The following is a 114,425-nucleotide window of genomic DNA, read 5'->3' on the forward strand; positions in this document are numbered from 1 at the left end:
CCGCCAGCACCAGCACCAGGCCCACCACCGGAATGGCCGGGATCGCGGTCAGGGTCGCTGCCAGGATCACCAGGGCCGAACCGGGAATACCGTGTGCGCCTTTGGAGGTGATCAGCGACACCAGCAAGATGGTCAGCAGGTCGGACATCGACAACGGCGTGCCGGTGGCGTTGGCGATAAAGACGAACGTTCGGTGTGGCGCGCATTCTACGGAGCAGCCCCTACTCTGGCAAGCACTTTTTATAATAATTTTTTCAGGCCTTCCAAAGGCTTAGCGAAGGGTTGGCCTGAGCTGCCGCGAAGAGAATAATGCCCTCCTTTGTATAAAGGAGAGATTCACCCCATGTGGTTCAAAAACCTGCTTATCTATCGCCTGACCCAAGATCTAGCCGTTGATGCTGAGGCGCTGGAAACTGCACTGGCCACCAAACTGGCGCGTCCATGTGCAAGCCAGGAGTTGACCACCTACGGTTTCGTTGCACCGTTCGGCAAAGGCGAAGATGCGCCTCTGGTGCATGTCAGCCAGGACTTCCTGCTCATCGCCGCACGCAAAGAGGAGCGCATCCTGCCTGGCAGCGTGGTACGTGACGCGGTCAAGGAGAAGGTCGAAGAGATCGAAGCCGAACAAATGCGCAAGGTCTATAAGAAGGAGCGCGACCAGATCAAGGATGAAATCATCCAGGCCTTCTTGCCCCGTGCCTTTATTCGCCGTTCTTCTACCTTCGCTGCGATTGCCCCTAAACAAGGCCTGATCCTGGTCAACTCCGCCAGCCCGAAACGCGCCGAAGACCTGCTGTCCACCCTGCGCGAAGTGCTCGGCACCCTGCCGGTCCGTCCGCTGACGGTCAAGACCGCCCCTACAGCGATCATGACCGACTGGGTGAAAACCCAAAAAGCCGCCGACGACTTCTTCGTCCTCGACGAGTGCGAGCTGCGTGATACCCATGAAGACGGCGGCATCGTGCGCTGCAAACGCCAGGACCTGACCGGCGAAGAAATCCAGCTGCACCTGAGCACCGGCAAAGTGGTCACCCAACTGTCCCTGGCCTGGCAGGACAAACTGTCCTTCATGCTCGACGACAAGATGGTGGTCAAGCGCCTGAAGTTCGAAGACCTGCTGCAGGATCAGGCGGAACAGGACGGTGGCGATGAAGCCCTCGGCCAACTGGATGCCAGCTTCACCCTGATGATGCTGACCTTCGGCGACTTCTTGCCGGCGTTGGTTGAAGCCCTGGGTGGCGAAGAAACGCCCCAAGGGATCTGAGAACCTGCTGGGCTGACTTGCCTGCGATGAAGAGAGACCTTGTCGCCTGGATCGCTGGCAAGCCAGTGCCTACAGCTTCTACCGATAGACGCCACCTGCCTTGGGTGGCGTTTTCACATAACAAGGAACAGGTCATGCGCGCATTGGCTGCATTGAGCCGCTTCGTCGGCAACACCTTCGCTTACTGGGTACTGATTTTCGCGGTGGTCGCCTTCCTCCAGCCCAACTGGTTCGTCGGCCTCAAGGGCGCCATCGTGCCGCTGCTGGGGCTGGTGATGTTCGGCATGGGGCTGACCCTGAAACTTGAAGATTTCGCCGAGGTGGCCCGCCACCCCTGGCGCGTAGCCTTGGGCGTGGTCGCGCACTTCGTGATCATGCCGGGCGTCGCCTGGTTGCTGTGCCAGGCTTTTCATCTGCCACCGGAAATCGCTGTCGGGGTGATCCTGGTGGGCTGCTGCCCAAGCGGCACGTCATCCAACGTGATGACCTGGCTGGCCCGGGGTGATCTCGCGCTGTCTGTGGCCATCGCCGCCGTTACCACCCTGCTGGCTCCATTGTTGACGCCGGCGCTGATCTGGCTGCTGGCCTCGGCCTGGTTGCCGGTATCGTTCATGGAGCTGTTCTGGTCGATTCTGCAAGTGGTGCTGCTGCCAATCGTGCTCGGCGTGCTGGCTCAACGGCTGCTCGGCGCGCGGGTGCGTCACGCGGTGGATGTGCTGCCGCTGATCTCGGTGGTGAGCATCGTCATCATCGTCACCGCCGTGGTGGCCGCCAGCCAGGCGAAGATCGCCGAGTCCGGCCTGCTGATCATGGCCGTGGTGATGCTGCACAACAGCTTTGGCTACCTGCTGGGCTACTTCACTGGCCGGGTGTTCAAGCTGCCCCTGGCCCAGCGCAAGTCCCTGGCCCTGGAAGTCGGTATGCAAAACTCCGGTTTGGGTGCCGCCCTGGCCAGCGCTCACTTCTCGCCATTGGCGGCGGTGCCCAGCGCCCTGTTCAGCGTTTGGCACAATATTTCCGGGGCCTTGCTCTCCACGTACTTCCGCCGGATGAGTGAGAACGCCGAGAAAAAACTGGAAACACACCCAGCCGCCGACTGAGTAAAAAGTTGACCACTCGGTTAGCCGCGAGCACTACACTGCGCATCGCGAGGACGACCTTGCGGCTCGATCGAGTCATTTCATGTTGGGGACGGCCCCGTCAATTGATGAGGTCTTTATGTCCTGGATCATTCTGTTTTTTGCTGGCTTGTTTGAAGTGGGCTGGGCCATCGGCCTGAAGTACACCGACGGTTTTACCCGCCCGCTGCCCACGGCCCTGACCATCATTGCCATGGCCATCAGCCTCGGCTTGCTGGGCCTGGCGATGCGCGACCTGCCCCTGGGCACCGCCTACGCCATCTGGACCGGGGTCGGCGCCATCGGCACGGTCATCGCCGGGATCATTCTGTTCGGCGAGTCCATGGCGCTGATGCGCCTGGCCAGCGTGGCACTGATCATCGTCGGCCTAGTAGGGCTGAAAGTCAGCGCCAGTTGACGCTCAGCCAGCGAACATAAAAACGCCCGCAATCTTGCGGGCGTTTTTGTATCCGTCACAAACAGCCTAGCGAGCATTACCCCGCAACTCGCCCACCAGCGCTTGCAACTGCGCAGGTTCGGCCGCTTCCACAGCGACCGCAGGGCCGGCCACCAGGGTCACTCGCGACCAGATGCGATGGAACAGCCCCTTGGCCGGATCACGGCTGAAGAAACTGCCCCACAAACCTTGCAACGCCAGGGGAATCACCGGCACCGGTGTTTCCTGGAGGATCCGTGTCAGCCCGCCCTTGAACTCATTGATCTCACCGTCCACGGTCAGCTTGCCTTCAGGGAAGATGCACACCAGTTCGCCGTCCTGCAGGTACTGGGCAATCCGTTGGAAGGCTTTTTCGTAGATCTGGATGTCTTCATGACGCCCGGCAATGGGAATGGTCCCGGCGGTGCGGAAGATGAAGTTCAGCACCGGCAGGTTGTAGATCTTGTAATACATCACGAAGCGAATCGGCCGACGCACCGCGCCACCGATCAGCAAGGCATCGACAAAGGACACGTGGTTGCACACCAGTAAGGCCGCACCTTCATCGGGAATCTGCTCCAGGTTGCGGTGCTCGACGCGGTACATGGAATGGCTGAGCAGCCAGATCATGAAGCGCATGCTGAACTCGGGCAGACCTTGAAGATGTAGACGTTGACCGCGATGTTGAGCAGCGACACCACCAGGAACAGATGGGGAATCGTCAGCTTGGCCATGCTCAGCAAGACGATCGAAACAATCGCCGAGACCACCATGAACAACGCATTGAGAATGTTGTTGGCGGCGATCACCCGGGCCCGCTCGTTCTCCGGGGTACGCGACTGAATCAGGGCATACAGCGGCACGATGTAGAAGCCGCCGAAAATCCCCAGCCCCAGCACATCGAACAGCACCCACCACGCATGGCCGAAAGTCAGCACCTGAAGCCAGCTATGGCCTTCGGCGCTGACCGGAATCCCCCCCGAATGCCACCACAGCAGGAGACCGAACACCGTCAGGCCGAATGAGCCAAACGGCACCAGGCCGATTTCCACTTTGCGCCCCGACAGCCGCTCGCACAGCATGGAGCCGGCGGCAATGCCCACCGAGAACACAGTCAGAATAAGGGTCACCACGGTCTCGTCGCCGTGCATCCACTCCTTGGCATAGGCCGGGATCTGGGTCAGGTAGATTGCCCCGACAAACCAGAACCAGGAGTTGCCGACAATCGAGCGCGACACCGCCGGGGTTTGCCCCAAGCCCAGGCGCAAGGTCGCCCAGGACTGGCTGAAGATGTTCCAGTTCAGGCGCATTTCCGGGGTCGCCGCCGTAGCTCGGGGGATGCTGCGGCTGGCCAGGTAGCCCAGCACAGCGACGCCGATAATGGCCGTGGAAACGATCGGCGCGTAGTGAGCCGAGGACATCATGATGCCCGCGCCGATGGTACCGGCCAGGATCGCCAGGAAGGTGCCCATTTCCACCAGACCATTGCCGCCTACCAACTCCTCTTCGTGCAGGGCCTGGGGCAGGATCGAATACTTGACCGGCCCGAACAGCGCCGAGTGGGTACCCATGGCAAACAACGCCACCAGCATCAGCGACAGGTGATCAAAGACGAACCCCACCGCGCCCACCGCCATGATCGCGATCTCGCCGAGCTTGATCAGGCGAATCAGCGCGTCCTTGGCGAACTTTTCGCCAAATTGCCCGGCCAGGGCCGAGAACAGGAAAAACGGCAGGATAAACAACAAGGCGCAGAGGTTGACCCAGATTGAACGGTCGCCTTCGATACTCAGCTTGTAGAGGATGGCGAGGATCAACGATTGCTTGAAGATGTTGTCGTTGAACGCACCAAGGGATTGGGTGATGAAAAACGGCAGGAAACGCCGCGTGCGAAGCAAGGTGAACTGCGAAGGGTGACTCATCTTCCATGTCCCTGAGTGGCGTGGATGCTGTAATTGGAATGTCGTTCGTCGATCCAGGCCACACCTTACCTACCTTTAACGATTATTTCCCTAACCCGGCAATGCACGGCGACACAAACAACTCGCCTTTATAGGCCCCTTGCAGAGTGCGCTTGGCCACCACCAGCCACAGCAGCCCCAGGGCCAGGACCAACACGCTGCCAAAGACACTGAAAAACATCAGGTGCAGGGTGCTGGCCAGTTTCAGCGTGGCCAGGGCGTAGACACCCAGGGGGAAGGTGAACCCCCACCAACCGAGGTTGAAGGGAATCCCGCCGCGCAGGTAACGCAAGGTGATCAGCACGGCGATCAACATCCACCACAAGCCGAAGCCCCATAAGGTGATACCGGCCACAAGGCCCAGCCCGGCGGCAATCTCGCCCACGCCAGGCAAGCCATTGGCGGAAAACACCTGGGGCGCGTCACTGCCCAGCAACAACATGCCCAGCGCCCCGGTACCGATCGGCCCCAGCGCCAGCCAACTCGAGGCCGCCATGTTTTCATGGGGCAACTTGTGCAGCGCCATGCGCAGCAAGAGGATGGTCAGGATGCTGAAAGCCACCGGCAGGGAAAAAGCCCACAACACGTAACTGGTGACCAACACTACGAACTGTGAATGAACGTCCGGCAAATGGGGCGCGAGCAATCCACCACTGGCTGCCGCCACCTCGGCGGCGACCACCGGCAACAGCCAGACGGCGGTCATCTGATCAATGCTGTGCTCCTGACGGGTGAACATCATGAACGGGATCAACACCCCACAGGCCACGGCCATTGCCACATCCAGCCACCAAAGCGCCTCCACCAGAGGGACTACGCCCTGCCCCCAGCGCGGCAACCCGAACAACAGAAAACCATTGATGATGGTCGCCAGGCCCATGGGGATGGTGCCGAAGAACATCGAGACCGTGGAGTGGCCAAAAATCCGCCGTGCCTCATCAAAGAACAACAACCAACGGGCGCCATACAAAGTGGAAAACAGCAGGAACAGGGCAATCGTCAACCACCATAGCCCCTCGGCCAGCACCCGCAGGCCGGGAGCCTGCAAGGGCAATTGGACCAACGCCAAGGCCAGGACCCCGGTGCCCATGGTGGCAGCGAACCAGTTAGGGGTGAATTGGCGAATGGCTTCTCGCGGGTGCTGCAGATGGCTCAACGGCCGAAGGCCGGCGTTGACACGATTGGGGCAAGTCATGGTGCGTCTCCTGTCCTCGGAAGAGGTGGAGCCATCCTAGAACCGAATCGAATATCTATATAACGGGTAATCTCTCTAACTGTTATCTGTTTTACAGATATAACCCATCCTAGACGCTGCCTTCGGTCTCAATCACCAGGACCCGCGCTACGCCCTGGGGATAGGCCACATGCTCGGTGCCCGGCCCTGCGTAGAAAATATCCCCCACTTCCAGCCACTGCGCCTGCTCCCGGCCCTCTTGGCGATAGCGCATCTGCACCCGACCATCGAGCACCACGAACACTTCCTGGCCATCGTTGATGTGCCATTGGTAGGGCTCGTCGGTCCAGTGCAGGCGCGTGCTGATGCCGTTCATGCTGGCTATATCCAGGGCCGCCCAGGCCCGCTCCCCCGTGAACTCCCGACTGCGAATCACCTTCATGCCCCACCTCCGGCCAACCGGTGTGAGCGTGCGATCCAGGGGGGTGACAAAGGAAGACAGACAGCGGCCTGCATGGTGAATACCCGATAGAAGTCAGCGAGTGCTCATCGTGATCGTGGCCAAGGATTTTAATAAGTGGCCCGATAGACATTCTTCGATAGAATCAGGCCAATTCATTGACCCGGCCCCCTGTCCCTGCCCATGACCACCGTCCCCGCCGATTCCCTTATCCGCGTCGCCGTGATTGCCTTCAACGGCATCAGCCCGTTTCACCTTTCAGTGCCTACCCTGGTCTTCGACGAACAGCATCAAGGCGCCGACATGCCGCGCTTCCAGCTCCGAGTGTGCAGCTTTGAATCCGGACCACTGCACACCAGCGCCGGCTTCGACATCCAGGTTCACCATGGTCTGGAGCAATTGCAGGACGCCGACGTGGTGATCATGCCCTCTTGGCGTGACACCCTGGAGCGACCGCCCCAGCCATTGCTCGACGCCCTTTGCGCCGCCCACCGTCGCGGTGCACGCCTGGTGGGGTTGTGCCTGGGGGCGTTTGTGTTGGCGGAAACCGGGCTGCTCGATGGTTGCCAGGCCACCACCCATTGGAACTGGGCCCAGGCCTTTGCCGCGAAATACCCCAAGGTGCTGCTGGACGCCGAGGTGCTGTATGCCGAATCCGGCACTCTGCTGACCTCCGCCGGCACCGCGGCCGGGCTGGATTGCTGCCTGTACCTGATGCAGCAACTATGCGGCGCGCACAGCACCCACAACGTCGCGCGTCGCCTGGTGATCGCGCCCCATCGCAGCGGCGGGCAAGCACAATTTATCGAACGCCCGATCCCCGCGAGCGGCGAGCAGGACCGCATGGGGCAATTACTGCAATGGCTGGGGCAGCATTTCACCCAGCCTCACTCGCTGGACGCCCTGGCCCAGCGGGTGGCCATGAGCCGACGCTCATTCACCCGACACTTTCGCCAGCTCACCGGCACCACCGTGGGCCAATGGTTGCTTGGCCAGCGCCTGAGCCATGCCCAGCGCTTGCTGGAAAGCAGCCGGCAAAGCATCGACGCGATTGCGCTGGCCTCGGGTTTTGGCAGCGCCCTGTCGCTGCGCCAGCATTTCAACGCTGCCTTGCGGCTTTCCCCTTCAGCCTACCGGGCACAGTTTCAGGGCCGCTGAGCCTTATTGCTCAACCACCAGCCGCCTCGCAAACCTTGGCCGGGCGTTGGCGCAACAGCCCCAGCAAGGCCCCCAGGGACAACACCAGCAACACGGCGCCATAACCATAGGTGGTAGCAATCAGGCCAAAGCTGCGGGTCAGGCTGCCCGCCAGCAGCGCCGGCAAGCAGAACGCCAGGTAACTCAAGACATAAAAGGCCGACATCAGGCCGGCGCGCTCATGGGGCAAGGCCAGGGGCACCACACTGCGCAAGGCGCCAAGAAACCCCGCGCCAAAACCACTGCCCAGCACCAGGGTGCCAAAGAAAAACACCGGCAGACTGGCGCCTTGCACGGCCCCCAGAATCAGCAGCACACCCAAGGCCAACAGGCCGGCACCGAGGCGCAACACCTGATCAGCCGGGCGATGGCGCAAGGAAAAAATCATCAATGCCCCGCTCAGGGTCAGCACTGCCACCAACGCCCCGCCGATCAGGTTAGAAGTGGAGCCGGTGGCCGCCCGCACCAGGGACGGCGCAAGGGACAGATAAAAACCACCCACAGCCCAGACCGCCACATCCACCGGCAAGGCCAGCCACAAAGCACGTCGCGCTTGCCGCGGCACATGCAGCGTGGGCCGCAAAGAGGCCCACGCACCGGGTTGCGGGCTGACACTTTCCGGCAGGCGCCAGACGTACAGCGCCTGGGCCACAAACAGACCGAGCAGCAGCCAATAGCTCAGTTGCAACGGCAGCGGCGCAAACTCCACCAGCACGCTGGCGCCCAAAGCACCCACGGCCATGCCCAGCAACGGCGCAATACTGTTGATCAGCGGCCCTTGCCGACGATCGCTGTCGAGCAAGGCGCCCCCAGGACACTGGTGGCCATGCCCGTGGCGAACCCTTGCATGATTCGCGCAGCCAGCAACCAGGCCACGCTGGCCTGATGGATAAACAGCAGCATGGCCAGGATGTTCAGGAGCAAGGCGACAAAGATCACCGGCCGCCGCCCCAGGTAATCCGACAGCGAGCCCACCGTCAGCAAGGCAGCCAGCAGGCTGATGGCGTAGACGCCGAAGATCAGGGTCAAGGTCGCAGAGGAGAACTGCAGGTGCTCTTGATACAGGTGATACAGCGGTGTCGGCGCGCTGGACGCCGCGAGAAAACTGAGCAAGGTGATGGCCAGAAACACCAGGCTGTGGCGCCCGGGCTGGGGAATATCGGTAGGACTGGGCATGGGCACGCTCCGCTAAAGCTAATATTTTGCTTTTGCGGAGTCTGCTACTGCCCTGCGCTTAAAGCAAATTCTTTGTGTTAAGGTTCGGCCCCATGGCGATTAAAGAAGGTTTACGCCCTGGCGGCCGCAGCGCCCGGGTCCAGGAATCCATCCACGCGGCAGTCCTTGAACTCCTCGATGAGCAGGAGCGCTCGACCCTGACCGTTCCCCAGATCGCCACCCGTGCAGGCGTGACCCCCTCGACCATTTATCGACGTTGGGGCGACCTCTCCGCGCTGCTGGCCGATGTGGCCCTGGCGCGCATGCGCCCAGACAGCGAGCCGGCCGATACCGGCAGCCTGCGGGGCGACCTGCAAGCCTGGGCCGAGCAATACCTGGATGAAATGAGCTCCGAACCCGGGCGCAACATGATGCGCGACGTGCAATGCAGCGCCACGCCCGGCTACTGCGTAAGTATTCTCAGCGCGCAACTGAACATCATCCTCGAACGCTATCAAGGCTCGGCACCGGGCCTGCCCTCAGTCGACCGCCTGCTGAACCTGCTGGTGGCACCCACGGTGTTTCGCATCCTGTTCGCCAGCACCCCGCTGGAACTGCAGGAACTGCACGCCCTGATCGAACTGGCGCTGGCCGAATAAATACCCGGTAAACCAAGCTCTGCAGGGCGTTTTTGAGCCTGCGACACCTGGCCACGCAATACCTTGGTCGACACTGACGCCGCCCACGCATCGTGCCAGACTGTCGCACCGGGCTGCCGCGCCCGGACGTCTTCTGTTCGGAGCTACCATGTCGTTGTCCAGCGGGCTGATCGCCGCCGTTGCCCTGGCCTATATGGCCATCATGTTCGCCATCGCCTTCTACGGTGACCGTCGCAGTGCGCCCTTGCCGCCTCGGGTACGCGCGTGGGTCTACAGCCTGTCCCTGGCTGTCTATTGCACCAGCTGGACCTTCTTTGGCGCAGTCGGCCAGGCCGCCGAACAGCTCTGGGCCTTCCTCCCCATCTACCTGGGCCCGATCCTGCTGCTGGTGTTCGCGCCATGGGTCCTGCAGAAGATGGTGATGATCAGCAAACAGGAGAACATCACCTCCATCGCCGACTTCATTGCCGCCCGCTATGGCAAATCCCAATCCCTGGCGGTGGTGGTGGCGCTGATCTGCCTGGTGGGGGTGCTGCCGTACATTGCCCTGCAACTCAAGGGCATCGTGCTCGGGGTCAACCTGCTGATCGGGGCCGGCGCCGACGCATGGGCACCCGCGCCCAGGACACGGCACTGATCGTCTCGCTGATCCTGGCGCTGTTCACCATTGTCTTCGGCACCCGCAACCTCGACGCCACCGAGCACCACCGCGGCATGGTGCTCGCCATCGCCTTTGAATCCCTGGTCAAGCTGTTCGCCTTTCTCGCCGTCGGCGCCTTTGTCACCTACGGCCTGTACGACGGCTTCGACGACCTGTTCAGCCAGGCCATGCTCGCCCCGCGCCTGGAGCAATACTGGAAGGAAACCATCAACTGGCCCTCCATGGTGGTGCAAACCGGGGTGGCGATGATGGCGATCATCTGCCTGCCCCGGCAGTTTCACGTCACCGTGGTCGAAAACATCGAACCCCAGGACCTGCGCCTGGCCAAGTGGGTGTTCCCCGCTTACCTGGCCCTGGCCGCGCTGTTTGTGGTGCCGATTGCCCTGGCCGGGCAAATGCTCCTGCCCAGCAGTGTGCTGCCGGACTCGTTCGTCATCAGCCTGCCCCTGGCCCAGGCGCATCCGGCCCTGGCCCTGCTGGCATTTATCGGCGGCGCCTCGGCCGCTACCGGCATGGTGATCGTGGCCAGCGTGGCGCTGTCGACCATGGTTTCCAATGACATGCTGCTGCCCTGGCTGCTGCGGCGCAAAAACGCCGAGCGCCCGTTCGAAGTGTTCCGCCACTGGATGCTCTCGGTGCGTCGGGTCAGCATCGTGGTGATTCTGTTGCTGGCCTACGTCAGCTATCGCCTGCTGGGTTCCACCGCCAGCCTGGCCACCATCGGCCAGATCGCCTTTGCCGCCGTAACCCAACTGGCACCGGCCATGCTCGGTGCGCTGTACTGGAAGCAGGCCAACCGCCGCGGCGTCTTCGCCGGCCTGGCGACCGGTACTTTTCTCTGGTTCTACACCCTGGTCCTGCCGATTGCCGCCCACAGCCTGGGTTGGTCCCTGGACAGCTTCCCGGGCCTGGCCTGGCTCCACGGCAACCCCCTGAACCTGCCCATTACCCCACTGACCCAGGGCGTGGTGTTGTCCCTGGCGGGTAACTTCACCCTGTTCGCCTGGGTCTCGGTGCTCTCGCGAACCCGAGTCTCTGAGCACTGGCAGGCCGGTCGATTCATCGGCCAGGAAATCAGCGGCCGCCCCAACTCCCGCTCGATGCTGGCGGTGCAGATCGACGATCTGCTGCAGCTCGCTGCGCGCTTCGTCGGCGAAGAACGGGCGCGCCAGAGTTTCATCCGCTTCGCCTACCGCCAAGGCAAGGGCTTCAACCCGAACCAGAACGCCGACGGCGAGTGGATCGCCCACACCGAACGGCTGCTGGCCGGCGTGCTCGGCGCCTCCTCGACCCGCGCCGTGGTCAAAGCCGCCATCGAAGGCCGGGAGATGCAGCTCGAAGATGTGGTGCGCATCGCCGACGAAGCCTCGGAAGTCCTGCAATTCAATCGTGCCCTGCTGCAAGGGGCGATCGAAAACATTACCCAAGGTATCAGCGTGGTCGATCAGTCGCTGAAACTGGTGGCCTGGAACCGCCGCTACCTGGAGCTCTTCAACTACCCCGAAGGCCTGATCAGCGTCGGTCGGCCCATCGCCGACATCATTCGCTACAACGCCGAGCGCGGTCTCTGCGGCCCAGGGGAAGCCGAGGTCCACGTGGCCCGGCGCCTGCACTGGATGCGCCAAGGGCGGGCCCACACTTCCGAGCGTCTGTTTCCCAATGGCCGCGTGATCGAACTGATCGGCAATCCCATGCCCGGCGGCGGTTTTGTCATGAGTTTCACCGACATCACCCCGTTCCGAGAGGCCGAACAAGCCCTTACCGAAGCCAATGAAGGCCTGGAACAACGGGTGGCCGAACGCACCCATGAACTGTCCCAACTCAATGCCGCCCTGACCGACGCCAAGGGCACTGCCGAGGCGGCGAACCAGTCCAAGACCCGCTTCCTCGCGGCGGTCAGCCATGACCTGATGCAACCCTTGAACGCCGCCCGGCTGTTTTCCGCCGCCCTCTCCCATCAGGATGACGGCCTGTCGGCGGAAGCCCAGCAACTGGTGCACCACCTGGACAGTTCCCTGCGCTCAGCCGAGGACTTGATCAGCGACCTGCTGGACATCTCGCGCCTGGAGAACGGCAAGATCACCCCGGAGCGCAAACCCTTTGTACTCAACGACCTGTTCGACACCCTGGGTGCCGAGTTCAAGGCCCAGGCCCAGGAGCAAGGCCTGAAATTCCGCCTGCGAGGCAGCCGCCTACGGATCGACAGCGACATCAAGCTGCTGCGGCGGATCCTGCAAAACTTCCTCACCAACGCCTTCCGCTACGCCAAGGGCCCCGTGCTGCTGGGGGTGCGTCGTCGTGGCGAAGAGTTGTGCCTGGAAGTCTGGGACCGTGGACCGGGGATACCCCTGGATAAACAGCAGGTGATCTTTGAAGAGTTCAAGCGCCTCGACAGCCACCAGACCCGTGCCGAAAAAGGCCTGGGGCTCGGCCTGGCGATCGCTGACGGCCTGTGCCGTGTACTCGGCCACGGGCTGCAAGTGCGCTCATGGCCTGGCCAGGGCAGTGTGTTCAGTGTCTGCGTGCCTCTGGCGCTCAATCCCGACGCAGCACCGGGCAAAGCAGTCCAGCCCAAGGGACAGACGCTCAACGGCGGCCAGGTGCTGTGTGTGGATAACGAAGACAGCATCCTGATCGGCATGAACAGTTTGCTTACCCGCTGGGGCTGCCAAGTGTGGACCGCGCGCAATCGCGAAGAGTGTGCCGCGATCCTCAGCCAAGGCGTTCGCCCGCAACTGGCCCTGGTGGATTACCACTTGGACGACGGCGAGACCGGAACCCAGATCATGGCTTGGCTACGCACCCAACTCGGGGAGCCGGTTCCCGGCGTGGTCATCAGCGCCGATGGGCATCCGGAAACCGTGGCTCAAGTGCACGCGGCGGGCCTCGACTACCTGGCCAAACCGGTGAAGCCGGCGGCCTTGCGGGCGCTGTTGAGCCGTCATCTGCCGCTCTGAGGGTTTACGCTGCCGGCTTACTCCGGCAGTTCGAGCTCGCGCCCATCGGCATCGGTCATGGCCCGTTCCAGCAGGTCGGCGGGCAAGCTTTTGCTCGCACGGGCGCCCAGCAACTTGAGCTGTTCACTGCGACTGACGAGATTGCCGCGGCCTTCGGTCAGTTTATTTCGTGCGGAGCTGTAAGCCTTATCCAGTTGCTGCAGTCGATTGCCGACCTCATCCAGGTCCTGGATAAACAGCACGAACTTGTCGTACAGCCAGCCGGCACGCTCGGCGATCTCCCGCGCGTTCTGACTTTGCCGCTCCTGCTTCCACAGGCTGTCGATCACTCGCAAAGTCGCCAACAAGGTCGTTGGGCTGACAATCACGATGTGCCGATCGAACGCTTCCTGAAACAGATTCGGCTCGGCCTGCAGCGCCGCCGAAAACGCCGCCTCGATGGGCACGAACAGCAGCACGAAATCCAGGCTGTGCAAGCCTTCCAGACGCTTGTAGTCCTTGCCCGACAAGCCCTTCACGTGATTGCGCAACGACAGCACGTGCTGTTTCAGGGCCGCCTGGGAAACCGCCGGATCATCGGCACTGACGTATTGCTGATAGGCCGTCAGGCTGACTTTGGAGTCCACCACCACCTGCTTGTCACCGGGCAACATGATCAGCACGTCCGGCTGGAAGCGCTCGCCATCCGGACCTTTGAGGCTGACCTGGGTCTGGTACTCACGGCCCTTCTCCAGACCGGCGTGCTCCAGCACCCGCTCCAGGATCAACTCGCCCCAGTTGCCTTGAGTCTTCTGCCCTTTCAGGGCGCGGGTGAGGTTGGTCGCCTCGTCGCTCAGCCGCAGGTTCAACTGCTGCAGGCGCTCCAGTTCCTTGGCCAGGGAAAAACGCTCCCGGGCCTCGGACTGGTAGCTTTCCTCGACTCGTTTTTCAAAGGACTGGATGCGTTCCTTGAGCGGGTCCAGCAATTGTCCCAGGCGCTGCTGGCTGGTTTCGGCGAAACGCTGCTCGCGCTCATCGAAAATCTTGCCAGCCAATTCAGCGAACTGGGCACGCAGCTCGTCCCGTGAGCCTTGCAGGTCAGTCAAACGTTGCTGGTGGCTGTCCTGCTGCTCGCGCAATTCGGCACTGAGCGCCGCGCCTGGGCATCCAGGCGCCGCAGCTCAGCCTCTTTGCTGGCACGTTCGAGGTTCCAGGCATGAGCGGCATCGCGGGCATTGTCGCGGTCGATCTGCAGCAGTTCGACTTCACGGCGGATCGCCGCCAGGTCGGCTTGCTTCAAGGTGTTGGCCTGGCTCAGGTCACTGACTTCATCACGGCAGGCATCCAACTGCGCTGCGAGCCCTTCCTGAGCCAGAAGCGCCGTGGCCAGGCGCTCTTCCAGCAGCGACAACTCGGTTTGGCGGGAACTCACTCGGCGTTGCAGTTGCCAGGCCAGCATCAACAAGGGCAGCGCTGCCCCAGCCAGACCGAGCAAGATGCTGGTCAAGTCCATAGCCATAGCGACTCCCGCCCGTGAAATGAGGTGTGAAGGTTAACCAAGCCGTCCCGCCTTGGACAGCTCAGTCTTCGAGCTGGCCCAGCTCGCGTTGGGCACGTCGATCACCCGCTCGGGCAGCCTGGCGCAACAAGTCATGACCAATCCGGCGGTCCCGGGCATTGCCGCATTCGCGACACATCAACTGGCCCAAACGGCTTTGCGCCGCGACCACCCCTTCCCGCGCCGGCTGCTTGAGCAGGCGACCGGCAAAATGCTTGATATTGGGGTTTTCACCCAGGCGCGGGCTGTCGAGCAGCCACATGGCCACACGCATGGAAAAACGCTTGGGTTCGGTAACACTGGACGGCGTTGCGGTAACAGATGGTGATACTGAGCGAAACTTCATAAAGCACTGTGGGGCAGATCGGAAGGCGCGCCACTCTACTCCTTTTTTCGCTGGGGTAAAGTCCGAAAAAGCCGGTACGCCCGTGCTAGAGCAAGCGCTCGGGACAATCCACAGAAGCTGTGGATAACTCAGTGGACAACCCCTCCACAACGCCCTCAAAGCCCCAAGATACGGCCCCCCCAGTCAAACTGACGATTTTTTCACCAGTAAAAAAAACCGATGTTTTTCATTGACTTAAATTTTCAGCGCAGGCAATGGAGGGAACCGGATACGCGAGGGCGACCCGGTCACTGGCAGCGCAACTAATGTGCACAAGTGGCATTCCAGCCGTTATAGGGGCGCATTTTTTTGCCCAATTTGTGGAGAACAACGGTGACAACCTCCATACGGATCGACACCCTATGGCCTGCCTGGCTTTCGCACATCTGCACGAGAAAATTCCTGATCGGCTGCTCAAAAAAATACTTTTGCATCAGGCCTTCCCATCCAGGATTCGATCCGTTATCATCCGCCCCGTTTGTACCAAGCTGAAAAGTCAATTCTGGTCGAAAAAGTCCCCCGATACCCTTCCCGACAACGCGGAACGGCATCGACAACAAGGGATCGACCACCTCGATGGTTTCCAGGTAAAACTTACGCAGACGCCACCTTGAGCAATTCTCAAGAGCCGTCGCCAAGTCTTTTTTACTCTGACCTAACCAACCTGCAAATTGATCAGGATCTTCACCTGGGGCCCAGAACCTTTGCCCCCGTCGTGCTGCCTGCCCTCCTAAGTACCTACCTGCCAGCCTTAGCGCACACTTATTAACGCGCTTGCCACTGGCTGCTTTGTTCCAGTCAGGTTCTTCGTCAGACCAATGGTGGTCGACGTTACTGGAACGTTTTAACGTTGCACGGTTCTTAACCGTGTCATTTGTAGGAACACCTAATAACTATGTCGACTCAAATCCACACTCAGGATGCCATTCGCACCCTCACCAATGCTTTTGCTCCAATGAACTGCCTGATCATGGCCGCTCGCAAAGGCTGCTTCAGCTTCACCCTGGTCAACGAACACGGTATCGCCCGTCACAGCGAACGCCTGTACCCCGACCAGTATTCCAGCGCCGAACCGCTGCAAGCGGTCATCGAGCGTACGCGTCAGGCACTGGTTGCCTAAAAACGCCAGAACGCTGAACCCCCTCAAAGCCTCGCCTGAACAGCGGGGCTTTTTCTTGCCCGAATTTCGCGCATGCAAAGGCAAATGAACAACACCAACAGCTATAAGCCTTATAACAAGAAGACGGAAATATTTTAAAAACAGACCTTTACATCAAAGATATGACACTACACTTCAACTCAGGCGGCACACACCGCTTCCGGCGAGCCTGACCCGACTCACAGCTGCCAAGCCCCCCCCCAGACCTCGCCGGTCACTTTCACGCTTCGAGGGCTTTATGGGTATCGCCGCCAGCGAACTGTGCCGCTATGTCATCCGCCCGACGCTGATTTACCTGGGCAGCCACAGCAAAACCGCTGAAAGCTTATTGCTGGGCATCGCCGCCAGCCAATCCGCACTGGGCTCCGCCCTGCATGATCGACGTGGCCATGGCCTGTATCGCATCGCCGAGCTGCGCCACCAAGCCCTCTGGGATCATTACCTGGCCCTGGACCCCGAGCGCGCCAGCCTGGTACGCGGGCTGGCCAGCCAGCATGCGTTCCTCAACGGGCCCCACCTGGAACTTACCGTCAACCTGCGTTACGCCACCGCCATCGCCTGGCTATTGATCGAAGAACAGCACACTCCGCTCCCGGCCGCCGACGATTTGATCGGTATGGCCCGCATCTGGAGGAAGACCTTTCAACCACAAGGACGTCTCAGGGACTTCACCTGTGCCTGGCAAACCTGTGTCTCGCCGCCAAGCCCACTCGCCTGCTGATCGACCTTTTTAAAATCGGTGAAAAATCGCCAATTTGGTCGGATTGTCCTACAAAACCGCTCTAAATCAACTGTTTCCGCCTATAGCGCTGGGATCAAAATGTTGGTAATTTTCGCCCCGGTGATCACCAGGAGTTCTAATAATGAAAAAAGTAATGCTCAAATCCACCATCAGCCTCGCCGTTGCCCTGGCCTCCAGCCAACTCTTCGCGAGCGGCTTTGCCCTCAACGAACAAAGCATCAGCGGGATGGGTACTGGTTTCGCAGGTCGCTCTTCCTCTGCCGATGATGCAAGCACCGTGTTTGGCAACCCGGCCGGTATGTCGCGTCTGAAACGCCAACAAGTGACTGGCGGCCTGGCGGCGATCGACGCCTCCACCGACATCAACGATGCCAGCGGCAGCCAATCGGGGACCAACAAAGGCGACATGGTGCCGTTCACCGCCGTACCCATGGGTTACTACGTCAAGCCAATCGACGACCATTGGGCTTTCGGCCTCGGAGTCTACGCACCGTTCGGCCTGGTGACCAACTACGAAAGCAACTTCCAGGGCCGTAACTTCGGCAGCAACAGCGAAGTTAAAGTCGTGACCTTCCAGCCGACCGTCAGCTATGCCTTCAACGACAAGGTCTCGGTAGGTTTTGGCCCGACCATCAACCGTATTTCCGGGACCCTGGAATCAGCCCTGACCACGCCTGTCTCGCCCAACGACGGCAACGTGAAGATCAAGGGTGACGACATCGGGTACGGCTTCAACATCGGTGTTCTGGTGCAAGCCACCGACACCACACGCGTCGGCCTGACCTACCACTCCAAGGTCAACTACAAGCTGGAAGGCCACACCGAGGTCACCGCAGGCGCGGGCACCAACCCATTGCTCCTGAGAAGCAACCGCTACGACGCTTCGCTGAAAATCGAAACCCCGGAATCCTATGACCTCTCGGTCACCCAGGACCTGAACGATGCCTGGAAACTCTATGCCGGTACCACCTGGACCCGCTGGAGCCGACTGAAAGAAATCACCGTCAACAACGAAGGTGTCAGCGCCACCACCGGCGGCGGCCTCGCCCCCATTCTTGGGCTGGACAGCATCACCGAAGAACAGAACTGGCACGACACCTGGGCGTACGCCATTGGTACTTCCTACCAGTTGAACAAGCAGTGGGTACTGCGTACCGGCCTGACCTTCGACCAGGCGCCGACCAACAACACCGATCGTTCGCCACGCATTCCTACCGGTGACCGCACGATCTTCAGCCTAGGCGCTGGCTGGAGCCCAACCGATGACCTGACCATCGACGTGGCCTACTCCTATCTCAAGGAAGAAAAGGTCAAGGTTGGCGGCAGCAACGAGCTCAACCAAAACTACAGCGCCGAATACAAAAACAGCGCCAATGGTTTTGGCGTAGGGGCCACCTACCGCTTCTAACGTGGAGGGTGAGCGCTGCTCGCCAGCCAAATGAAAAAGCCCCGCATCCTTGGATGCGGGGCTTTTTTTGTTGGTTGTCGGCTGAGGGCGTCATTGAGGAAGGCGTCGCCGGCAAGCCGACGCCTACAAAAGGCCTGTGCTGGCGAGCTTAGGGTTGTGAAGCCAGGGCTTTTTCCACGGCTTCAATCAATGCGGGGTCATCGGGCTTGGTCAGGCTTGAGAAACTGGCAATCACCTTGCCCTGACGATCCACCACGTATTTGTAAAAATTCCACTTCGGTGCGCTGCTCTGCTGGGCCAAGACCTTGAACAGGTGAACCGCGTCGTCACCCTTGACCTTTTGCGGCTCGGTCATGGTGAAGGTCACACCGTAATTGACGTAGCAGACCTTGGCTGTCTCCTCGCCATCCTTGGACTCTTGCTTGAAGTCATTGGAGGGCACGCCCAACACCTCCAGCCCCTGGCCCTTGTAACGCTGGTACAGCGCCTCAAGGCCTTTGAATTGAGGGGCAAAGCCGCAAAAGCTCGCGGTATTGACCACCACCAGCGGCTTACCCGCAAACTGCTGGCACAAGTCAATGGACTCTTTTGACCGCAGCTTTTGCACGGAGCCTTGCAGCACCGAGGGGCATTCCGCCGCCCAGGTCGAAGTCGCAAACGCAACCAGCACAGTCGGAACAACAAACCAGCGCATCACCATGTCCAGTGTCCTTGAAGGATCGTCAAAGGATGACGTTACTCGCCCCCTCGCCGGTCTAGCAAGCGCCCATGCCCAACTGCATCAGCGCCAACCCACCGCGCTGCCAGCCCCACCAGGCCAGCCACAGCAGCGCCATGACCGCTGCCAGGGCGATGCCGCAGAACAAGCTGCGCCTCACGCCGCGCTCGCTTGCAGGCGCGCCACCGGACGCTCGCGCACAGGCCAGTTGAGGGCTGCCGCCAGCAGACTCAGAAGAATCGCCACCTGCCATATCAGGTCGTAACTCCCGGTGCGGTCATACACCACGCCACCGAGCCAGCCACCCAGAAACGAACCCAGTTGATGGAACAGAAAGACAATGCCACCGAGCATGGACAGGTTACGTACACCGAACAGGGTGGCCACCGTGCCATTGGTCAGGGGCACGGTGGACAGCCAGAGAAACCCCATGGCCATGCCGAACAGGTAAGCGCTGGTCTGAGTCACTGGCAACCAGAGGAACAAGCCGATCACCACGGCGCGCAGCAAGTACAGGCCGGTCAGCAGGCGCGGCTTGGACATGCGCCCGCCCAGCCAGCCGGCGGTGTAGGTGCCGAAGATATTGAACAAACCGATCAGCGCCAGCACCGTGGTGCCCACTGTGGCCGGCAAATGCTGATCCACCAGATAGGCCGGCAGGTGCACGCCAATAAACACCACCTGGAAGCCACAGACAAAAAAGCCGAAGGCCAGCAGCCAGAACCCCGAATGGGAACAAGCCTCACGCAGCGCCTGAGAGAGGCTCTGCTCATGCCCAAGGACCGGCAATGGCTTGTCCTTGAGCATGCTCACCAGCGGCACGATCAACGCCACCAACAGGCCAAGGACCAACAACGCGCTCGACCAACCGAGCCAGCCGATCAAACCCAGGGTGCCTGGCAACATCGCGAACTGGCCAAAAGACCCCGCGGCGCTGGCAATACCCATGCCCATGCTGCGTTTCTCGGCCGGCACCGCGCGCCCCACCACCCCGAGAATCACCGAGAACGAGGTCCCGGACAGGCCGATACCGATCAACAGGCCCGCACTCAAGGACAGGGACATCGGCGAGTCGGCCAAGCCCATGAACAACAGGCCGACGGCATAGAGCACACCGCCCACCAACACCACTTTGGCCGCCCCGAAGCGGTCGGCCAGGGCGCCGGTAAAGGGTTGGGCCAGGCCCCAAATCAGGTTTTGCAGGGCGATGGCGAAGGCAAAGACTTCACGCCCCCAGCCAAACTGAGCGCTCATCGGTGGCAGGAACAAACCAAACCCGTGCCTGACCCCCAGGGACAGCGCCAGGATCAACGCACTGCCGAGCAGAACCCAGCCACTGGTACGCCACATCGATGTCATTCTTATTCTCCGCTTGCGGGTATATACCCGCTTATAGGCAAACGCAGGGGCGTCAAGCCAGTTCGTTAAGCAAGGCCAACAGGGCCTCGCGTTTTTCCACACCCAGGCGCTCGATCAGGCGCTCCTGGGCCGCCTCCCAAGCCGGCAAGGCGGCCTGTAGCCGCTCCTCGCCCGCAGCCGTGAGGCGAACAATACGATTACGCTGGTCCTCTCCCTCGGCCAGGGTCAGCAAACCTTCGCCCTCCAACACCCGCAAGTTGCGCCCGAGGGTGCTGCGATCCAGGCCCATGGCTTCCGCCAGGCTGGAGATGCTCGGCTCCTGCAATCGCTGCAGATTGCACAGCAAGGAATATTGGGCGACGTTGATCCCGAAGCCGTCGAGGGCGCCGTCGTAGTGCCTGCTGACACCCCGGGCGGCGCGACGCAGGTTGATGCACAAACATTGGGAAGGAAGCATGGTGCGTGTATATACCCGGGATTAACGGAAAGCAAGATTTTTCAGGGTCACGAGCACCGCGTAATTACAGCAGCGCCAGCCCCACCAATACCGCCACCTCAAGCAATTCCAGCAAGGCTCCTGCGGTGTCCCCCGTGGTGCCCGCCAGGCGTTGCATCATCAGCCAGCGCAGCCAGCCGAACAACGCCAGGGCCAGGGCCAGGGCAAACAGCCCCGGGTAACCGGCAATCAGCACACAGGCCAGACCACTGAGCAACAGCACCTGGCGACCGGCACGGCGCGGCAAGTGATCCGCCAAAGCCTGCCCCAAGCCACCAGAGCGCACGTACGGCGTAGTCAAAAACAACCCGAGCAAGGCACTGCGACCGAGCAGCGGCGCCAACAACAAGGCCTCAGCGTGTTGCCCCTCGATCAGGGCCACCAGCGCCGTGAACTTGAGCAGCAACACCAGCACCAACGTAATCACGGCAATCGGGCCGCTGCGCGGGTCCTTCATGATGCTCAAGGTGCGCTCACGATCACCGAAACCGCCCAGCCAGGCATCAGCGCTGTCCGCCAACCCATCCAGATGCAACCCGCCGCTGAGCCAGACCCAGGCAGCGAGCAACAGCGCCGCATGCAGCAACACCGGAGCTCCGGCCAGCAAAGCGTTCAAGGCCCACAACAGCGCGCCAAACAGCAGCCCCACCAACGGATAGAACAGCAAGGAGCGCCCCAGTTCCTGAGGCTCGGGCATGCCCGGCAAGCGAATGGGCAGGCTGCTGAGAAACTGCAGGGCAATCCAGAAAGGCAACATGCTCAGACGCCCTCGCTCAACAACCCATCGGCACCAACGCGCAACGAGAACAGCGCGCCGTGAGCGACCTCGACATTCAGCAATTGCTCCCGAGGCAAGCCCCGGGCCCTGGCCAGTAACAGGCGCATCACCCCGCCATGGCTGATCAGCAAGACCCGCTCGCCAGCGTAGGCCAGCCGCAAGCGCTCGACCGCCGCCAGCACCCGCTCGGAGAAAGCCAGCACCGGCTCACCTTGAGGCGGCGTGAAGCCATAGGGATCGGCCCAGAACCGGCCCAGCGCCTCAGCATCGGTGTCCATCAAGGCCGCCGCGCTTTGCCCCTCCCAGACGCCGAAGTGCAGTTCCTGCAGACCCGGTTCCAGGGTCACTGGCAAGCCGAGACGCCCCCCCAGTTCATCGGCGAAACGTGCGCAGCGTTGCAGCGGTGAACTCACCAAGCGATCCCAGGGACCCTGGCCCTCAACGGTGTCGCGCATCTGCGCCCAGCCCTTGGCGGTCAGCGCATCGTCCAGGCTGCCGCGCAAGCCGCCACCCAGTTCGGTCTCACCATGGCGCAACAGGTCGAGAATCAAGGTCATGCCGGACGATCGGCCACAGCCGCCTCGGCGAAGGTCGCCATCTGCCCGTGCAGGTCGCAGGCCAGACGCAGCAACGGCACCGCCAACGCCGCGCCGCTGCCCTCGCCCAGGCGCAACCCCAGATCCAGCAACGGCTGAGCCTCAAGGGTCTGCAGCACATGCCGGTGGCCCGGCTCTGCGCCACGGTGCCCGAACAGCAGCCAAGGGCGGCAGGCCGGATTCAAGCGCACGGCGACCAACGCCGCGACGCTGCAGATAAAGCCATCCACCAGCACCGCGATGCCCTCCTGGGCACAGGCCAGATACGCCCCCACCAACGCCGCGACTTCAAAGCCGCCGAGGTTGAACAAGGTCTGCAGGACGTCACCCCGCTGAGCCGCGTGCACCGCCAACGCACGCTCGATCACCTGGGCCTTGTGGTTGACCCCGGCGGCATTCAGGCCGGTACCCGGCCCCGCCAGTTGCGCCACCGGAATGTCCAGCAACGCGCAGGCAATGGCGCTGGCCGCCGTGGTGTTGCCGATGCCCATCTCTCCGCCGATAAACAACTGGGCACCGGCGGCCTGGGCCCGACGCGCACTGTCACGCCCAGCCTGCAGGGCCAGTTCGCCCTGGGCCTGAGTCATGGCCGGCCCCTGGGTGAAATTGGCCGTGCCGGCCCCCAGGTTCAGGTGCCGAACCCCTGGCAGCTTCAAGTCCGGGGTCACCGTCCCCAGGTCGACCACCTCCAACTGCGCCCCCAACTGCCGCGCCAGAACGCTGATGGCCGCGCCGCCGCTGACGAAGTTCAACAGCATCTGCCCGGTGACCGCTTGCGGGTAGGCCGACACCCCTTCCGCCACCACCCCGTGATCGCCGGCAAAGATGGCAATCCACAGCTGCTCCAGGCTCGGCTTCAGCCGCCCCTGCAAGCCGGCCAGTTGCACCGCCAGGTGCTCCAGCTGCCCGAGGGAACCGGCCGGCTTGGTCAGTTGCTGCTGACGGGCTTCGGCTTGCTCAAGGACCTGGATATCAACGGCCTTGCACGGTTCCAGCCACCAGGAGTGATTCATAACGCAGTTCCTTTCAAAGTCAGGGGCAGGCCGGCCACCGTCAGCACCACTCGCTGACAACGCTCGGCCAGGGCTTGATGCAACCAACCGGCTTCATCGACATAGCGGCGAGTCAATTCGCCCAGCGGCACGACACCCATTCCGGTCTCGTTGCTGACAACAATAATTTCACCCGGCAGTTCAGCCAGGCCGTGCAGCAACGCGTCACGCTCGGCGACCAGTCGCTGCGGGTCTTCGAGCATCAGCAGGTTGGTCAGCCATAGGGTCAGGCAGTCCACCAGCAGGCACTGATCGGGCCGAGCCGCTTCTTGCAGCACCCGCGCCAGGGCCAGGGGCTCTTCGATCAGGCCCCAGTCCGCCGGACGACGCTGGCGATGCTGGCGAACACGCTCGCTCATCTCGCCATCCAGCGGCTGGCTGGTGGCGATGTAGGTCACCGCCAGGCCCGTGCCCTGGGCCAGTTGTTCAGCCAGGCGACTCTTGCCGGAACGGGCACCGCCGAGGATCAGTTGCAGCATGCTGGAACACCTATGAAATGAAAAAGAAGCGCCGCTCTACTAAGCCGGGAGCCCACAGAGTTCGCGCAAATAGCGGGTATCCAGGTGCTGCTCCACCAGGTCCGCCAGGCGCTCGATATCGCGCTCACGCAAGCCGTGGTAGTCAACCGTTTGCACCTCGGCCAGGCCGGCCCAACGCAACAGTGCGCTGCTGGCCGCCGGGGACTCGAACAGCCCATGCAGGTAGGTGCCGAAGATCTGCCCGTCGGCGCTCTGGGCACCGTCGCAACGACCGTCGTCCAGGTACACGGCGGCTCGCTCCAGGGCCGGCCCACGGGTGACCCCGGCATGAATTTCATAGCCGCTGACCTCGGCGTTCTCCAGGCCCAGGCGCCCGCGCACATTGCGCAGTTGCTTCTCTTCTTCGAGCACCGTTTCAAAGTCCAGCAGGCCCAGGCCGGCACTGGAACCGGCCGCCCCTTCCAGGCCCAGCGGGTCATGCACCTGCTGGCCCAGCATCTGCAAGCCGCCGCAGATTCCCAGCACTTTGCCGCCGTAGCGCAGGTGCCGGGCAATCGCCGTCTCCCAGCCATTGGCGCGCAGGTAGGCCAGATCGCCGCGCACGCTCTTGGAGCCGGGGAGAATGATCAGGTCTGCGGGAGGGATGTCCTGGCCGGGGCCGACGAATTGCAAATCCACCTGAGGGTGCAGGCGCAGCGGATCGAAGTCGGTGTGATTGCTGATGCGCGGCAGCACCGGCACCACCACCTTCAATACCTGCTCGACCTTGTCGGCCTGGCGCTGGTCGATGCCGTCCTCGGCTTCCAGGTGCAGGTCCAGCACGTAGGGCAATACGCCGATCACCGGTTTGCCGGTCCTGGCTTCCAGCCAATCCAGCCCCGGTTGCAGTAAAGCGATATCGCCACGGAAGCGGTTGATGATGAAACCTTTGACCCGCGCCTGCTCGCTGGGCGAAAGCAACTCCAGGGTGCCGACCAAGTGGGCGAACACACCGCCGCGATTGATATCGGCGATCAGCAGCACCGGGCAATCCACCGCCTCGGCAAAGCCCATGTTGGCAATATCGCCGGCACGCAGGTTGATCTCCGCCGGCGAGCCGGCGCCTTCGACCATCACCACCGGATAGGTCGCGCTCAGGCGCTGGTGAGAGGCCAGCACCGCCTGCATGGCGATGGCTTTGTAGTCGTGATAGGCCACCGCATTCATGCTGGTGACGGCACGCCCGTGAATGATCACCTGGGCCCCGGTATCGCTGTTGGGTTTGAGCAGCACCGGATTCATGTCGGTGTGGGGCTCAAGGAAAGACGCCTGAGCCTGCACCGCCTGGGCCCGGCCGATCTCGCCGCCATCGGCAGTGACCGCACTGTTGAGGGCCATGTTCTGCGGTTTGAACGGCACCACCGCCACGCCCTGGCGTACCAGCCAGCGACACAGGGCCGTCACCAATGTGCTTTTACCGGCATCCGAGGTGGTGCCCTGGACCATCAATGTGCTCATGGATGTTCCTTGGAATAGGCTTGCAGCGCCTGTTCAAGACGCGCCCAATCGGCTTCGTCGGCCGGCAGGCCAAAGCGCAGGCTGCTGTTGTGCACGAACAGGCGCAAGAGGATGCCGCGCTGCGCCAAGAATTCGTGCAAGCGCTCGGCGTCGGCGTGGATCAGCCACTGGAACAAGGCGCAGCCGCCATGGGGTTTCAAGCCGTTCTGCGCCAGCATCTGGGCCAGACGCAGGCTCGCCTCTTCAGTGCGCAGGCGTTGGCGCCGCTGCCCTTCGGTATCGCGCAGGCAGGCCTGGCCCAGTACCCGAGTCGGCCCGCTGACCGCCCAGGGCCCGACCTGTTCGGCCAGCAACCGGAGCAGCTTGCGTTCCGCGAGGACAAACCCCAGGCGCACCCCGGCCAGGCCGAAGAACTTGCCAAAGGAGCGCAACACAATCAGCCCAACCTGCTGGGTATGGGCCGCCAGGCTCAGGTGCGGGGTGTTATCCATAAAGGCCTCGTCCACCACCAGCCAGCCGCCGCGCTGGGCCAGGCGTGCGTGCCAGTCCAGCAGGCGCTGAGGCGACAGGCTCAGCCCCGTGGGGTTGTTCGGGTTGACCACCACCAACACGTCCAGGCTGTCGAGGAAAAAGTCCACTTCCTGCTCCAGCACTTCGCGCACGATGTAACCGCTGCGCCGCCAGGCTTCGGCATGCTCGGCATAACAAGGTGACAGCACGCCAACCTTGCCCGGCCGCCGTAGGCGCGGCAGCAGTTGAATCGCCGCCTGGGAGCCCGCCACCGGCAACACCTGGCTCACGCCGTAATAGGCGCACGCGGCCTGCTCCAGGCCGTCATCGGTTTCCGGCAGGCGAGCCCAGGCGCGCAAGGGGATGTCCGGCACTGCAAAGGGCCAGGGCGCGAGGCCGCTGGACAGGTCCAGCCAGGCCTCCTCGGCAATACCGTATTGCTGCGCCGCCTGGCGTAACCGGCCGCCATGCTCAAGCATAAAATTCCGCCCCCACGCAGAGGATCAACAGCCACAACCAGACCCCGCGCTGCACCAGTTGCCAACCACGCTCGATGGCGTCGGCGTCCGCCACGGCCCCCTCACCCAGCGTCGGCCGCTGATGCAACTCGCCGTGGTAGGTGGCCGCGCCGCCCAGCTCAACCCCCAGGGCACCGGCGCCGGCGGCCATGACCGGACCGGCGTTGGGGCTGTCCCAGGTCGGCCCCTGGCGTCGCCAGCAACTCAAGGCCAGGCGAGTCTTGCCCAGCAACGCGTACGTCAGGGCCACCAAACGCGCCGGAATGTAGTTGAGCAGGTCATCGATTTTGGCCGCCGCCCAGCCGAAACGCTCAAAGCGTTCATTGCGATAGCCCCACATCGCGTCCAGGGTATTGCTCAACCGGTACAACACCACCCCTGGCGCACCGGCGACGGCAAACCAGAACAGCGCCGCGAACACCGCGTCGCTGCCATTTTCCAGCACCGATTCGGTGGCGGCACGGGCCACGTCGGTGGCGTCCAGTTCACTCGTTTCCCGGCTGACCAGATAACCGACCCGCTGCCGCGCCGTCTCCAGGTCACCACCGCGCAAGGCCTGGGCCACCGGCTGCACGTGTTCACCCAGGCTGCGCAGGCCAAGGGCGCAATACAGCGCCAGGATTTCCACCAGCCAGCCGATATAGGGCAGCCAGGACAGCGCCGTGGCCAACAAGGTCAGGGGCAATACCGCCAACACCCAGGCGGTCACGCCATGGCTGCGCCAGCCGCGGCCACCTGAGTTGAAACGTTGCTCGATACGATCGGCCAACGCGCCGAACGCCACCAGCGGATGCCAGCGTTTGGGTTCGCCCAGCAGCGCATCCAGCGCGACCCCGGCGACACTCAGCAACGCCACACTCATTGACCCACTCCCCAGTAATTCTCAAACAACAGTTCATTCAGCGGACGCGGTTGCGCCCAGCCTTCCAGCACCAGCATGGGCGCCGGATAAAATTCGCTTACTGGCCCCAGGCACAACACCGCCAGCGGCTTGGCCCCGGGGGGCAGGCCCAACAGGTCCGCCAGGGCTTGCGGTTCGAACAGCGACACCCAGCCCATGCCCAAGCCCTCGGCGCGGGCCGCCAGCCACAGGTTCTGGATCGCGCATGACAGCGATGCCAGGTCCATTTCCGGCAAGGTACGGCGGCCGAAGATATGCCGTTCACGGTCATCCATCAACGCCGCGACCAGCACCTCGGCGCAGTCATTGATGCCTTCGACCTTGAGCTTCATAAACTCGTCTGAGCGTTCGCCCAAGGCTTCGGCGGTGCGCACCCGCTCCTCCTCCACCAGTTGCTGGACCTGGCCGCGCAACCCGCGATCGCTGATGCGGATAAAACGCCAGGGTTGCATCAAGCCGACACTGGGCGCCTGATGCGCTGCTTCCAGCAGGCGCCGCAACAACTCCGGCTCGACGCCACCACCGGTGAAATGACGCATGTCGCGGCGCTCGGCGATGGCGCGATACACCGCCTCACGCTCTGCCTCGGAAAAAGCCAGCTCAGTCACTCGCCACGCCCTCGGCTGCCATGGGCGTCAGGCGCCAGCAAGGCCGCCACCGCAGCGGGATTGGAGGGAAAGTAGAAATGCACGTAGGAAGCCGTCATCCGACCGTCGCGATACACCGCTTCCGCGCCGCGCCCGCCATTGGGGCTCAGGCCACGGGCGATGGGCACCTGCTCGGTGGTGGTCAGCGAATGGTGATAGGTGTGGCCGCGCAATGCGCCTTCCGGCAGCTCGACCGCCTGCAGGGCCAGGGCCGCCAGACGCTTTTGCATCACCGCGTCACCCGGCAGCAACCCCAGCAACTCGGCACGCTGGCCCTCGACATCAGTTAAGGAGTCCAGCAGGTACAACATGCCGCCGCACTCTGCGAGCAAGGGTTTGCCCGCTTCGTGGTGGGCGCGGATGGCCGCCAGCATCGAGGCATTGGCCGCTAGCGCTTGATGATGCAACTCCGGGTAACCACCCGGCAGGTACAGGCTGTCGGCTTCGGGTAGGTGGTGGTCATGGATCGGCGAGAAAAACGCCAGTTCAGCCCCCATCGCCCGCAGCAGGTCCAGGCTGGCGCCGTAGGTAAAGGCGAAAGCCTCGTCACGGGCAACGGCGATCCGCACCCCCTCCAGCAACGGCTCGGCTGGCTGCACCTGGGGAGCGGCAAAGGCCACGGCCGGCGGCAGGGCCACTTCGCAACTGCTGGCCAGGGCTTGCGCCGCGGCGTCCAAACGCACGTCCAGATCATTCAGCTCGCTGGCCTGCACCAGGCCCAGATGCCGGCTCGGCAATTCGATCCCGATCTCCCGGGACAACGCGCCATACCAACGCAGCCCTTCGGTCAAGCTGCCTTCGAGCAACTGCGCGTGACGCAGGGTGCCGACCCGATTGGCCAGCACCCCGGCAAACGGCAAATCGGGCTGATAACGGGCCAACCCCAACGCCAGGGCACCGAACGTCTGGGCCATGGCCGTGCCATCGATCACCCCCAGCACCGGCACGCCAAAGTGCCGGGCCAGATCGGCGCTGGACGGCGTACCGTCGAACAACCCCATGACCCCTTCGATCAGGATCAGATCGGCCTCGCCCGCGGCGTCCCACAACAGACGCCGGCTCTCCTGCTCGCCGACCATCCACATGTCCAACTGATAAACCGGTGCGCCACTGGCGCGCTCAAGGATCATCGGGTCAAGAAAGTCCGGGCCGCACTTGAACACCCGCACCTTGCGCCCCTGGTTACGGTGCAAGCGCGCCAGGGCAGCGGTCACGGTGGTCTTGCCCTGGCCGGAGGCCGGTGCGGCGATCAACACCGCCGGGCAATGACGAACTTCACTCATGCTGGGACGCTCACAGTTCAACCCCTTTCTGCGCCTTGATGCCAGCCTGAAAGGCGTGCTTGACCACGCCCATTTCGGTGACGGTATCGGCCAACTCGATCATCTCCGGCTTGGCACCACGGCCGGTCACCACCACATGCTGCATGGGCGGACGGGCCTGCAGGTCGCTGAGCACCTGATCCAGGTCCAGGTAACCGTGCTTGAGGGCAATATTAAGTTCGTCGAGCACCACCAGGCCGATGGACGGGTCGCGCAGCAACTCGCGGGACACGGCCCATGCGGCTTCGGCGGCGGCGATATCACGCTGGCGATCCTGGGTCTCCCAGGTAAAGCCCTCGCCCATCACATGAAAGCGCACTTGCTCGGGAAAACGCCGGAAGAACAACTCTTCGCCGGTGCTGTTGCGGCCCTTGATGAATTGCACCACGCCGCATTGCATGCCGTGGCCCATGGAGCGCGCGAGCATGCCGAAAGCCGAACTGCTCTTGCCTTTGCCATTGCCAGTCAACACCAGCAGCAAACCGCACTGGTTGGGCGAGTTGGCGATACGTTCGTCGATCACGGCTTTTTTGCGCAACATCCGCGCCACATGGCGTTCGTCACGATCGGGGGATTCAGTCATGGGGCAGCTCTCCGTTGGGGCTGGATAACGGGGGGCAGGAAAAAAGGGTATAGAAGGCGCAAGCCTGGCATCGCCCACCGTGATGCCGTTGGATGGATCAGGCCGGTCTCCGGGCTCATGAGGGGCATCACTGCCGGACCGCGCGCCTTCCCGCATCGAACTCGACACAGTGGCATCAGGCGCAGTCTTGACTCATTTACCGTTGCGGGGGCAGCGCCGGAATCGTCGTCCGTTCCACTGGGGGAACGTGCACTCACCGGCTTCCCTGTTTCACTCTGTCGACCGTGGGCCACAGAGCACCTGAAACAAGTCGCGAAGGTTAGAGGGTTGGGGGTGGAGCGTCAATTAAAGCCGGCCGTCGGCGACACGTGGAGACGGCCACAGATCAATAAAATGACGCCAATCTTGTGCCACACTGGAAGCAATGATATCAAATAGCCATAACCGCAAAAGTACCCAGACCAATCACAAACAATAAGGGTGAGTTCGATGCAAGGCATGACCATCAGCAATCCACGACTGGAATTCCTGCGCCCCCTGCTGGAGCGCTGGTTCGATTGCATTGACCGCTACAACGCGGTGCGCGGCGATAACGAAACACCGTACTGGTTCGATGAACACGCCAACCTGGGCCTGCTGTCTGCCGCAGCCTGGATGGCGGAAATGGTCACCCTGGAACAGACCCAGAGCAAAAAACAGCAGGAAGACGGCGATCGCAACAGCCGCGCCGACCTCTACATTGCCAGCCAGGACGAGCGCGTCTATATCCAGGCCACCCAGCGCTGGCCACGGGTCAACAACCTCAACCTGACCCAAGCCTTGCTGGACGCCACCAGCGCCGCAAAAAGCATCAGCTACGCCAGCGACCTGCGGCTTGGCTGCCTGTTTGTCGCCCCGCAAAAGGCCCAGCACAGCGCCACCCCGGAAGAACTCCAGGACATGGTCGACGACTTGCAGAAGGAACACAGTTGCGCCGTCGCCTGGTACTTCCCCTACGCCTACCGCAAGCTGCGCAACGAGGCCGGTAACTACCACCCAGGTATCGCCGTGCTGTTCAAAGAGGCCCGCTGAACGATTTGAACCATCGGTAAGCGCTGTTCCTCTATGACTAGACACCCCCTCGTGTACGCATAGGGAAACCCGCATGTTCAAGCCCAACGCCTTTCTATTGATCGCTGTCGCCACAGGCCTGGCCGCCTGCGGCGAAACAGCGCGCCTGCAGGTCAGCGATGGCACCGGCCCCACGCCGACCCTGCCCGAACCAAACAAGACCCTGATCCCGACACTGAACATCGCCCCGGCGATCGGCTGGCCTCAGGGCGCCAAGCCAATCGCTGCGCCCGGCACCCAGGTCGCCGCCTTTGCCGAAGGCCTGGACCACCCACGCTGGCTCTATGTGCTGCCCAACGGTGACGTGCTGGTGGCGGAAACCAATGCGCCACCCAAACCCGATGACAGCAAGGGCATTCGCGGCTGGGTCATGGGCAAGGTCATGGGCCGTGCCGGCGCCGCTGTGCCCAGTGCCAACCGCATCACCCTGCTGCGCGACCAGGACCACGACGGCGTCGCGGAAACCCGTACGGTATTGATCGATCAGCTCAACTCGCCATTCGGCATGACTCTCGTGGGCAACGACCTGTATGTGGCCGACACCGATCGGCTGCTGCGTTTTCCCTACCGGACGGGCGACACCCAAATCAGCGTCGCGCCAACCAAGGTCGTCGACTTGCCCAGCGGCACACTGAATCACCACTGGACCAAAAACGTCATCGCCAGCAAAGACGGGAGCAAGCTGTACGTCACGGTCGGCTCCAACAGCAACGTTGGCGAAAACGGCCTGGACCAGGAACAGGGCCGCGCAGCCATCTGGGAAGTGGACCGCGCCAGCGGCCGGCAGCGCATCTTTGCCTCAGGGCTGCGCAACCCCAACGGCCTGGCCTGGGAGCCCGACAGCGGGCAGCTGTGGACAGCGGTGAACGAGCGCGATGAGATCGGCAGCGACCTGGTGCCGGACTACATCACCTCGGTGCAGGATGGGGCGTTCTACGGCTGGCCCTTCAGCTATTACGGGCAACACGTGGATGTGCGAGTCACGCCACAGAACCCGCAGCAGGTGGCCAAGGCCATTGCCCCGGATTACGCGGTTGGGCCCCATACCGCGTCGCTGGGGCTGGCGTTTGCAGAAGGCAGCCAACTGCCGGCGCCCTTTACTCAAGGGGCCTTTATCGGCCAGCACGGTTCATGGAATCGCCAACCCCACAGCGGCTACAAAGTGATCCTCGTGCCCTTCGCCAACGGTAAGCCCCAGGGCGCACCTATTGACCTGCTGACGGGGTTCCTCAATGCCGACGAAAAAGCCATGGGGCGTCCGGTGGGCGTGGCCGTGGATAAACAGGGGGCATTGCTGGTGGCGGACGATGTGGGCAACACGATCTGGCGCGTATCAGCCAGCAAGGCCCCCTAGGCTCAACGCTTGCGGCACAAGGTCAAGCCATCGCCCAAGGGGAGCAGGGACAGATCGACACGCCGATCATCCTTCAGGGCGAGGTTGAGCTGCTGGATGGCACGGGTATCGTCACTGTCGGGCTGCTCCTGCAGCACCCGACCGCTCCACAAGGTGTTGTCGAACAGCAGCAAGCCGCCCTCGCGCAACAGGCGCAGGGCGCTCTCCAGATACCGTGGGTAGTTGGCCTTGTCGGCGTCGACAAAAATCAAGTCGAAGGTAGCGCCCTGGCCCTGGGCTTCCAGGGCGGCCAGGGTTTCCAGGGCCGGTGCCAGGCGCAATTCGATGCGCTCGGCGACTCCAGCCTCCCGCCAATACGCCTGGGCGGTGGCGTTGTAGCTTCCCGGCAAGTCGCAACACAGCAACGAGCCCCCTTCCGGCAGCGCCTGAGCCATGCACAGCGCGCTGTAGCCGGTGAACGTGCCAACTTCCAGCAAACGCCGGGCGCCCAGCAACTTGACCAGCAACCCGAGAAATTGCCCCTGCTCCGGCGCCACCTGCCAGCGAGCCTCGGGCAAGGCCTGGGTTTCGTCACGCAGCCGACGCAGCAACGGCGTCTCGCGCAGGGAGACGTCCAGCAGATACTGATAGAGGGGGTCGTCGAGGCTGAGGGTTCGGGCGGTCATCGCTACCTCGACAAGGGACGGCGCTTAGGGGATGCGCGCCAGATGCTCAGGCTGCAACACCCGCTTGGCACTCAGATAGGCTTTTTGCCAATAGGCCTTGGACAGGCTGTCCAGCTTGACCGTACCGCCGGTGGCCGGGGCATGCACAAAGCGGCCTTCGCCCACATAGATGCCGGCATGGCTGACCTGGGAGCCGCCATTGGTGGCGAAAAAGATCAGGTCGCCGGTTTGCAACGCATCCTTGCCCACGTCCGGGGCCTGCATACCGATCATTTCCCGGGTGGAGCGCGGCAGCGAGATGCCTGCGGCGTCGCGGTACACGTAGCCGATCAGGCCGCTGCAATCAAAACCCGAATCCGGGGTGTTGCCGCCCCAACGATAAGGCGTGCCGACCAGGCCCAAGGCGCGAAACAGTACGTCTTCAGCGACCGGAGAAAAGTTTTGCGAGGGATTGAATACGGGAGTGCGTACCACTTGCGCCGGAGGCGGTGTACGGCTGGCGCAGGCGCTGAGCAGCGCTGCGAGAACAATGAATGCGAGGCGGGCCGACGTCGACATAAGCTGAACAATCCTGATCGGGATGCGGCTTTCTCTGCCGTGGCGCTGAAAACAAAACCGCGTAAGCAGGGCTTACGCGGTTTGTTTCAACAATAGATCAGAATTCTAGCGGCTACGCTTCAAACTTCAAGTAAGACTTTAAGTTCGCCTTACAAAATGCCTGCTTATTTACGTGCGGTGACCACGGTCGGTGCCATCGCCAGTGCGCGCTTGGCTTCGATGAAGGTCTTGCTCCAGTAAGTGTCGCCCAGGCTGTCTACCCGAACGCCACCGCTACGGCGGCTGCTGGAGTGGATGAACTGATCGTCACCCAGGTAGATCCCGGCGTGACTGACACGACCACGGCGACCGTTGGTAGCGAAGAACAGCAGGTCACCCGGTTGCAGCTTGTTGCGGGCAACCAATGGCGCGTCGACGTTGATCATTTCGCGAGTCGAGCGCGGCAGGTTCATGCCGGCTTCTTCACGGAACAGATAACCGATGAAACCACTGCAATCAAAGCCGGCTTCCGAGGAGCCGCCAAAACGGTAACGGGTACCGATCAGGGACATGCCACGCTCAAGGATGCTATCGGCCAGAACAGGCAACTGATAAGGCTTGTTATCAGCGAATTCAGCCAGTTCTTTTTCAGTGGCGACTTCTTCCTGATAGACCAGGGAAGACTGATTTTTGACGCTGGTTTGAACCTGTGGTGCTTGTTGCTGCTGGGACACTGGAGTGTGAGAAGCGCAACCAAACAACAGGGTAACGAGTGCGAGAGGCACGAGGGGTGCGAAGCGATTTAGCATGGGCACGACCGTGGCTTGAAATAAAAGAAGCCGCGACTATGCCTCCTATCGCCCTCATTTGCAAATTCAATCGATCTAAATGTGACTTATGAGTTTCTGCTTTGCATCTAAGGCTTTAAGCCCATTTTCTAGCCAAACGCCTCTGGAAACCTCTCCGGAAGCGATTTTTCTGACGCCTGAAATATGTCGAAACATCGCTGGAGGCCGCGGTTTTACCAGCCCAGGGTTTCTTTGAGGAAGGGAATCGTCAGCTTGCGCTGCGCCTGCAACGAAGCCTGATCGAGGCGCTCAAGCAGCTCGAACAAGGCGCTCATGCTGCGAGTGCCACGGGTCAAAATAAAATGCCCGACTTCGTCGGTCAGGTGCAGGCCGCGACGGGATGCGCGTAACTGCAAGGCACGTAATTTGTCTTCATCGGAGAGCGGGCGCATCTGGAAAATCAGCGCCAGGGTCAGTCGGGACTTCAAATCCGCCAGCTTGACCGGCAGCTCCCGCGGCGAGGTCGAAGCTGCAATCAACAAACGTCGGCCGCTGTCGCGCAGGCGGTTGAACAGATGGAACAGTGCCTCTTCCCAATCCGCCTTGCCCGCCACCGCTTGCAGATCGTCCAGGCAGACCAGTTCGTACTGCTCCAGGTTGTCGAGAATCTCGATACCGCGATCCAGAAGCTCCGCCAAAGGCAGATACACCGCCGGCTCACCCAACTGCTCGAAACGCAGGCACGCCGCCTGCAGCAAATGAGTACGCCCCACCCCATCCTTGCCCCAGAGGTAAATCAGACTTTCGGTCCAGCCGGCGTCGGCTTCGCAAAGCCGCTCGACATAGCCGAGTGCAGCGGCATTGGCGCCTGGATAGTAGTTGATGAAGGTGGCGTCATCACGCAGACGCACACCTAGGGGCAGCTGAATCGGTTTCATGCTGACTGAACAGTTCGAAACGAACCGTTAGTGGCCTCTGTGTAAAGTTTGCAAAGTTTATACCCGTGACGCCGGGCGCACAATGCAGCAGACCACAAGCAAAATCAAAGGTTTGCGTTGGCTGCAAGGGCTGCCCGGAGAATGGCCGAGCGCAAATGTGACAGCCCCCAGGCCCGCCGTGGCAACCCGGGGCCAAGCCCGGCTGCCACCCACAGGAGGATCAAAAGCCGTTACAGATCAGGCTCTTCAACCCCACTGTAAAGATCCGAGTGCTTGTACAAGTCATGCACATGACGCACCAGGACCATGATCACGGCCGCCACCGGCAACGCCAGCAGGACCCCGGTAAAGCCGAACAGCTCGCCCCCCGCCAGAATGGCGAAGATCACCGCCACCGGATGCAGGCCAATACGGTCGCCCACCAACAGCGGCGTCAGCACCATGCCTTCCAGCGCTTGGCCAACCATGAACACCGCCACGATGCCGATCATCGGGTACAGGTCGCCACCAAACTGGAACAGCCCGGCCACCAACGCCGCACCAATGCCAATGACAAAGCCCATATAAGGCACGATAGCCGCCAGACCCGCGATCAAGCCGATCAACAGCCCCAACTCCAGACCCACCAGCATCAGCCCTGCGGCGTAGATCATGCCCAGCGCCACCATCACCAGCAGTTGCCCGCGGACAAAGGCGCCCAGCACTTCATGGCACTCTCCGGCCAGCGACACCACGCGTTCTTCACGGTCACGGGGCAACAGGCTGCGGATTTTGGCCATCATCAGGTCCCAGTCGCGCAACAGGTAGAAGCTCACCACCGGGATCAACACCAGATTGGCCAGCCATCCGATCAAGGCCAGGCTCGACGCCGTGGCCTGGCTCAGGACCACGCCGACAATATCGGTGGTCTGGCCCATGTGCTCACTGATGGCAGCCTTGACCTTGTCGAACTTCCAGAAGCCGTCCGACAACCCCAGCTTGGACTGCGCCCACGGCATCGCGGTGTGCTGCAACCAGTCGAGCATCTGCGGCGCCAGCTCATAGAGCCGGATCAATTGCTTGGCCAGCATCGGCACCAGCACCAGCAGCAAGGTCATGACAATCAGGGTAAACAGTGCGAACACTGCCACCACGCCCCAGGTCCTCGACAAGCCGAGCTTTTCCAGGCGATCCACCAGGGGATCGAACAGGTAGGCCAACAGCAGCGCCACCAGGAAGGGCGTGAGGATGGGATGCAACAGGTACACAAACGCGCAAAACAGGGCGACCACGCCCAACCAGACCCAACGACGCGTATCGGTCATGAACCACTCCCGCTTCTATATATAAGGAAACAAACCACTACCAACGGAAATGCAACTGCCCGGCAGGTGCAGCGGCGGGCGCTGTACCCTCCCCCTCGGCCGGAGGCGCGGCAACTTCACCCGGCGGCACCTCCTGCAGCTTGGCCAGGGACAACTGCGCTCGCAGCTGTTCAGGGCTGCCGTTGAGGCGGTAGACAATACGATCCCCATCCACGCTGCGCAGTTGCGCGCCAAACGGCTCCAGCAGATGCCCCAAGGTGGCGTAACGCTCCAGCGTCATGCCCTGCACCTCAAGCCACTGCTCGCTTGAGGCCCCCGGCTTAGTGACAAAGCGCGGCGCCAGGCGCTGGCTCACCGCCAACAACACGGCATCGGCCAGGGCTGCGGTATCGGCGCCCTGCACGGAACCCTGTTCCTTCTGATCGCCCAGCCACAGGCGCCACTTGGCCTGCCATTGCCCACCTTCTTCCCGCGCATGCACTGCCAGCAAGGCGTCGGCACCGTAGCGCTCGGAAGCATCACGCAATGGCGCAGGGTCGGCCCCCTCAAGGTTTGGCGCGGTCGCCACGATTTGCTCATTCAGGTCACCCAGCGGCAGGCGCAACGGCAACCCGCGATGCTGCGCGGCACGCCGCAACGGCGCGGCGCTGGCTTGACCATCTCCCACCAGGCTCGAGCCCTCGGTCGAATCACTCAACCACCAAGCGAGGATCGACGGCCGATTGCTGCCCCACAACGACAGCCCTGCTTGACGCAAGGCACGGTCGGTACTGACCGGGTCGAAATCCACTTGCAGGCTTTCTGGCGGCCCGGCGTCGTAACCGTATTGGCTGATGATCTGCTGCGGGTCCTTGCGGATCGCTGCCAGGCCCGGCCCCTGGGCAGCCTTGGCATCGCCGGTCAGGCGCAGCACCAGGGTTTCCACGGCACGCTGGGTCGCCTGATCGCGCTCCTCGGGAGCCTGACTGCTGACAGGCTCGCGCACTTGATAAAGGCCATTGAGGGTTTCGGCGTGACTCGCCAGGCTGACCAATGACAAACAGCCCACAACTAAAAATTGACCCAGACGCATGGAGAATTCCCGACGACAAAAACCATTGAAACCGAACCCGTAAAGCGGGTTGCGCAAGCCTGTGACCACTCGGCCCGGCAAAACATTCACAGGTCCGCTGAAAGATTTCGTGCTGTCATAACGATAGCCGGTTAGAGGCTATACCTTTTAGGACGCGGCAGGAGACTGGCAATACAAGCAAATACAGTTTTTTTGCCGGGATATGCCCCTGCCCGTCGCCCGAGGATGGCCGCTGCCCCTCAAGCCTGATAAAATCGCGCGCCTTCGCAGACCGGCAACAGCTGGGCACCCTGAAACTCGCAAGCGGCGATCCCGCCTGCACTGGTTCGGCGGTCTCACTGGGTTCGGTCGATACCCCCTGAATCCCCCCTAAAGGCCTGGATCATGAGCAAGCAACCCTCCCTGAGCTACAAAGACGCCGGTGTAGACATCGACGCCGGTGAAGCATTGGTCGAACGCATCAAGAGCGTGGCCAAGCGCACTGCGCGCCCGGAAGTCATGGGCGGCCTGGGCGGTTTCGGCGCCCTCTGCGAAATCCCGGCCGGCTACAAACAACCTGTTCTGGTCTCCGGCACCGACGGCGTCGGCACCAAGCTGCGCCTGGCCCTGAACCTGAACAAACACGACAGCATCGGCATCGACCTGGTGGCCATGTGCGTGAATGACCTGGTGGTCTGCGGCGCCGAACCGCTGTTCTTCCTCGACTACTACGCCACCGGCAAACTCAACGTCGACACCGCTGCCCAGGTCGTGACCGGCATCGGCGCCGGCTGCGAACTGTCCGGCTGCTCCCTGGTGGGCGGCGAAACCGCTGAAATGCCAGGCATGTACGAAGGCGAAGACTACGACCTGGCCGGCTTCTGCGTTGGCGTCGTGGAAAAATCGGAAATCATCGACGGCTCCAAAGTGGCCACCGGCGACGCCCTGCTGGCCCTGCCTTCCTCGGGCCCGCACTCCAACGGCTACTCGCTGATCCGCAAGATCATCGAAGTGGCAGGCGCCGACATCGAAAACATCCAGCTGGACGGCAAGCCGCTGACCGAGCTGCTGATGGCCCCGACCCGCATCTACGTCAAGCCACTGCTCAAGCTGATCAAGGACACCGGCGCGGTCAAAGCCATGGCCCACATCACCGGTGGCGGCTTGCTGGACAACATTCCACGCGTTCTGCCAAAAGGTGCCCAGGCCGTGGTTGACGTCGCCAGCTGGCAGCGCCCGGCGGTCTTCGACTGGCTGCAAGAGCAAGGCAACGTCGACGAGCACGAAATGCACCGCGTCCTGAACTGCGGCGTAGGCATGGTCATCTGCGTAGCCCAGGAACACGTTGAAATCGCCTTGAACACCCTGCGTGAAGCCGGCGAACAACCTTGGGTCATCGGCCAGATCGCTACAGCGGCCGAAGGCGCTGCCCAAGTCGAGCTGAAAAACCTCAAGGCACACTGATGCAAGAGCGGAAGTCGCCGACCTGTGATGTTGTGGTGCTGCTGTCGGGCACCGGCAGTAACCTGCAAGCCCTGATCGACAGCGCGCGGACCGACGACAGTCCGGTCCGCATCGCTGCCGTGATCTCCAACCGCGCTGACGCCTATGGGCTGCAGCGCGCCCAGGACGCGGGAATCGCTACCCGCTTCCTCGATCACAAGGCATTCGAAGGCCGCGAGGCCTTCGACCACGCCCTGATCGAGCTGATCGACACCTTTGCCCCCAAGCTGGTAGTGCTCGCCGGATTCATGCGCATCCTCAGCGCTGATTTCGTGCGCCACTATCAAGGCCGCCTGCTGAATATCCACCCTTCGCTGCTGCCCAAATACAAAGGGTTACACACCCATCAGCGCGCCCTCGAGGCCGGCGACACGGAGCACGGCTGCAGCGTGCACTTCGTCACCGAGGAACTCGATGGCGGGCCTCTGGTCGTACAGGCTGTGATCCCGGTAGAGTTGCACGACTCGCCCCAGAGTCTGGCGCAGCGGGTACACGTTCAGGAACACCAGATCTATCCCCTGGCCGTACGCTGGTTTGCCGAAGGCCGACTGACCCTCGGCGACCAGGGCGCTTTACTGGATGGTCAGTTACTGGCCGCCAGCGGCCACTTGATTCGAACCTAGGAGATTTTATGCGTCGCGCCCTGCTCTTCGCTTGCGCTCTGTTCGCCCTGCCCCTCGTGCAGGCGGCAGACCTTCAACCTTTCTCCGCCAGCTACACCGCCGACTGGAAACAACTGCCGATGAGCGGCACGGCTGAACGTAGCCTGGAAAAATCCAGCAACGGTGCCTGGAAGCTCAGCTTCAAGGCCTCGATGATGATCGCCAGCCTGAGTGAAGAAAGCACCCTGACCCTGGACAAGGACACCCTCCTGCCGCAGTCCTACCACTTCGAGCGCGGCGGCCTGGGCAAAGCCAAGAAAGCCGACCTGGACTTCGACTGGACCGCCAAGATGGTCACCGGCACCGATCGCGGCGACCCGGTCAAGCTGCCACTGAACCGGGGCATGGTGGATAAGTCCACCTACCAACTGGCCTTGCAGCACGACGTGGCAGCCGGCAAGAAAAGCATGAGCTACCAGGTGGTTGATGGCGGCGAAGTCGACACCTATGACTTCCGCGTCCTGGGCACCGAGAAAGTCGACACCAAAGCTGGCCAGATCGAAGCGATCAAGGTTGAGCGGGTTCGCGACCCGACACAAAGCAAACGCATCACCGTGATGTGGTTCGCCAAAGATTGGGACTACCTGCTGGTACGCCTGCAACAGGTCGAAACCGACGGCAAGGAGTACAACATCATGCTCCTCAACGGCACCGTCAACGGCAAGGCCGTCAAAGGCAGCTAACGCAACACGGTCCGTTCGTTAAGAAAAACGCCGCTTCTCTTCCAGAGCAAGCGGCGTTTTTTTTGCCTCGCACATACCCGTTTAGCGAGCTTGAAGATGAAACTTTTGTCATGAAACCTTCGTGCCTGCGACCAAATGTCACGGTTTGCGCGGGCTGCAGCACTGTCGCAAATCCTGCAAAGGACTGTTGCAAATCCAGGCGATTTACTTAGCCAGCTAACAAAACATATAACGGAGTCCTGCACACGCCTTGCTGCAGATCAACAGAGATTGGAGCTAGCAGATGACTGTAAAAGTGACTGAACGCGACGATTCACACATGTCCCATGAAGGCGTAGCCGCGGGTGTACGGATCTGGGATGTGCATCAACAAGACTTGCTGGTCGGCATGTTCCACTCCGAGAGCGATGCCCACAGCTACAAGGCTGAGCTGGAGCTGCAAGAGCAAAACCGCGCCAGCCAGACTCAATAATCACCGACTTGAAAGCACAAACCCCGCTGATAAGCGGGGTTTGTCGTTTTACCACATCAGATCGTCAGGGATCTGGTAGGCCGCGTACGGATCGTCCTCGTCCGGCGCCTCGGTTGGCTCGTTGAGCTGCACGATACGTCGTGGGTCGCGCTCCTGGATCTTCAGCGCCGCCTCACGGGGGATCACTTCGTAACCGCCACCGTGATGCACGATAGCCAGCGAGCCGCTGCTCAGCTTGTTGCGCATCAGGGTGTTCACCGACAGGCGCTTGACCTTCTTGTCGTCGACGAAGTTGTAGTAGTCCTCGGTGGTTAGCTTGGGCAGGCGCGACACCTCGATCAGTTGCTTGATCTGGGCGGTGCGGGCCTTCTGCTCGGCCTTCTCCTGCTGCTGGCGGTTGAGCTCTTGGTCGCGCTTGACCTTCTCGGCCATGGCCTCCTGGGCCGCGCGCTGCTGGGAATCATCCAGCTCAATCTGCCCCTTGTGGGCCAGGCGCTGCTGCTTCTGTTTGTCTTTGCTGACCTGCTTGGCCTGCTTTTGGTTGACCAACCCTGCTTTGAGCAACTGGTCGCGAAGGGAAATGCTCATGATGCTTACTCACTTAGGCAACGGCCTCAGCCACAGCTGGGCAAATTCTTTTCCTGGCGTTTGGCTTCACCCCACAGGGCGTCCAACTCTTCGAGGGTGCAATCTTCTATTGGGCGGCGGGTGTCACGCAATGCCTGCTCGATAAATCGGAAACGTCTTTCGAACTTGGCGTTGGCGCCGCGCAAGGCCGTCTCCGGGTCCACCTTGAGGTGCCGGGCCAGATTGACCACGGAAAACAGCAAGTCCCCCAACTCATCGCTGACCCCGGCCGGGTCATTGTCGGCCATGGCCTCCAACACTTCATCGAGCTCTTCCCGGACCTTGTCCACCACCGGCAAGGCATGGGGCCAGTCAAACCCGACCTGGGCCGCACGCTTCTGCAACTTGGCGGTGCGCGACAAGGCTGGCAACGCCGTGGGCACATCGTCGAGCAAGGACAACTGCAGCGGCGCCTCGGATTTCTCGGCGCGCTCCTCGGCCTTGATCTCCTCCCAGCGCTGCTTGACCTGCTCCTCGTCGAGCCGCGCAATGTCCAGCGGCGCGTACAAGTCCCCAGTGGGAAACACATGGGGATGGCGACGGATCAGCTTGCGGGTAATGCTGTCGACCACCCCGTCGAATTCGAAACGCCCCTCTTCCCGGGCCAACTGGCTGTAATACACCACCTGGAACAGCAGGTCGCCCAGCTCACCCTGCAGGTGATCAAAATCTCCGCGCTCAATGGCATCGGCGACTTCGTAGGCTTCTTCAAGGGTGTGGGGGACGATGCTGGCGTAAGTTTGCTTGATGTCCCAAGGGCAGCCGTATTGCGGGTCGCGCAGGCGTGCCATGAGGTGCAGCAGGTCTTCAAGGCTGTACATCGATTGATCCATTTCACAGGCATGGCCATGGCCGTCGTCGCGGAGTGCGACAACGGCCACAGAGGATGGCTACGGCGTCCGGTTGCGACGGGTCTCGATGATGTTCGGCAACTGGGAAATACGCCCCAGCAACCGCCCCAACGCGTCCAGCCCCGGAATCTCGATGGTCAGGGACATCAACGCGGTGTTGTCCTCTTTGTTCGAGCGGGTGTTGACCGCCAGCACGTTGATCCGCTCGTTGAGCAACACCTGGGACACATCTCGCAGCAGACCGGAACGGTCGTAGGCGCGGATGATGATGTCCACCGGGTAGGTCAACACCGGCACCGGGCCCCAGCTGACCTGAATGATCCGCTCGGGCTCGCGCCCGCCCAATTGCAACACCGAGGCGCAGTCCTGACGGTGAATGCTCACGCCACGCCCCTGGGTGATGTAACCGACGATGGCGTCCCCGGGCAGCGGCTGGCAGCAGCCGGCCATCTGGGTCATCAGGTTGCCCACGCCCTGGATCTGGATATCCCCACGCTTGCCCGGCTTGTAACCGGCGGCCTTGCGTGGAATCAGTTCCAGTTGTTCGTTGCCACGCTCCGGCTCGACCAATTGCTGGGCCAGGTTGACCAGTTGCGCCAGGCGCAGGTCACCGGCCCCCAGGGCGGCAAACATGTCCTCGGCGGTTTTCATGTTGGCCTTTTCGGCCAACTTGTCGAAGTCCACCTGAGGCAAGCCCAGGCGATTAAGTTCGCGCTCAAGCAGGGTCTTGCCGGCAGCGACGTTCTGGTCCCGCGCCTGCAACTTGAACCAGTGGACGATCTTCGCCCGCGCTCGGGACGTGGTGACGTAGCCCAGGTTCGGGTTCAGCCAGTCACGGCTCGGCGTGCCGTGCTTGCTGGTGATGATCTCCACCTGCTCGCCGGTCTGCAGGCTGTAGTTGAGCGGCACGATGCGCCCGTTGATCTTCGCGCCCCGGCAGTTGTGGCCGATCTCGGTGTGCACCCGGTAAGCGAAGTCCAGCGGCGTGGCGCCCTTGGGCAAATCGATCGCGTGCCCATCAGGGGTGAAGATGTACACCCGGTCCGGCTCGATATCCACCCGCAACTGCTCGGCCAGGCCGCCGATGTCGCCCAGCTCCTCGTGCCATTCCAGCACTTGCCGCAGCCAGGAGATCTTCTCTTCGTAATGGTTGGAACCGGATTTGACGTCGGTGCCCTTGTACTTCCAGTGCGCACAGACCCCCAACTCCGCCTCTTCGTGCATCGCGTGGGTACGGATCTGCACTTCCAGCACCTTGCCCTCGGGACCGATCACCGCGGTGTGCAGCGAGCGGTAGCCGTTTTCCTTGGGGTTGGCGATGTAGTCGTCAAATTCCTTGGGGATGTGCCGCCACAGGGTGTGGACGATCCCCAGCGCGGTGTAGCAATCGCGCATTTCCGGCACCAGCACCCGCACGGCGCGCACGTCGTAGATCTGGCTGAACTCCAGCCCCTTGCGCTGCATTTTGCGCCAGATGGAATAGATGTGCTTGGCCCGGCCGCTGATATCCGCGTCTACGCCGGTGGCCTGCAACTCGTTCTGCAACTGGTTCATCACGTCGCTGATAAAGCGCTCGCGGTCCAGGCGCCGCTCGTGCAGCAGCTTGGCGATCTGTTTGTACTGGTCGGGTTCCAGGTAGCGGAAGGACAGGTCCTCCAGCTCCCACTTGATATGGCCGATCCCCAGGCGGTGAGCCAGGGGCGCATAGATGTCGAACACCTCGCGGGCGACCCGGTTGCGCTTCTCGTCGTCGGCGGTTTTCACCGCACGAATCGCGCAGGTGCGCTCGGCCAGCTTGATCAGCGCCACGCGTACGTCGTCGACCATCGCCACCAGCATTTTGCGCAGGTTTTCCACCTGGGCCTGGGTGCCCAGCACCAGGGACTGGCGAGGGCTGAGGCTGGCGCTGATGGCGGCCATGCGCAGCACGCCGTCGATCAGCTTGGCGACCACCGGACCAAAACGCTGGCTGACCGCCGGCAACTGGATCTGGCCTTCACGCACGCCACGGTAAAGTACCGCGGCCAGCAGCGAATCCTGGTCCAGCTTGAGGTCCGCGAGAATCTCGGCGATCTCCAGCCCCGTGCGAAAACTCGACGTGCCTTCGGCCCAGAGATTCTTCGCCGCATTGTGTTGTTGCTCGGCCTCACGAGCGAACTCGCAGGCCTCCTTCAAGGCTTCACGGTCCAGCGCGATGTCGACGCTGACCGCATGATCGAGCCATGCCTCGAGATTGATACTGCCGTCGGTGTTGATCGGCTGGTGCGCTCTCACCTGTACCATGTTGCTTTACCTTCCCTACGACGCACATTCAATGCGTCAAATCGCTGACCTTCGTTGCCAGTGCCTGCTCGCAGGGCCTACGAACGTTGCCTGGCGGGCCAGTCGGATTAGACAAGCCATCCTAGCTTGCTTCAAATAACGCCATGGCTTCGACATGCGCCGTCTGAGGAAACATATCGAGGATCCCGGCACGTTTTAACCGATAGCCCTGTTTGACCAATTCGACCGTGTCACGCGCCAAAGTTGCAGGGTTGCATGACACATAAACCAACCGCTTGGCGCCGAGGCTCGCAAGCTGGCGAACCACCTCGAAAGCACCGTCGCGGGGTGGGTCCAAGAGTACCGCAGAAAAGCCCTCGCTGGCCCATTCGGCAGCCCCCAGGGGCTGGGATAAATCGGCCTGAAAAAACTGCGTGTTATGCAAATTATTACTAGCCGCATTGTCTGCAGCGCGGGCCACCATGGTTGCCACGCCTTCCACCGCCACCACATGCTGCACAGCCTGGGCCAGGGGCAGGGCAAAGTTGCCCAGCCCGCAAAACAGATCCAGTACCCGCTCATGCGCCTGGGGCGCCAGCCAGTTCAGTGCCTGGGCGACCATGGCTTCATTGACCCCGGCATTGACCTGCACGAAATCCCCCGGCCGATAGGCCAGTTGCAGGTTCCAGGACTCCAGGCGATAGCCCAGGGGCTGGCTCGGGTCCACCGGTTGCGGCTCACCTTCACCGTGCAGCCACAGCTGGGCCTCATGAAAGGCACAGAATTCCTTGAGGATGGTCAGGTCCGCCTCGGACAACGGGGCCATGTGCCGCAACAGCACGGCAATCGCCGAACCGCTGAACAGTTCCACATGCCCCAGGGCCTGAGGTTTGCTCAAGCGTCGCAGCATGGCCGGCAAGCGGCTCATGATCGGTTGCAATGCCTGTACCAGCACCGGGCAATCGTCGATGGCGATGATGTCCTGGCTGCCGGCGGCACGGAATCCCACCTCAAGCTTCTTGCCCTTGGCGTCCCACCGCACGGCCACGCGGGCGCGCCGTCGATAACCGAACTCGGGGCCGCTCAAAGGCGCCGCCCACTCCTCGGGTTCAACCCCGGCCACCCGCGACAATTGCTCGGCGAGCATGCGCTGTTTCAGGGCAAGCTGTTCGTCGTGGGGCAGGTGCTGCACGCTGCAGCCACCACAACGGCCGGCGTGGGCACAGGGCGCGGGGCGCCGCAAATCACTGGCACTGAAGATCCGTTCGGCGCGGGCTTCCACCACTTTGGCATGGGCACCCAGCACCCGGGCTTCGACCTCTTCACCCGCCAGGGCGCCGGTGACGAACCAGGTACGGCCTTCCAGGAAGGCAATGCCGCGCCCATCGTTGGCCAGACGCTCAATGCTCAGGCGCTGTTTTTTACCGACGGGGATCTGCGGGGCCCGACTACCGCCCGAAGGCTGGAAGCGCAGGCCTCTCTCGTGCTTAGCCATCAGTTGGGCGCATCGAAAATGCCGGTCGACAGGTAACGATCGCCACGGTCGCAGATGATCGCCACCATGACTGCGTTTTCCAGCTCGCGGGACAGGCGCAACATGGCCGCCACCGCACCGCCCGACGACACGCCGCAGAAGATGCCTTCTTCACGGGCCAGGCGCCGGGTCACGTCTTCGGCTTCACTCTGGGCCATATCGACAATGCGATCGACGCGGCTGGCCTGGTAGATTTTCGGCAGGTACTCCTCGGGCCAGCGGCGGATGCCGGGGATAGCCGAACCTTCCATGGGTTGCAGACCGACGATCTGCACCTCGGGGTTCTGTTCTTTCAGGTAGCGCGAGGTGCCCATGATGGTGCCGGTGGTGCCCATGGAGCTGATGAAATGGGTGATGCCACCTTGAGTCTGGCGCCAGATTTCCGGGCCGGTACCGGTGTAGTGGGCTTCCGGGTTATCGCCATTGGCGAACTGGTCGAGCACCTTGCCGCGACCTTCGGCCTGCATGCGCTCGGCCAGGTCCCGGGCCCCTTCCATGCCCTCTTCCTGGCTGACCAGGATCAGCTCGGCGCCATAGGCAGTCATGGCCGCCTTGCGCTCGGCGCTGGAGTTGTCGGGCATGATCAGGATCATTTTGTAACCCTTGATCGCCGCAGCCATGGCCAGGGCGATGCCGGTGTTGCCCGAGGTCGCTTCAATCAGGGTGTCGCCCGCCTGGATCTGCCCACGCAACTCGGCGCGGGTAATCATCGACAGTGCCGGACGGTCCTTGACCGAACCCGCCGGGTTATTACCCTCGAGCTTGAGCAGCAGGGTGTTGCTGGTGGCGCCGGGCAGGCGCTGTAAACGAACCAGCGGAGTGTTGCCGACGCAATCGGCGATGGTGGGGTACTGCAAGGTCATGGCGTATTCGCAATCCAGACTGCGGGGGCGACTATCATACCGGCAAACGTGCGACGGCCATATCACGCAAAGTGCGGGACTTATCGCTGAAAGATATAAGCAAAAAACCTCTCACTATTAAGCCTGCGCCTAGGCATCAGCGGCGAGCAGGCGCATGTGCAGGCGCAGCCCATGGCCGGTGTTCTCGGCCCACAGATACCCACCCTGGCGCTGCACCGCATTGCGCGCAATGCTCAGGCCCAGGCCAAAGCCGCCATTGCCCGGGCGCGAACCATCCAGGCGGGTAAACGGAGCGAAGATTCGCTCCAACTCTTCCTCGGCCACCCCCGGCCCCTGGTCATCCAGCCACAGGTTCCAGTATTGGCCGTCCCGGTAACCGCCCAGGCTGACCACGCCCCCCGGCGGTGAATGGCGAATGGCGTTGCGCAGAATATTTTCCAGGGCCTGGGCCAGGGTATTCAGGTGGCCGCGCACCCAGCAGGACGCGTCCAGTTCACAGCTCAGTTGCCCCGGCGACCAGCCGCTTTCAAAGCAGGCGTTCTCGCTGAGCATTTCCCACAAGGCCTGGACCTGGATCCGTTCTTCGGCCAGCGGCGCACGCTCGGTGTCCAGCCAGGCCAGTTGCAGGCTGTCTTCCACCAGGCGCTGCATGCCATCCACCTCGCGCCCCAGGCGCTCACGCAAGGCCGGTAGGCTCTGTTCGCCATCGCAGGCCACCCGTAGGCGGCTCAGGGGCGTGCGCAATTCATGGGACAGGTCGCGCAACAACTGCTGCTGCACCAGCACCGTGCTTTGCAGGCGCTCGGACATCTGGTCGAAGGCCCGCCCCAGTTCGCCCAGTTCATCCTTGCGCTGAGTGGTTTGATGGGACACGCGTGCCGTCAACTGCTCGGCCCGCCAGGCGTTGGCCTGCTCACGCAGTTGATTGAGGGGCACCACCAGCAGACGGTAGAGGCCCACGCACAGCAACAGAGTAAAGACCCCGGGAATCACTCCGTTGGTGATGGCCTGCCAAAACACCCGATAACGCCCAGGCATAAAACGCTGGGGCAGTTCGATCACCAGGCTGCCGGCGGACGGGTCATCGGGGAAGGGGATTTTCAGCCAGGGCAAACCGCGGGTGTGCCGACTGACCGGCCAATCGATGCCCCGCAAGAAGGTCAGGCGCTGCACGTCCTGCCAGCGCAACGGCTGATTACCCAGGGACTGCAGGTCGCCGCCGATGACGCCGATCCAGGTGCTTTCCCGCTGGCTCATGCGCTGCAGCCAGGCATCGACGCCGTCACGGCCACTGCGATTCCAGGCTTGCTCCGCCGCTTGCGCGTAACGGTTCAGGGTGCGATGGGCATCGTCGGAGAGGTAGAGGTTGCGCTGCTCCACATAACGCCCCCAGGACCAACTCAGCCAGATCATCAGCAGGCAAAAGCCCACCAAGAGAAACGCCAGCTTCCAGAACAGCGAATGCCTGCCGGGCAAATCAGAGCATTTCATCGACGGCACTCAGCACATAACCCTTGCCCCAGACTGTGCGCACTTCACGCTCGGCATAGCCGACCGCCTTGAGCTTGCGACGAATCTGGCTGACGTGCATGTCCAGGCTGCGGTCGTGGGGCGCATAACCGCGCTGCAGCACATGCTGATAAAGGAAGGCTTTGCTGAGCACCTCTTCGCTGCTGCGGTGCAGGGTTTCCAGCAGACGGTATTCGCTGCGGGTCAGCCCGGCCCACTGTTCGGCGAAGTACACGTCGCACAGCTCATCGTCAAAACGCAGGCTTTGCGCATCACTGGGCAACGGCAGCGGCATGGGCCGACGATCCAGGGCCACGCGCCGCAGAATGGCTTCGATACGCACCCGCAACTCGGCCATGCTGAAGGGCTTGGGCAGGTAGTCGTCGGCGCCCAGGCGAAAGCCACTGATGCGATCGGCCTCCGCGCCCAGGGCCGACATCAGCACCACGGGGGTGGAATGGCTCTGGCGCAAATGGGTGAGCACCGCCAAGCCGTTCATGCCCGGCAGCAGGATGTCCATCAACACCACGTCGAACGCTTCACGGCGGGCCAGTCCCAGGCCTTCCTGGCCGTTCTGGCACCAAGTCACGTCAAAACCACAGTGAACCAATTGCTCGTGCACGTAGGCGCCGAGCACCAGATCATCTTCAATCGCCAGGATACGGGGCTGACCAATAGGTACGGGTGTCATTAGCTTCTGCAAGTCATTCTCAATTACGCGATTATTCGTGATTGCCCGAAAGCGATCAACCGGTGCCGGAGTCCCACCCGGACAAACCGCCCGCCGGTAGCGGCCACCCCGGATCAATTTGCCGGGATCACGCCCCCGCAAATCGCTACACTGCGCAGGTGGCGCAGGATGCGAAGCCTGCCAATCCTTTGAAAACACTGTGGTAGCGGGAGAGTTGGGTGCTTAAGAAACTGGGGATTAAAGGCCGCGTGCTGTTGCTGACCTTGCTGCCAACCAGCCTGATGGCCGTGGTGCTGGGTGGCTACTTCACCTGGATGCAGCTCTCGGACCTGCAAACCCAGCTTCTGCAACGCGGTGAAATGATTGCCGAACAACTGGCGCCCCTGGTGGCCCCGGCCATGGGCAACAAAAATGCCGACGTGCTGGAGCGCATCGCCACCCAGTCCCTGGAACAGCAGGACGTGCGCGCCGTGTCTTTTCTCGCCGCCGATCGCACGCTCCTGGCCCATGCCGGTCCGAGCATGCTCAATCAGCCACCGCTGGGTAACGGCAACCACATGATGCAGCGCACCGGCAGCGATGCGACCCGTTACCTGCTACCAGTGTTCGGCCGGCACCGCAACCTGGCCGGCGAGCTGATTCCCGACGAAGCCGATCGCCTGCTGGGCTGGGTGGAACTGGAGTTGTCCCACAGCGGCATGCTGCTGCGCGGGTACCGCAGCCTGTTTGCCAGCCTGCTGCTGATCATCGCCGGGCTGGCCTGCACCGCGCTGCTGGCCTTGCGCATGGGCCGCACCATCAACGACCCGCTGAATAAAATCAGCCAGGCGGTGGCCCAACTCAAGGACGGCAATCTGCAAACCCGCCTGCCGCCCCTGGGCAGCCAGGTGCTCGACGAGTTGGCGTCCGGCATCAACCGCATGGCCAGCACCCTGCAAAACGCCCAGGAAGAATTGCAGCACAGCATCGACCAGGCCACGGAAGACGTGCGCCAGAACCTGGAAACCATCGAGATCCAGAACATCGAGCTGGACCTGGCGCGCAAGGAGGCCCTGGAGGCCAGCCGCATCAAGTCGGAGTTCCTGGCCAACATGAGCCATGAAATCCGCACTCCGCTCAACGGCATCCTGGGCTTCACCCACCTGCTGCAGAAAAGTGAACTGACCCCACGCCAGCTGGATTACCTGGGCACCATCGAAAAGTCCGCCGACAACCTGCTGGGAATCATCAACGAAATCCTCGATTTCTCGAAAATCGAAGCCGGCAAGCTGGTGCTCGACAGTATCCCCTTCAACCTGCGGGACCTGTTGCAAGACACCCTGACCATCCTCGCCCCGGCCGCCCACGCCAAGCAGCTGGAACTGGTGAGCCTGGTCTACCGCGATACGCCGCTGTCCCTGGTGGGCGACCCGCTGCGCCTGCGGCAGATCCTTACCAACCTGGTGAGCAACGCCATCAAGTTCACCCGCGAAGGCACCATCGTCGCCCGCGCCATGCTCGAAGAGGAGCATGAAGACAGCGTGCAACTGCGCATCAGCATCCAGGACACCGGCATCGGTTTGTCCAGCCAGGACGTGCGCGCCCTGTTCCAGGCCTTCAGCCAGGCCGACAATTCCCTGTCGCGCCAACCCGGCGGTACCGGGCTGGGCCTGGTGATTTCCAAGCGCTTGATCGAACAGATGGGCGGCGAGATCGGCGTCGACAGCACCCCGGGCGAAGGCTCCGAATTCTGGATCAGCCTAAGCCTGCCCAAAACCCGCGACGATGCCGAAGACCTGCCCGCCCCGCCGCTGCTGGGACGTCGAGTGGCGGTCCTGGAGAATCACGAACTGGCCCGCCAGGCGCTGCAACACCAGCTGGAAGACTGCGGCCTGGACGTCATCCCGTTCAACACCCTGGAAGCCCTGGCCAATGGCATCACCGGGGTGCATCAGACCGATCAGGCCATCGACCTGGCGGTGCTGGGCATCACCAGCAACGACATGCCGCCCGAGCGCCTGAGCCAGCACATCTGGGACCTGGAACACCTGGGCTGCAAAGTCCTGGTGCTGTGCCCAACCACCGAGCAAACGCTGTTCCAGTTGACGGTGCCCAACCCCCACAGCCAGTTGCAGGCCAAGCCCGCCTGCACCCGCAAACTGCGACGCGCGCTCTCCGACCTGGTGATCCCGCGCCAGGTGCGCAACGAGCCGGGTGAGCCCCTGTCCAGCCGCGCCCCGCGAGTGCTGTGCGTCGATGACAACCCGGCCAACCTGCTGCTGGTGCAGACCCTGCTGGAAGACATGGGGGCCAAGGTGCTGGCGGTGGACAGCGGCTATGCCGCACTCAAGGCGATCCAGACCGAATCGTTCGACCTGGTGATGATGGACGTGCAGATGCCGGGCATGGACGGCCGCCAAAGCACCGAGGCGATCCGCCAATGGGAAAGCGAGCGCCACGGCACACCGCTGCCTATTGTCGCCCTCACCGCCCACGCCATGGCCAACGAGAAACGCGCCCTGCTGCAAAGCGGCATGGATGACTACCTGACCAAACCCATCAGCGAACGGCAACTGGCCCAGGTAGTACTGAAGTGGACCGGCCTGGCCCTGCGCAACCAGGGCCCGGAGCGCACCAGCGAATTCCACGGCAGCGGTTCCGAACTGCTGGTGCTGGACCCCGAGGAAGGCTTGCGCCTGGCGGCCGGCAAGGCCGATCTGGCGGCGGACATGCTGGCCATGTTGCTGGCCTCGCTGGAGGCCGACCGCGAAGCCATTCGCAACGCCCGCAGCACCGGCAACCACAATGCCCTGATCGAACGCGTGCACCGCCTGCACGGGGCCACGCGCTACTGTGGCGTACCGCAATTGCGCGCCGCCTGTCAGCGCAGCGAGACCTTGCTCAAGCAAGAAGACATTAAGGCCCCGGCAGCCCTGGATGAGCTGGACAAGGCCATCCAGCGCCTGGCGAGCGAGGCCCGGATCAACGCCTGATGACCCATGGCAATGCCGGTGCGACCGGGCACCGGCATGCTATGGCCCCCTCACGTGACAAGGATGAACACATGCGCACGATCCTCTTCAGCAGCCAGACCTATGACCGCGACAGCTTTCTCGCGGCCGAGCAACCGCCGGGCATCGTCTTGCAGTTTCAAGAGGCGCGCTTGAGCCTCGACACGGTCGCCCTGGCCGAGCGCCATGAAGTGGTCTGCGCCTTTATCAATGATGATTTGAGTGCCCCTGTGCTGGAACAATTGGCGGCCGGCGGAACCCGCCTGATCGCCCTGCGCTCGGCCGGCTACAACCACGTCGACCTGCTGGCTGCCAAACGCCTGGGGCTGAGTGTGGTCAGGGTGCCGGCCTACTCGCCCCACGCGGTGGCCGAACACGCCGTGGCCCTGATCCTGGCCTTGAACCGACGCCTGCACCGCGCCTACAACCGCACCCGCGAGGGCGATTTCACCCTGCATGGGCTGACCGGTTTCGACCTGGTGGGCAAAACCGTGGGCATCGTCGGCACCGGGCAGATTGGCGCCACCTTCGCCAGGATCATGGCCGGCTTCGGCTGCCAGTTGCTGGCCTACGATCCCTACCCTAACCCTGAAGTCCAGGCCCTCGGCGCCCGGTACCTGGAGCTGCCGGAGCTGTTGGCGCAATCGCAGATCATCAGCCTGCATTGCCCCCTCACCGCCGACAACAAGCACCTGATCAACCGCCAGAGCCTGGCCCACATGCAACCCGGGGCGATGCTGATCAACACCGGACGCGGCGGCCTGGTGGACACCCCGGCGCTGATCGACGCCCTGAAGGACGGTCAATTGGGCTACCTGGGCCTGGACGTCTATGAAGAAGAGGCCCAGCTGTTTTTCGAGGACCGCTCCGACCTGCCGTTGCAGGACGATGTGCTGGCCCGCCTGCTGACCTTTCCCAACGTGATCGTCACCGCGCACCAGGCCTTCCTGACCCGCGAAGCCCTGGCCGCCATTGCCGAGACCACCCTGCACAACATCGCCGCCTGGGCCGCAGGCCAGGCGCAGAACCTGGTGCATGGCTGAGCCTGCCGCGCCGGGCTGATCGAAGGTCGCCTGGCTGCAACCTTAGGCACGGAAGCGCGTGCTAGCATACGCCGCAGATTTGGAGGACCCATGGTCGAACACGATTTCCGCTACAGCCTGATGAACCCGCAACACACCCTTATTGAATGCCGCGCCCTGGTACCGGGCCGCTATCAAGTCACCGGCAACGGCGGCTCGATCCGCAACGACGACGTACTGATCGTCACCCTCAAGGGCAGCAAGGACCTGTCCATGCGCCTGACCGTGGAAACGGTGCGCCACCTGATCAACCCGGTGGGGCAATGGGTGGCCGTGGCTCGCGGCCCGGTATTTGGCGAACTGGCGATTCACCAGTGGCAAGTCAACTGCAACAGCTGCGAAACCCAACTGAATTTCGAGTTCGCGGTGGACGCCAAGCTTGGCAACAAAGCCCAGAAACCGGCCGCCAGCGCGCGAATCGCCGAGTTGGGCTGGGCCAGCGAAGGTGAACACCATCGCTGCCCGAAATGCCAGCGAGCGGCCTCATGAAACGCCTGTTACTCGCCACGGCCCTAGGCCTCGGCCTTTTCGGCTGTGCCGCCGAGCCGGTCAAGCCGCAACAGGACCGCAGCTATGTGCTGGAGTGGATCGGCGCACGGCCCTTGATCGACAACAGCCACCTGACCATCACCCTGGGCGCCGATGGCCGCGCCTATGGCAACGGCGGCTGCAATCATTGGTTCGCACCGTACAACCTAGACGGCGACAGCCTCAGCTTCGGCAAGGTCGGCAGCACCCGCAAACTGTGCGCCCCGGCCCTGATGGAGCAAGAGCGGCGGTTCCTGCAAGCCCTGCAAGGGGTGCAACGCTGGGACATCTCGCCGATCGACCAACTGCGTTTCTGGCCAGCCGAAGGCAAGCCGCTGCGCTGGTGGCTCGAAGAAGGTTGAAGGACATTCGCCGTCAGCCACCCCAGGGTTCACCCAGGGCGGCTGACGGCGAAAGGTCATTGGGCGCTACGCAGCGCCTGCAGCTTGGCGGTCACTCCGGCGGCCGTCTGTTCCCCCATCAGCTGCTCACGCACCTTGCCCTTGTCATCAATGATGAAGGTCACGGGTAGTGCTTCACTGCGCGGCAGTTCGAAGTGTTCCGCAGGGTCCTGGGCCAGTACGGTGAATTTGATGCCCAGTTTTTCACTGACGCTTTTCAATTCCTCGCCCTGCACATTATCGAAATTGACCCCCAATACCGTAACCGGCTGCCCCTTGAGCTGTTCGCTCAGGGCATTGAGCTCGGGAATCTCGGTCCGGCACGGGCCGCACCACTCCGCCCAGTAGTTGAGCACCAGCCAGTGCTTGTCCACGCGCTCGGCCGAGACCTTCTGGCCATGCTGGTCGACCCCGTAATCGTTGCCGCAGCCGCTCAGCAGCAGGGTGCCGAAAATCGCCAGTGCCGCCGCCAGTTGCCTTGTCATGCGCTGTTCCTTGTCTGAAAAATGATCTGAAACTTATTGCGGCTGCGACCCATCGCCTCCCACGGTTCAGCAGGGCCCGCCGCGCAGGTAGAATAGCCGCCACCTTACGCAAGATGCGACCCGCTCATGACCGATCTGACGCTTTATCACAACCCGCGTTGCTCGAAATCCCGTGCCGCCCTGGAGCTTTTGGAGCAACGTGGCCTGGCCCCGACCGTGGTCCGTTACCTGGAAACCCCGCTGGATGCCGAGCAATTGCAACGCCTGCTGGCCAAGCTCGGGATCAGCGCCCGGCAACTGCTGCGCAACGGCGAAGACGAGTACAAGGCCCTGAACCTGGCCGATACCGAGCTCAGTGAAAGCCAGTTGATCGCCGCCATCGCCGAGCATCCAAAACTCATGGAGCGGCCGATCCTCGAAACCGCAGACAAGGCCATCATCGGCGGCGCCGGAGAACGTGCTGGAGATCCTGCCGTGAGCACGCCCTACATCCTGGTGCTGTATTACAGCCGCAACGGCTCGACCAACGAGATGGCCCGGCAGATTGCCCGGGGCATCGAGCAAGGTGGTATGGAGGCCCGCCTGCGCACCGTGCCGGCGATTTCCAGCGAGTGCGAAGCCGTGGCGCCGAGCATCCCCGAAGCTGGCGCACTGTACGCCAGCCTCGACGACCTCAAGCATTGCTCGGGCCTGGCCCTGGGCAGCCCGACCCGTTTCGGCAACATGGCGGCGCCACTCAAGTACTTCCTCGACGGCACCAGCAACCTGTGGCTGACGGGCGCCCTGGTGGGCAAGCCCGCCGGCGTGTTCACCTCCACCGCCAGCCTGCACGGCGGCCAGGAAAGCACCCTGCTGTCGATGATCCTGCCGCTGCTGCACCACGGCATGCTGATCACCGGCCTGCCCTACAGTGAATCGGCCCTGCTGGACACCCGTGGCGGCGGTACGCCCTACGGTGCCAGCCACCATGCCGGCGCCGACGGCAAGAGCCCCCTGGACGAACATGAAATAGCCCTCTGCCGGGCACTGGGTCTGCGCCTGGCCAAAACCGCCGGGCTACTGGAGAGCAAGCGTGGCTAAGAAGCCGAAAGTCCTGCCGGCGGTGGAGTGGCTGGAGCCCCGGGTGCGTATCGCCCGGGTGCTGAGCCTGGTCTGCTTCTTCGCCCTGATCGGCCTGCTGGCCGGCTACTACCTGTGGGTCGCCGACCTGCATGGCGCCCGTCCCTGGGTGATCCTGCTGGTCGAGCTGGTGCCCCTGCTGTTGATGGCCCCCGGCATGCTCACCGGCAGCGCCCGCGGGCACTCCTGGATGTGTTTCGTGGTCAATCTGTACTTCATCAAGGGCGCCCTGGCCGCGTACGACCCGAACCGTCATCTGTTCGGCCTGCTGGAGATGCTCGCCAGCCTGGCTCTGTTCTGCTCGGCCCTGCTGTATGTGCGCTGGCGTTTCCAGCTCAACCGCAAGCTGGCCGGCGAAGGCGCATCCAGCCCGGCGTGAGTCGCGCCGCGGCCAGCCACCGGACTGGCCGCCGCTACCGCTTGGCAGACAGACGCCCTGATACCCACGACTTTTCTCGGAGCAGGCATGCACGATTACAAATGGTTGAATGAATACTGTCTTAACCGCTTCGGCTCCAAAGCGGCCCTGGAAGATCACCTGCCGAGCCCGGCCAGCCCCGAGTTCCTGCGCTCGCTAAGCGCTGATCGCTACCTGTCGACCCTCGCCCTGCGGGTGTTTCGCGCAGGCTTGAAACACAGCCTGGTGGACGCCAAATGGCCGGCCTTCGAAGAAGTGTTCTTTGGCTTCGACCCGGAAAAGGTGGTGTTAATGGGTGCCGAGCACCTAGAGCGACTGATGCAGGACACGCGCATCATCCGCCATCTGGGCAAGCTCAAGAGCGTGCCGCGCAATGCGCAGATGATTCTCGATGTGGAAAAACAGCACGGTAGCTTCGGCCAGTTCATCGCTGACTGGCCGAGCGACGATATCGTCGGGTTGTGGCAGTACCTGGCCAAGCACGGCAACCAGATGGGCGGTCTGTCGGCGCCGCGCTTCCTGCGGATGGTGGGCAAGGACACCTTCATCCCGACCTGGGACGTGGTGGCCGCCCTCAACGCCCAGAACATCGTCGACAAAGTGCCCAGCAGCAAGCGCGACCAGGCATTGGTTCAAGAGGTGTTCAATCAGTGGCAGCAGGAAAGCGGCCGCCCGCTGTGCCAACTGTCAGCCATGCTGGCCTACACCGTGAATCACTGATAACCCCGCCAAACCCAGGGCCAGGCCCCGGCAATGCCTGGCCTGGGCTGCTAGCCCCTCCAGCGCCGGAGTCAGGGCCTAGAGGTTGACCACATTGACGAAGCGCGAGGCCGCGCTTTCGTCGATCCGTAGGTTGTTGAAGTCGAACAGGTTGCGGTCCGCCAATTGGGACGGAATCACATTCTGTAGGCCGCGGAAAATACTCTCGGTGCGCCCCGGAGTCTTGCGCTCCCACTCCTGAAGCATCTCCTTGACCACCTGACGCTGCAGATTTTCCTGAGAGCCGCAGAGGTTGCAGGGGATGATCGGGAACTGCTTGAAGTCGGAATAGGCCTGGATGTCCTTCTCGTTGCAGTAGGCCAGCGGACGGATCACCACATTGCGCCCGTCATCGGCACGCAGCTTGGGCGGCATGGCCTTGAGCGAGCCGTTGTAGAACATATTGAGGAAGAAGGTTTCGACGATGTCATCGCGATGATGACCAAGGGCCATCTTGGTCGCCCCGATCTCGTCGGCAAAGGTGTACAGGGTGCCGCGACGCAGGCGCGAGCACAGTGAACAGGTGGTCTTGCCTTCCGGGATCAGCTCCTTGACCACCGAGTACGTGTCCTTCTCGACGATGTGGTATTCGATCCCCAATTCCTTGAGGTACGCCGGCAGCACATGCTCGGGAAACCCTGGCTGCTTCTGGTCCATGTTCACGGCGACGATCTCGAACTTGATCGGCGCGACCTTCTGCAGGTGCAGCAACACATCAAGCATGGTGTAGCTGTCCTTGCCGCCGGACAGGCAAACCATGACCTTGTCACCGTCTTCGATCATGTTGAAATCGGCGACCGCTTCCCCCGCCAGACGGCGAAGGCGTTTCTGCAGTTTGTTCTGGTTGACCGTAAGAGTGCCCATGGCGCTTGAAATCCGCGAGGTGTGTGACGAAAAGCCAGATATTTTACGCAAAAACCCCGGTTCGGCAAAAGCCTGGGCCGCCCGCCAGCCTGGGGTATGCAGGTGGCGATTAAGCGGCGGTTTTACAGCGCAATTTGCTCTAAGAGCCCCGCCCCTATTGGGCAAGCCCTTCTATACTGCGACATAAGGTCGCATGAATGTTCAGACCTTTACCTTACTTGGCCGCTGGCCTGTAGGCGCTCCACTGGGGGGCGATGGCAACACAACAGGAGTGACTGACTATGATCCATCATGTCGTAGGACTCTTCACCCACCCTGACCAGGAATGGCGCGAAATTCGTGGCGACAAAGAAGAAAGCATCAGCCACATGTACCTCACCCACACCCTGGTCCTCGCCGCGATCCCGGCGATTTCAGCCTTTATCGGTACCACCCAGGTTGGCTGGGTCATCGGCAGTCGGGCGCCGGTCATGCTGACCACCGAAAGCGCACTGTGGATGACCATCATGTCGTACCTGTCGATGCTCGGCGGTGTGGCGGTCATGGGCGCGTTTGTCCACTGGATGGCCCGCACCTACGATGCCAACCCAAGCCTGGCGCGCTGCATCGCATTCGCCACCTACACCGCGACACCGCTGTTCGTCGGCGGGTTGGCGGCGCTGTATCCCCATATGTGGCTGGGGATGATCGTCGGCACGGCGGCCATCTGCTACACGGTGTACCTGCTGTATGTAGGGCTACCGACCTTCATGAACATTCCTGCGGACGAGGGTTTCCTGTTCTCAAGTTCAGTGCTGGCCGTAGGGCTGGTGGTGCTGGTGGCGATCATGGCGTTCACCGTGATCGTCTGGGGCCTGGGCGTCGGCCCTGTGTATACCAACTGACGCCTTCCGAAAACTATAAATCTGCCAATACAGGCCGCCGCAAGGCGGCCTTCTAATTTCAGCGGGTGCATGTCATCGAACATGACCATTCGGCGCCTGAACGATTCGGCAAACCGGGTATTTGCGGCATACTCGCCCTCTCTGGAGAACCGTTAAGCATGCCCGAGCAACTCAATACCCGCGTCGAAGACTGTTTCCAACTCGCTGAATCCTTTTTCAAACGCCCTTTCAAACGCCCGGTGGTCAGCCTCAAGCTGCGCGGTCAGAAAGCCGGTGTCGCCCATCTGCACGAGAACCTGCTGCGCTTCAACCCCCAGCTGTACCGGGAAAACAGCGAAGACTTCCTCAAGCAGACCGTGGCCCATGAAGTGGCCCACCTGATTGCCCACCAGCTGTTCGGCGAACGCATTCAGCCCCATGGCGAAGAATGGCAACTGATCATGCGCGGCGTGTACGAATTGCCGCCCAATCGCTGCCACACCTACGAGGTCAAGCGCCGCAGCGTGGCCCGCTACATCTACCGTTGCCCCTGCCCCGACAGTGATTTCCCGTTCTCGGGGCAACGCCACAACCTGGTGAAGCAGGGGCGGCGCTACCTGTGCCGACGCTGTCGGAACACCTTGGTGTTCAGCGGAGAAACCCGGGTGGAGTGACGTCCGGCAGGTGCAACACCAACCATCTGCTGGTTAGACGATGACCTTGGCCCCACGCAATTCCTCGATGCGCTCAGGGCTGTAGCCCAGTTCAGCCAATACCTCCGCGCTATGAGCGCCGAGGCCGGCACCGATATGCCGAGGCGCCGGCAAGCCCTGGGAGAACTTCAGCGGGCAGGCGATCTGCGCCTGGCTGCTGCCGTCGCCACGAGGCACTTGCTGGACCAACTCTCGCGCCTGCAATTGGGGATGGGCCAGGGCTTCGGCCAGGCTCAGCACCGGCTCGACGCAAGCATCAAGGGGGGCGAACAGGGCACAGAGTTCGGCGAAATCGTGCTTTTCAAACTCGATCTGCAGGGCTTGCTTGAGCGCCTGTTGCTGGCCCGGTTCGGGCGACAGGCCCAAGACCGCCAGTTCCGGCCGCCCCAGGGCCTGACACAGCGCCTGCATAAACCCCGGCTCCAGGCTGCCCACCGAAAGCCAACGGCCATCACGGCTGCGGTAGTAGTCATAAAAGCTGCCGCCATTGAGCAGTTGGTCTTCCCTTTCAGGCTCCACGCCGCAGGCCAGGTAACCGGCGCCAGCCATGGCGTGCAGGCTGAACACACAGTCGGTCATGCTCACGTCCAGGTGCTGACCCTGACCGCTATGCTGGCGGGCGATCACCGCCGCCAGCAAGGCGATCACCCCGTGCAACGAACCACCGGCAATGTCCGCCGCCTGGATCCCCAGGGGCAGCGGCCCGCTGTCTTGGCGCCCGGTGTAACTGGCCAACCCCGACAGTGCCAGGTAGTTGATGTCGTGCCCGGCGCGATCCTTGTAGGGGCCGGTCTGGCCGTAGCCGGTGATGGAGACATAAATCAGCCGCGGGTTGATCGCCTTCAACGCCTCGTAACCCAGGCCCAGGCGCTCCATCACCCCCGGGCGGAATTGCTCGAGGACAATGTCATGCTCCAGCACCAGTTGCTTGACCACCTCCAGTGCCGCCGGCTGCTTGAGGTCCAGGGCCAGGCTGCGTTTATTGCGGTGTAGATAGGCATGGCTGGCGGAAGTCCCCTGGTCGTAGGGCGGCAGCACCCGCAACAGGTCCGTGCGACTCGGCGATTCGATGCGCAGCACCTCGGCGCCCATGTCAGCCAACAACAACGAGGCGAACGGCCCCGGCAACAGGGTGGAAAAATCCAAAACCTTGAGTGATGCCAACGGCCCCGGCATAACGCTGCTCCTCTGTGGATCGACTGTTCCACAGAGTAGGCAGCCGCGCCGCCAGCGGCAATTACCCTATGCATCCGCCAGACTGACCATTGCGCTCAAATTCCAGGCGATAAAAAACCCGCCGAAGCGGGTTTTTTAGTACAGCCTTGCTTACTTGACGGTTGGCGCCGGACCTTCGGCAACGCCCAGGTCGTCTTCTTCACGGGTGTCGGAGATGCCACGACCACCGGAAGCCAGCTCAACCTGCAGCTTGTCTTCGTCCAGCTCCTTGACCCACTTGGCAACCACCAGGGTAGCCACAGCGTTGCCCACCAGGTTGGTCAGGGCGCGGGCTTCGGACATGAAGCGGTCGATACCCAGGATCAGTGCCAGGCCGGCAACCGGCAGGTGGCCCACGGCGGACAGGGTCGCTGCCAGCACGATGAAGCCGCTACCGGTAACGCCTGCAGCGCCCTTGGAGGACAGCAGCAGCACCAGCAACAGGGTGATCTGGTGGGTGATGTCCATGTGGGTGTCAGTCGCTTGAGCGATGAACACCGCCGCCATGGTCAGGTAGATCGAGGTACCGTCGAGGTTGAACGAGTAACCGGTTGGGATCACCAGGCCGACCACCGACTTCTTGGCACCCAGGCGCTCCATCTTGATCAGCATGCGTGGCAGTGCCGATTCCGAGGAGGACGTACCCAGCACGATCAACAGCTCTTCACGGATGTAGCGGATCAGCTTCAAGACGCTGAAACCGTGGGCGCGGCAGATACCGCCCAGTACCACCAGTACAAAGAGTACGCAGGTGATGTAGAAGCAGATCATCAGTTGACCCAACTGCACCAGCGAACCTACGCCGTAGGCGCCGATGGTGAAGGCCATGGCACCCAACGCACCGATAGGCGCCAGTTTCATGATCATGTTGATGATGTTGAACATCACGTGGGCGAAGCGATCGATGAAGTCCAGCACCGGCTTGCCGTAGGCACCCAGGCGATGCAGGGCGAAACCGAAGATCACCGAGAACATCAGCACTTGCAGGATGTCGCCGGTGGCGAAAGCGCCGACGATGGTCGACGGAATCACGTTGAGGATGAAGCCGACAATGCTCTGGTCAGCGCCTGCAGTCACATAGGCAGCGACTTTCGAAGCGTCCAGGGTGGCGACGTCGATGTGCATGCCGTTGCCCGGCTGCACGACGTTGACCACGATCAGACCGATCAGCAGGGCAACAGTGGAAACGATTTCGAAGTACAGCAGCGCGTAGCCGCCGGTCTTGCCGACCGATTTCATGCTCTGCATGCCAGCGATACCGCTGACCACGGTGCAGAAGATGATGGGGGCGATGACCATTTTGATCAGTTTGATGAACCCGTCACCCAGCGGCTTCAAGGCCACGCCGGTCTGAGGATAGAAGTGACCGAGCAGGATGCCGATGGCGATGGCAACGATCACCTGGAAGTACAGGGTTTTGTAGAAGGGCTGACGAGTCGTCATTGCAAGTTTCCTCAAGAGCCTCGGTGTACACCATCCATCGATGCACACGACGCCTAAAGTGCGAACCCTCCTGCACTGGAGGGATTTGTTTTGTCGAGCTGCGCTCAGGCAGATCTACTCGCTCTATCGCAAAGCTCGTGCCATTGTTCAGAAATATCCTACAGGCCTTTAGACATCAGGCTATCAGCCCCATTGGCCCCCTCCAGCCCACGCGCCAGAGGTGGCGGATTTCCGCCAACCTGCCACTGATCGTTCTACAATTTGGCGGATATCCGCCTTGTTGCTCCCTGTCGCGCTGGCTAACATCCGCGACTCAATGGACGGACCGAACTTCATGCGCGAACGCACCATCGCCAGTCACTTTGCCCGCGCTGCCCTGGGTGGCGCGCGCCGCCGAGGCCATGACTATGCCCCCCTGCTGCAGCGCCTGGGGATCAGTGCCGAGCTGCTTAGCCAACCGAAGGCGCGGATCGCTCCCGAACAATTTGCCGGCCTGCTGCAACAGCTGTGGCTGGAGCTGGACGATGAATACCTGGGCTTCGGCCATGGCCCGAGCCGACGCGGCACCTTCGCCATGATGTGCCATGCCCTGATTCACTGCCGCACCCTGGAAAAGGCGCTCAATCGCGGCTTATTGTTTTATAGCTTATTCCCAGAGGCACCGCGGTTGAGTCTGACGTACGAGGGGGAAATGGCCCGCTTAAGCCTGGATGACTCCGAGCTTTGGGACCCGGATCACTTCCTCAGCGAGAGCCTGCTGTTGATTTGGCACCGCTTGGGCAGTTGGCTGATCGGCCAGCGAATCCGCCTGGAGCAGGCCAGCTTCAGTTACCCGAAACCTCAGCACGCCGCCGAATACGAGCTGCTGTTCCCCTGCCCGCTGCAGTTCGCCAGCGCCTCCAGCAGCCTGCTATTCCAGCGGCGCTACCTGGACATGCCGCTGCTGCAGGACGAACGCACCCTCAAGCATTTTCTTGAACGCTCGCCCGCTGACCTGCTCGCTCGCCCGGACGAAGGCGACAGCCTGAGCAGCCGCTTGCGCCGCTTGCTGAGCCGCGACACCGAATACTGGCCGGACCTGGAAAGCGTCGCCCAGCAATTGCACGTCAGCCCCCAGACCTTGCGCCGTCATCTGCGCGAAGAAGGCGCGAGTTTCCAGGGTTTGAAGGATCAACTGCGTCGGGACATTGCCATCTACCACCTGGGGCGCGCCGACCTGTCGTTGCAACAGATCGCCGAACAACTGGGGTTTTCCGAGCCTTCAGCCTTTCACCGGGCCTTCAAGAAGTGGACCGGGCTGACACCCGGCGCCTATCGCGCCGGAGAACATTGAGCCCAATAGCCCAGCGCAGGATCAGCGCAGTGGAAAGTGAATGCGGAACGCCGCGCCGCCCAATACCGATTCGCCCAGGGTCAGTTGTGCACCGTAGCTTTCAATGATGTCTTTGACCACCGCCAGGCCGATGCCCTGCCCCGGATGCTGGCGATCCAGGCGCTCACCGCGCTGGAGAATTCGCGCCCGCTGGTCTGCCGGCACGCCCGGGCCGTCATCCTCGACACACATCTCAGCGCCCTCCAGGGTGTCGCGCACACTGATGCGCACCGAGCCCAGGCACAGGCGATAGGCGTTTTCCAGCAAGTTGCCCAGCAATTCCAGCAAGGCACCGTGTTCGATCGGCACATAACAGCGTTCCGGCAAATCGAAAGACACCTGGACCTGCTTGTCGCGGTAAACCTTGTCCAGGGTGTCGCAAAGGCTCTTGAGCACCGGGCGCAAACGCACCCGGTGGCGTACCAGGCCGCTCTTGCGCAGGCTGGCCCGCTGCAATTGGTAGCTGATCTGCTGGCTCATACGCTCGATCTGGCTTTGCAGCACCCAGGCCTGCTCACGCTCGGCGGGCCGCTGGGCCATGTCTTCGCTCACACCCTGTAACACCGTCAGCGGCGTTTTCAGGCTGTGGGCCAAATCATCCAGGGAATCGCGATAACGGCTGCGCTGCTCGCGCTCACTGTGCAGCAAACGGTTCAGCGAGCCGGTCAGGCGCAGCAACTCTCGGGGGTGCTGCTCGCTGAGGCTTTCCCGGGTGCCGCTTTCGATCTGGTCCAGCTCCCGACTCAAACGACGCAACGCCTGCAAACCCCAGGTCAAACCGAGCCAGAGCAGGGCCAGGAGCACCAGCAGCGCGGCACCAAAGCCCAGGTAGAGGTTTTCCCGCACGCCTTCCAGGGTCTGTTCGTACTCGCGCACCGGTTGCAGGGCGACGATGCTGAACGCCGCGTTCTTGCCGCCCAGCAGCTTGATCTCGACGTCGTAGACAAAGTATTCCTGCCCATCGACTTCGTGGATCCGAGCAAACTCATTGCCACGCCCGTCATAGCGCGGCTTGTAATTGATGTTCTCTTCCTTGGTCGCCCGCGAGCGCCACACCAGCTTGCCGTCGCGGTCGTAGATGTAGCCCAGCAGGCGGCTGTCCGCCAGGTTGAAACGCTCATCGGGCAACTGCGCGGGCATCTGCAGGTGGTTGTTTTCAATCCGAGCGGCGGAGATCAAGGTGGTGACATCAGACGCCAGGCGCTGCTCGATGGAGTCCTGCAACGCCAGGCTGAAGGCGCCTTGCATGGCCGGCAGCAACGCCAGCATAAACAGCACCGCCAGGGTGGTGGCGGCCAGCATCAGGCGCAAACGCAGCGATCGAATCATCGGCAGCGCTCATTGAACAGATAACCCAGGCCACGCACGGTATCGATCGGTTTGAACCCCGAAGGGGCCTCCAGCTTGCGCCGCAGGCGCCCCACCAAGACCTCGATCACATTGGGATCGCGCTCATCATCATCCGGGTAGAGCTGCTCCATCAGCCGGTCCTTGGCCACCACTTGCTGATGATGACGCATCAGGTATTCAAGGATCCGGTACTCATAGGCCGTCAGCGCCAGGGGCTGTTCATCCAGCGAGGCCTGCTTGCGGTTGAGGTCGAGCAGCAAGGGCCCGGCGGTGATGGTGGAATGGGTAAAGCCGCTGGAGCGACGCAGCAGGGCATTGAGGCGCGCATCCAGCTCCTCGAACTGGAACGGCTTGACCACATAGTCGTCGGCCCCGGCGGCCAGGCCTTCGACCTTGTCCTGCCAGTTGCCGCGGGCAGTGAGGATCAGGATCGGAAACGTCTTGCCCCGGGCACGCAACTGGCGGATCAGGTCCAGGCCGCCCATGCCCGGCAGCCCCAGGTCGATCACCGCCAGGTCATGGTTGAACTGCTCGGTCTGATACAGGGCCTCCTCGGCATTGGCCACGGACTCGACCACATGACCGCTGTCGGTCAGCCGGGTTTGCAAGTGATGACGCAGCAGCGCCTCATCTTCAACGACCAGCAGTTTCATAACCCTCTCCCAGGCAACATTCATCATCTTTGCGGGCAACCCTGCGCCCTGCTTGCATACACGCCAACGCCGGATCTGCCCCAAGGCAAGATCCGGCGTCGTCCAGCAGCCACTGCGCGAGTCTAGAACGCGTAGTTGGCCGACAGGTAGGTCTGAGCGCTGCTGGTGAGGCTCAACGAACCCTGCTTGCTGCCGCCGCGCTCGCTCATCTCGGTGGCCGCGTTGCTGCGCAGATAACGGTAGCCAAGCTCCACCGAAGTGTTTTGCGCCACTTGCTGCAACACACCGGCCTGGAAGCCCACGGCGTAGCCGATATCACTGTCGCGGCTGAAACCGGGCGATTCCTGGGTCAGTTTGGTCAAGCCGGCGCTGGCACCGCCAAACAGTTTGGTGCTGCTGGTGATCGGCAGGAATCGATCGTAACTGCCCAACAGATTTTGCTGGCGCAGTTTAATGCCATTGTGCGATCCGGAAACGTAGTCATAGGTGGCGTAGTAACGCGACAGGTCGTTTTGCTGGCCGAGGCGCAGGCCCCAGGTCGAATCTTTAGCGATGACCCCATCGGCATTGGGATGGCCGAGGTTGTTGTTGAGCTGGGTGGATTTTTTCACTTTGTCGCTGGTCTGGCCGAGGGTCAGGCTGGCGAAGGTATCGTCGGCGGCTTGTGCAGCGGTGCTGGCGCCCACCACGGTGAAGGCAAGAATCAGTTTTTTCAGTGCGTTCATAGGAAGTTTCCTTTTGCGCTCTAGGCTTTTGGGTACGGCGCAAGGTTAAACACCTGGCGCTGAACTGCCCCTGAACGGTCTCTGAACCTGCCCTGAACCAGATCGACTAGGCTGTGTGAAATCTTTTTCACCGGAGAAACGACCATGCGTGCATTCCTCGCCTGCCTGTTACTGGCCATCAGTGGATGGAGCCAGGCTGCCATCAAGACTCAGGAAATGCCCTATCAAAGCTCGGACGGCACCCAGTTGATCGGTTACTACGCCTATGACGACAGCCTTAAAGGCGCCCGCCCCGGGATTGTGGTCGTGCATGAGTGGTGGGGGCTGAACGATTACGCCAAGCGTCGCGCGCGGGACCTCGCCGCCCTGGGCTACAGCGCCCTGGCCATCGACATGTACGGCGAAGGCAAAAATACCGAGCACCCGAAAGACGCCATGGCCTTTATGCAAGCCGCGTTGAAAGACAGCGCAGCCGCCAGTGCGCGCTTCAATGCCGGCCTGGCGCTGCTCAAGCAACAGCCCCAGACCGACCCCAACAAGCTGGCCGCCATCGGGTACTGCTTTGGTGGCAAGGTGGTGCTCGACGCCGCTCGCCAGGGCGTCCCCCTGGCCGGCGTGGTGAGTTTCCACGGGGCTCTGGTCACCAGTACGCCCGCTAGTCCCGGCAGCATCAAGGCCAAAATTCTGGTGGAACACGGCGCCCTGGACAGCATGGTCACGGCCGACAACGTCAACGCCTTCAAGGCCGAGATGGACAAGGCCGGTGCCGACTATCGCTTCGTCACCCTGGAAGGCGCCAAACACGGTTTCAGCAACCCGGACGCCGACCGCCTGAGCCACGGCGAACACGGCGGGCCGGACATTGGCTACAACCAGGCCGCCGACCAGCGCTCCTGGGCGGACATGCAGGCATTCTTCAAGACGCTGTTCAACTGACCCCCAAGCTCACTTAGCCGCCCGCGCGGGCGAGAACCAGACGAGGCTACCCTCGGCCCGCGCAACCCGGCAAAATGCCCTCCATGAATGCCCTCCCTGCCTGCTGCACCCCACTGGACGCTCACTGGCCACTGCCCGAAGCTCTTCCCGGCACGTGCCTGTTGAGTACTCACTTCAATCCCGCGCTGCTGGCGCAGGACGATTTCCAGCGCTGCGCGATCGCGCCGCCGGCGAGCATTCAGCGCTCGGTGGCCAAGCGCCAGGCAGAGTTCCTCGCCGGTCGCTTGTGCGCCCGGGCGGCCCTGCGGCAACTGGACAATCTCGACTGCATCCCGGCCATCGGTGAAGACCGGGCACCGATCTGGCCCGAACATGTCTGCGGTTCAATTACCCACAGCACCGGCCGGGCAGCCGCCATCGTCGGCTACAAACGGCAGTGGCAAGGTTTGGGCATGGACCTGGAAAACCTCCTCGACAGTGAGCGCGCCGAACGCCTGGCCGGGGAAATTCTCATCCCGGCCGAGTTGCAGCGCCTGCATGCCGGGCCCCACAGCCAGCTGGCCCTGCTGGTCACCTTGACCTTTTCGATCAAGGAAAGCCTGTTCAAGGCCCTGTACCCCATCGTGCAGCAGCGTTTCTACTTCGAACACGCCGAAGTCCTGAGTTGGGACCCCAACGGCAAAGTCCGCCTGCGCTTGCTGATGGACCTGTCCTCGGAGTGGCGGCAGGGGAGCGAACTGGAGGGGCAATTTGCCGTGCACGAAGGGCAACTGCTGAGCCTGGTGGCGATCAAGGCTTAGCCCGCCCCGGTCATGGGCGCAAAGACGGCTAGGGATGTTTCTCCTGGTGCCGGGGCCAGCTCAGGCTGAAACAGGCACCGCCCAGGTTCTTGCTGCGGCTGATCAGCGCCCGACCGTCATGCCAGTGAATGATCCGCCGCACAATGGAAAGGCCTAGGCCATGGCCGCCCGAGGCTCGGGTGCGACTGTCATCAAGGCGCAGGAACGGGGTGAAGATTTTTTCCCAGGCGCTTTCCGGCACCCCCGGCCCGTCATCCTCGACATCGATCCGGCAGCGTATTTGTCCGACCTGATAACTGATGGAAACCCGTGATTCGGCATGCCGCAGGGCATTGCCCACCAGGTTTTGCAGGGCACGGTGCAAGTAGCGCGGCTCGGCCTCGACCCACGCATCGTCGCAATCCGCTGCGGACAGGCACAACCCGCGTTGCACCTGGACAGTCGCGCGCAACGGCGCCAACTCGCTGATCACCTGATTGACCAAAGCATCGAGGTCGATGCGCTGGAAATTCAGCGCCGGCGAGCCCTGCTCCAGCCGCGCATAGGTGAGCATTTCGTCCACCAGGCGGTCCAGGTCCTGAATGTCGTTGTCCATGCCTTCGAGGTACTTCTCTCGGGCGGGGGCGGTGGTGGCGCTGGCGATCATTTCCAGGCCGAAACGCAGGCGCGCCACCGGGGTGCGCAGTTCGTGGGACACCGCCCGCACCAGTTCTCGCTGGATCGCCAGCAGCCGCTGCAGGTGCTCGGCCATGCCATTGAACGCCGCCGCCAGGCGCCCCACCGAATCCACGCCCCGGGCCGGAACCCGGGTGTCCAGGCTGCCTTCGGCGATCAGCGTAGCCGCCGACTCCAGGCCGCGCAGGCGCCGCTCCAACTGGCGCACCAACAGATAGACGATCAGCCCGATCAGGCTCAGGCCCAGCACGGCAATCAGCACCAGCCACTCGGGTGGATAGGGATTCATCTGGTACAGCGGGCCAATTTCCAGGACCCAGGGAGTGCCGACCATGCCGGCGAACACCCGAATGGAGTCACCGCCTTTGCCCAGCGCCATCACCGTATCGCCCTCGGCAACCCTCCGCCGCTGGTCCTCATCCATGTCAGCCTGGTCCAGGGGCAGCAGGTGCATGTCGAAACCAAAGCCCTTGCTCTCCTTGAGGGCCGCCAGACGCCCGGGCTGTTCAGCCACCGGGTAGCGCACCAACTCATCGGCCAGCAGATAGATGGTGGCCCGGGCCAATTGCTCGCTGATTTGCAGCACTTCGCCGGTGAGCAACAACGACTCCTTCTCGCTGACCAGGCGATAGACCCGGGCCGCATAGGGGCCTGTCTGCTCAACCAGCGCCTGCCCGCGCAGCACACGGTTGCGCTGGCCAAGGTCGAGATCGGTCTGGCTGAAGGTTTTCAACGCCAGGGGAATACCCAGCAACCGCTCCCACACCGCCAGGGCCCGCCGACGCTCAATGTCGCTCATCGGTTGCAGGTTGTCGGCCATCAGGGAAAAGGTGCCGTGGGCCAGGCGCTCGCGGTACTGCTCGCTGCGTACCTGGTTCAGCAGGTGCAACGCCAGCACCCCGAGCAAGGCCACGAGGATCAGTGCAGCGCACATGCCGCCATAGATACGCAGGAAAATCGAATTCACAGGGGCAGGTCGGCAAAAGCTTCAGGGACGAACAGGTAACCCTTGCTGCGGATGGTCTTGATCAGCCGCGGGTGCTCCGGGTCATCGCCGATCTTCGGGCGAATGCGGGAAATGCGCACGTCGATGGAGCGGTCCTGGCCGTCGTAACCGATGCCCCGCAAGGCGGTGAAGATTTCTTCCCGGGAGAGGATGCGCCCGGCATTGGCCACCAGCAGCCAGAGCAAGTCGAACTCGGCACTGGTCAGCTCGATGCTGCGCTCCTGCAACCAGGCTTCACGCAGGGCGCTGTCCACCACCAAGGGGCCGAACTGCAAGCGCCGTACGTTGGCTTCCGGCACTTCGCTGCGACGCAACAGGGCCTGGATCCGCGCCAGCAACAAACGCGGGCGCACCGGCTTGCACACATAGTCGTCGGCGCCCAGGTCCAGGCCCTGGATCTGGTCCAGGTCATCGGTGCGCGCGGTGAGCATGAGGATCGAGCCCGGGTAGCGATCACGCACCTTGCGGCAAATGCTCAAGCCATCCTCACCCGGCAACATCAGGTCGAGGATCACCAGGTCCGGCTGCTCGGCAATGATCCGCGCCGCCGCCAGGGCGCCATTGCCCTCGATCGACACCCGCAAGCCATTGCTCTCCAGGTACTCGCGGGTCAGCTCGGCCAGACGCTGGTCGTCTTCGACAATCAATACCTGCCAGGCTTCTTGCTCCACGGTCGACCTCTTATTTGCCCAAACGGATGAGGAAAGCAGCCCCCGTCTTGTTGTCATGAAGCCGGTGCATAACAGGGGATAAAGCGCGGGGGATTGTAGCAACGGCGGCCCTGGCACACACAAGCAGGTAAATCGGTTCAGTCAGGGCATTTTTTTGTGATAGGGTTCGCGCCCGCAAAAATCCGCACCCGGCTTTTTTTCACGGTAAAAAACGGTGACAAACGGTTATGTGCAGGAGGGCTGCGGCCTACATGAGCTTTGCCGGTTCCATACACAATTTACACACAACCTTATCCACAGGCTGTGCGTTGCAATCGCTCCCCAAAACGCATTATCTTGTAGCCCGTCGCAAAAAAAACCCTACATGTAGGGTTTTACTCCAAAAGACCAAACACAAATCAGACAAGAAACTCAAGCCCTTTTCTTGCTCCTGTTTGGTGAACCAATCGCTCTTTTAGAAGACCAAGACCGCGCCTGCGGATGGCAGCGTTTTCTACTCTATACAGAGGAAAACGGTACGGGTGTTGCAGCAACAGACTGTCACCCACCAGGAAAAGGTCGCGAGCCTTGCGCTCGCCACCCAAGACTTCGGCATGGAAGCGGCGCCACAAGCCCCCTTCCTGATCTGTCCCGAAGTGGTTATGCCCGGTTTGCGCCGGTTGTAGTGCTTCAGGACAGAACGGTGGGCACCCAGATGGTGCCCAATCAAACATAGAGAACGTGGAGACACCCATGCAAACCGACACAACTCGCGAGAACTCGCCGGCCAACGCGCCGCTGGCTGCTGATTCAAATCTGGATCTGTCTGCCACTGCGCCTGGCCAATTGCGCGTGATCAAGCGTAACGGCACTGTCGTTCCTTACACCGATGACAAGATCACCGTCGCCATCACCAAAGCGTTCCTTGCAGTTGAAGGCGGCACCGCTGCCGCTTCGTCGCGAATCCACGACACCGTTGCCCGCCTGACCGAACAAGTCACCGCGACCTTCAAGCGTCGCATGCCTTCGGGCGGCACCATCCACATCGAAGAAATCCAGGACCAGGTCGAACTGGCCCTGATGCGCGCCGGCGAGCAGAAAGTCGCTCGCGACTACGTGATCTACCGTGACTCGCGCGCCAAAGAACGCGCCACCCGCTCCAGCACCGACGAGCCGGTACAAGCTCACCCATCGATCCGCATCACCCGCACCGATGGCAGCTTCGCGCCCCTGGACATGGGCCGCCTGAACACCATCGTCAGCGAAGCCTGCGAAGGCCTGGAAGAAGTCGACGGCGACCTGATCCAGCGCGAAACCCTGAAGAACCTCTACGACGGCGTGGCCCTGAAAGACGTCAACACCGCCCTGGTGATGACTGCCCGCACCCTGGTTGAGCGCGAGCCGAACTACTCGTTCGTGACCGCCCGCCTGCTGATGGACACCCTGCGTGCCGAAGGCCTGAGCTTCCTCGAAGTCGCCGAAAGCGCCACCCACCACGAAATGGCCGACCTGTACGCCAAGGCGCTGCCGGCCTACGTCGCCAAGGGTATCGAGTTCGAACTGCTGAACCCGGTGCTGGCTGAATTCGACCTGGAAAAACTCGGCAAGGCGATCAACCACGAGCGCGACCAGCAGTTCACCTACCTGGGCCTGCAAACCCTGTACGACCGTTACTTCATCCACAAGGACGGTATCCGCTTCGAACTGCCGCAGATCTTCTTCATGCGCGTGGCCATGGGCCTGGCGATCGAAGAAAAGCAGCGTGAAGACCGTGCCATCGAGTTCTACAACCTGTTGTCGTCCTTCGACTACATGGCTTCGACCCCGACCCTGTTCAACGCCGGTACCCTGCGTCCACAGCTGTCGAGCTGCTACCTGACCACCGTTCCGGACGACCTGTCGGGCATCTACGGCGCCATCCACGACAACGCCATGCTGTCGAAATTCGCTGGCGGCCTGGGCAACGATTGGACGCCGGTTCGTGCGCTGGGCTCGTACATCAAGGGCACCAACGGCAAATCCCAGGGCGTCGTACCGTTCCTGAAAGTGGTCAACGACACTGCCGTTGCCGTTAACCAGGGTGGCAAGCGCAAAGGCGCTGTGTGTGCCTACCTGGAAACCTGGCACATGGACATCGAAGAGTTCATCGAGCTGCGCAAGAACACCGGTGATGATCGTCGTCGTACCCACGACATGAACACCGCCAACTGGATCCCTGACCTGTTCATGAAGCGTGTCTTCGATGACGGCAAGTGGACCCTGTTCTCGCCGTCCGAAGTACCAGACCTGCACGACCTGACCGGCAAGGCCTTCGAAGAGCGCTACGAGTACTACGAAGCCCTGACCGAGTACCCGGGCAAGGTCAAGCTGTTCAAGACCATCCAGGCCAAAGACCTGTGGCGCAAAATGCTCTCCATGCTGTTTGAAACCGGCCACCCATGGCTGACCTTCAAAGACCCGTGCAACCTGCGCAGCCCGCAGCAGCACGTGGGCGTGGTCCACAGTTCGAACCTGTGCACCGAGATCACCTTGAACACCAACAAGGACGAGATCGCCGTTTGCAACCTGGGCTCGATCAACCTGCCGAACCACATCGTCAACGGCAAGCTGGACACCGCCAAGCTGGAACGCACCGTGAACACCGCCGTGCGCATGCTCGATAACGTGATCGACATCAACTACTACTCGGTGCCGCAAGCGAAGAACTCCAACTTCAAGCACCGTCCGGTCGGCCTGGGCATCATGGGCTTCCAGGACGCGCTGTACCTGCAGCACATCGCCTACGGTTCCGACGCTGCCGTCGAGTTCGCCGACAAGTCCATGGAAGCGGTCAGCTACTACGCGATCCAGGCTTCCTGCGACCTGGCCGACGAGCGCGGCGCCTACGAGACGTTCCAGGGTTCGCTGTGGTCCAAAGGCATCCTGCCGCTGGATTCGCAACAGATCCTGATCGAAGCCCGTGGCCAGAAGTACATCGATGTGGACCTCAACGAATCCCTGGACTGGGCGCCGGTACGTGCCCGTGTGCAGAAAGGCATTCGTAACTCCAACATCATGGCCATCGCACCGACCGCGACCATCGCCAACATCACCGGCGTATCGCAGTCGATCGAACCGACCTACCAGAACCTCTACGTGAAATCGAACCTGTCGGGCGAATTCACCGTGATCAACCCGTACCTGGTTCGCGACCTCAAGGCTCGCGGCCTGTGGGACTCGGTCATGATCAACGACCTGAAGTACTACGACGGTTCGGTGCAGCAGATCGAGCGCATCCCGCAAGAACTCAAAGAGCTCTATGCGACCGCCTTCGAAGTGGAAACCAAGTGGATCGTCGACGCTGCCAGCCGTCGCCAGAAGTGGATCGACCAGGCTCAGTCGCTGAACCTGTACATCGCCGGCGCCTCGGGCAAGAAGCTGGACGTGACCTACCGCATGGCTTGGTACCGTGGCCTGAAAACCACTTACTACCTCCGTGCCCTGGCCGCCACCAGCACAGAGAAGTCCACCATCAACACCGGCAAGCTGAACGCTGTTTCCAGCGGTGGCAACCACGGTGACGACTCGGTCCTGGCTGCGCCAGCCGGTCCTGCTCCAGTGCCGAAGGCTTGCGCCATCGACGAGCCGGATTGCGAAGCCTGCCAATAAGCTGAGCCGATAAGCGCCGCCAGGCGCTTATTCGAACCCCCGATAGACCTCCGGTTTATCGGGGGTTTTCTTTTGCCCGGCCTTTACCTGTGCCAGCCACTGAAAGCGCCGCGTGGCACGGGGTGTTCAGGTGTAAGATGCGCGCCATTCAACTACAAGGATCGTTTGCAATGTTTGCCAGGTGCAGGGACGCAGCGCGTCGCCTTTTCGGCGTTTTATCAACCGTGACACGCCTGTTGTTGGGGTTGACCCTGTGGCTCGCCAAGCACCTGCTCGGCCAATGGCGCCCACCCTACTGGCTGCGCGCATTGATCCCTGCACTGGGGCGCGGCCTGAGCGCCGTCGGCCGCAAGATCCAGGCTTACCCACGGCAATTCGCCGCCGCTGTCGCGACCCTGGCCGTATTGGGCGGCGCCGGCCTGTATGGCTGGCACTGGTACACCAACCTGCCGCAACCGCACACCGTGACCTACAGCGTGCAGGCCCCCAGCCTGACCGACTACACCCGGCAACCCCTGGCCATCGATAGCCTGCGCATCCAGTTCCGCGAATCGGTGGCGCCACTGGAGGCCATTAATCAGACGGTGACTGCCGGTATCACCCTGAGCCCGGCAGTCAAGGGCACCTGGCGCTGGGTCGAGGACCGTACCCTGCAATTCACCCCCGAGCAGGACTGGCCGATCGACACCGAGTACCAGGTCGAGCTGGCCAGGAAAAAACTGCTGGCCGACGGCGTGCTGCTCAACCAATACAGCAATAAATTCTCCACACGCTCGTTCAGTGCCAGCCTGATCCAGAGCGAGCTGTACCAGGACCCGATCAACCCCAGCCTGAAACAGCAGGTCGCCACTGTCAGGTTCACCCACCCGGTGGACGAAGACAGCGTGCGCAAGCGGATCAGTTTCGCCCTGGGCAAAGGCCTGCAATACCGCGATGAAAAAGCCGCAAACCTGCCCGAGATCAGCTTCAACGACTTCAAGCTGGAGGCCTACATCCACTCCCCGGCACTGGCCACGCCACTGGAGAATACGCAGATCAGCCTGACCCTCGCCGAAGGGGTCAAGGCCCAGCACGGCGGCAATGCCAGCCCCTCTGCGCAAACCCGCTCGGTAACGGTGCCCGGCCGCTATAGGCTGACGTTCAGCAACAGCGAAATCACCTTTGCCGATAACGATCGCGGCGAACCCGAGCCGGTGCTGATGTTCAACAGCTCCAACGCCCTGGCCGACGAGGCGATTGCCGGCAAGGTCAAGGCCTGGCTGCTGCCGGAAAAACCCGAGGACGAACTCGAACCCTGGTACGCCAAGGATGTCGACGAAGCCCTGCTGGCCCGCTCGACGCCGGTTCCACTCAGCCACGTGCCCAGTGTCGAGCCGCTTAATACCCAGCACGCCTTCAAGTTCAAGGCGCCCGCCGGACGCACCCTGTACGTGCAGATCCCGGCGCGCATCGAGGCCCTTGGCGGCTATTTGGCGAAGGACCCTACGACCGCGCTGCTGAGCATGCCGGCGCACCCACGCACCCTGCGCTTTCTCTCCGATGGCGCGCTGCTCAGCCTCAACGGTGAAAAACGCGTGGGCTTCATGGCCCGCGGCGTGCCCGGCGCCCACGTGGAGATCGCCCGGGTACTGCCCAATCAACTGCAGCATCTGGTCGACCAGAGCAGCGGCAGCTTTGCCCGCCCCAACTTTGCCAACGACTATTTCGATCGCATGGTCGAACGCCAGTCCCTGGACATCGCGCTGCCGGGCAGCGACCCGTCCAAGACCCTGTACGACAACGTCGACCTTGCCAGCTACCTCAGCGCCAACGGCGGGCGCCGCGGGATCTTTGTGCTCAAGCTCAGCGCTCAGGACCAACCAAGCCAGCGCACCTTCGACGGCTACGCGCAAAGCGCGACCAACGACCTGCGTTTTATCGTGGTCACCGACCTTGGCATCATCGCCAAGCGCTCCAGCGACGGCAGCCACGACCTCTACGTGCAATCGATCGACAGCGGCCTGCCGGTCGCCGAGGCCCAGGTAGAGATCATCGGCCGCAACGGCCTGGCGGTCAGCAGTGGCAAGACTGACGCCCAAGGGCATGCACACTTCGCCAAGCTCGACGAACTGCGGCGCGAGAAAACCCCGTTGATGTACGTGGTCACCCGGGGCAACGATCAGTCGTTCCTGCCGATTGCCCGTCAGTCGCAACAGCTGGACCTGTCGCGCTTCGATGTCGGCGGCCTGCAGGAAGACGGCGCGAGCAACAGCTTGAGCGCCAACCTGTTCAGCGACCGTGGCCTGTACCGCCCGGGCGAGACGGCGCACCTGGGCATGATCGTGCGCAGCGGCGACTGGAAAGGCGCCCTGAAGGGCCTGCCGGTCGAGCTGCTGATCAGCGACCCACGGGGCCTGACGGTTATTCGCGAACCCTTGACCCTGTCCGCCAGCGGTTTTGAGCGTTTCGACTTTGCCAGCAGCGAAACGGCGCCAGCCGGCGACTACACCGCGACCCTGCAATTGATTGGCGACAAGCAACTGCGCACCCACCTGGGCAGCGTCAACTTCAAGGTCCGCGACTTCGAGCCCGACCGCATGAAGGTCAGCCTGAGCCTGCACGACACGCCAGTGGCGGGCTGGATCGCCCCAGACCAGGTACAGGCCAGGGTCAGCGCCCAGCATCTGTTCGGCGCGCCCGCGGCAGGACGGCGGATTACCGCCAGCCTGTCGCTGAACCCGGCATTGGCCGGCTTCGAGCGTTACCCGGATTACCGCTTCCGCCTCAACGACTCGCTGACCGAACCAAGCAACGAAGACTTGGCTGAAACCAGCGCCGACGACAACGGCCAGGCGGAGCTCGACCTGGACCTCAAGCGTTTCGCCAACAGCACCTATCGTTTGCAGGTCCTGGCCCAGGTCTACGAGGCCGAGGGCGGACGCAATGTCGCCGCACAAAGTTCGCTGTTGGTGTCTTCGGCGCCCTACCTGGTCGGGGTGAAAAGTGACGACCCGCTGTCGTATGTCGCCAAGGGCGCGGCGCGCCAGGTGCAATGGCTGGCCGTTGGCCCGGACCTCAACCCGCGTGCGGTCGAAGGCCTGGTCAGCGAAGTGATCGAGCACCGCTACGTGTCGGTGCTGGTCAAGCAGGTCAATGGCACCTACAAGTACCAATCGCGCATCAAGGACAGCGCCCGCCCAGCCTCGCCGCTGCCCCTCACCGAACACGGCGCGATCCAAGTGCTGGATACCCAGACACCCGGTGATTTCACCCTGCGACTCAAGGACGCCAACGGCAACCTGCTGAACCAGATCGACTACAGCGTCGCCGGCCAGGGCAATACCTCGCGCTCTCTGGAGCGCAATGCCGAGCTGCAACTGCGCCTGGATAAACGCAGCTACGCCAGCGGCGAAGAAATTGCCATCAGCATCCGCGCGCCCTACGTCGGTGCCGGGCTGATCACCATCGAGCGCGACAAGGTCTACAGCCAGCAGTGGTTCAAGGCCGACAGCACCAACAGCGTGCAGCACATCCGGGTGCCCAAGGGCCTGGAAGGCAACGCCTACATCAACGTGCAGTTCGTGCGCGACATCGGCTCGTCCGAGGTCTACATGAGCCCGCTGTCCTACGGCGTGGTGCCCTTCAGCATCAACCTCGACGCCCGGCGCATGCCGCTTAAAGTCGAAGGCCCGGCGCACATCGAACCGGGCCAGGTGCTGGACATCAAGGTCAGCAACGACCGGCCGACCCGCGCCGTGGTGTACGCAGTCGACGAGGGCATTCTGCAAGTCGCGCGCTATCAGGCACCCGACCCGTTGGGCCACTTCTTCCAGAAACGTGCCCTGGAAGTCGGCACCAGCCAGATCCTCGACCTGATCCTGCCGGAGTTCAGCCGCCTGCTCAGTGGCGCCGCCCCGGGTGGCGATACCGAGAATGCCCTGGCCTCGCACCTCAATCCGTTCAAGCGCAAGCACCAGCCGCCAGTGGCCTGGTGGTCAGGCCTGGTGGACCTGCCGGCCGGCGAAAGCGTGCTGCACTATCAACTGCCGGACCATTTCAACGGCAAACTGCGCCTGTTCGCCGTGGCGGTGGATGCCAACAGCATCGGCGTCAGCGAAGGCGCGAGCGAGGTGCGTGGCCCGCTGGTCATCACCCCGAACGTACCGGCCTTTGTCGCCCCTGGCGATGTCTTCAGCGTCAGCGCCGGGGTCTTCAGCAACCTTGAGGCCGACACGGCGGTGAAGTTCGAGCTGCAAACCAGTGCCGGGCTGCAGGTCGAAGGTGAACCCGGCCGTACCCTGCAGTTGCAACCGCGTAAGGAAGGCGTGGCAGAGTTTCGTATCAAGGTCCTGGAAAACCTCGGTTCCGCCGACCTGCGCTTTATCGCGACACTGCCCGACGGCAAACGCATCCAGGTGGCAGAAACCACCTCGGTTCGCCCCCTGAGCGAACACCGGGTGGCCCTGACTCTGGGTCGCTTCGAAGGCACCAGCCAGGAGTTGCTGCCGAGCCGCAATCTGTTCAGCGAACTGCGCAACGTGCAACTGGGTGTCGCCGCCTCGCCGCTGGTCTGGGCCGACGGCCTGAAACACTACCTGGACGACTACGCCTATGCCTGCACCGAGCAGTTGGTGTCCAAGGCAATGCCTGGCCTGATCTGGCGTGACCCGCAAGCCACACAGGGCTTCGACGGCCTGCTGCGGGTCCTGCGCCAGCGGCAGAACCAGGCCGGCGGTTTCGGCTTGTGGGCGGCCAACCCACAGGTCACGCCCTACGCCAGTCTTTACGCTACCGACTTCCTGATTGAAGCCCGCGAACGCGGCCTGGCTGTGCCCAACGACTTGCTGGAACGCGCCAACGCCTACCTGAGCGATGTCGCCAACGGCCCCAGCGAAGGCCTGCAAGAGTTGCGCAACCGCGCCTACGCCAGCTACCTGCTGAGCCGCCAGGGGATTCTGGTGAGCAGCGCCCTGAGCGATATCCGCGAACGCTACGAAACCTATCACCGCGATACCTGGCACAACGACCTGGGCGCGGCGTATCTGGCGGCCAGCTACAAGCTGCTCAAACAGGACCGGTTGGCCGACCCACTGTTCCGCAAGATCCCTTGGCGCACCCTAAACGACCGTTGGGACGGTGACGGCCTGTACTACGACCCGCTGGTGCACGATGCCGAACACCTGCACCTGTTGAGCAAGCACTTCCCCACCCAGGTGGACGATGTGCCGCTGGCGCTATTGGACAAACTCGGCAAGCGCCTCAACGAGCAGCGCTACAACTCGCTGTCGGCGGCGCTGTTGCTGCGCGCGCTGGACAACTACGGGCAGCGCGCCGAGACCGGCATGCACCTTAAGGCCAGCGCCTGGCTCAGCGACAAGTCCCAGCAGTTGCTGAGCATGGTCGGCCAGCCTCCGCGCAGCGCCGTGCCGGCCACTACCGAAAAACTGCTGCTGGAAAAAGCCTCGGGCCCTGCCGCGTTCTACATGCTCAGCGAGGCCGGTTTCGATCGCGGCGCCAATACCCAGGTACTGAGCAACGGCCTGGAAGTGATCCACGACTACCTCGACCTCAAGGGCCAGCCGGTCAGCCAGGTCAGTGTCGGCGATGAGTTCCTGGTGCGCCTGCGCCTGCGTGCCACCGAGCACGATCAGGTGCAGCAAGTGGCAGTGGTCGACCTGCTGCCAGGGGGCGTCGAACCGGTGTATCGCCTGCCACCCCAGCCGAAGCAGAACGACGATGAAAACCAGGACAAGGAGGCATCCGGCGAAGAGGACGATGGCGCCTGGCAAGCCCCGGTCGGTGAAAGCGAGCTGAGCAACTGGCAGCCAGAGTACATGGACGTCCGCGATGACCGCGTGGTGTTCTACGGCACTGTGCTGCGCGATGCCGCGACCTTTGTCTATCGCGTGCGCGCCACCAACGCCGGCACCTTCAACACGCCACCGGCCTATGCCGAAGGGCTCTACCAGACCACCCTGCAAGGTCGTGGCAAGGTAGGCCAGCTTGAAATCGTCAAGCCGTGAGCCACGGCGCCCCTTGAGCCGGCACTGGAAAACCCTGCTCAAGGGCCTGCTGCTGACGGTGCTCGGCCTGCTGCTGTTACGCCTGTGGCCCCATGCACCGTTGCAAGAGGCCGCGCCCACTTCCCGGGTGGTGCTGGCCGAGGACGGCACGCTGCTGCGCATGACGTTGGCCAGCGATGGCCAGTACCGACTGTGGCTGCCCCTGGAGCGTATCTCGCCGTCATTGGTCCAGGCCCTGCTGCTCAAGGAAGACCGCAACTTCTACTACCACCCGGGGATCAATCCACCGGCGCTTTTGCGCGCCGCGCTGGCCACTTACAGCGGAGGCCTGCGCCAGGGCGGCTCGACCCTGAGCATGCAGCTGGCACGGCGCCTGTATGACCTCAACACCCGGCGCGTGCCCGGCAAGCTGCAACAGATGGCCCTGGCCCTGTGGCTGGAGGCGCGCTACAGCAAGCACGACATCCTCGAGGCCTACCTGAACCTGGCGCCCATGGGCGGCAATATCGAGGGCGCCGAAGCCGCCAGCCGCATCTACTTCGGCAAACCGGCGGATCAGTTGTCATTGTCGCAAGCCCTAGCCCTGGCAGTGATTCCCCAGCAACCCACTCGCCGTGCCGCCTTCACCCACGACCTGCAACAGGCGCGATTGCGCCTGATGGATGCCTGGCGCGAGGCCTATCCGGATGACCCACGCAACCAGAGCCTGCTGGCGTTACCCCTGGAGGCCCGTAGCCGCCAGCAACTGCCGTTTCTCGCCCCGCACCTGAGTGAACAACTGCTGGCTGCCCATGCCGGGAATGAACTGCACAGCACCCTCAACCTGCCCCTGCAACGCCTGCTGGAGCGGCTGATCCAGGGCTATATCGGCGAGAAGCGCGAGCTGGGGGTGGAAAACGCTACTGCCATCCTGCTCGACACTCGCGACCAGAGCGTCAAAGCCCTGGTCGGTTCGGCCGATTACTTTTCGCGGCCGATCCAGGGTCAGGTCAATGGGGTGCTGGCACGGCGGTCACCGGGCTCGACCCTCAAGCCATTTCTCTACGGGTTGGCGATCGATCAGGGGCTGATCCACCCCATGAGCATCCTCAAGGACATGCCGAGCCACTTCGGTTATTTCCAGCCGGAGAACTTCGACGGCAGTTTCATCGGCCCGCTGAACGCGCGGGATGCGCTCATCCGCAGTCGCAACATCCCGGCGGTGTGGCTGGCCAGCCAGCTGAAAACCCCGACCTTGTACGACCTGCTGCAACGCTCGGGGGTCAAGGGCCTGCGCGCACCGGGGCATTACGGCCTCGCCCTGGCCCTGGGCGGCGGTGAAATGAGCATGGAAGAATTGGCGCGCCTGTACTTGATGCTGGCGGGCGACGGCCACTTGCGCCCGCTGCGCTACCTGAGCCAGCAGCCGACCGGCAGCGGCGATGCCCTGCTCAGCCCACAAGCCAGCTTTATGGTGCGCGACATGTTGCGCCACAACCCGCGCCCGGACGGACTGCCGGCCGACCCTCGCGGGCGGCACTGGCGCACGGCCTGGAAGACCGGAACCTCCTGGGGCTTTCATGACGCCTGGAGCGCCGGCCTGGTCGGGCCTTACGTACTGGTGGTGTGGGTGGGTAATTTCGATGGCCGGCCCAACCCGCAGTTCATTGGTGCCAAGACCGCCGCACCGCTGTTCTTCAGGATCGCCGACGCCCTGCCGCTGGCCTTGCCCAATGTCGCCGAACGCGCAGACAAGCCGCCGTCCGGGCTGACCCGGATCCAGGTCTGCAGCGCCTCGGGCGAGCTGCCCAACCGCTGGTGCCCGCAAACCCGCAAGACCTGGTACATCCCCGGCGTGTCACCGATCCGCGTGTCGAGCCTGCATCGCCCGGTGCTGATCGACACCCGCACCGGCAAGGCCGCCTGCCCGCCCTTCGAGCCGCAGTACACCCGCGAGGAAGTGTTCGAGTTCTGGCCCAGCGATCTGCGCCGGCTGTTTCGCGCCGCCGGCCTGCCACGACGCCCGGTGCCCAATGTGCCCCAGGCCTGCCAGCCCGAAGGCCTGGGCGATCAGAACGAAGCACCGCAAATCCGCTCACCGCTGACTCAGGTGACCTACCACTTGCGCCTGTCGCGACCGGAAGAAAGCATCGCCCTGAGCGCCAACGCCGGCAGCGACGCGCGTCGCCTGTACTGGTTTGCCGACCAGACCCTGATCGGCCAGGGCCCGCCCCAGGCCAGCCTGAACTGGCGGCCGCCCCGCTCGGGCAGTTATCAGTTGCGCGTCACTGATGACCTGGGGCGCAGCGTCGGCCGGGCATTGAGCGTGGAGTTCGAGCCCTGAGGCCACACAGGGGCTAGCCCAGGCAGACCCAGGCGAAGGTCATGCCACAGATCAACATCGGCAGGGCATCAAGAAAAAGGTTCATGCAGGCACGTTCATGGGTGGCGGGTGCCAGCACTGTAGACGCCGAAGATGACAATACGCCATCAGGCGCTGGCCAAACCGCATTCGTCCCAGGGTGCTTCAGTCCATCGTCGAGCCGGCCGCCGATGCCGACGCAAAAAAAAGCCCCGCAGGCGCGAACCTGCGGGGCTTTTTACAACCAGCGTGGCTGAAGGATCAGCCCACCTGCATCAGGTCATCTGAATGATGGTCTGCATGATGGTGCTCTGGGTGGAGATGGTCTTGGCGTTGGCCTGGTAGTTGCTCTGGGCCTTGATCAGGTCCACCAGCTCGTTGGTCAGGTTGACGTTGGACTCTTCCAGGGAGTTGGACACTACCGAACCCAAGGTGCCGGTTTGTGGCGCGTCGTAGCCCGGGATACCCGAAGCGAAGGTTTCTTTCCAGCTGGTGCCGCCTACTGGCTGCAGGCCTTGTTCGTTGGTGAAGCTGGCCAGGGAGATCTGGCCGATCGCCTTGGTCTGGCTGTTGCTGAAGTTGGCCAGCAACACGCCGCTGCCGTCGATGGTCAGGTTGGTGATCTGACCTGTGGCGTAACCGTCCTGAGCCGGGATCGAACGCGCGGTGTCGGCGTTGAACGAGGTGGTGTTGCTCATTTGGATGGCAATACCCGCGGTCGCACCGGTCGAACCGTTAGGGGTGAATACGCCGTTGGTCACGGTACCTGGGGTCCAGTCGCCCGCCGCCAAGGTGATCTTGGTGCCGTCCACAGCGTACGGAGAAACGGCTGGGGCCACCGGAGGATCAATCGAAACCAACTTGCCCGACGAGTTGAAGTTCATGGTCATCGGCGACTGATTGGCCATGGTAAAGGCCGTGCCGTCCGGGTTGCGACCATCGATCAGGGTGTAGGTCTGCCAGGTGTTGGGACCCGACTTGATCATGTACTGATCCATGGTGTGCTGGTTGCCCTGGCTGTCATAGATCGGGGTACTGAACGACTTGGTATAAGTAGCGGTATTGGTCGGATCGAAGGTGTAGGTCGCCGGCAATACAGGACTGGTATCAATCTCATCCGCACTGGAGTTGAGGTTGATGGTCGACGAAATCGTGGTGGTCGCTTTTGGCGCCAGGTTCGAGGTGTCGATGCGCAGGTCGGTCAGCACGCCGTTGATGATCTTGCCGTTGGCGTCCACGCCATAGCCTTGCAGACGCGCAGTGCCATCGCTGTTGGTGATGTAGCCGTCTTTGTCGGTCTTGAAGGTACCGGCACGGGTGTAGGTCAGGGAGCCGTTGTCACTCATGACAAAGAAGCCCTGGCCCTGGATACCCATGTCCAGCACGTTGCCGGTGTTGTTTACGTCACCCTGGTTGAACTGCTGGGAAACGTTGGCCAGGCGTACGCCGTTGCCGATGACTTTGCTGCCGCTGCCAAGTTTGGTGGCCGAGTAGACGTCGGCGAATTCCGCACGGGAGGATTTGAAGCCGGTGGTGGCGACGTTGGCGATGTTGTTGCCAGTCACGTCCAGTTGCTTGTTGGCAGCATAGAGACCGCTAAGGCCGATATTGAAAGACATATTCCACTCCTTGTGCCGGTTAGTCGGCTCTAGATACCAATGGTCTGTACTTTGGACAGGGCAACAGCGCTGCTCTGGCCTGCCAGGTTGAGCATCAACTCACCGCCAGTCTGGCTGATGGTGACGCTGTTGACCGTCGCCGGCAGGTTGGTGACCAGGTCGGTCGCCTTGCCATCGATGGTGGTGCTGGCCTTGAAGGTGTAATTGCCCGGATCCGCCTTGGTGCCGTCGGTCTTGGTGCCGTCCCAGACAAAGCTGGCGGAACCGGCGGACTGGCTGCCCATGTCGATGGTTTTCACCGCGGTGCCGTCTTTGTCGGTGATGGTCACTTTGATCCCGGACACACCGGTCGGCACGGTGATGGTGCCGGTCATGCTCTTGGTGGTGTCGACCTGGGTGGTGGCGGTTTGCACGATCACCGAACGCCCGACCAGGGACGAAGCCTGCAGGGCCTGGGTCGACTTGTAGTTGCCGGCAATCGCCGTCACCGAGTCGTTCAGGGTAGTGATGCCTTCCAGGCTACTGAACTGGGCCAACTGCGAAACGAATGCGCTGTTGTCCTGAGGGTCCAGCGGGTTCTGGTTTTTCAGCTGGGTCACCAACAGTTGCAGGAACGCGTCCTTGCCCAGGGACTTGCTGCCCGTGGCGCTGTTGGTGGCCGCAGCAATGCCATCGGCGCTGCTGCTGGTGGTGGTGACCGACGAGTTCGCCAGAATCTGGTTCAGGGTCAAGCCGCTGGTGGTATCCGTAATGCTCATCTGAGTCGCCCCTTATCACTGCCCGAGGGTCAGGACCTTCTGCATCATGGTCTTGGCGGTGTTCATCATTTCCGCATTGGTCTGGAACGAACGACTGGCGGAAATCATGTCGGCCATTTCTTCCACCACGTTGACGTTGGGGTAGTAGACGTAACCCTTGGCATCCGCAGACGGATGGTTTGGCTCGTAGCGGGCTTCGAGATTGCTGTCGTCCTCGACCACACCCAGCACCTGTACACCCTGGCCGGCAGCGTCCTGGTTCTGGAACAGCGAGTTGCTGCCGCCGCTCTGGGCACCCTGGAACATGGTGGCGAACACCGGGTGGCGAGCGCGGTAGGTCTGGTCGATGCTCGACGAGACGGTCTCGGCGTTGGCGATGTTACTGGCGACGGTGTTCAAGCGAGTGGTCTGGGCACTCATGCCGCTACCGGCGATATTGAAAACACTGGCAAGGGACATGAATTATTCTCCGCGCAGGGCTGAAACCAGCCCTTTGAATTTGCTGTTGAGCAGGGTGAAGCTGGCCTGGAAGTTGACCGCGTTCTCCGCGTAGCTCGATTGCTCGAGCTGGGCGTCCACCGTGTTCTGGTCGATCGACGGCTGCATCGGCGTGCGATACAGCAGGGACTCATCACCATTGCCCATGCCTTCGGCCTCGATATGACGGCTGTTGGTCATGTTCAAGGCAAAGGTGCCGTTCTTGACTTTCTCGTTCTGCTCGGCGAGCACGGCGGAGAAATCCAGATCCCGAGCCTTGTAGTTCGGGGTGTCGGCGTTGGCGATGTTGTTGGCCAGGACTTCGGCACGCTTGGCGCGAAAGCCAAGAGCCTCTTCGTGGATACCGAGCGCTTTATCGAAGCTGATGCTCATGTCGGGAAACCTTTGGGTGACCTGATTTTTCGTAATCTGGATATAGCAAGCCTCGTGCCAAGTAGCCAAACCCCGTAAATCAAGGCTTTGCGCCCGGCGGCAAGGCGGCAATGCCAGAAAAGCGGCAATGGATTTCCGCGAATCGGCGGCAAAGCGGCAACAGAACGGCCATAACCGACGTTTGGAGACACAAGAATGACGCCCATGAAAAAGGAGGTCCGAAGACCTCCTTTCAAGGATGCAACCTGCTACCCGGCAAAACTCACTTCGCCTGGTAGATGATCCCAGGGCTGCATTGCACCATCTGATAATGGTCCGGCAAGCCGTTGAGGGCTTCCGAAGCCCCCAGGAACAGATAGCCGCCCGGCTTCAAGGTGCTGTGGATGCGCAGCAGGATGTCCTTCTTCACCTCGGCGGAGAAGTAGATCAGCACGTTGCGACAGAACACGATGTCGAACTTGCCCAGGCTGGCATAGCTGTCCAGCAGGTTGAACGAGCGGAACTCCACCCGACTCTTGATCGGCGCCTTGACCACCCAGCGGCCAGGCCCCTTCGGGTCGAAGTAACGCTGCAAGCGCTCGGGCGACAAACCACGGCCGATGGCCAGGCTGTCGTACTCCCCGGTCTTGCAGTTGTTCAACATGGTGCCGGACAGGTCCGTGGCGACAATCTGCACCCCGCCCTTCAACTGCCCCATGTTGGTCCGTTCGAACTCGTCGATCGACATGGACAGGGAATAGGGTTCCTGCCCCGACGAACAGGCCGCCGACCAGATGCGCAAGCGCTGGCCCGGGCTGGCCTTGATGGCCTCCGGCAGGACCTTGTTCTTCAACACTTCGAAGGGATAGGTATCACGAAACCACAGGGTTTCGTTGGTGGTCATGGCATCCACCACCTGCTCACGCAAACCACTGCGCGGCTGCGTCTGGATACGCTGCACCAACTCACCCAAGGACTTGATGCCTTGCTGTTCCATCAGTTTGTTGAGACGGCTCGAGACCAGATATTGCTTGTTCTCACCCAGCAAGATCCCACAGGCTTTTTCCAGGAAGACCCGGAACTGTTCGAAATCCAAATTACCCGTAGACAATGATGCCGCCTCTTAAATCGTATGTTCGCCAGGGGCCGATGCCCCTAGCTGATATCTGCTGCTTTGATCCGGTCGACTACCCGGGATGCCAGGTCATCAGGACGGAATTTGGCGAGGAAGTCATCGGCTCCGACTTTCTTCACCATGGCCTGATTGAATACACCTGACAACGAAGTATGCAGGATGATGTGCAGCTTTTGCATGCGTGGGTCGCTGCGTATCTCGGCCGTGAGTGTGTAACCGTCCATCTCCGGCATTTCAATGTCGGAGATCATCATCAAAAACTCTTCTTCCGGCCGCTTGCCCTCATCCACCAACTTGCGCAGGTAGTCCAGGGCCTGCCGGCCGTCGTTCAGCGCCACGACTTCTACGCCCACCGTCTGCAAGCAACGGGTGACCTGCTTGCGCGCCACCGACGAGTCGTCGACCGTCAGCACTCGCAAGGACACGGCCTTGTTCTGGGTCTCGACATCGACCACGCCAAGGGAAATCGATTCCGAGGTCGGCGCCACTTCCGCCAGCACCTTCTCGACGTCGATGATTTCCACCAACTGATTGTCAACCCGGGTCACCGCCGTCAGGTAGTGATCGCGTCCGGTGCCCTTGGGCGGCGGATGGATCTCCTCCCAGTTCATGTTGACAATGCGTTCCACCGAGCGCACCAGGAACCCCTGGGTCTTGGTGTTGTACTCAGTGATGATCACGAACGGATTGCTCAGGTCCTTCAATCCACCGGAACCCGTGGCCATCGCAAGGTCCAGGATCGGAATGGTTGCTCCTCGAATATTCGCGACACCGCACACCACAGGACTGGATTTGGGCATCAAGGTCAGTTTCGGGCATTGCAACACCTCGCGAACCTTGAATACGTTGATCCCGTAGAGCTGCTGGCCATCCAGACGGAACAGCAGCAGCTCCAGGCGATTCTGCCCTACCAATTGCGTGCGCTGGTTTACCGAATCCATTACACCAGCCATGCCCAGACTCCCCAAGACTTTAAGATCCGACGCACGCTCATTGCTAAACGGCACGGGGCTTGCTTTTTAACGGTTATGAACGCAAAAACGACATTTTTCCGACGCCTGACATCAAACTACCGCAAATTGCTTTGCGGGCTGTCGGCATTGGCCTGTTTCAACCTTGGCAGCCCTGCCGTTGCTGACTCGCTCACCTTGCCTGATGTCCTTATCGGCGTCACTCAAGGGTTTCTTGAATTCACCGTAGAAGACTACCTGGCAACCAGTCAAACGCCAGGACGCTACGAAATCCAAGTCAACCAGCTAGACCCGCGCATGCACATGCCGGCGTGTGACAAGGAATTGACAGCGACCCTGGAAAGCCCGGCGCAGCCGTTGGGCCGGGTGACGGTCAAAGTGCGCTGCGAAGGCGCTTCGCCATGGACGGTGTTCGTGCCGGCCCAGGTCAAATTGTTTCGCGAAGTGGTCACCACCACCCGCCCCCTTAAACGTGCCGGCATCGTCGAGCCCGATGACGTCGCCTTGCGCGAACGGGACATCAGCCTGATCAGCCAGGGCTACCTGACCTCGGTGGACCAGGCCATCGGGCAAAAACTTGTCCGACCAATGGTCGCCGACCAACTCATCACCCTGGTTCATCTGGAACAGGCCGAGGTGGTGCGCAAGGGCGATCAGGTGGTGATTTCGGCGCGCAGCGGCACATTGAATGTACGAATGCCGGGAGAAGCCCTGTCCAATGGCGGCATGAGCGAGCAGATACGGGTCAAGAACCTCAACTCTCAGCGGATCATCAAGGCCCGGGTCACAGCCCCCGGGCAGGTGGAAGTTGCCATGTAGATCACTGGCGCTCAGCCCGGCCCTTCCCTAAACTGTGGCCCACGCATGGCCGCAGCCGCGGCCGTTGGCATATCGACAATTGCGCCTAAAGTTTTCCAGGGTATTGCCGAAAACATGGCAAGCGTCCAAATACCCAGAGGTTTTTTCCATCATGGTCATTGATTTCAGCCGTCTGAACAGTTCCCCCTCACTCACCGGCAGTACGCGTACCAGCGCCAGCAAGGAAACCGACGAAACCGGTAAATCCGCGTCGCTGACTACCTCCGCCGAACCGGCCAGTGCCAGCAAAAGCGGGGAATCGGTACACCTCAGCAATGAGGCTCAACAGTTGCAGAAGATCACTGACAAGCTGCGCGATCAGCCTGCCGTAGACAAAGCCCGTGTGGCCGAGTTGAAGCAAGCGATTGCCGATGGCAGCTACAAGGTCGATAGCAACCGTGTAGCCAGCAAACTGCTTAACTTCGAAGCCCAGCGCTAGCCAAAGGCCTGCGCCAGGCTTTTGGACGCTTAAAACCCAAGGCCAGCCATGCACGACACTAATTTACTGCAACTGATCACTGACGACTTTGCTCCCGCCCAACAACTGCTTGAGTTGCTGAGGACCGAGTCCCTCGCCTTGCACGGCCGCGACATGCTGCTGCTCGAGGACATTCTGGCGCAAAAGCAGGCACTGATCATTCTGCTGGAACAGCATGGCCGCAAGCGCACTGAGCTCCTTGCCAGCCTGAACCTGCCGGCCACTCGCGCCGGTCTGGAAGAGTTGGCCAGCCACTCCTCGATCGGCAGCCAGTTGCTCGAACAGAGCGATGTGCTGACCCAATTGCTGGCCGACTGCCAAGCGGCCAACGAACTCAATGGACGCTCGATCCAGGTTCAACAAGCCACGACCGCCAATCAGTTGAAGATTCTCACCGGCGGCGAACCTCCTGCCCTGTATGACGCTCGCGGGTCAACCGCCAAGCTTGCGAAGCCTCGCCCACTCAGTCAGGCTTGACCCCCCAAATGAGCGCGCCCTACCATGCCGCGAAACATGCTGGCAGAATGATATCATTCTGCGTGTAGCCGTATTTTGTCTGGAGATTGATGAACCGTGTTCAACGCCTTAAACGCGGAAGATGCTCCGCAGCCACCGAAGGTGCTCACCACCCCTTTGGAAATAGCCTCAAATCTGCGGCTGCTGCAGGAGAGTCACGACCCTCTGATCATCACTTTCCATGAACGCAGCCAGCGCTTTCAAAGCTATCTGGTGGATGTGGATCGCGACACCAACATGATTGCCCTCGACGAGATGATTCCTCGGGACGGCGAACGCTTCATGCTGGCGGGCGAGCCGTTCAAGGTCGAAGGCTTCCATGACGGCGTAAGAATCGCCTGGGACAGCAACGGTACCTTGACCCTCGACGAGTCCAATGGCGGCCGCTGCTACCGCGGCACCCTGCCCGATGAAGTGGTCTATCACCAGCGACGCAATGCCTTCCGGGCCGCGTTGAAGCTGGCCCAACTGGTGGATATCGAACTCAGCGGCGACAAACTGAAAAACCCGGTCAACGGCAAACTGCTGGATATTTCCGCAACCGGCTGCAAGCTGCGCTTCGACGGTGACATTTCCGACCGCCTGCAACTGGGCCAGGTCTACGAACGCTTTATCGCGGCCCTGCCCTTCGGCAGCATGACCGCGCCGGTAGAACTGCGGTACCTGCACCATGAAGAAAAAATCGACACCACCTTCGCCGGCGTACGCTTTCACAACATGAGCGGCCTGGTGCAACGTCAGGTAGAGCGCTTCGTCTACCAACTGCAACGGGAAGCCCGGCGCTTCGACAAAGACGATTTCTGATCGCCTTGCAGCTCAAAAAACGGGCAGTCCCTTGCGGTGACTGCCCGTTTTTTTATGCCGGCGTTTAAGGCCTGGCGCCGCTCAGGTGCTCGGGACCCATGTCCTCCGGACTGACGTCGGCCTCGCCCTCAGGTACTTCACTGCCTGCCTGCGCCGCCACTGCCGGATCCACCTCGGACTCAGACTCGGCCTGTGGCGCAACACTGGTCTGCATCTGCTCCTGGACCACCTGTTCATCGACACGCGGGTCAAGGGCCGCCACCAGCGGCGAACTGGACATGCTGTCCGGCATCGCCACGTGGTGCAGCGGCGCATCATCGACCTGGTGCAGGTTGGTCACGGCCTTCGGCCGGATACGCCAGACCAGGACCAAGGCAAAGAAGCTGAAGAACGCGTACAGCATCTGGCTGCCAAACAGCTTCATCAGCACCCCGGCCGCCAACGGCCCGATACTGGCGCCCACGCCATAAGTCACCAACAGCATCGCCGTCAGCGAGACCCGCCGATCACTCTCGACATGGTCATTGGAAAACGCCACCGCCAGCGGGTACAGGCAAAACTGCACCAATGAACAGAGAAAGCCGAGGATGAACAGAACCTCCAGCGGCACACTGGGCAACACCGCCAAGGGCAATGCCACCACCGCCAGGAACAGGGCAAAACTGCGAATCAGCATCGCCCGGTCATAACGGTCCGACAGCCAGCCCAAAGGCCACTGCACCACCAGGCCGGCGAAAATGCAGCTCCCCATGAACAGGCCGACCTGCTCGGTGCTCAGCCCTTGCTGCGACGCGTAGAGCGGTGCCAGGCCGTAGAACGAACCGACGATCAACCCGGAGCCCAGCACAGTGCTGAGGGACTGGGGCACGCGCTTGATAAAGAACCGCGGCTCCATCGGCGCCGGATGCAGGGGCGCCGGGTGAATCCGCCGAGTCATGGCCACGGGCACCAGGCACAAGGCAAAGCACAGGGCCACCAGCATCAGCAGCTCCAGCCCCAGGGCCGGGTGCATGACCAGAATCAGTTGCCCCAGGACCAACCCCAGGTACGAGGCAATCATGTAGCCGCTGAACACCAGGCCCCGCTGATTGGCATCGGCCTGCTCGTTGAGCCAGCTCTCGATCACCATGTACTGGCACATCATGCCCAGGCCGACAATCATCCGCAGCACCAGCCAGGCCGGCAGCCAGTCGACCAGGCCATGCCCCAGGACCGCCGCGCCGACAATACCGGCACAGGTGGCGTAGGCACGAATGTGCCCGACCCGGGCAATCAGCCGGTGGCCGATCTTGCCCCCCAGCACCAGGCCGAAGTAGTTGGCGGCCATCAGCGCACCGACCCACAGCCCATCCACATGATCGGCAGCCAGGCGCAGGGCCAGGTAGGTGCTGAGCAGGCCCGAGCCGATAAGCATCATCAGCGAGGCGAAATACAGCGCTCGAAAGGATTTCCAGATTTGGCGCATCGGCGTTCCGAGCGGCTCCTTGAATTGGGTATCGGGCCCTCTGAAAGATAGCCCGACGGCGACGGTTCGGTTAAGCCTGGGCTGCTAAAACGCGCCGCTCCCAGGGAGTGATTTCATTAAAGAAGCTGGTCAACTCCATGGTCTTCGAAGCGATGTAGCCTTCGATGAACTCGTTGCCGAACAGTTCCCTGGCCAACTGGCTACGCTTCAGACGCTCCAGAGCCGCATGCAAGGTACAAGGCAGCGACAAACTGTCCGGCACCTCGAATTCACCCTGGATCGCTGCCGCAGGCTCCAAGCGGTTCTCGATCCCGTACAACCCTGCCGCCAGGCTCGCGGCAATCGCCAGGTACGGGTTGGCGTCGGCCCCCGGCAAGCGATTCTCCACCCGTCGTGCCGCCGGGGAACTGGCGGGAATCCGCAGCCCAGCAGCCCGATTATCGTGGGACCAGCAGGCATTGTTCGGCGATGCGTAAGGATGGCACAAGCGCTGATAAGAATTGACGTTCGGCGCAAACAACGCAGTGAAGTCGGCCATGCCCGCCTGCTGCCCACCGATAAAGTGGCGGAACACTGCCGTCGGCCGCCCGTCCTCGTCACTGAACACGTTACGCCCGGTGCCGATCTCCACTACGCTCTGGTGAATGTGCATCGAACTGCCCGGCGTGTGGGCCAGCGGCTTGGCCATGCACACCACGGTCAGCCCGTGCTTGAGCGCCACTTCCTTGAGCAGGTGCTTGAAGAGGAAAGTCTGGTCCGCCAGCAATACCGGATCGCCATGAAGCAGGTTGATCTCGAACTGGCTGACGCCCATCTCGTGCATAAAGGTGTCGCGAGGCAGCCCCAGGGCCGCCATGCACTCGTAGACCTCGTTGAAGAAAGGTCGCAACCCGTTGTTGGAACTGATACTGAAAGCCGAATGCCCGTCCTCGCGGCGCCCATCCAGCCCGGTTGGCGGGACAAAGGCCAGGGTCGGGTCGGGGTTGGGGGCAAACACGAAAAATTCCAGTTCGGTGGCCACCACCGGCGCCAAGCCCAGGGCGGCATAACGGGCCACCACGGCCTTGAGCTGGCCACGAGTAGACAGCGGCGAACTCTCGCCACTCAACTCGTCCGCATCGCAAATGGCCAGGGCCCGTGGCGGCTGGCTCCAGGGCAGCCGATGAATCTGTTGCGGGTCAGCAGTAAGGGCCAGATCGCCGTCGTCGCTGCCGTAGAACCGTGCCGGCGGATAACCGCCCATGATGCATTGCAGCAGCACGCCGCGGGCCAATTGCAGGCGTCGACCCTCAAGGAACCCTTCGGCAGTCATTACTTTGCCCCGCGGCACGCCATTGAGATCCGCGGTGACACATTCAATCTCATCAATGCCCGTCAATCGCTGCGCGAGTGAAGCGTGGCCATCGGTTGTCATGACTCAATCCTTGTTGTTGTACGAGCCGATAACGGCGACCTGTACAAAATACGCACCACCCGTTCAGTATTTCAAGCAGGGCCTTGAATATAATTCGCGGCTTTTCTAGGCCGCTCATTCAACCTCGACTCAGCGGCAAAAGGCCCAAGCCGGACACGGCCTGAACCCGCCTGACAACCACAGCAGATCACTGAAAAACGGACGGGCTTCAACCTCGATGACCAGGGCGCCAGCGCGCCCCTGGCTCAGGGCAAGTAGAGCTTGAACAGCGCGCCGCCCAGGGGGCCGCCATTGCTGATTTCGGTGTGGCCGCACACGCCGTTGCGCTGGTGCAGCGCGGCAATCCGCCCGGCAAAGTACAGACCCAGGCCCGTGCTGCCACTGCTGTGATTGATGCCCTGCACATAATCGGCCTGCCGCTCGATCATCTGCGCCGGGTAACCTTCACCGTCATCATTGATGGTCAGCACCGTTTGCCCGGCCTCATCGTGCACGCTGATCAACAGCGCATGGCGTGCGTAGCGGATGGCGTTGTTAATGCTGTTGGCCAGCACCGAGGCGATCAGCTCCCGGTCGAAAAAGCCCAAGGGGCTCAAGGGGTCGACGTCGTAGGTCACGGCAATGCCCCGACTCTTGAACACGTCTTGGTGGCCAACCAGTTGCGCTTCGATAAAGTCATCCAGCTCGTGATAGGCCGGCTGCAAAGGCAACTGGTTGACCCCGAGCTTATAAAGACCCAACAGCTGCACCAGCATGCCGTTGAGGTGGGCGAACTCGAACTCGATCACCCCTTGCTCCGCGGATTGCTGCTGCGGATCGGGCAAGCGCGCCAGCCACTGGGCATGGGCCTGCATCAGCATGGTCAGGGAGTTTTTCATGTCGTGCACGGTGGACGCGATCACCGTCGAAAAATCTAGCGCCTGCTGGTCATCACTCATTCGCCGAACGCCTTGCTTCGCAGCTTCTGGTAGCGCGGATAACGCGCATCGGTATCGGGCATCATGCCAACCGTCTTCAAACAGGCCTGGCACTCTTCAAGCAGTGCCTGGTCGCGGCTGGCATCAATGCCATGCAACAGCGATTGCGCCATGTTCAGGGCAATACTGATGTTCTTCGGTTGCATCGCCAGGGCGCGCCGGAACAGCTCGCGCGCCTCATCCAGGGTGCCGGCCTTGTAGCTGCGCACACCCTGGCGGTTGAGATCGGCGGCCGCGTTGGAGGAACTGAGAATCTCCGGGTCGTCGGTGAGCTTGGCGATCCCCTGCATGACCTTGGGATCGTCACCGTAGATTTCCGCACAGTTCTTCAACATCGAGGCACCGGCGCTGGCCTGCCCCAGCATTTGCAGCTGCTTGGCCACCAACAACGCGGCCTCGGGGCTCATGAACTGCTCCATGCCGTCCAGGCGCATCATGGCCTGCTCGGTGAGCTTTTCGGCCGTCTCGGCGTCGTTGAGCAACAAACTGGTCGCCTTCATCAGCCGCGCACGGATCTGCAACCCCGGGTCGCTGGGGTTTTCCTTGGCCACGGCGCTGAGGGTGGTGTTGATTTCCAGGCGCGTGCGGGTATCCAGGCCCTTTTCGCTGCCCTTGCTGATCAGTGCATGGGCCAGGCCGAGGTTGCTTTCCGGGTCTTTGAAGCGTGACTGCGCGCCTTGGCTGACCGCCTGGCGATAGGCCCTGGAAGCGGTGTCGAAGTCTTCGTTGGTCATCGCCAACTTACCCAGCAGGGCCTGGCGGCGCACGGCCAGCGGCGACAGGCGCACCGCCTCTTCCAGCACCCGCTGGGCACGCTTGGCGTCGCCCTCGGCAACCAGCACGTCGGCCAGACCGTCATACAACCCCGGCATCATCGGGAAGACCTTCAAGGCCTTTTCATAGACCGCCTTGGCCTCCCCCATCTGCCCGCGCTTGACCAGCAGGCGGCCCAGGCCGACGAAAGCCCAGGGCAATGGCCGATCGGCCAGGATGGTGTTGTAGAGGCGCTCGAGGGTCTCGTTCTGATTCATGTCCCGCAGCGCGTCGGCACGGTAGCGCAGGCACAACGGCGCATAACGCGGGTCCTGCTTGCACAGGGCGATACAGGCATTGAGCACTTCGACCGGCTTGCCGCGATCCAGCGCCTGCAGGATCGGCTGCAGCAAGGTCTTGCGCTGTTGCAGGCGCTCCAGGCGCTGCGCCAGGCCGGAACGGTTGAAGGGTTTGGTCAGGTACGCATCCGGCTCATGCTCCAGGGCACTGAGCACCATGGCCTGGCTGCTTTCGGCCGTGACCATCAGGAACACGCTTTCGTGGCTGATGAGCTTTTCCAGCATCAGGTCTTCGAGCACCTGCTGGCCGTTCTTCTTGCCATCGCCCAGGTGGTAATCCTGCAGGATGAAGTCATAGCGCTTCTGCGCACACATGCGCAGCGCCTGCTCACCGCTGTCGGCGGTGTCCACGTCCTTGACGCCCAGCTCACGCAACATCGAGCGGACCGAGCTACGGAAGTCCGAGAAATCATCGACGATCAAAAAGCTTTTTTGGTGGTACGCCAGCATCGAAGATTCCAGGCAATTAAGAAGATGAAACCAAAGGCCAGTGCAATAACCCGCTCAGCTTCGCAGCCCATTTTTCGGCGCGCAGATAATAACTGCTGGCAAGGGGCTATCAAGCACTTTCCTGTAAACCTGTGATGCACCCGGCACACCCGGGGCACGGGGGCTGCCCGATCGACGAACACAGCCGCCCTTGGGGTTATCGGCCGACTACGGGATTCCCTTATAGACGCGTTGCAGCAATTCACGGCTTAGTGACTGCCCCTTGAACCCTCCACAGCAGGGCTGCCCCGAGAACGCCATCGAGGCCGCGCCTCACACCTTGGATTTTGAAACATCAACTGATAGTTTGCAGCGCCTCGTTGCCAGGACCGGCTACCTCACTTCACACACCTCGTTGTGGAGCCGATGTCGAGCGCAGGCAATGCACAAGTCATGACCAAATGGAGTTAACAATGACTGACCACAGTCGTGCGATCGGCGGCATCGAACTGGAACAATTCATGGACCGCCTCGAGGCCGAAGACCAGGGCAGCGAAACCCTGCTGGCCCAACTGCGCGCCCAACCACTGCGAGCCGACTCCCTGGTTTCGATCGACCGCCTGCATTCACTGTGGATGAACGCCGGCGATGCCACCGCAGCCCGCTCCGTGCTTGACCAGGACGGCGATGCCCTGCTGGCCGTCGTCCCCTCCACGGCCCGCGGCGAACTGCAGATGAACCTGAACATCCTGCGCCTGCGGGTGGCCAACTTCCTCGATCAAGACAGCGAAATCCTCAAGGTGCTCGAGTCCCTGGACCCCACTGCGGGCGCGCCGCTGGACTTCGACATCGAGCACTATCGTCGGCACCGAATTTTCAATGAACTGGAACAGGGCAGCCTCGAGGTCGCCCTGAAAACCATCGACGCACGCTACGCCCTGACCCTGATCAATCCGGCCCGTGAGCTACTGCGATCCTGGGACGCGACTGACCGCCATCGGCGCCGATCCTTGGTGCTGTGGCGCCACGAACGCCCTGAAGAAGCCCGCGAAGCTGCCCTGGAGGCGGTCAGCGCTCTGCGTGCGTCCGGCCCCGAGCAAGATGTCGATGCCAATGACTGGGTCTGGCTGGGCAACTCGCTGATCGAAATCATCCCCCTGCGCCTGGCGCTGTTCGAACAACCCGTCACCCAACTGACCGCCGGCCTGTCGCTGCCACGGCGCCGAGAGTGGGACGTGCGCCTGGCACGCCTAACGGCACGTGCCCAGCACGCCTTGGGCGATCTACCGGCAGCATTGAAAATCTGCACCAGCGCAGCCCTGAGCCTGGACTCCGAAGGCGGCGACAACTTCATCGAATACGAACTGCCCTGGCTTATGGAAAACCGCCAGGTTGACGCTGCCGGGCATCGAGCCTTCATCGACATCTATGAAATGCGCGGTGAGATGTGGCAAGGCACCGCACGCCTGGTTCATGAGCGCTTGCATCAGACGGACGACCCGTCGGTCTGGTGGCCCCTGTGTGTAATGCGTGCCTGCAACGACCATGAAGTGCTGCAGAACTTCCTTGTCGCACTCCCGGAAATCGACACATCGGTCCCGGCCCCAACCCCGCTGCTGGATGCGCTGTACCGTTCCATGGAAGACCCGCAAGCCCATCTGGACAACGTGTTTGCCGAGGCCAGGGCGGAGGCGCAACGACGCTCGCCGGAGCACCCATGGATCACCCGGCTGACCGCCGTGTATGACGCCGGTATCGGCGCGATCGATGCCGCCACAGAACTCGCGCTGTTGCAGGGCGCCATCCAGGCCGGGCGCATGCAGGACAATCGCAGCGCCTACGCCCTGTTCTGCGCTCAGGTAAAGACCCTGGGGCTGATCGAGGCACTGCAACTGCCGGTTCCAACCCTGCCCAGCGGCATGTATGCCTACAACTACGCCGCCTCGATTGACGACTTGGTGGAAAAAGAAACAGAGACGCTGCCTGAAGAGACCAGAGACCAAGCCTATACGCTGTTGAGGTACGCGCAAAAAGCCGTCTATGAACAGGGCCAGGCCAATATGGAGCGCTACTTCAGCACCGGCAGCGGGCACCCGTTCGACGCCTGCGCCCACCTCTACTCCATGCTCTGCAACAACCTGGCCATCAACTACCGCTTCTACAACGGGCAGAACCTGTACCAGGAAGCCATCGAGCTGCACCTGCGGGGCATCGCGGCCAGCTCCTTCGCCGAGCACTACCAAGGCCTGCTCAGCAACCGTATCGGCCTTGAAGACAACCCGGGCATCGTCGATGCGGCAGAGCAGCTGTGGCATTACGCCAGGGAATACGGCTACAGCCGTCACGCCCCGGACGACTACCTGCAGAGCGTGGTCTACGCCCTGTACCAGATGGATCGGGACGGGGAGATCCCGATCTGGCTTGAGCGCGCACTCAAGTGGCAGGAAGACCAAGGCATCAGCGATGAGCAATTGAGCGTTGCTTCGCTGTTCGCACGCCTGCAAGTGGCCCGCTACCTGGCCCACGCCAACCCGGAGAACGCCTATGGTCTGTGGCTGCGCTACGAGCCCCATGTGCACAGGCTGCAAGACAATTCGCTGATGTCCTCGGCGGTCTACATATTCAAGGCCCTGGGGCGCAACGACGAAGCGATCGACTATTGCCATCGGACCCTGGCGCTATGCGCCCCCGACGTGGACTACGACGTGCGCTGCCGGGGCTGGATCCAAACCACCCTGGCGGAACTCCAGGCGCCAGAGAAACCGGCGGGCAAAAGCTGGTGGCAGATATGGAAGTAAGCCCCGACAAACGCACCTCGGGCTACGCCCCACGCAACGCGCTGAATGCCGACGAACTGAAGCGCGGCATTCTTGAGCGCAGCCAGGCCCGGGGCGACGAGGGGCCGGTGCGCCAATGGCTGCTGAACCATTTCTATCGGCACCTGGTGGGCAACTTTGAACCGGCCCGAAGCATCCAGAGCCTTGAGGACGCAACCACGGCACTGGGCTCGGACGCCTTGCCACCGTGGGTTGCCGGGCACTTCAACAGCCTGGCCAAAAACTCGGCGCACGAGGCTCCAGCCGCCGCGCCCTTGGTCTGGGTCGATCCGCAGTGCCCGGCCCTGCTGCAACAAGAAGCGCTGCTGGTGGAGTTCCTGACGTCGCGCAGCGGCACGGCCCTGGCGGGCAAACTCGACCGCATCAACTGCCCGCAAGCCTTGGCGCTGTGGGAAAAGGAACACGCGCAAATGGCCGCCCGGGTCGAGCAAGGCTGGCGCCAAAGCCAGCCCGACGCCCTGCGCGTGGCGGTTGCGGCGACCGACCACGTTCTACTGGAACTGATCCACGACAGCCCCCATCTGCGCGCCGAGATGGCCTTTGAAAGCTACGTGATGCGCCACTGCCTCGGGCAATTCGCCGACCGCAAAGGCTTGAGCGGCGGCTACGGCGAGCGCTACGCCGAGTCAGTGGAACAACAGCACATGCGTGTGTTCAGCCTGCGCGACGCCCAGGGCCAGCCCCACATCACCATCAGCCTGATCGTGCAGGCCGATGGTTCGCTGACGGTGGAGCAAGTCAAAGGCAAGCAGAACCGCCCGCCCATCGAACGCTACTTCCAGGACCTGCTCACCTGCCTGAACGCCTTGGGCACCGATGGGCAAACGCCGGCCGACTGCGTCGCTATCGGCATTGTGCGCACCGACGCCGGCTGGCGGCGCATCGAAGACGTAACTGATCCAGCGGCTCAGACCCAACTGGTGGCGCGTTACCCGCAACTTTTCTATCGACTGGACGCACCGTCGGCGATGGTCGAGTGGCTAGTCGCCGCGCGCCAATCCGACCTGCTGCAGCAAGTGGCGCCCCGGGCTGCGTCGGTCAAATACGCCACCCGGCACATTTTCAACAAAAGCCCCTGGCCACCACGCCTGCCGGACGATCCCCTGTACACCACCGAAGGTGTGCAATGGGCGGACATGTCGCCGCAGCAGGCCGAAGAAATCAGCGCCTGGCAGGCCCGCAACTCCTGAGGCAGACCCAATGACTCCCCTAGTGATCCTGTTCGCGACGTGGTTTGGCATCTGGTACTGGCGCCGCAAGCGCAACACCAGCACGTCATCCTTCTCGCCACGCAAGCAATGGGCCCTCACCCTGGCCCAGCCCATGGTCGATGCCACCGGAATGACCGGTTTTTTCGACCCTGGCACCGACCATTTCGCAGACACCGCCAAGCTGTCCCTCAGGGCGCCACTGCTGCACCAGGGCGGCTTTCGCAACAACGCGACAGACGACGAAGTGCGCGAACACTTCAACACCACCCTGGAACGGCACTGGTTTCGCATCGACCTGCAAAACCTGTCCGCCACCGACGACCCGCGGGCCGCCATGGCATTTGCCTGCGTACGCAGCGCCTTCTTCGTACGTTGCGCCATGCTCATGAACTGGATCGAAGCCGAAGCCGGCTGGCGCGTGCTGCTGCTCAACGCCCAACGGGCCCAGGACTGCTTCGACGGTTGGGAAGCGTTCGGCGAGGCCTATATCCTCGGGCGCCGGCAATGGGTGGCCGCCTTCAGGGCCGACTCCCTGGGCAAAACCTTCAGCGAAGCCAGCCTCAACACCCTGTTAACCCCCAAAACCGGCGCCTGGGCCGGCCAGCCATGGCACGAACTGCCAGCGTTCAGCCCAAGGGCGACTGAATAGCGGTGGATGGCAAGATTGAAGCCCTGCCAAGCAAGTGGGGTTGTTTACATACGGCATGAGTGACCTGCAAGGCAGATCGTTAATCGAAGCCGCAAAAAATACAGGTTGAATATGGAAAAAGGGCGCCCTCTAAGTGGGCGCCCTTTTTCTTTCAGACTGAACCAACAGTGGCCACGCTCGGCCGCTCATAGTGATTAACAATGGCGATTCACAGCTGACACCCCATCAGCTCTTAGTCGGAAAATTTATTTGCAGCCAACTCTTAACTCAAATCATCGGCCTTTTGAAATTACGTCACTCATGTATTGATTCAAATCGCGAAAATCCTGAACCTTCCAGGAGAACGGCGGCACTTTCACACCATTTTCCTTCAATGTTCTTGGAATCAAGTCGCCATTGGGACGGAGTATTATCGACGACACAATGACGCCGGGATAATCATTCAGCCGCTTCTTGAACGCAACGGTTCTCAAATCAGGCGTAGGAGGATTGCTTTTATTAGCCAATGGCCCTGTGCCTTTGAGGTCCGCCCCGTGGCACATGACGCATCGCTGCAAATAGATGTTTTTCCCATTCGCATTCTCCGCAAAGGACAAGGGTGCTTGTATCAGCGATAAAACCCCTAACGAAGCGATGAATAATATTCTCATTTCCATATGGCCTTGTTGTGTAGGTCAGATCTGAATAGAGGGCAACAGGGGGGCAGCCGCTTTTGCAGCACTGAATAAGAATTCCCGCCGGCCTTCCATCAGCATCTTCCTTGAACGGTGAATACGAAAAAGCCCCTCCAGGTCATCCTGAAAGGGGCTTTATTTATTCTCCTGCTGCCACGTAGCTGTCATCGATAAACGCAGTAGCCAGGGGAATGGCCGGAAAGGCCGAAATATTTGGTGTCCCAGGGCAGGTTCGAACTGCCAACCTTCCCCTTAGGAGGGGGATGCTCTATCCAATTGAGCTACTGAGACAAGGCCGCAAGCGCCATGGAGGACACGGCGCGAAGGACGGCGTGCATGTTAACGGGCATGCCTGAATTTGTCATGTGATCCATAGGGCTTTTTATAACGGCGCAAAGGCCCGGCCAGCTTGATCGGGATGGCAGTCGTGCAAATTGCATCACCGCAAAAAGCCATCATTGCAAAATGCAATAAACCACCATCGGAAAAACAATATAAGTTATTGTTTTTAAAGTATTTTTAAATAGAATATCGATTGGCATGGGCGCTGCTTATTAACTCTGCAAAACAACAGCGGAGACAAGCCCCATGAGCAGCACACTCTTTTTACTGAACGCTATCGCCATCACCGTGCTGCTGGTTTTTCAATTTCAACCCGATAACCATGCCGTTCAAGCCGCCGCCAACGTCTCGCAATACACCCAGCGCCAAGCGCCGCAACTGGCCGTGATGAATAGCCAGACGGGCGTCGGCATGGAAACCCGAGTGACGCAAAAACAGTCACCGGCACCCACAGCGACTCCACGATCTGCAAGCTGGGTATTTTAAGACCGCTGACCCTGCCAAATAGGAAGCCATCATGCCCCTTCTCACCAAAAGCCTGCTGGCCCTCGCCCTCTTGAGCGGCCTCCTGAGTTTTGTGCTGCCGCAAGCGAGTACCGGCAACGTGCCGCTGATTGCCTGCGGGGTGTTTTTCAGCTTCTTCGTACTGGCCTTGATGATTGGCCGCAGGATTAAATTTGACCCGGTACTGCGCTGACGCCGGCACGACGCAATATCTGCAGGAAACGCCTCACTGCCGTGGCCAACTCGCCTGAGTTGTCCACTTGCTCAATAGCCTCGGCTTCGGCCTGAGTCACGGCGACAAATCTTTGGTTGCGCTGCAACCTGGCCTCGATGCCCATAGCACTTTCCCGACCACGAGCAATCAATCGTTGGCGCAAGACCTCGCAATCCACCGTCAAGAGAACGGGCAACAACAAGGGGTAGCGCAGGCGAGCCTGCTGCAGATGAGCCCTGGAACCGTTGACCAACACATGCACGCCTTCCGCCAGCCAGCGATCCACTTGCATGGGAATGCCGTAACCCAGCCCATTGGCGTGCCAGGACAAAGCAAACTCGCCGTGCTCGGCCATGCGCTTAAATTCAGCAGCAGAAACCTCTTGTGCCGCCTCCCCCACCGACTCTGCCGAACGGGTGATAACCCGCTGGGCCACGTGGCAGCCCATCTGCTGCAGCGACGGGCGGGCGGCATCGATCAAGCTGTCCTTGCCCGCACCGGAGGGCCCCATCAGATAGATCAGTCTACCGGGCATGGTTAAGCGTCCTGAGATACACACCTAGTAAATCGGCCATTTGCCACTATTCTCTAACAGGTAGGGAGCAACGTAAGAATCCGCATAGCCTGCGCCTTGGCGCAAGCAGTGACACCTTCTGTGGAGCAGCGGGATGCGGCCAGATCAGCGGACTAAAGCGAGCTTTTCAAACCAGTCCGCATTTCTGATAATTGGTGCTGGCATAACGCCTTTATCCAGTTCAATATTTGTCACAGAATTGACGCCAAGGATCTGGCAACTTTGAGGCATGATGCGGGCCTCTTAGCAATTCAGGTTGAACATTTGGCAGCAACGCTTGTCCTAACTGACATCCTGCGGCCAATCCCGAGAACCGCTCCCCTGAACTAACCGGTTAAAAATATGCGCCCATTGAAACAGGCAATTTATTCCAGCCGTACGGCTGACAAGTTCGTCGTACGTCTACCCGACGGGATGCGTGAACGCATTGCCGAGGTGGCTCGCAATCATCACCGCAGCATGAACTCCGAAATCATCGCGCGCCTGGAACAAAGTCTTATTCAGGAAGGCGCCTTGGGTGAAGAGCTCAGCATGCGCCTGGACAGCCCAGAGCTGTCTTTGCATGAACGCGAACTGCTTCAACGTTTCCGTCAACTCTCCCATCGTCAGCAAAACGCTTTGGTTTCGCTGATTGCTCATGACGCCGAAATGGCCGCAGACGCCACCTGATTACATCCCGAAAGCTAAAGCCAGCCTAGTGCTGGCTTTTTTTTGCCCGCCATTTGCCAAAGAAGCGCCACAAGGGCGCTTCTTCGTCTGGCATCAATAAAGGAATGGCGCAGCCCATCAGGCTACGCCAGGCACTCAAAGCAGGAAGATCGTCGCCAGCCCGAGGAAGATGAAAAAGCCGCCGCTGTCGGTCATGGCAGTGATCATCACGCTGGCCCCCATCGCCGGATCGCGCCCCAGGCGAGCCAAGGTCATCGGGATCAACACCCCCATCAAGGCCGCCAGCAGGAGATTGAGGGTCATTGCCGCAGTCATTACCACACCCAGCGACCAGCTGCCGTACAACAGGTACGCCACGACACCAATCACCCCCCCCCAGACCAAGCCGTTAATCAGGCCAACTGCCAGCTCCTTGCGCATCAAGCGAGAGGTGTTGCCGGTGCTGACTTGGTCCAGCGCCATGGCGCGCACGATCATGGTGATGGTCTGGTTGCCCGAGTTACCGCCAATACCTGCCACGATCGGCATCAACGCCGCCAAGGCGACCAGCTTCTCGATGGAGCCCTCGAACAAGCCGATCACCCGCGATGCAACGAAGGCAGTAATCAGATTGACGGCCAGCCAGGCCCAACGGTTACGCAGGGATTTCCAGACCGAGGCAAAGATATCCTCCTCTTCCCGCAGACCGGCCATGTTGAGGACTTCGGTTTCACTTTCCTCACGAATCAGGTCGACCATTTCGTCGATGGTCAAACGGCCGATCAACTTGTCGTTCTTGTCGACCACCGGGGCCGAAATCAAGTCGTAACGCTCAAAGGCCTGGGCCGCGTCGTAGGCGTCTTCGTCGGGGTGGAAGCTCACCGGGTCGCTGGCCATGACTTCCGAGACTTGCTTGTCCGGGTCATTGACCAGCAGGCGCTTGATTGGCAACACGCCCTTGAGCACGCCGTCGTAATCCACCACAAACAATTTGTCAGTGTGGCCCGGCAACTCTTTAAGACGGCGCAGGTAGCGCAACACCACTTCCAGGCTGACGTCTTCGCGGATGGTTACCATCTCGAAGTCCATCAGGGCGCCGACCTGCTCGTCGTCATAGGACAAAGCAGAACGCACACGCTCACGCTGCTGGCTGTCCAGGGCCTCCATCAACTCGTGGACGACGTCTCGCGGCAGCTCAGGGGCCAAGTCAGCGAGTTCGTCGGCATCCATCTCCTTGGCAGCAGCCAGGAGCTCGTGATCGTCCATGTCGGCGATCAGGGTTTCACGTACGGAGTCGGATACTTCGAGGAGGATGTCGCCGTCACGCTCAGCCTTGACCAGCTGCCAGACGGTCAGACGCTCGTCCAGGGGCAAGGCTTCGAGAATGTAGGCAACGTCGGCGGAGTGCAGGTCATCGAGCTTGCGCTGCAGCTCGACGAGATTTTGCCGGTGAACCAGGTTTTCTACCCGGTCCTGGTGATGGCCTTCCTGGCGATGAGTCAGGTCTTCGACCACTCGCTGGCGCTGCAACAGCTCAATGACTTGAGCCAGACGGTCCTGCAAGCTTTCTTGGGTCTTTTTTACTTCTACTACTTCGGTCATAGGCGAACTCCTCTCCCAGCAGAGGAGCACGCCGGAAGGATCAATCAGTCAATTCATGATTGTGAAAACGAGGTAATGAGCAACTACTGGGTAAGTCCATGGAGGTATTCCACAAGCCCCGGCGGGGCTGACGGGCGCAATCATACACCGCTTGGCAGCTTTAAACGTTAAAAAACCGTGGCAAGAACAAGCGCTTGCAGCACAAAGCTGAACAGCAGCCGAATCTATGAATCTGCGACGCATCATCCGAAAAAGAAAACACACGGGTGCGGAAAAAAGATCCAGGCAAACCGACACCCCCGGCGAATCGTTCCGACTGCCGCATAGGGTTGCCGGACGAAGACAAGTACACGCCCCTTACGACAGCTGCCGCGCAGGTAACGTTCAAATAAGGGGGCGGTTAAGAAGGGAGAGGAAAAAGTACAAACGGCAGAAAGCAAAAAGCCCGCATCAGATGCGGGCTTTTTGGTGTTTGGTGCACTCGACAGGATTCGAACCTGTGACCGCTCGGTTCGTAGCCGAGTACTCTATCCAGCTGAGCTACGAGTGCATTTGTGTTTTTAGACCAGATCACAACTGGTTGAAGCAAGTCATCTGCATTGCTGCCTACAACTCTTAAATGGTGCACTCGACAGGATTCGAACCTGTGACCGCTCGGTTCGTAGCCGAGTACTCTATCCAGCTGAGCTACGAGTGCATTTGTTGCCGCGCATTATAGGCCGTTAAATCTTTTTGTAAAGCACTTTTTCTAGTAATTTCAACAACTTACCGAAGAAGCCAGATTACAACGTACTACGCAAATAATGGCGGAGAACGGGGGATTCGAACCCCCGACACCCTTTTGAGGTGTACTCCCTTAGCAGGGGAGCGCCTTCGGCCACTCGGCCAGCTCTCCGCAACACGGGGCGTATATTAACCACCTTTATCCCCGTTTGCAAACATAAAAAACGATAAAAATTAATGGCTTGGTTCTTCGTCCTTCTCTTTCTTGATCCGCAGGTAGATTTCCTCACGGTGAACGGCCACTTCCTTGGGGGCGTTGACACCAATACGCACTTGATTGCCTTTGACGCCGAGCACGGTCACGGTGATTTCGCCATCACCAATAATCAGGCTTTCTGCACACCGACGAGTCAGAATCAGCATACCTTTCTCCTCACGCATTACATTTCAGGGACAACAGTCTGCAAAAAAAAGGGTGTCGGACTACAAGCACAATGGCCCTAGCCCTACACGCCTTAGTATTGACTAGCGCGGACAAAAGAACAGATTTCCGTCACGCCGATCAAAAACGACAAAGGGCGCGGTCAGACCGCGCCCTTTGCTCAACGCATCACTCGCCCTGGCGGGCAGGAGCGTCCAGTTCGAAAGCCGTGTGCAGAGCGCGCACAGCCAGTTCCAGGTACTTCTCTTCGATCACCACGGAAACCTTGATTTCCGACGTCGAGATCATCTGGATGTTGATGCTTTCCTTGGCCAGGGCTTCGAACATACGGCTGGCAACGCCTGCGTGAGAGCGCATGCCAACACCTACGATCGATACCTTGGCGATATCCACGTCACCGACGACTTCACGGGCACCGATCTCGCGAGCGGTGTTTTCCAGCACGGTCTGTGCGGCCACGTAGTCGTTGCGATGCACGGTGAAGGTGAAGTCGGTGGTGTTATCGTGCGCCACGTTCTGCACGATCATGTCGACTTCGATGTTGGCGCCGCTGATAGGCCCCAGGATCTTGAAGGCCACGCCAGGGTGATCTGGCACGCCACGGATAGTCAGCTTGGCTTCATCGCGGTTGAAAGCGATGCCGGAAATGATCGGCTGTTCCATGGATTCCTCTTCATCAATAGTAATGAGGGTGCCCGGACCCTCCTGGAAGCTGTGCAACACGCGCAGCGGAACGTTGTACTTGCCGGCGAATTCAACCGCACGGATCTGCAACACCTTGGAACCGAGGCTGGCCATTTCCAGCATCTCTTCGAAGGTGATCTTGTCCAGGCGCTGAGCCTTGGCCACTACCCGTGGGTCGGTGGTGTAGACCCCATCCACATCGGTGTAGATCTGGCACTCGTCAGCCTTCAAGGCCGCCGCCAGGGCCACACCGGTGGTGTCTGAGCCGCCACGACCCAGGGTGGTGATGTTGCCGTTCTCGTCAACGCCCTGGAACCCGGCGACCACAACCACTCGACCGGCCTTCAGGTCGGCACGAATCCGCTGATCGTCGATCTGCAAGATCCGCGCTTTGTTGTGCGCACTGTCCGTCAGAATCCGCACCTGGTTGCCGGTATAGGAAACCGCCGGCACACCGCGCTTGATCAGCGCCATGGCCAGCAAGGCGATGGTCACCTGCTCACCCGTGGAAACGATCACGTCCAGTTCACGGGGAACCGGTTTGTCTTCGCCACTGATTTGCTTGGCAAGATCGATCAGACGGTTGGTCTCGCCACTCATGGCAGACAGTACAACCACCAGGTCAGTACCGGCTTCGCGGAACTTCTTAACCTTGTCGGCGACCTGTTCGATTCTCTCGACAGAGCCGACCGAGGTGCCTCCAAATTTCTGTACGATCAAAGCCATTTTCTAAGCCGCCTCAGCCCGTAAAGGGGCGCCTATTAAACAATCAAACTGCACAGGGCAAGTAGCCCGCCACTAGACGACGGGCCCGGCCTGGAGCCTTAAATGCCCTGCTCGACAAAAGGTACGGTCAGCGCCAGCGCGGCATCCAGCGCGGCAGCGTCAACACCACCGCCCTGTGCCATGTCTGGACGACCACCGCCCTTCCCGCCCACTGCCGCAGCGGCTTGCTTCATCAAATCACCGGCTTTGAGTTGGCCAGTCAGGTCTTTGGTTACGCCTGCAACCAGAACGACCTTTTCCTCATGGACACTGCCGAGCAGGATCACTGCGCGACCGAGTTTGTTTTTCAACTGATCGACCAGCGCCAACAGCGCCTTGCCATCTTGACCGTCCAAGCGCGCCGCCAGCACTTTCACGCCCTTGACGTCCTGGGCCGAAGCCGACAGGTCGTCACCGGCGGCACTGGCCGCTTTGGCTTGCAGCTGCTCGAGTTGTTTCTCCAGCAGACGGTTGCGCTCCAGCACGGCCGAGAGCTTGTCGATCAGGTTGTCACGGCTGCCCTTGACCAGGCTGGCCGCTTCCTTGAGTTGTTCTTCCGCAGCGTTCAGGTAGGCCAGCGCCGCAGCGCCGGTGACCGCTTCAATACGGCGTACGCCGGACGCCACACCACCTTCGCTGATGATTTTCAGCAGGCCGATGTCGCCGGTACGGTTGGCGTGAATACCACCGCACAGCTCGACCGAGAAGTCGCCGCCCATGCTCAGTACACGCACGTTGTCGCCGTACTTCTCGCCGAACAGCGCCATGGCGCCTTTTTGCTTGGCGGTTTCGATATCGGTCTCTTCGGTTTCCACCGCGGAGTTCTTGCGAATCTCGGTGTTGACGATGTCTTCCAGGGCCTTGAGCTGCTCCGGCTTGATGGCTTCAAAATGGCTGAAGTCAAAGCGCAAGCGCTGGCTGTCCACCAGGGAGCCCTTCTGCTGCACGTGCTCCCCCAGTACCTGGCGCAATGCGGCATGCAGCAAGTGAGTGGCCGAGTGGTTCAGCGAAGTCGCGTGACGCACCTCAGCAGCCACCTGGGCCTCCACCGGGGCGCCAACAACCAGGCTGCCGGACGCCAACACACCGTGGTGCAGGAACGCGCCGCCGGTTTTGGTGGTGTCGCGCACGTCGAAACGCGCGGTGCCGGCCTGCAGGTAACCGCAATCACCGATCTGACCACCGGATTCAGCGTAGAACGGCGTCTGGTCCAGGACCACGACCCCTTCTTCACCTTCGCTCAGTACGTCGACCGATTGCCCTTCTTTATAGAGGGCGACCACTTTGGCCGAACCACTGGTGGCGTGATAGCCGGTGAACTCGGTGGCCACATCGACCTTGACCAGACTGTTGTAGTCCATGCCGAAGGAGCTGGCGGAACGGGCGCGCACACGCTGGGCTTCCATCTCGCGCTCAAAGCCGGCCTCGTCGAGGGTCAGGCTGCGTTCACGGGCGATGTCGCCGGTCAGGTCCATAGGGAAACCGTAGGTGTCGTAGAGCTTGAACACCACGTCGCCCGGCACCACGTCGCCTTTAAGCTCGGCCAGGTCCTGCTCGAGGATCTTCAGGCCCTGCTCCAGGGTCTTGGCGAACTGTTCTTCTTCAGCCTTGAGCACGCGCTCGATATGCGCCTGCTGGGATTTCAGCTCAGGGAAGGCTTCGCCCATCTCGGCCACCAGCGCGGCGACGATCTGATAGAAGAAACTGCCCTTGGCGCCCAGCTTGTTGCCATGGCGGCAAGCACGACGAATGATCCGGCGCAGCACGTAGCCACGACCTTCGTTGGACGGCAGCACGCCATCGGCAATCAGGAAGCCACAGGAACGGATGTGGTCAGCCACTACTTTCAACGACGCTTGGGCATCATTGCTGCAACCGATGGCCTTGGCCGCAGCGTTCAGCAGGCTTTGGAACAGGTCGATTTCATAGTTGGAGTGAACGTGCTGCATCACCGCACTGATCCGCTCCAGGCCCATGCCGGTGTCGACCGACGGCGCTGGCAACGGATGCAACACGCCATCGGCGGTGCGGTTGAACTGCATGAATACGTTGTTCCAGATCTCGATGTAACGGTCGCCGTCTTCTTCCGGCGAGCCTGGCGGGCCGCCCCAGATGTCGGCGCCGTGATCGTAGAAAATCTCGGTGCATGGGCCGCACGGGCCGGTATCGCCCATGGTCCAGAAGTTGTCGGACGCGTAAGGCGCGCCTTTGTTGTCACCGATGCGCACCATGCGCTCGGCCGGCACACCCACCTGTTTGGTCCAGATGTCGTAGGCCTCGTCATCGCTGGCGTAGACCGTGACCCAGAGTTTTTCCTTCGGCAGTTTCAGCACGCCGGTAAGGAAGGTCCAGGCGAAGTTGATCGCGTCTTGCTTGAAGTAATCACCGAAGCTGAAGTTGCCCAGCATTTCGAAGAAGGTGTGGTGACGGGCGGTGTAGCCGACGTTTTCCAGGTCGTTGTGCTTGCCACCGGCGCGTACGCACTTCTGGCTGCTGACAGCGCGGGTATAGGCGCGCTTTTCTTGGCCCAGGAAGCAATCCTTGAACTGGTTCATCCCCGCGTTGGTGAACAGCAGGGTAGGGTCATTGCCCGGAATCAAAGAGCTGGAGGCTACACGGGTGTGGCCTTGCTCTTCGAAGAAGCGAAGGAAGGCTTCACGGATTTCTGCGCTTTTCATTAGGTTCTTCCACGGAGACTGCGGCCAAAGGCCTGTGCGCAACGTCAATAGACGAAACGACGGCAAAGGGCGGCATTATATCGGCGTTAATCACTTGGTACAGCGTGTTTGTACGATACACACAGTCAATTGGACGGCTAACACGGTCAGTGGCGGGAAAAGTCGACGAAAGTCGCGATCACCTGCTCGATTTGCCCACGGCTGACGTCCATATGGGTGACCAGACGCAGGCGCGATGCCGCACTGAGCTTGATCCCCCGCTCTGCGGCAAAGGCCTTGATGGCCTCGGCCCGATCGCCCATCTGCACGTAGACCATGTTGGTCTGCACCGGCTCGACCTGGTAACCCGCGTCACGCAGCCCTTCAGCCAGCACTTGGGCGTTGGCGTGGTCATCGGCCAAGCGCTGCACCTGGTGATCCAGGGCATACAGCCCCGCCGCTGCGAGAATCCCGGCCTGGCGCATGCCACCGCCTACCATCTTGCGCAGGCGCCGGGCTTGGCGATCAACTCGGGGGAACCGCAGAGCACCGAACCCACGGGCGCGCCCAAGCCCTTGGACAGGCACACCGAGACCGAGTCGAAGTGCTGGGTAATCTCCCGGGCATCCACGTTCAGTTTCACCGCCGCGTTGTACAGCCGCGCGCCGTCCAGGTGCAGGGCCAGGCCATGTTCACGGGTAAAGGCCCGTGCCTGGGCCAGGTAGGACAATGGCAGCACTTTGCCTTGCATGGTGTTTTCCAGGGCCAGCAAGCGGGTCCGGGCAAAATGAAAGTCGTCCGGCTTGATCGCGGCGGCCACCTGGGCCAGGTCCAACGAGCCATCTGCCTGGACGTCCAGGGGTTGCGGCTGGATCGAGCCGAGCACGGCCGCGCCACCCGCTTCATATTTATAGGTGTGGGCCTGTTGACCGACGATGTATTCCTCGCCGCGCTCGCAATGGGCCATCAAGCCCAGCAGATTGCTCATCGTCCCGGACGGCACGAACAGCGCGGCCGCAAAGCCCAGGCGCCGGGCCAGTTCAGCCTCCAGACGGTTGACCGTGGGGTCTTCGCCGTACACGTCATCCCCGGTCACGGCCGTGGCCATGGCATCGAACATCCCTGCGCTGGGCTGAGTCACCGTGTCGCTACGAAGATCGATCACACTCATGAAAATCCGGCCTCATCATGGGGACACCAAGGTCCTGCCTAGTAGGGAACATCCCTTTCGAGCTGAATTTCTACGGTCGCACCCCGCATTAATCAAGGCTCCAAGGGGAAAAATCTGCGCAAATAGCGAAAAAATCGATGGGCATCATCCAAAAGCCCCCATGCGCCGTTGAAAAATATGTGTTAAAAACTCACCGCCGCCGAATAATCCGGTGGCAACGTTCTCAGGGCGGGGTGCAACTCCCCACCGGCGGTAATTGCGCGCAATGCGCATAGCCCGCGAGCGCTTGGTGGCAGGCACGGCTTAGGCGGTGAATGGCAGCAAGGTCAGCAGACCCGGTGTGATCCCGGGGCCGACGGTCATAGTCCGGATGAAGAGAGAACGGGATTGGCGCCAAAGGGCCGTCCGTGGGCAGTCGTGCGAACACTCGCGCAATCGGCCGGCACGTACCCTTAAATCCCATTCGATTCATAACGCCCTGTTTTTCACACAAACAGGAGTCAGAACAGATGCAACCCACCGCAATCGATAGCAAGAGCAAACACCACCCCAACGACCGCGTCGCCTTTATCCAGGCTTGCTGGCACAAAGACATTGTCGATCAGAGCCGTAAAGGCTTTGTTGCCGAGATGCTGGCCCAGGGTTACCAGGAAAGCGACATCGACTTCTTTGAAGTCGGCGGTGCCTTTGAAATCCCGCTACACGCCAAGTTGCTGGCCAAGTCCGGTCGCTACAGCGGCATCGTCGCGGCAGGCCTGGTGGTGGACGGCGGCATCTACCGCCACGAGTTCGTCGCCCAATCGGTGATCAGCGGCCTGATGCAAGTGCAGTTGGAAACCGAAGTGCCGGTGTTCTCGGTGGTGCTCACGCCCCATCACTTCCATGCCGGCGAAGAACACCAGAAGTTCTTCTTCGAGCACTTCGTGCACAAGGGCCAGGAAGCGGCAAAAACCTGCGCCGACACCCTGCACAAGACCCGCGCCCTGCGTCGTAACGAGCCACGCGCTGTTGCGGTTTAAGCGTTAGCAGCATCGCCGGCAAGCCGGCACCTACCCTGTGGTGTAGGTGCCGGCTTGGCAGCGATCAGGCCAGTTGCTCGTCCGAGCTCGGCACAATCAGAATCCCCGCACGCAAACCGTTCTTCACCTTAGGGTTGGGGAAAATGATCCGTGCGCCCTCTTCTTCCACAATCCAGCGGGTCTGGGCGATGTCTTCGGCCAGCAGATAACCCACGTCCAATTCGGAAAAGTTCTCGATGTCCGCCGGCAGGTGCAGGTGGAAGCTGTCGCTGTGCTTGATGATTTCGCGGGCCACGCTGAACAGTTGCAAGCCCTCCAGGCTCTCTTCGCTCAACGGCGGCTCATTGCCTTCGATGATCTGCTGAAGACGGGTTTCCAGGCGTTCGACGTTAACGCCCTGGTTCTGCCCGAAAGGCCGAGCCTTGCCCAGCTCCAGAGTGAAAGCTTCAGCCCCCAGCTTGTCGTAGGTGTATGAGCTGAACACGATGGACGGTTTGTTCTGCAACAGCACCGCCTCCATGCCCGCCGCACGCAGCCGCGCCAACTCGGCACGGGAATGCTGACGACCTTCTTTCCACGGATAGAGGGCAAACTGCTCGATCTTCGAACCGCGAATGGCGGTGTGCAGGTCGTAATGCAGGCGGTTGCGGTTCGGCAGGCTGAAAAAGCTCGCCGCCAGCCGCTCCAGTTCACAAGCCCGCAGGGCTTCGGAACCGCTGCTCTGCTCATGCCGGCCGTTGAACAGCCGGTTGACGTCCTGCTCGACAAAACGCTCACCGCGGCGCATGGCCTCGGGGTTGCCGAACAGAAACAAAATACGTGCACGGGGCTTGAGGTCGCCACGGGCAATGTCATGCAATAAACGATCGAGCAACTCGATCGGCGCGGTCTCGTTGCCGTGGATCCCTGCCGACAACAACAGGTCCAGGCCGTTGTCACGAGCTTCGGGAGGCCGGACTTCCAGCGCCCCCTCGCTCAACCAGCGCATCCGCACGCCTTCGACAGTCAGTTGAGTCTTCTCCGCCGGTTCGCGACCGGCGAGGGTCAGTTCAAGCAGTTTGCCGAGGGCGAGCATAGAGCGAGCTTCCTTAGTGGGCGTGACCGCAGTCAGGGCCATGCACGTGATCATCGTCACCGGCGTCGGCCGGTTCCATTTCCAGTTGCAGACTGACCAGATTAGTCGCCAATGGGCGAAGCAGCAGGTTGGCGTATTCAGCGTCACCCTCTTCCACGTCCACGCCGATCAGCAGTTGGCCGCGGCGTCTTGCTGGATCCACAGTTCCTTGCCTTGCCACAGCACCGCCACGCGGGTGCAGGAGGTTTCCAGTTGAGTGCCGTCGGTGTCTTCAAGGATCAGCTGCAGGGAATCGCTCATGTATTACGCTCTCATCTGGGGAAAAGGCGACGCGCCCGACTCACATGAGGCGGGCGCGGGCTTTCAATTGATCTGGAATGGATAAACCGCGCCCAGTTTAAGGATTTGCGTCAGTTCATCCAATGCCGTCCGGCACTCAAGCAGCAATTGCGGGTCCGCCAGATCGCTTTCGCTCAGACGGTCGCGGTAGTGCTTGTCGACCCATTGGGTCAGGGTGTCGTACAACGGCGCGGTCATGATAACCCCGGGGTTGACCGCCGCCAGCTCGGTTTCGTTGAGAGCCACGCGCAGGCGCAGGCACGCCGGGCCACCGCCGTTCTGCATGCTCTGCTTGAGGTCGAACACCTTCACCTCGCGGATCAGGCCGCCGGAGCTGGTGAGGCTTTGCAGGTACTGCCAGACCCGCTCGTTGGCTCGGCACTCTTCCGGCACGATGAGCAACATCGAACCGTCGGCACGGGACAGCAACTGGCTGTTGAACAGGTAAGAACGCACCGCATCTTCCACCGTGACCTGGGCCCGTGGCACGCAGATCGCCTGGAAGTTGCCGCCACGCTGGGCCAGCTTGCCCTGCAACTCGGCGAGCATGTGCTCGGTCTCGAGGAACGCGTCCTCGTGGTAGAACAGCACCTCGCCGTTGCCGACCGCGATCACGTCGTTGTGGAACACACCCTGGTCGATCACCGAGGGGTTCTGCTGGGCGTACACCACGCCCTGCTCGCTCAGGCCATGCAGGCGTGCCACGGCTTGCGAGGCTTCCAGAGTCTGGCGGGCCGGG

Annotated in this window: 98 protein-coding genes, 4 tRNA genes, 8 pseudogenes and 2 riboswitches (1 of these 112 running past the window's edge); of the genes and pseudogenes, 42 read left to right on the forward strand and 68 right to left on the reverse strand. The window is 61.7% G+C overall.

Going from position 1 to position 114,425, the window contains the following annotated elements:
* A pseudogene (locus M1B34_RS07065) lies at window positions 1–184 on the reverse strand (cation:dicarboxylate symporter family transporter); the annotation flags it as partial.
* Window positions 185–343: 159 nt separating this feature from the next.
* On the opposite strand from M1B34_RS07065, the gene rdgC reads away from it, so the two are divergent.
* The 3 genes from rdgC (at window position 344) to sugE (ending at window position 2,800) form a co-directional block, all read left to right on the forward strand.
* Window positions 344–1,264, forward strand: coding sequence for a recombination-associated protein RdgC (gene rdgC, locus M1B34_RS07070; protein ID WP_123328361.1), 921 nt, complete (start codon window positions 344–346; stop codon window positions 1,262–1,264).
* A 134-nt stretch (window positions 1,265–1,398) separates the two neighbouring features.
* The gene (locus M1B34_RS07075; RefSeq protein ID WP_268264745.1) at window positions 1,399–2,364 is read left to right on the forward strand and encodes a bile acid:sodium symporter family protein; all 966 of its coding nucleotides are present in this window, start codon (window positions 1,399–1,401) and stop codon (window positions 2,362–2,364) included.
* A 118-nt stretch (window positions 2,365–2,482) separates the two neighbouring features.
* Entirely contained in the window at window positions 2,483–2,800 is a 318-nt protein-coding gene (gene sugE, locus M1B34_RS07080) for a quaternary ammonium compound efflux SMR transporter SugE (RefSeq protein WP_268264746.1), read from the forward strand.
* A 66-nt stretch (window positions 2,801–2,866) separates the two neighbouring features.
* Here sugE and M1B34_RS07085 read toward each other — a convergent pair.
* The 3 genes and pseudogenes from M1B34_RS07085 to M1B34_RS07095 all read right to left on the reverse strand — a co-directional run bounded on the left by M1B34_RS07085 (window position 2,867) and on the right by M1B34_RS07095 (window position 6,395).
* Window positions 2,867–4,740 (reverse strand): annotated as a pseudogene (locus tag M1B34_RS07085) (MFS transporter).
* 82 nt (window positions 4,741–4,822) lie between these two features.
* Window positions 4,823–5,974 carry a TDT family transporter gene (locus M1B34_RS07090; RefSeq protein ID WP_268264747.1) on the reverse strand — a complete coding sequence of 384 codons (1,152 nt, stop codon included), beginning with the start codon at window positions 5,972–5,974 and terminating at the stop codon, window positions 4,823–4,825.
* 109 nt (window positions 5,975–6,083) lie between these two features.
* Window positions 6,084–6,395 (reverse strand): cupin domain-containing protein, encoded by a 312-nt coding sequence (locus M1B34_RS07095; RefSeq protein ID WP_123328366.1) that lies wholly within the window; start codon window positions 6,393–6,395, stop codon window positions 6,084–6,086.
* A gap of 201 nt (window positions 6,396–6,596) precedes the next feature.
* Here M1B34_RS07095 and M1B34_RS07100 point away from each other — a divergent pair, with 201 nt between their 5' ends.
* Window positions 6,597–7,571 (forward strand): GlxA family transcriptional regulator, encoded by a 975-nt coding sequence (locus M1B34_RS07100; protein ID WP_268264748.1) that lies wholly within the window; start codon window positions 6,597–6,599, stop codon window positions 7,569–7,571.
* Window positions 7,572–7,581: 10 nt separating this feature from the next.
* Here the strand turns inward: M1B34_RS07100 and M1B34_RS07105 are convergent.
* Window positions 7,582–8,786, reverse strand: a pseudogene (locus tag M1B34_RS07105) (MFS transporter).
* 92 nt (window positions 8,787–8,878) lie between these two features.
* Here M1B34_RS07105 and M1B34_RS07110 point away from each other — a divergent pair.
* Both M1B34_RS07110 and M1B34_RS07115 read left to right on the forward strand, forming a co-directional pair.
* On the forward strand, window positions 8,879–9,424 hold the full coding sequence (locus M1B34_RS07110) for a TetR/AcrR family transcriptional regulator (RefSeq protein WP_123328369.1): 546 nt from the start codon (window positions 8,879–8,881) through the stop codon (window positions 9,422–9,424).
* Window positions 9,425–9,572: 148 nt separating this feature from the next.
* Window positions 9,573–13,042: pseudogene (locus tag M1B34_RS07115) on the forward strand (hybrid sensor histidine kinase/response regulator).
* A 17-nt stretch (window positions 13,043–13,059) separates the two neighbouring features.
* Here the strand turns inward: M1B34_RS07115 and M1B34_RS07120 are convergent.
* From M1B34_RS07120 to M1B34_RS07130, 3 genes and pseudogenes are all read right to left on the reverse strand, one after another.
* Window positions 13,060–14,426: pseudogene (locus tag M1B34_RS07120) on the reverse strand (DNA recombination protein RmuC).
* A 175-nt stretch (window positions 14,427–14,601) separates the two neighbouring features.
* Window positions 14,602–14,925, reverse strand: coding sequence for an SEL1-like repeat protein (locus tag M1B34_RS07125; protein WP_123328372.1), 324 nt, complete (start codon window positions 14,923–14,925; stop codon window positions 14,602–14,604).
* Between the two features lie 302 nt (window positions 14,926–15,227).
* Window positions 15,228–15,536, reverse strand: a complete 309-nt coding sequence (locus M1B34_RS07130; RefSeq protein WP_268264749.1) for a hypothetical protein — start codon at window positions 15,534–15,536, stop codon at window positions 15,228–15,230.
* A gap of 323 nt (window positions 15,537–15,859) precedes the next feature.
* Between M1B34_RS07130 and M1B34_RS07135 the strand changes: the two genes are divergently transcribed.
* The 3 genes from M1B34_RS07135 to M1B34_RS07145 all read left to right on the forward strand — a co-directional run bounded on the left by M1B34_RS07135 (window position 15,860) and on the right by M1B34_RS07145 (window position 18,273).
* Window positions 15,860–16,084, forward strand: coding sequence for a hypothetical protein (locus M1B34_RS07135; RefSeq protein WP_007898912.1), 225 nt, complete (start codon window positions 15,860–15,862; stop codon window positions 16,082–16,084).
* Between the two features lie 277 nt (window positions 16,085–16,361).
* Window positions 16,362–16,844, forward strand: coding sequence for a hypothetical protein (locus M1B34_RS07140; RefSeq protein ID WP_268264750.1), 483 nt, complete (start codon window positions 16,362–16,364; stop codon window positions 16,842–16,844).
* A gap of 142 nt (window positions 16,845–16,986) precedes the next feature.
* Complete coding sequence (locus M1B34_RS07145) at window positions 16,987–18,273, forward strand: OmpP1/FadL family transporter (RefSeq protein ID WP_268264751.1); 1,287 nt, start codon at window positions 16,987–16,989, stop codon at window positions 18,271–18,273.
* Window positions 18,274–18,421: 148 nt separating this feature from the next.
* Here M1B34_RS07145 and M1B34_RS07150 read toward each other — a convergent pair whose 3' ends face one another.
* The 14 genes from M1B34_RS07150 to cobO all read right to left on the reverse strand — a co-directional run bounded on the left by M1B34_RS07150 (window position 18,422) and on the right by cobO (window position 29,729).
* Window positions 18,422–18,973, reverse strand: a complete 552-nt coding sequence (locus tag M1B34_RS07150; RefSeq protein WP_123328376.1) for a glutathione peroxidase — start codon at window positions 18,971–18,973, stop codon at window positions 18,422–18,424.
* Window positions 18,974–19,028: 55 nt separating this feature from the next.
* The gene (locus M1B34_RS07155) at window positions 19,029–19,151 is read right to left on the reverse strand and encodes a hypothetical protein (RefSeq protein WP_259740341.1); all 123 of its coding nucleotides are present in this window, start codon (window positions 19,149–19,151) and stop codon (window positions 19,029–19,031) included.
* Window positions 19,148–20,350, reverse strand: a complete 1,203-nt coding sequence (locus M1B34_RS07160; protein ID WP_425273499.1) for an MFS transporter — start codon at window positions 20,348–20,350, stop codon at window positions 19,148–19,150. The genes M1B34_RS07155 and M1B34_RS07160 overlap by 4 nt, the downstream gene beginning before the upstream one ends.
* A gap of 52 nt (window positions 20,351–20,402) precedes the next feature.
* A complete protein-coding gene (locus tag M1B34_RS07165; protein WP_268264752.1) occupies window positions 20,403–20,807 on the reverse strand; it encodes a MarR family winged helix-turn-helix transcriptional regulator in 405 nt (134 codons plus the stop codon).
* Window positions 20,808–20,871: 64 nt separating this feature from the next.
* Window positions 20,872–21,603, reverse strand: a complete 732-nt coding sequence (locus M1B34_RS07170; RefSeq protein WP_268264753.1) for an adenosylcobinamide-GDP ribazoletransferase — start codon at window positions 21,601–21,603, stop codon at window positions 20,872–20,874.
* Between the two features lie 2 nt (window positions 21,604–21,605).
* Window positions 21,606–22,181, reverse strand: a complete 576-nt coding sequence (gene cobC / locus M1B34_RS07175) for an alpha-ribazole phosphatase family protein (protein ID WP_268264754.1) — start codon at window positions 22,179–22,181, stop codon at window positions 21,606–21,608.
* The gene (gene cobT / locus M1B34_RS07180) at window positions 22,178–23,233 is read right to left on the reverse strand and encodes a nicotinate-nucleotide--dimethylbenzimidazole phosphoribosyltransferase (protein ID WP_268264755.1); all 1,056 of its coding nucleotides are present in this window, start codon (window positions 23,231–23,233) and stop codon (window positions 22,178–22,180) included. The genes cobC and cobT overlap by 4 nt, the downstream gene beginning before the upstream one ends.
* Window positions 23,230–23,751 (reverse strand): bifunctional adenosylcobinamide kinase/adenosylcobinamide-phosphate guanylyltransferase, encoded by a 522-nt coding sequence (gene cobU / locus M1B34_RS07185; RefSeq protein ID WP_268264756.1) that lies wholly within the window; start codon window positions 23,749–23,751, stop codon window positions 23,230–23,232. Before cobU ends, cobT begins: the two co-directional genes overlap by 4 nt.
* Window positions 23,752–23,790: 39 nt before the next feature.
* Complete coding sequence (locus M1B34_RS07190; protein WP_268264757.1) at window positions 23,791–25,248, reverse strand: cobyric acid synthase; 1,458 nt, start codon at window positions 25,246–25,248, stop codon at window positions 23,791–23,793.
* Entirely contained in the window at window positions 25,245–26,237 is a 993-nt protein-coding gene (cobD, locus tag M1B34_RS07195) for a threonine-phosphate decarboxylase CobD (RefSeq protein ID WP_268264758.1), read from the reverse strand. Before cobD ends, M1B34_RS07190 begins: the two co-directional genes overlap by 4 nt.
* Complete coding sequence (gene cbiB / locus M1B34_RS07200; protein ID WP_123328385.1) at window positions 26,230–27,138, reverse strand: adenosylcobinamide-phosphate synthase CbiB; 909 nt, start codon at window positions 27,136–27,138, stop codon at window positions 26,230–26,232. The genes cobD and cbiB overlap by 8 nt, the downstream gene beginning before the upstream one ends.
* Window positions 27,135–27,785: a 5,6-dimethylbenzimidazole synthase gene (gene bluB / locus M1B34_RS07205; protein ID WP_123328386.1), complete on the reverse strand. Its 651-nt coding sequence runs from the start codon at window positions 27,783–27,785 to the stop codon at window positions 27,135–27,137. The genes cbiB and bluB overlap by 4 nt, the downstream gene beginning before the upstream one ends.
* Window positions 27,782–29,107 (reverse strand): cobyrinic acid a,c-diamide synthase CobB, encoded by a 1,326-nt coding sequence (locus tag M1B34_RS07210; protein ID WP_268264759.1) that lies wholly within the window; start codon window positions 29,105–29,107, stop codon window positions 27,782–27,784. Before M1B34_RS07210 ends, bluB begins: the two co-directional genes overlap by 4 nt.
* A gap of 10 nt (window positions 29,108–29,117) precedes the next feature.
* Window positions 29,118–29,729: a cob(I)yrinic acid a,c-diamide adenosyltransferase gene (cobO, locus tag M1B34_RS07215; protein ID WP_268264760.1), complete on the reverse strand. Its 612-nt coding sequence runs from the start codon at window positions 29,727–29,729 to the stop codon at window positions 29,118–29,120.
* Between the two features lie 83 nt (window positions 29,730–29,812).
* A riboswitch (cobalamin riboswitch) is annotated at window positions 29,813–30,048 on the reverse strand.
* A 170-nt stretch (window positions 30,049–30,218) separates the two neighbouring features.
* On the opposite strand from cobO, the gene M1B34_RS07220 reads away from it, so the two are divergent.
* Together M1B34_RS07220 and M1B34_RS07225 are read left to right on the forward strand one after the other, a co-directional pair.
* Complete coding sequence (locus M1B34_RS07220) at window positions 30,219–30,800, forward strand: hypothetical protein (protein WP_123328389.1); 582 nt, start codon at window positions 30,219–30,221, stop codon at window positions 30,798–30,800.
* A 73-nt stretch (window positions 30,801–30,873) separates the two neighbouring features.
* The gene (locus M1B34_RS07225; RefSeq protein ID WP_268264761.1) at window positions 30,874–32,193 is read left to right on the forward strand and encodes a PQQ-dependent sugar dehydrogenase; all 1,320 of its coding nucleotides are present in this window, start codon (window positions 30,874–30,876) and stop codon (window positions 32,191–32,193) included.
* A 2-nt stretch (window positions 32,194–32,195) separates the two neighbouring features.
* Here the strand turns inward: M1B34_RS07225 and M1B34_RS07230 are convergent, their stop codons facing one another.
* The 6 genes from M1B34_RS07230 to M1B34_RS07255 form a co-directional block, all read right to left on the reverse strand.
* Window positions 32,196–32,858 (reverse strand): class I SAM-dependent methyltransferase, encoded by a 663-nt coding sequence (locus tag M1B34_RS07230; protein WP_268264762.1) that lies wholly within the window; start codon window positions 32,856–32,858, stop codon window positions 32,196–32,198.
* Window positions 32,859–32,882: 24 nt separating this feature from the next.
* Window positions 32,883–33,416: a C40 family peptidase gene (locus M1B34_RS07235; RefSeq protein ID WP_268264763.1), complete on the reverse strand. Its 534-nt coding sequence runs from the start codon at window positions 33,414–33,416 to the stop codon at window positions 32,883–32,885.
* 164 nt (window positions 33,417–33,580) lie between these two features.
* Entirely contained in the window at window positions 33,581–34,204 is a 624-nt protein-coding gene (locus M1B34_RS07240) for a C40 family peptidase (RefSeq protein ID WP_123328393.1), read from the reverse strand.
* A 212-nt stretch (window positions 34,205–34,416) separates the two neighbouring features.
* Window positions 34,417–35,121: a DnaA regulatory inactivator Hda gene (gene hda, locus M1B34_RS07245; RefSeq protein ID WP_007898944.1), complete on the reverse strand. Its 705-nt coding sequence runs from the start codon at window positions 35,119–35,121 to the stop codon at window positions 34,417–34,419.
* Between the two features lie 230 nt (window positions 35,122–35,351).
* Window positions 35,352–36,425 carry an AI-2E family transporter gene (locus M1B34_RS07250; protein ID WP_268264764.1) on the reverse strand — a complete coding sequence of 358 codons (1,074 nt, stop codon included), beginning with the start codon at window positions 36,423–36,425 and terminating at the stop codon, window positions 35,352–35,354.
* Between the two features lie 37 nt (window positions 36,426–36,462).
* On the reverse strand, window positions 36,463–37,497 hold the full coding sequence (locus M1B34_RS07255) for a DUF2066 domain-containing protein (protein WP_268264765.1): 1,035 nt from the start codon (window positions 37,495–37,497) through the stop codon (window positions 36,463–36,465).
* A 384-nt stretch (window positions 37,498–37,881) separates the two neighbouring features.
* Between M1B34_RS07255 and purM the strand changes: the two genes are divergently transcribed.
* The 4 genes from purM (at window position 37,882) to M1B34_RS07275 (ending at window position 40,796) form a co-directional block, all read left to right on the forward strand.
* Entirely contained in the window at window positions 37,882–38,940 is a 1,059-nt protein-coding gene (gene purM / locus M1B34_RS07260; protein ID WP_123328396.1) for a phosphoribosylformylglycinamidine cyclo-ligase, read from the forward strand.
* On the forward strand, window positions 38,940–39,602 hold the full coding sequence (gene purN / locus M1B34_RS07265) for a phosphoribosylglycinamide formyltransferase (RefSeq protein ID WP_123328397.1): 663 nt from the start codon (window positions 38,940–38,942) through the stop codon (window positions 39,600–39,602). Before purM ends, purN begins: the two co-directional genes overlap by 1 nt.
* An 8-nt stretch (window positions 39,603–39,610) precedes the next feature.
* Window positions 39,611–40,324 carry a DUF3108 domain-containing protein gene (locus M1B34_RS07270; RefSeq protein ID WP_123328398.1) on the forward strand — a complete coding sequence of 238 codons (714 nt, stop codon included), beginning with the start codon at window positions 39,611–39,613 and terminating at the stop codon, window positions 40,322–40,324.
* Window positions 40,325–40,607: 283 nt separating this feature from the next.
* The gene (locus M1B34_RS07275; protein ID WP_123328399.1) at window positions 40,608–40,796 is read left to right on the forward strand and encodes a hypothetical protein; all 189 of its coding nucleotides are present in this window, start codon (window positions 40,608–40,610) and stop codon (window positions 40,794–40,796) included.
* Between the two features lie 48 nt (window positions 40,797–40,844).
* On the opposite strand, the gene M1B34_RS07280 is transcribed toward M1B34_RS07275, so the two are convergent.
* The 7 genes from M1B34_RS07280 to M1B34_RS07310 form a co-directional block, all read right to left on the reverse strand.
* Entirely contained in the window at window positions 40,845–41,384 is a 540-nt protein-coding gene (locus M1B34_RS07280) for a DUF2058 domain-containing protein (RefSeq protein ID WP_123328400.1), read from the reverse strand.
* 26 nt (window positions 41,385–41,410) lie between these two features.
* Window positions 41,411–42,244, reverse strand: coding sequence for a nucleoside triphosphate pyrophosphohydrolase (gene mazG / locus M1B34_RS07285; RefSeq protein ID WP_268264766.1), 834 nt, complete (start codon window positions 42,242–42,244; stop codon window positions 41,411–41,413).
* 69 nt (window positions 42,245–42,313) lie between these two features.
* Entirely contained in the window at window positions 42,314–44,557 is a 2,244-nt protein-coding gene (relA, locus tag M1B34_RS07290) for a GTP diphosphokinase (protein ID WP_268261651.1), read from the reverse strand.
* A 121-nt stretch (window positions 44,558–44,678) separates the two neighbouring features.
* The gene (rlmD, locus tag M1B34_RS07295; RefSeq protein WP_268264767.1) at window positions 44,679–46,031 is read right to left on the reverse strand and encodes a 23S rRNA (uracil(1939)-C(5))-methyltransferase RlmD; all 1,353 of its coding nucleotides are present in this window, start codon (window positions 46,029–46,031) and stop codon (window positions 44,679–44,681) included.
* Window positions 46,031–46,933 carry a cysteine synthase CysM gene (gene cysM, locus M1B34_RS07300; RefSeq protein ID WP_123328404.1) on the reverse strand — a complete coding sequence of 301 codons (903 nt, stop codon included), beginning with the start codon at window positions 46,931–46,933 and terminating at the stop codon, window positions 46,031–46,033. Before cysM ends, rlmD begins: the two co-directional genes overlap by 1 nt.
* 129 nt (window positions 46,934–47,062) lie before the next feature.
* Window positions 47,063–48,424, reverse strand: a complete 1,362-nt coding sequence (locus tag M1B34_RS07305) for a sensor histidine kinase (RefSeq protein ID WP_268264768.1) — start codon at window positions 48,422–48,424, stop codon at window positions 47,063–47,065.
* Window positions 48,411–49,133: a response regulator transcription factor gene (locus tag M1B34_RS07310; RefSeq protein ID WP_268264769.1), complete on the reverse strand. Its 723-nt coding sequence runs from the start codon at window positions 49,131–49,133 to the stop codon at window positions 48,411–48,413. The genes M1B34_RS07305 and M1B34_RS07310 overlap by 14 nt, the downstream gene beginning before the upstream one ends.
* A 218-nt stretch (window positions 49,134–49,351) precedes the next feature.
* Between M1B34_RS07310 and M1B34_RS07315 the strand changes: the two genes are divergently transcribed.
* The 4 genes from M1B34_RS07315 (at window position 49,352) to M1B34_RS07330 (ending at window position 54,095) form a co-directional block, all read left to right on the forward strand.
* Window positions 49,352–52,105, forward strand: coding sequence for a response regulator (locus M1B34_RS07315; RefSeq protein WP_268261654.1), 2,754 nt, complete (start codon window positions 49,352–49,354; stop codon window positions 52,103–52,105).
* A gap of 71 nt (window positions 52,106–52,176) precedes the next feature.
* Window positions 52,177–53,166, forward strand: coding sequence for a 2-hydroxyacid dehydrogenase (locus tag M1B34_RS07320; protein ID WP_268264770.1), 990 nt, complete (start codon window positions 52,177–52,179; stop codon window positions 53,164–53,166).
* Window positions 53,167–53,256: 90 nt separating this feature from the next.
* On the forward strand, window positions 53,257–53,694 hold the full coding sequence (locus M1B34_RS07325) for a hypothetical protein (RefSeq protein ID WP_123328409.1): 438 nt from the start codon (window positions 53,257–53,259) through the stop codon (window positions 53,692–53,694).
* A complete protein-coding gene (locus M1B34_RS07330) occupies window positions 53,691–54,095 on the forward strand; it encodes an META domain-containing protein (RefSeq protein WP_268264771.1) in 405 nt (134 codons plus the stop codon). The genes M1B34_RS07325 and M1B34_RS07330 overlap by 4 nt, the downstream gene beginning before the upstream one ends.
* A gap of 56 nt (window positions 54,096–54,151) precedes the next feature.
* Here M1B34_RS07330 and M1B34_RS07335 read toward each other — a convergent pair whose 3' ends face one another.
* On the reverse strand, window positions 54,152–54,619 hold the full coding sequence (locus M1B34_RS07335; protein WP_268261658.1) for a TlpA disulfide reductase family protein: 468 nt from the start codon (window positions 54,617–54,619) through the stop codon (window positions 54,152–54,154).
* A 126-nt stretch (window positions 54,620–54,745) separates the two neighbouring features.
* Here M1B34_RS07335 and M1B34_RS07340 point away from each other — a divergent pair.
* The 4 genes and pseudogenes from M1B34_RS07340 to M1B34_RS07355 form a co-directional block, all read left to right on the forward strand.
* A pseudogene (locus M1B34_RS07340) lies at window positions 54,746–55,006 on the forward strand (ArsC/Spx/MgsR family protein); the annotation flags it as partial.
* Between the two features lie 87 nt (window positions 55,007–55,093).
* A complete protein-coding gene (gene wrbA, locus M1B34_RS07345; protein ID WP_268264793.1) occupies window positions 55,094–55,699 on the forward strand; it encodes an NAD(P)H:quinone oxidoreductase in 606 nt (201 codons plus the stop codon).
* Complete coding sequence (locus M1B34_RS07350) at window positions 55,692–56,117, forward strand: DUF2069 domain-containing protein (RefSeq protein WP_268264772.1); 426 nt, start codon at window positions 55,692–55,694, stop codon at window positions 56,115–56,117. Before wrbA ends, M1B34_RS07350 begins: the two co-directional genes overlap by 8 nt.
* Window positions 56,118–56,204: 87 nt before the next feature.
* Window positions 56,205–56,876: a DNA-3-methyladenine glycosylase I gene (locus M1B34_RS07355; RefSeq protein WP_123328415.1), complete on the forward strand. Its 672-nt coding sequence runs from the start codon at window positions 56,205–56,207 to the stop codon at window positions 56,874–56,876.
* Between the two features lie 78 nt (window positions 56,877–56,954).
* Here the strand turns inward: M1B34_RS07355 and ttcA are convergent, their stop codons facing one another.
* Window positions 56,955–57,779, reverse strand: coding sequence for a tRNA 2-thiocytidine(32) synthetase TtcA (gene ttcA, locus M1B34_RS07360; protein ID WP_123328416.1), 825 nt, complete (start codon window positions 57,777–57,779; stop codon window positions 56,955–56,957).
* A 281-nt stretch (window positions 57,780–58,060) separates the two neighbouring features.
* Here ttcA and M1B34_RS07365 point away from each other — a divergent pair, with 281 nt between their 5' ends.
* A complete protein-coding gene (locus M1B34_RS07365) occupies window positions 58,061–58,663 on the forward strand; it encodes a Yip1 family protein (RefSeq protein WP_123328417.1) in 603 nt (200 codons plus the stop codon).
* Window positions 58,664–58,821: 158 nt separating this feature from the next.
* Window positions 58,822–59,316 carry a SprT family zinc-dependent metalloprotease gene (locus M1B34_RS07370; RefSeq protein WP_123328418.1) on the forward strand — a complete coding sequence of 165 codons (495 nt, stop codon included), beginning with the start codon at window positions 58,822–58,824 and terminating at the stop codon, window positions 59,314–59,316.
* 33 nt (window positions 59,317–59,349) lie between these two features.
* Here M1B34_RS07370 and M1B34_RS07375 read toward each other — a convergent pair whose 3' ends face one another.
* Both M1B34_RS07375 and M1B34_RS07380 read right to left on the reverse strand, forming a co-directional pair.
* A complete protein-coding gene (locus tag M1B34_RS07375; RefSeq protein ID WP_268264773.1) occupies window positions 59,350–60,531 on the reverse strand; it encodes a CaiB/BaiF CoA transferase family protein in 1,182 nt (393 codons plus the stop codon).
* Between the two features lie 150 nt (window positions 60,532–60,681).
* Complete coding sequence (locus M1B34_RS07380; protein WP_123328420.1) at window positions 60,682–62,013, reverse strand: dicarboxylate/amino acid:cation symporter; 1,332 nt, start codon at window positions 62,011–62,013, stop codon at window positions 60,682–60,684.
* A 334-nt stretch (window positions 62,014–62,347) separates the two neighbouring features.
* On the opposite strand from M1B34_RS07380, the gene M1B34_RS07385 reads away from it, so the two are divergent.
* The gene (locus M1B34_RS07385) at window positions 62,348–63,346 is read left to right on the forward strand and encodes an AraC family transcriptional regulator (protein ID WP_268264774.1); all 999 of its coding nucleotides are present in this window, start codon (window positions 62,348–62,350) and stop codon (window positions 63,344–63,346) included.
* Between the two features lie 21 nt (window positions 63,347–63,367).
* On the opposite strand, the gene M1B34_RS07390 is transcribed toward M1B34_RS07385, so the two are convergent.
* The 3 genes from M1B34_RS07390 to M1B34_RS07400 all read right to left on the reverse strand — a co-directional run bounded on the left by M1B34_RS07390 (window position 63,368) and on the right by M1B34_RS07400 (window position 66,113).
* Complete coding sequence (locus M1B34_RS07390; RefSeq protein WP_123328422.1) at window positions 63,368–64,714, reverse strand: ATP-binding protein; 1,347 nt, start codon at window positions 64,712–64,714, stop codon at window positions 63,368–63,370.
* Complete coding sequence (locus M1B34_RS07395; RefSeq protein ID WP_123328423.1) at window positions 64,711–65,388, reverse strand: response regulator; 678 nt, start codon at window positions 65,386–65,388, stop codon at window positions 64,711–64,713. The genes M1B34_RS07390 and M1B34_RS07395 overlap by 4 nt, the downstream gene beginning before the upstream one ends.
* A gap of 122 nt (window positions 65,389–65,510) precedes the next feature.
* Complete coding sequence (locus M1B34_RS07400) at window positions 65,511–66,113, reverse strand: hypothetical protein (RefSeq protein WP_123328424.1); 603 nt, start codon at window positions 66,111–66,113, stop codon at window positions 65,511–65,513.
* Window positions 66,114–66,257: 144 nt separating this feature from the next.
* On the opposite strand from M1B34_RS07400, the gene M1B34_RS07405 reads away from it, so the two are divergent.
* Window positions 66,258–67,049, forward strand: coding sequence for a dienelactone hydrolase family protein (locus tag M1B34_RS07405; RefSeq protein WP_268264775.1), 792 nt, complete (start codon window positions 66,258–66,260; stop codon window positions 67,047–67,049).
* 83 nt (window positions 67,050–67,132) lie between these two features.
* Window positions 67,133–67,849 carry a 4'-phosphopantetheinyl transferase family protein gene (locus tag M1B34_RS07410; protein WP_268261662.1) on the forward strand — a complete coding sequence of 239 codons (717 nt, stop codon included), beginning with the start codon at window positions 67,133–67,135 and terminating at the stop codon, window positions 67,847–67,849.
* A gap of 28 nt (window positions 67,850–67,877) precedes the next feature.
* On the opposite strand, the gene M1B34_RS07415 is transcribed toward M1B34_RS07410, so the two are convergent.
* The gene (locus M1B34_RS07415) at window positions 67,878–69,491 is read right to left on the reverse strand and encodes an ATP-binding protein (RefSeq protein ID WP_268261663.1); all 1,614 of its coding nucleotides are present in this window, start codon (window positions 69,489–69,491) and stop codon (window positions 67,878–67,880) included.
* Window positions 69,488–70,201 (reverse strand): winged helix-turn-helix domain-containing protein, encoded by a 714-nt coding sequence (locus tag M1B34_RS07420; RefSeq protein ID WP_123328428.1) that lies wholly within the window; start codon window positions 70,199–70,201, stop codon window positions 69,488–69,490. The genes M1B34_RS07415 and M1B34_RS07420 overlap by 4 nt, the downstream gene beginning before the upstream one ends.
* Before the next feature lie 732 nt (window positions 70,202–70,933).
* On the opposite strand from M1B34_RS07420, the gene M1B34_RS07425 reads away from it, so the two are divergent.
* From M1B34_RS07425 to pbpC, 3 genes are all read left to right on the forward strand, one after another.
* Entirely contained in the window at window positions 70,934–73,828 is a 2,895-nt protein-coding gene (locus tag M1B34_RS07425) for a ribonucleoside-diphosphate reductase subunit alpha (RefSeq protein WP_123328429.1), read from the forward strand.
* Between the two features lie 170 nt (window positions 73,829–73,998).
* Window positions 73,999–79,830 carry an alpha-2-macroglobulin gene (locus tag M1B34_RS07430; RefSeq protein ID WP_268264776.1) on the forward strand — a complete coding sequence of 1,944 codons (5,832 nt, stop codon included), beginning with the start codon at window positions 73,999–74,001 and terminating at the stop codon, window positions 79,828–79,830.
* Between the two features lie 67 nt (window positions 79,831–79,897).
* Entirely contained in the window at window positions 79,898–82,153 is a 2,256-nt protein-coding gene (pbpC, locus tag M1B34_RS07435) for a penicillin-binding protein 1C (RefSeq protein ID WP_268264794.1), read from the forward strand.
* Between the two features lie 293 nt (window positions 82,154–82,446).
* Here the strand turns inward: pbpC and flgE are convergent, their stop codons facing one another.
* The 6 genes from flgE to M1B34_RS07465 all read right to left on the reverse strand — a co-directional run bounded on the left by flgE (window position 82,447) and on the right by M1B34_RS07465 (window position 87,485).
* Window positions 82,447–83,790, reverse strand: a complete 1,344-nt coding sequence (gene flgE / locus M1B34_RS07440; RefSeq protein WP_123328431.1) for a flagellar hook protein FlgE — start codon at window positions 83,788–83,790, stop codon at window positions 82,447–82,449.
* A gap of 29 nt (window positions 83,791–83,819) precedes the next feature.
* Window positions 83,820–84,548: a flagellar hook assembly protein FlgD gene (gene flgD / locus M1B34_RS07445; RefSeq protein ID WP_268264777.1), complete on the reverse strand. Its 729-nt coding sequence runs from the start codon at window positions 84,546–84,548 to the stop codon at window positions 83,820–83,822.
* A gap of 15 nt (window positions 84,549–84,563) precedes the next feature.
* Window positions 84,564–85,007, reverse strand: coding sequence for a flagellar basal body rod protein FlgC (gene flgC / locus M1B34_RS07450; protein ID WP_123328433.1), 444 nt, complete (start codon window positions 85,005–85,007; stop codon window positions 84,564–84,566).
* Window positions 85,008–85,010: 3 nt separating this feature from the next.
* Window positions 85,011–85,418, reverse strand: coding sequence for a flagellar basal body rod protein FlgB (flgB, locus tag M1B34_RS07455; RefSeq protein ID WP_123328434.1), 408 nt, complete (start codon window positions 85,416–85,418; stop codon window positions 85,011–85,013).
* A 262-nt stretch (window positions 85,419–85,680) separates the two neighbouring features.
* Window positions 85,681–86,508 carry a protein-glutamate O-methyltransferase CheR gene (gene cheR / locus M1B34_RS07460; RefSeq protein ID WP_123328435.1) on the reverse strand — a complete coding sequence of 276 codons (828 nt, stop codon included), beginning with the start codon at window positions 86,506–86,508 and terminating at the stop codon, window positions 85,681–85,683.
* A 44-nt stretch (window positions 86,509–86,552) separates the two neighbouring features.
* Complete coding sequence (locus M1B34_RS07465; RefSeq protein WP_123328436.1) at window positions 86,553–87,485, reverse strand: chemotaxis protein CheV; 933 nt, start codon at window positions 87,483–87,485, stop codon at window positions 86,553–86,555.
* Between the two features lie 75 nt (window positions 87,486–87,560).
* Here M1B34_RS07465 and flgA point away from each other — a divergent pair, with 75 nt between their 5' ends.
* The 4 genes from flgA (at window position 87,561) to M1B34_RS07485 (ending at window position 90,159) form a co-directional block, all read left to right on the forward strand.
* Window positions 87,561–88,322 (forward strand): flagellar basal body P-ring formation chaperone FlgA, encoded by a 762-nt coding sequence (gene flgA, locus M1B34_RS07470; RefSeq protein ID WP_123328437.1) that lies wholly within the window; start codon window positions 87,561–87,563, stop codon window positions 88,320–88,322.
* A 151-nt stretch (window positions 88,323–88,473) separates the two neighbouring features.
* Complete coding sequence (gene flgM / locus M1B34_RS07475; RefSeq protein WP_123328438.1) at window positions 88,474–88,800, forward strand: flagellar biosynthesis anti-sigma factor FlgM; 327 nt, start codon at window positions 88,474–88,476, stop codon at window positions 88,798–88,800.
* Between the two features lie 48 nt (window positions 88,801–88,848).
* On the forward strand, window positions 88,849–89,316 hold the full coding sequence (locus M1B34_RS07480; RefSeq protein ID WP_123328439.1) for a flagella synthesis protein FlgN: 468 nt from the start codon (window positions 88,849–88,851) through the stop codon (window positions 89,314–89,316).
* Between the two features lie 96 nt (window positions 89,317–89,412).
* The gene (locus M1B34_RS07485; protein ID WP_123328440.1) at window positions 89,413–90,159 is read left to right on the forward strand and encodes a flagellar brake protein; all 747 of its coding nucleotides are present in this window, start codon (window positions 89,413–89,415) and stop codon (window positions 90,157–90,159) included.
* A gap of 64 nt (window positions 90,160–90,223) precedes the next feature.
* Here M1B34_RS07485 and M1B34_RS07490 read toward each other — a convergent pair whose 3' ends face one another.
* From M1B34_RS07490 to M1B34_RS07505, 4 genes are all read right to left on the reverse strand, one after another.
* The gene (locus M1B34_RS07490; protein ID WP_268264778.1) at window positions 90,224–91,624 is read right to left on the reverse strand and encodes an MFS transporter; all 1,401 of its coding nucleotides are present in this window, start codon (window positions 91,622–91,624) and stop codon (window positions 90,224–90,226) included.
* A gap of 70 nt (window positions 91,625–91,694) precedes the next feature.
* On the reverse strand, window positions 91,695–92,936 hold the full coding sequence (locus tag M1B34_RS07495) for a glutamine synthetase family protein (protein ID WP_268264779.1): 1,242 nt from the start codon (window positions 92,934–92,936) through the stop codon (window positions 91,695–91,697).
* Between the two features lie 347 nt (window positions 92,937–93,283).
* On the reverse strand, window positions 93,284–93,976 hold the full coding sequence (locus M1B34_RS07500) for a sensor histidine kinase (protein ID WP_123328443.1): 693 nt from the start codon (window positions 93,974–93,976) through the stop codon (window positions 93,284–93,286).
* Window positions 93,973–95,577, reverse strand: coding sequence for a tetratricopeptide repeat-containing response regulator (locus M1B34_RS07505; protein WP_268261669.1), 1,605 nt, complete (start codon window positions 95,575–95,577; stop codon window positions 93,973–93,975). Before M1B34_RS07505 ends, M1B34_RS07500 begins: the two co-directional genes overlap by 4 nt.
* A 452-nt stretch (window positions 95,578–96,029) precedes the next feature.
* Between M1B34_RS07505 and M1B34_RS07510 the strand changes: the two genes are divergently transcribed.
* The 3 genes from M1B34_RS07510 to M1B34_RS07520 are packed head-to-tail and all read left to right on the forward strand — an operon-like array spanning window position 96,030 to window position 100,253.
* Window positions 96,030–98,354 (forward strand): hypothetical protein, encoded by a 2,325-nt coding sequence (locus tag M1B34_RS07510; RefSeq protein WP_268264780.1) that lies wholly within the window; start codon window positions 96,030–96,032, stop codon window positions 98,352–98,354.
* Window positions 98,345–99,583 (forward strand): hypothetical protein, encoded by a 1,239-nt coding sequence (locus M1B34_RS07515; RefSeq protein WP_123328446.1) that lies wholly within the window; start codon window positions 98,345–98,347, stop codon window positions 99,581–99,583. The genes M1B34_RS07510 and M1B34_RS07515 overlap by 10 nt, the downstream gene beginning before the upstream one ends.
* A gap of 10 nt (window positions 99,584–99,593) precedes the next feature.
* A complete protein-coding gene (locus tag M1B34_RS07520; protein ID WP_268261672.1) occupies window positions 99,594–100,253 on the forward strand; it encodes a DUF1266 domain-containing protein in 660 nt (219 codons plus the stop codon).
* A gap of 272 nt (window positions 100,254–100,525) precedes the next feature.
* On the opposite strand, the gene M1B34_RS07525 is transcribed toward M1B34_RS07520, so the two are convergent.
* Together M1B34_RS07525 and M1B34_RS07530 are read right to left on the reverse strand one after the other, a co-directional pair.
* Window positions 100,526–100,909, reverse strand: a complete 384-nt coding sequence (locus M1B34_RS07525; RefSeq protein WP_268261673.1) for a c-type cytochrome — start codon at window positions 100,907–100,909, stop codon at window positions 100,526–100,528.
* 232 nt (window positions 100,910–101,141) lie between these two features.
* Window positions 101,142–101,218, reverse strand: a tRNA-Arg gene (locus tag M1B34_RS07530).
* 297 nt (window positions 101,219–101,515) lie between these two features.
* Here M1B34_RS07530 and M1B34_RS07535 point away from each other — a divergent pair.
* Both M1B34_RS07535 and M1B34_RS07540 read left to right on the forward strand, forming a co-directional pair.
* Window positions 101,516–101,755, forward strand: coding sequence for a hypothetical protein (locus M1B34_RS07535; RefSeq protein WP_268261674.1), 240 nt, complete (start codon window positions 101,516–101,518; stop codon window positions 101,753–101,755).
* Window positions 101,756–101,786: 31 nt separating this feature from the next.
* Window positions 101,787–101,966: a PA3371 family protein gene (locus M1B34_RS07540; RefSeq protein ID WP_123328450.1), complete on the forward strand. Its 180-nt coding sequence runs from the start codon at window positions 101,787–101,789 to the stop codon at window positions 101,964–101,966.
* On the opposite strand, the gene phnN is transcribed toward M1B34_RS07540, so the two are convergent.
* Complete coding sequence (gene phnN, locus M1B34_RS07545) at window positions 101,941–102,522, reverse strand: phosphonate metabolism protein/1,5-bisphosphokinase (PRPP-forming) PhnN (protein WP_268264781.1); 582 nt, start codon at window positions 102,520–102,522, stop codon at window positions 101,941–101,943. The genes M1B34_RS07540 and phnN overlap by 26 nt on opposite strands.
* A gap of 381 nt (window positions 102,523–102,903) precedes the next feature.
* On the opposite strand from phnN, the gene M1B34_RS07550 reads away from it, so the two are divergent.
* Window positions 102,904–103,230, forward strand: a complete 327-nt coding sequence (locus M1B34_RS07550; RefSeq protein WP_003204761.1) for an Arc family DNA-binding protein — start codon at window positions 102,904–102,906, stop codon at window positions 103,228–103,230.
* Window positions 103,231–103,365: 135 nt separating this feature from the next.
* On the opposite strand, the gene mgtE is transcribed toward M1B34_RS07550, so the two are convergent.
* From mgtE to ltaE, 8 genes and pseudogenes are all read right to left on the reverse strand, one after another.
* Window positions 103,366–104,811, reverse strand: coding sequence for a magnesium transporter (gene mgtE, locus M1B34_RS07555; RefSeq protein ID WP_123328452.1), 1,446 nt, complete (start codon window positions 104,809–104,811; stop codon window positions 103,366–103,368).
* A gap of 473 nt (window positions 104,812–105,284) precedes the next feature.
* Window positions 105,285–105,361 (reverse strand) — tRNA-Arg (locus M1B34_RS07560).
* Window positions 105,362–105,431: 70 nt separating this feature from the next.
* Window positions 105,432–105,508: transfer RNA gene (locus M1B34_RS07565), tRNA-Arg, on the reverse strand.
* 107 nt (window positions 105,509–105,615) lie between these two features.
* Window positions 105,616–105,706 (reverse strand) — tRNA-Ser (locus M1B34_RS07570).
* 62 nt (window positions 105,707–105,768) lie between these two features.
* Window positions 105,769–105,957 (reverse strand): carbon storage regulator CsrA, encoded by a 189-nt coding sequence (gene csrA, locus M1B34_RS07575; protein ID WP_002554426.1) that lies wholly within the window; start codon window positions 105,955–105,957, stop codon window positions 105,769–105,771.
* A gap of 187 nt (window positions 105,958–106,144) precedes the next feature.
* A complete protein-coding gene (locus M1B34_RS07580) occupies window positions 106,145–107,386 on the reverse strand; it encodes an aspartate kinase (RefSeq protein WP_123328453.1) in 1,242 nt (413 codons plus the stop codon).
* 98 nt (window positions 107,387–107,484) lie between these two features.
* Window positions 107,485–110,103 (reverse strand): alanine--tRNA ligase, encoded by a 2,619-nt coding sequence (gene alaS, locus M1B34_RS07585; RefSeq protein WP_268264782.1) that lies wholly within the window; start codon window positions 110,101–110,103, stop codon window positions 107,485–107,487.
* A gap of 146 nt (window positions 110,104–110,249) precedes the next feature.
* Window positions 110,250–111,253, reverse strand: a pseudogene (ltaE, locus tag M1B34_RS07590) (low-specificity L-threonine aldolase).
* Between the two features lie 215 nt (window positions 111,254–111,468).
* Window positions 111,469–111,640: riboswitch (FMN riboswitch) on the forward strand.
* A gap of 122 nt (window positions 111,641–111,762) precedes the next feature.
* Here ltaE and M1B34_RS07595 point away from each other — a divergent pair.
* On the forward strand, window positions 111,763–112,272 hold the full coding sequence (locus M1B34_RS07595) for a 6,7-dimethyl-8-ribityllumazine synthase (RefSeq protein ID WP_123328456.1): 510 nt from the start codon (window positions 111,763–111,765) through the stop codon (window positions 112,270–112,272).
* Between the two features lie 64 nt (window positions 112,273–112,336).
* On the opposite strand, the gene astE is transcribed toward M1B34_RS07595, so the two are convergent.
* From astE to astB, 3 genes and pseudogenes are all read right to left on the reverse strand, one after another.
* Complete coding sequence (astE, locus tag M1B34_RS07600; protein ID WP_268264783.1) at window positions 112,337–113,347, reverse strand: succinylglutamate desuccinylase; 1,011 nt, start codon at window positions 113,345–113,347, stop codon at window positions 112,337–112,339.
* A 13-nt stretch (window positions 113,348–113,360) separates the two neighbouring features.
* Window positions 113,361–113,647, reverse strand: a pseudogene (locus M1B34_RS07605) (topoisomerase II).
* A 63-nt stretch (window positions 113,648–113,710) separates the two neighbouring features.
* Window positions 113,711–114,425 carry the 3' portion of an N-succinylarginine dihydrolase gene (astB, locus tag M1B34_RS07610; protein WP_268261676.1) on the reverse strand. The gene runs 632 nt beyond the window's last position, so only the last 715 of its 1,347 coding nucleotides appear in the window; the start codon falls outside the window, past its right edge; the stop codon is at window positions 113,711–113,713.

It is taken from the genome of Pseudomonas morbosilactucae, from assembly GCF_023241715.1.
Taxonomy (GTDB): Bacteria; Pseudomonadota; Gammaproteobacteria; order Pseudomonadales; family Pseudomonadaceae; genus Aquipseudomonas; species Aquipseudomonas morbosilactucae.

Bases quoted from the DNA above. Each gene is read 5' to 3' on its own strand.
- M1B34_RS07240 (WP_123328393.1), bottom strand. From the start codon at position 34,204: ATGCTAAATCGCTTCGCACCCCTCGTGCCTCTCGCACTCGTTACCCTG.
- cobU (WP_268264756.1), bottom strand. From the start codon at position 23,751: ATGCTGCAACTGATCCTCGGCGGTGCCCGTTCCGGCAAGAGTCGCCTG.
- mazG (WP_268264766.1), bottom strand. From the start codon at position 42,244: ATGTACAGCCTTGAAGACCTGCTGCACCTCATGGCACGCCTGCGCGAC.
- mgtE (WP_123328452.1), bottom strand. From the start codon at position 104,811: ATGACCGAAGTAGTAGAAGTAAAAAAGACCCAAGAAAGCTTGCAGGAC.
- M1B34_RS07400 (WP_123328424.1), bottom strand. From the start codon at position 66,113: ATGAACGCACTGAAAAAACTGATTCTTGCCTTCACCGTGGTGGGCGCC.
- M1B34_RS07505 (WP_268261669.1), bottom strand. From the start codon at position 95,577: ATGCTGGCGTACCACCAAAAAAGCTTTTTGATCGTCGATGATTTCTCG.
- M1B34_RS07520 (WP_268261672.1), top strand. From the start codon at position 99,594: ATGACTCCCCTAGTGATCCTGTTCGCGACGTGGTTTGGCATCTGGTAC.
- M1B34_RS07230 (WP_268264762.1), bottom strand. From the start codon at position 32,858: ATGACCGCCCGAACCCTCAGCCTCGACGACCCCCTCTATCAGTATCTG.
- M1B34_RS07510 (WP_268264780.1), top strand. From the start codon at position 96,030: ATGACTGACCACAGTCGTGCGATCGGCGGCATCGAACTGGAACAATTC.
- relA (WP_268261651.1), bottom strand. From the start codon at position 44,557: ATGGTACAGGTGAGAGCGCACCAGCCGATCAACACCGACGGCAGTATC.
- M1B34_RS07075 (WP_268264745.1), top strand. From the start codon at position 1,399: ATGCGCGCATTGGCTGCATTGAGCCGCTTCGTCGGCAACACCTTCGCT.
- M1B34_RS07150 (WP_123328376.1), bottom strand. From the start codon at position 18,973: ATGGTGATGCGCTGGTTTGTTGTTCCGACTGTGCTGGTTGCGTTTGCG.
- M1B34_RS07405 (WP_268264775.1), top strand. From the start codon at position 66,258: ATGCGTGCATTCCTCGCCTGCCTGTTACTGGCCATCAGTGGATGGAGC.
- cobD (WP_268264758.1), bottom strand. From the start codon at position 26,237: ATGCTTGAGCATGGCGGCCGGTTACGCCAGGCGGCGCAGCAATACGGT.
- M1B34_RS07395 (WP_123328423.1), bottom strand. From the start codon at position 65,388: ATGAAACTGCTGGTCGTTGAAGATGAGGCGCTGCTGCGTCATCACTTG.
- M1B34_RS07275 (WP_123328399.1), top strand. From the start codon at position 40,608: ATGACTGTAAAAGTGACTGAACGCGACGATTCACACATGTCCCATGAA.
- cysM (WP_123328404.1), bottom strand. From the start codon at position 46,933: ATGACCTTGCAGTACCCCACCATCGCCGATTGCGTCGGCAACACTCCG.
- M1B34_RS07270 (WP_123328398.1), top strand. From the start codon at position 39,611: ATGCGTCGCGCCCTGCTCTTCGCTTGCGCTCTGTTCGCCCTGCCCCTC.
- M1B34_RS07480 (WP_123328439.1), top strand. From the start codon at position 88,849: ATGCACGACACTAATTTACTGCAACTGATCACTGACGACTTTGCTCCC.
- cobC (WP_268264754.1), bottom strand. From the start codon at position 22,181: ATGACCTTGATTCTCGACCTGTTGCGCCATGGTGAGACCGAACTGGGT.
- M1B34_RS07370 (WP_123328418.1), top strand. From the start codon at position 58,822: ATGCCCGAGCAACTCAATACCCGCGTCGAAGACTGTTTCCAACTCGCT.
- M1B34_RS07490 (WP_268264778.1), bottom strand. From the start codon at position 91,624: ATGCGCCAAATCTGGAAATCCTTTCGAGCGCTGTATTTCGCCTCGCTG.
- M1B34_RS07145 (WP_268264751.1), top strand. From the start codon at position 16,987: ATGAAAAAAGTAATGCTCAAATCCACCATCAGCCTCGCCGTTGCCCTG.
- M1B34_RS07135 (WP_007898912.1), top strand. From the start codon at position 15,860: ATGTCGACTCAAATCCACACTCAGGATGCCATTCGCACCCTCACCAAT.
- M1B34_RS07170 (WP_268264753.1), bottom strand. From the start codon at position 21,603: ATGTTGCCTTTCTGGATTGCCCTGCAGTTTCTCAGCAGCCTGCCCATT.
- M1B34_RS07375 (WP_268264773.1), bottom strand. From the start codon at position 60,531: ATGCCGGGGCCGTTGGCATCACTCAAGGTTTTGGATTTTTCCACCCTG.
- hda (WP_007898944.1), bottom strand. From the start codon at position 35,121: ATGAAACCGATTCAGCTGCCCCTAGGTGTGCGTCTGCGTGATGACGCC.
- M1B34_RS07550 (WP_003204761.1), top strand. From the start codon at position 102,904: ATGCGCCCATTGAAACAGGCAATTTATTCCAGCCGTACGGCTGACAAG.
- flgM (WP_123328438.1), top strand. From the start codon at position 88,474: ATGGTCATTGATTTCAGCCGTCTGAACAGTTCCCCCTCACTCACCGGC.
- cobT (WP_268264755.1), bottom strand. From the start codon at position 23,233: ATGAATCACTCCTGGTGGCTGGAACCGTGCAAGGCCGTTGATATCCAG.
- M1B34_RS07430 (WP_268264776.1), top strand. From the start codon at position 73,999: ATGTTTGCCAGGTGCAGGGACGCAGCGCGTCGCCTTTTCGGCGTTTTA.
- astE (WP_268264783.1), bottom strand. From the start codon at position 113,347: ATGCTCGCCCTCGGCAAACTGCTTGAACTGACCCTCGCCGGTCGCGAA.
- M1B34_RS07125 (WP_123328372.1), bottom strand. From the start codon at position 14,925: ATGAAGTTTCGCTCAGTATCACCATCTGTTACCGCAACGCCGTCCAGT.
- M1B34_RS07320 (WP_268264770.1), top strand. From the start codon at position 52,177: ATGCGCACGATCCTCTTCAGCAGCCAGACCTATGACCGCGACAGCTTT.
- cbiB (WP_123328385.1), bottom strand. From the start codon at position 27,138: ATGAGTGTGGCGTTGCTGAGTGTCGCCGGGGTCGCGCTGGATGCGCTG.
- M1B34_RS07385 (WP_268264774.1), top strand. From the start codon at position 62,348: ATGCGCGAACGCACCATCGCCAGTCACTTTGCCCGCGCTGCCCTGGGT.
- csrA (WP_002554426.1), bottom strand. From the start codon at position 105,957: ATGCTGATTCTGACTCGTCGGTGTGCAGAAAGCCTGATTATTGGTGAT.
- M1B34_RS07325 (WP_123328409.1), top strand. From the start codon at position 53,257: ATGGTCGAACACGATTTCCGCTACAGCCTGATGAACCCGCAACACACC.
- cobO (WP_268264760.1), bottom strand. From the start codon at position 29,729: ATGACTGAATCCCCCGATCGTGACGAACGCCATGTGGCGCGGATGTTG.
- M1B34_RS07495 (WP_268264779.1), bottom strand. From the start codon at position 92,936: ATGACTGCCGAAGGGTTCCTTGAGGGTCGACGCCTGCAATTGGCCCGC.
- M1B34_RS07160 (WP_425273499.1), bottom strand. From the start codon at position 20,350: ATGACATCGATGTGGCGTACCAGTGGCTGGGTTCTGCTCGGCAGTGCG.
- M1B34_RS07515 (WP_123328446.1), top strand. From the start codon at position 98,345: ATGGAAGTAAGCCCCGACAAACGCACCTCGGGCTACGCCCCACGCAAC.
- rdgC (WP_123328361.1), top strand. From the start codon at position 344: ATGTGGTTCAAAAACCTGCTTATCTATCGCCTGACCCAAGATCTAGCC.
- M1B34_RS07225 (WP_268264761.1), top strand. From the start codon at position 30,874: ATGTTCAAGCCCAACGCCTTTCTATTGATCGCTGTCGCCACAGGCCTG.
- M1B34_RS07310 (WP_268264769.1), bottom strand. From the start codon at position 49,133: ATGACACCCGTACCTATTGGTCAGCCCCGTATCCTGGCGATTGAAGAT.
- rlmD (WP_268264767.1), bottom strand. From the start codon at position 46,031: ATGGCTAAGCACGAGAGAGGCCTGCGCTTCCAGCCTTCGGGCGGTAGT.
- M1B34_RS07535 (WP_268261674.1), top strand. From the start codon at position 101,516: ATGAGCAGCACACTCTTTTTACTGAACGCTATCGCCATCACCGTGCTG.
- purM (WP_123328396.1), top strand. From the start codon at position 37,882: ATGAGCAAGCAACCCTCCCTGAGCTACAAAGACGCCGGTGTAGACATC.
- M1B34_RS07525 (WP_268261673.1), bottom strand. From the start codon at position 100,909: ATGGAAATGAGAATATTATTCATCGCTTCGTTAGGGGTTTTATCGCTG.
- M1B34_RS07250 (WP_268264764.1), bottom strand. From the start codon at position 36,425: ATGACCGATACGCGTCGTTGGGTCTGGTTGGGCGTGGTCGCCCTGTTT.
- M1B34_RS07100 (WP_268264748.1), top strand. From the start codon at position 6,597: ATGACCACCGTCCCCGCCGATTCCCTTATCCGCGTCGCCGTGATTGCC.
- M1B34_RS07305 (WP_268264768.1), bottom strand. From the start codon at position 48,424: ATGAAATGCTCTGATTTGCCCGGCAGGCATTCGCTGTTCTGGAAGCTG.
- M1B34_RS07595 (WP_123328456.1), top strand. From the start codon at position 111,763: ATGCAACCCACCGCAATCGATAGCAAGAGCAAACACCACCCCAACGAC.
- M1B34_RS07580 (WP_123328453.1), bottom strand. From the start codon at position 107,386: ATGGCTTTGATCGTACAGAAATTTGGAGGCACCTCGGTCGGCTCTGTC.
- M1B34_RS07380 (WP_123328420.1), bottom strand. From the start codon at position 62,013: ATGACGACTCGTCAGCCCTTCTACAAAACCCTGTACTTCCAGGTGATC.
- M1B34_RS07500 (WP_123328443.1), bottom strand. From the start codon at position 93,976: ATGAGTGATGACCAGCAGGCGCTAGATTTTTCGACGGTGATCGCGTCC.
- M1B34_RS07365 (WP_123328417.1), top strand. From the start codon at position 58,061: ATGATCCATCATGTCGTAGGACTCTTCACCCACCCTGACCAGGAATGG.
- flgE (WP_123328431.1), bottom strand. From the start codon at position 83,790: ATGTCTTTCAATATCGGCCTTAGCGGTCTCTATGCTGCCAACAAGCAA.
- M1B34_RS07425 (WP_123328429.1), top strand. From the start codon at position 70,934: ATGCAAACCGACACAACTCGCGAGAACTCGCCGGCCAACGCGCCGCTG.
- flgA (WP_123328437.1), top strand. From the start codon at position 87,561: ATGAACGCAAAAACGACATTTTTCCGACGCCTGACATCAAACTACCGC.
- M1B34_RS07255 (WP_268264765.1), bottom strand. From the start codon at position 37,497: ATGCGTCTGGGTCAATTTTTAGTTGTGGGCTGTTTGTCATTGGTCAGC.
- M1B34_RS07110 (WP_123328369.1), top strand. From the start codon at position 8,879: ATGGCGATTAAAGAAGGTTTACGCCCTGGCGGCCGCAGCGCCCGGGTC.
- ttcA (WP_123328416.1), bottom strand. From the start codon at position 57,779: ATGGGCACTCTTACGGTCAACCAGAACAAACTGCAGAAACGCCTTCGC.
- M1B34_RS07235 (WP_268264763.1), bottom strand. From the start codon at position 33,416: ATGTCGACGTCGGCCCGCCTCGCATTCATTGTTCTCGCAGCGCTGCTC.
- M1B34_RS07190 (WP_268264757.1), bottom strand. From the start codon at position 25,248: ATGAGCACATTGATGGTCCAGGGCACCACCTCGGATGCCGGTAAAAGC.
- phnN (WP_268264781.1), bottom strand. From the start codon at position 102,522: ATGCCCGGTAGACTGATCTATCTGATGGGGCCCTCCGGTGCGGGCAAG.
- purN (WP_123328397.1), top strand. From the start codon at position 38,940: ATGCAAGAGCGGAAGTCGCCGACCTGTGATGTTGTGGTGCTGCTGTCG.
- M1B34_RS07210 (WP_268264759.1), bottom strand. From the start codon at position 29,107: ATGAGTGAAGTTCGTCATTGCCCGGCGGTGTTGATCGCCGCACCGGCC.
- M1B34_RS07140 (WP_268264750.1), top strand. From the start codon at position 16,362: ATGGGTATCGCCGCCAGCGAACTGTGCCGCTATGTCATCCGCCCGACG.
- M1B34_RS07390 (WP_123328422.1), bottom strand. From the start codon at position 64,714: ATGATTCGATCGCTGCGTTTGCGCCTGATGCTGGCCGCCACCACCCTG.
- M1B34_RS07220 (WP_123328389.1), top strand. From the start codon at position 30,219: ATGCAAGGCATGACCATCAGCAATCCACGACTGGAATTCCTGCGCCCC.
- flgC (WP_123328433.1), bottom strand. From the start codon at position 85,007: ATGTCCCTTGCCAGTGTTTTCAATATCGCCGGTAGCGGCATGAGTGCC.
- alaS (WP_268264782.1), bottom strand. From the start codon at position 110,103: ATGAAAAGCGCAGAAATCCGTGAAGCCTTCCTTCGCTTCTTCGAAGAG.
- M1B34_RS07090 (WP_268264747.1), bottom strand. From the start codon at position 5,974: ATGACTTGCCCCAATCGTGTCAACGCCGGCCTTCGGCCGTTGAGCCAT.
- M1B34_RS07355 (WP_123328415.1), top strand. From the start codon at position 56,205: ATGCACGATTACAAATGGTTGAATGAATACTGTCTTAACCGCTTCGGC.
- M1B34_RS07095 (WP_123328366.1), bottom strand. From the start codon at position 6,395: ATGAAGGTGATTCGCAGTCGGGAGTTCACGGGGGAGCGGGCCTGGGCG.
- M1B34_RS07335 (WP_268261658.1), bottom strand. From the start codon at position 54,619: ATGACAAGGCAACTGGCGGCGGCACTGGCGATTTTCGGCACCCTGCTG.
- M1B34_RS07330 (WP_268264771.1), top strand. From the start codon at position 53,691: ATGAAACGCCTGTTACTCGCCACGGCCCTAGGCCTCGGCCTTTTCGGC.
- M1B34_RS07280 (WP_123328400.1), bottom strand. From the start codon at position 41,384: ATGAGCATTTCCCTTCGCGACCAGTTGCTCAAAGCAGGGTTGGTCAAC.
- M1B34_RS07165 (WP_268264752.1), bottom strand. From the start codon at position 20,807: ATGCTTCCTTCCCAATGTTTGTGCATCAACCTGCGTCGCGCCGCCCGG.
- sugE (WP_268264746.1), top strand. From the start codon at position 2,483: ATGTCCTGGATCATTCTGTTTTTTGCTGGCTTGTTTGAAGTGGGCTGG.
- flgB (WP_123328434.1), bottom strand. From the start codon at position 85,418: ATGAGCATCAGCTTCGATAAAGCGCTCGGTATCCACGAAGAGGCTCTT.
- M1B34_RS07540 (WP_123328450.1), top strand. From the start codon at position 101,787: ATGCCCCTTCTCACCAAAAGCCTGCTGGCCCTCGCCCTCTTGAGCGGC.
- M1B34_RS07410 (WP_268261662.1), top strand. From the start codon at position 67,133: ATGAATGCCCTCCCTGCCTGCTGCACCCCACTGGACGCTCACTGGCCA.
- M1B34_RS07465 (WP_123328436.1), bottom strand. From the start codon at position 87,485: ATGGCTGGTGTAATGGATTCGGTAAACCAGCGCACGCAATTGGTAGGG.
- flgD (WP_268264777.1), bottom strand. From the start codon at position 84,548: ATGAGCATTACGGATACCACCAGCGGCTTGACCCTGAACCAGATTCTG.